Source organism: Bacteroides sp. MSK.20.82, assembly GCF_019052485.1.
Taxonomy (GTDB): domain Bacteria; phylum Bacteroidota; class Bacteroidia; order Bacteroidales; family Bacteroidaceae; genus Bacteroides; species Bacteroides thetaiotaomicron.
This window is the reverse complement of record NZ_JAHQUN010000015.1, coordinates 1-104,545: the sequence shown is the minus strand read 5'-3', so window position 1 is coordinate 104,545 and position 104,545 is coordinate 1. Positions and strand designations below refer to the sequence as shown.

The 104,545-nt window shown below is 43.0% G+C and carries 58 protein-coding genes and 3 pseudogenes; 20 read left to right on the top strand and 41 right to left on the bottom strand.

Annotated elements, in window-relative coordinates; genetic code table 11:
• The 7 genes from KTR07_RS14605 to KTR07_RS14575 all read right to left on the bottom strand — a co-directional run.
• Nucleotides 1-975: M56 family metallopeptidase (locus KTR07_RS14605; RefSeq protein WP_195364960.1), on the bottom strand; the 975-nt coding region annotated here is incomplete at its 3' end.
• 101 nt (nucleotides 976-1,076) lie between these two features.
• A complete protein-coding gene (locus KTR07_RS14600) occupies nucleotides 1,077-3,209 on the bottom strand; it encodes a M56 family metallopeptidase (protein WP_217315450.1) in 2,133 nt (710 codons plus the stop codon).
• A 17-nt stretch (nucleotides 3,210-3,226) separates the two neighbouring features.
• Nucleotides 3,227-4,843, bottom strand: a complete 1,617-nt coding sequence (locus tag KTR07_RS14595) for a M56 family metallopeptidase (RefSeq protein WP_061473390.1) — start codon at nucleotides 4,841-4,843, stop codon at nucleotides 3,227-3,229.
• 34 nt (nucleotides 4,844-4,877) lie between these two features.
• The gene (locus tag KTR07_RS14590; protein WP_008759873.1) at nucleotides 4,878-5,243 is read right to left on the bottom strand and encodes a BlaI/MecI/CopY family transcriptional regulator; all 366 of its coding nucleotides are present in this window, start codon (nucleotides 5,241-5,243) and stop codon (nucleotides 4,878-4,880) included.
• Between the two features lie 636 nt (nucleotides 5,244-5,879).
• On the bottom strand, nucleotides 5,880-6,182 hold the full coding sequence (locus KTR07_RS14585; RefSeq protein WP_008764409.1) for a hypothetical protein: 303 nt from the start codon (nucleotides 6,180-6,182) through the stop codon (nucleotides 5,880-5,882).
• 78 nt (nucleotides 6,183-6,260) lie between these two features.
• Nucleotides 6,261-6,473 (bottom strand): Arc family DNA-binding protein, encoded by a 213-nt coding sequence (locus KTR07_RS14580; protein ID WP_008764408.1) that lies wholly within the window; start codon nucleotides 6,471-6,473, stop codon nucleotides 6,261-6,263.
• Between the two features lie 27 nt (nucleotides 6,474-6,500).
• A complete protein-coding gene (locus KTR07_RS14575; RefSeq protein WP_008764407.1) occupies nucleotides 6,501-7,448 on the bottom strand; it encodes an SPFH domain-containing protein in 948 nt (315 codons plus the stop codon).
• A gap of 269 nt (nucleotides 7,449-7,717) precedes the next feature.
• Between KTR07_RS14575 and KTR07_RS14570 the strand changes: the two genes are divergently transcribed.
• The 3 genes from KTR07_RS14570 to KTR07_RS14560 are packed head-to-tail and all read left to right on the top strand — an operon-like array spanning nucleotide 7,718 to nucleotide 11,955.
• Nucleotides 7,718-9,928 carry a S9 family peptidase gene (locus tag KTR07_RS14570; RefSeq protein ID WP_011109162.1) on the top strand — a complete coding sequence of 737 codons (2,211 nt, stop codon included), beginning with the start codon at nucleotides 7,718-7,720 and terminating at the stop codon, nucleotides 9,926-9,928.
• On the top strand, nucleotides 9,928-10,776 hold the full coding sequence (gene lipA, locus KTR07_RS14565; RefSeq protein ID WP_008759868.1) for a lipoyl synthase: 849 nt from the start codon (nucleotides 9,928-9,930) through the stop codon (nucleotides 10,774-10,776). Before KTR07_RS14570 ends, lipA begins: the two co-directional genes overlap by 1 nt.
• Before the next feature lie 57 nt (nucleotides 10,777-10,833).
• The gene (locus tag KTR07_RS14560; protein WP_072066195.1) at nucleotides 10,834-11,955 is read left to right on the top strand and encodes a hypothetical protein; all 1,122 of its coding nucleotides are present in this window, start codon (nucleotides 10,834-10,836) and stop codon (nucleotides 11,953-11,955) included.
• On the opposite strand, the gene KTR07_RS14555 is transcribed toward KTR07_RS14560, so the two are convergent.
• The 3 genes from KTR07_RS14555 to KTR07_RS14545 are packed head-to-tail and all read right to left on the bottom strand — an operon-like array spanning nucleotide 11,921 to nucleotide 14,530.
• Nucleotides 11,921-12,625: an SAM-dependent methyltransferase gene (locus KTR07_RS14555; RefSeq protein WP_008764403.1), complete on the bottom strand. Its 705-nt coding sequence runs from the start codon at nucleotides 12,623-12,625 to the stop codon at nucleotides 11,921-11,923. The two genes, KTR07_RS14560 and KTR07_RS14555, sit on opposite strands and share 35 nt — an antisense overlap.
• Before the next feature lie 33 nt (nucleotides 12,626-12,658).
• On the bottom strand, nucleotides 12,659-13,666 hold the full coding sequence (locus KTR07_RS14550; protein WP_117981128.1) for a gliding motility lipoprotein GldB: 1,008 nt from the start codon (nucleotides 13,664-13,666) through the stop codon (nucleotides 12,659-12,661).
• A 6-nt stretch (nucleotides 13,667-13,672) separates the two neighbouring features.
• Nucleotides 13,673-14,530 (bottom strand): enoyl-ACP reductase, encoded by an 858-nt coding sequence (locus tag KTR07_RS14545; RefSeq protein ID WP_008759864.1) that lies wholly within the window; start codon nucleotides 14,528-14,530, stop codon nucleotides 13,673-13,675.
• Between the two features lie 349 nt (nucleotides 14,531-14,879).
• On the opposite strand from KTR07_RS14545, the gene KTR07_RS14540 reads away from it, so the two are divergent.
• The 4 genes from KTR07_RS14540 to KTR07_RS14525 all read left to right on the top strand — a co-directional run bounded on the left by KTR07_RS14540 (nucleotide 14,880) and on the right by KTR07_RS14525 (nucleotide 20,445).
• Nucleotides 14,880-16,496, top strand: coding sequence for a glycoside hydrolase family 28 protein (locus KTR07_RS14540; protein WP_011109161.1), 1,617 nt, complete (start codon nucleotides 14,880-14,882; stop codon nucleotides 16,494-16,496).
• Between the two features lie 151 nt (nucleotides 16,497-16,647).
• The gene (locus KTR07_RS14535) at nucleotides 16,648-17,880 is read left to right on the top strand and encodes a DUF4861 domain-containing protein (RefSeq protein WP_011109160.1); all 1,233 of its coding nucleotides are present in this window, start codon (nucleotides 16,648-16,650) and stop codon (nucleotides 17,878-17,880) included.
• Nucleotides 17,881-18,044: 164 nt separating this feature from the next.
• Nucleotides 18,045-19,721, top strand: a complete 1,677-nt coding sequence (locus KTR07_RS14530) for a glycoside hydrolase 43 family protein (RefSeq protein WP_117980079.1) — start codon at nucleotides 18,045-18,047, stop codon at nucleotides 19,719-19,721.
• Nucleotides 19,722-19,794: 73 nt separating this feature from the next.
• Entirely contained in the window at nucleotides 19,795-20,445 is a 651-nt protein-coding gene (locus KTR07_RS14525; RefSeq protein ID WP_008764399.1) for an HAD family hydrolase, read from the top strand.
• Between the two features lie 112 nt (nucleotides 20,446-20,557).
• Here the strand turns inward: KTR07_RS14525 and KTR07_RS14520 are convergent, their stop codons facing one another.
• Nucleotides 20,558-21,871: a right-handed parallel beta-helix repeat-containing protein gene (locus tag KTR07_RS14520; RefSeq protein ID WP_103877564.1), complete on the bottom strand. Its 1,314-nt coding sequence runs from the start codon at nucleotides 21,869-21,871 to the stop codon at nucleotides 20,558-20,560.
• 344 nt (nucleotides 21,872-22,215) lie between these two features.
• Between KTR07_RS14520 and KTR07_RS14515 the strand changes: the two genes are divergently transcribed.
• On the top strand, nucleotides 22,216-26,511 hold the full coding sequence (locus KTR07_RS14515) for a hybrid sensor histidine kinase/response regulator transcription factor (protein WP_055300472.1): 4,296 nt from the start codon (nucleotides 22,216-22,218) through the stop codon (nucleotides 26,509-26,511).
• An 87-nt stretch (nucleotides 26,512-26,598) separates the two neighbouring features.
• Nucleotides 26,599-29,568 carry a sugar-binding domain-containing protein gene (locus KTR07_RS14510; protein ID WP_011109155.1) on the top strand — a complete coding sequence of 990 codons (2,970 nt, stop codon included), beginning with the start codon at nucleotides 26,599-26,601 and terminating at the stop codon, nucleotides 29,566-29,568.
• 652 nt (nucleotides 29,569-30,220) lie between these two features.
• On the opposite strand, the gene KTR07_RS14505 is transcribed toward KTR07_RS14510, so the two are convergent.
• From KTR07_RS14505 to KTR07_RS14480, 6 genes are all read right to left on the bottom strand, one after another.
• Entirely contained in the window at nucleotides 30,221-31,027 is an 807-nt protein-coding gene (locus tag KTR07_RS14505) for a sialate O-acetylesterase (protein WP_370448178.1), read from the bottom strand.
• A 44-nt stretch (nucleotides 31,028-31,071) separates the two neighbouring features.
• Nucleotides 31,072-32,850, bottom strand: a complete 1,779-nt coding sequence (locus tag KTR07_RS14500; RefSeq protein WP_062695974.1) for a polysaccharide deacetylase family protein — start codon at nucleotides 32,848-32,850, stop codon at nucleotides 31,072-31,074.
• A gap of 156 nt (nucleotides 32,851-33,006) precedes the next feature.
• Nucleotides 33,007-37,308 carry a two-component regulator propeller domain-containing protein gene (locus KTR07_RS14495; protein WP_217315449.1) on the bottom strand — a complete coding sequence of 1,434 codons (4,302 nt, stop codon included), beginning with the start codon at nucleotides 37,306-37,308 and terminating at the stop codon, nucleotides 33,007-33,009.
• Nucleotides 37,309-37,450: 142 nt separating this feature from the next.
• On the bottom strand, nucleotides 37,451-37,765 hold the full coding sequence (rhaM, locus tag KTR07_RS14490; RefSeq protein ID WP_008759851.1) for an L-rhamnose mutarotase: 315 nt from the start codon (nucleotides 37,763-37,765) through the stop codon (nucleotides 37,451-37,453).
• A gap of 30 nt (nucleotides 37,766-37,795) precedes the next feature.
• Nucleotides 37,796-39,193 carry a glycoside hydrolase family 105 protein gene (locus KTR07_RS14485; protein ID WP_011109152.1) on the bottom strand — a complete coding sequence of 466 codons (1,398 nt, stop codon included), beginning with the start codon at nucleotides 39,191-39,193 and terminating at the stop codon, nucleotides 37,796-37,798.
• Between the two features lie 3 nt (nucleotides 39,194-39,196).
• A complete protein-coding gene (locus KTR07_RS14480) occupies nucleotides 39,197-41,038 on the bottom strand; it encodes a rhamnogalacturonan lyase (RefSeq protein WP_008764392.1) in 1,842 nt (613 codons plus the stop codon).
• A gap of 266 nt (nucleotides 41,039-41,304) precedes the next feature.
• On the opposite strand from KTR07_RS14480, the gene KTR07_RS14475 reads away from it, so the two are divergent.
• Together KTR07_RS14475 and KTR07_RS14470 are read left to right on the top strand one after the other, a co-directional pair.
• On the top strand, nucleotides 41,305-42,444 hold the full coding sequence (locus tag KTR07_RS14475; protein ID WP_008759848.1) for a glycoside hydrolase family 88 protein: 1,140 nt from the start codon (nucleotides 41,305-41,307) through the stop codon (nucleotides 42,442-42,444).
• 20 nt (nucleotides 42,445-42,464) lie between these two features.
• Complete coding sequence (locus KTR07_RS14470; protein ID WP_181981924.1) at nucleotides 42,465-44,099, top strand: rhamnogalacturonan acetylesterase; 1,635 nt, start codon at nucleotides 42,465-42,467, stop codon at nucleotides 44,097-44,099.
• A 78-nt stretch (nucleotides 44,100-44,177) separates the two neighbouring features.
• Here KTR07_RS14470 and KTR07_RS14465 read toward each other — a convergent pair whose 3' ends face one another.
• The 11 genes from KTR07_RS14465 to KTR07_RS14415 all read right to left on the bottom strand — a co-directional run bounded on the left by KTR07_RS14465 (nucleotide 44,178) and on the right by KTR07_RS14415 (nucleotide 68,335).
• The gene (locus KTR07_RS14465; protein ID WP_117981122.1) at nucleotides 44,178-47,474 is read right to left on the bottom strand and encodes a DUF6250 domain-containing protein; all 3,297 of its coding nucleotides are present in this window, start codon (nucleotides 47,472-47,474) and stop codon (nucleotides 44,178-44,180) included.
• Nucleotides 47,475-47,726: 252 nt separating this feature from the next.
• Entirely contained in the window at nucleotides 47,727-48,380 is a 654-nt protein-coding gene (locus KTR07_RS14460; protein WP_008764388.1) for a hypothetical protein, read from the bottom strand.
• Between the two features lie 21 nt (nucleotides 48,381-48,401).
• Nucleotides 48,402-50,009, bottom strand: a complete 1,608-nt coding sequence (locus KTR07_RS14455) for a rhamnogalacturonan lyase domain-containing protein (protein WP_008764387.1) — start codon at nucleotides 50,007-50,009, stop codon at nucleotides 48,402-48,404.
• A gap of 32 nt (nucleotides 50,010-50,041) precedes the next feature.
• On the bottom strand, nucleotides 50,042-51,793 hold the full coding sequence (locus tag KTR07_RS14450) for a hypothetical protein (protein ID WP_008764386.1): 1,752 nt from the start codon (nucleotides 51,791-51,793) through the stop codon (nucleotides 50,042-50,044).
• Between the two features lie 5 nt (nucleotides 51,794-51,798).
• Nucleotides 51,799-54,951, bottom strand: coding sequence for a TonB-dependent receptor (locus tag KTR07_RS14445; protein ID WP_008764385.1), 3,153 nt, complete (start codon nucleotides 54,949-54,951; stop codon nucleotides 51,799-51,801).
• A 16-nt stretch (nucleotides 54,952-54,967) separates the two neighbouring features.
• Nucleotides 54,968-56,710, bottom strand: a complete 1,743-nt coding sequence (locus tag KTR07_RS14440) for a hypothetical protein (protein WP_008764384.1) — start codon at nucleotides 56,708-56,710, stop codon at nucleotides 54,968-54,970.
• A 5-nt stretch (nucleotides 56,711-56,715) separates the two neighbouring features.
• Entirely contained in the window at nucleotides 56,716-58,461 is a 1,746-nt protein-coding gene (locus KTR07_RS14435) for a DUF5108 domain-containing protein (RefSeq protein WP_011109149.1), read from the bottom strand.
• A gap of 8 nt (nucleotides 58,462-58,469) precedes the next feature.
• On the bottom strand, nucleotides 58,470-60,056 hold the full coding sequence (locus KTR07_RS14430; RefSeq protein ID WP_032840505.1) for a RagB/SusD family nutrient uptake outer membrane protein: 1,587 nt from the start codon (nucleotides 60,054-60,056) through the stop codon (nucleotides 58,470-58,472).
• Nucleotides 60,057-60,068: 12 nt separating this feature from the next.
• A complete protein-coding gene (locus KTR07_RS14425; RefSeq protein WP_118214533.1) occupies nucleotides 60,069-63,335 on the bottom strand; it encodes a SusC/RagA family TonB-linked outer membrane protein in 3,267 nt (1,088 codons plus the stop codon).
• Between the two features lie 18 nt (nucleotides 63,336-63,353).
• Nucleotides 63,354-65,687: a fasciclin domain-containing protein gene (locus KTR07_RS14420; RefSeq protein WP_225679249.1), complete on the bottom strand. Its 2,334-nt coding sequence runs from the start codon at nucleotides 65,685-65,687 to the stop codon at nucleotides 63,354-63,356.
• Between the two features lie 569 nt (nucleotides 65,688-66,256).
• On the bottom strand, nucleotides 66,257-68,335 hold the full coding sequence (locus tag KTR07_RS14415; RefSeq protein ID WP_008764379.1) for a BT4734/BF3469 family protein: 2,079 nt from the start codon (nucleotides 68,333-68,335) through the stop codon (nucleotides 66,257-66,259).
• A gap of 412 nt (nucleotides 68,336-68,747) precedes the next feature.
• On the opposite strand from KTR07_RS14415, the gene KTR07_RS14410 reads away from it, so the two are divergent.
• A complete protein-coding gene (locus tag KTR07_RS14410; RefSeq protein ID WP_008764378.1) occupies nucleotides 68,748-69,350 on the top strand; it encodes an HU family DNA-binding protein in 603 nt (200 codons plus the stop codon).
• A 138-nt stretch (nucleotides 69,351-69,488) separates the two neighbouring features.
• On the opposite strand, the gene KTR07_RS14405 is transcribed toward KTR07_RS14410, so the two are convergent.
• The 3 genes from KTR07_RS14405 to KTR07_RS14395 all read right to left on the bottom strand — a co-directional run bounded on the left by KTR07_RS14405 (nucleotide 69,489) and on the right by KTR07_RS14395 (nucleotide 74,208).
• On the bottom strand, nucleotides 69,489-71,585 hold the full coding sequence (locus KTR07_RS14405; RefSeq protein WP_117981120.1) for a beta-galactosidase: 2,097 nt from the start codon (nucleotides 71,583-71,585) through the stop codon (nucleotides 69,489-69,491).
• A 28-nt stretch (nucleotides 71,586-71,613) separates the two neighbouring features.
• Nucleotides 71,614-73,275: a glycoside hydrolase family protein gene (locus KTR07_RS14400; RefSeq protein WP_181981923.1), complete on the bottom strand. Its 1,662-nt coding sequence runs from the start codon at nucleotides 73,273-73,275 to the stop codon at nucleotides 71,614-71,616.
• A 240-nt stretch (nucleotides 73,276-73,515) separates the two neighbouring features.
• Entirely contained in the window at nucleotides 73,516-74,208 is a 693-nt protein-coding gene (locus tag KTR07_RS14395; protein ID WP_008764375.1) for an SGNH/GDSL hydrolase family protein, read from the bottom strand.
• A 243-nt stretch (nucleotides 74,209-74,451) separates the two neighbouring features.
• Here KTR07_RS14395 and KTR07_RS14390 point away from each other — a divergent pair, with 243 nt between their 5' ends.
• Nucleotides 74,452-76,035: an alpha-galactosidase gene (locus tag KTR07_RS14390; RefSeq protein WP_055229316.1), complete on the top strand. Its 1,584-nt coding sequence runs from the start codon at nucleotides 74,452-74,454 to the stop codon at nucleotides 76,033-76,035.
• A 24-nt stretch (nucleotides 76,036-76,059) separates the two neighbouring features.
• A pseudogene (locus tag KTR07_RS14385) lies at nucleotides 76,060-78,945 on the top strand (glycoside hydrolase family 2 TIM barrel-domain containing protein).
• 143 nt (nucleotides 78,946-79,088) lie between these two features.
• Here KTR07_RS14385 and KTR07_RS14380 read toward each other — a convergent pair.
• The 7 genes and pseudogenes from KTR07_RS14380 to KTR07_RS28760 form a co-directional block, all read right to left on the bottom strand.
• Nucleotides 79,089-81,496: pseudogene (locus KTR07_RS14380) on the bottom strand (glycoside hydrolase family 2 TIM barrel-domain containing protein).
• 168 nt (nucleotides 81,497-81,664) lie between these two features.
• Nucleotides 81,665-83,590 carry a hypothetical protein gene (locus tag KTR07_RS14375; protein ID WP_008764372.1) on the bottom strand — a complete coding sequence of 642 codons (1,926 nt, stop codon included), beginning with the start codon at nucleotides 83,588-83,590 and terminating at the stop codon, nucleotides 81,665-81,667.
• A 257-nt stretch (nucleotides 83,591-83,847) separates the two neighbouring features.
• Nucleotides 83,848-85,236 (bottom strand): glycoside hydrolase family 28 protein, encoded by a 1,389-nt coding sequence (locus tag KTR07_RS14370; protein ID WP_016268554.1) that lies wholly within the window; start codon nucleotides 85,234-85,236, stop codon nucleotides 83,848-83,850.
• A gap of 33 nt (nucleotides 85,237-85,269) precedes the next feature.
• The gene (locus tag KTR07_RS14365; RefSeq protein WP_113748762.1) at nucleotides 85,270-86,238 is read right to left on the bottom strand and encodes a polysaccharide deacetylase family protein; all 969 of its coding nucleotides are present in this window, start codon (nucleotides 86,236-86,238) and stop codon (nucleotides 85,270-85,272) included.
• 12 nt (nucleotides 86,239-86,250) lie between these two features.
• A complete protein-coding gene (locus tag KTR07_RS14360) occupies nucleotides 86,251-87,549 on the bottom strand; it encodes a glycoside hydrolase family 28 protein (RefSeq protein WP_117981119.1) in 1,299 nt (432 codons plus the stop codon).
• Between the two features lie 43 nt (nucleotides 87,550-87,592).
• Nucleotides 87,593-89,959 carry a beta-galactosidase gene (locus tag KTR07_RS14355; protein WP_306668123.1) on the bottom strand — a complete coding sequence of 789 codons (2,367 nt, stop codon included), beginning with the start codon at nucleotides 89,957-89,959 and terminating at the stop codon, nucleotides 87,593-87,595.
• Nucleotides 89,960-90,301: 342 nt separating this feature from the next.
• Nucleotides 90,302-90,529 (bottom strand): annotated as a pseudogene (locus KTR07_RS28760) (glycosyl hydrolase); the annotation flags it as partial.
• Nucleotides 90,530-90,816: 287 nt separating this feature from the next.
• Between KTR07_RS28760 and KTR07_RS14350 the strand changes: the two are divergent.
• Genes KTR07_RS14350 through KTR07_RS14325 form a run of 6 tightly spaced genes read left to right on the top strand, consistent with a single transcriptional unit; the run spans nucleotide 90,817 to nucleotide 101,257 of the window.
• Complete coding sequence (locus KTR07_RS14350) at nucleotides 90,817-93,693, top strand: sugar-binding domain-containing protein (protein ID WP_117860448.1); 2,877 nt, start codon at nucleotides 90,817-90,819, stop codon at nucleotides 93,691-93,693.
• A 17-nt stretch (nucleotides 93,694-93,710) separates the two neighbouring features.
• Entirely contained in the window at nucleotides 93,711-94,949 is a 1,239-nt protein-coding gene (locus KTR07_RS14345) for a rhamnogalacturonan acetylesterase (protein WP_054959505.1), read from the top strand.
• Between the two features lie 24 nt (nucleotides 94,950-94,973).
• Nucleotides 94,974-96,494, top strand: coding sequence for a glycoside hydrolase family 28 protein (locus KTR07_RS14340; protein ID WP_016268561.1), 1,521 nt, complete (start codon nucleotides 94,974-94,976; stop codon nucleotides 96,492-96,494).
• On the top strand, nucleotides 96,445-97,035 hold the full coding sequence (locus tag KTR07_RS14335; RefSeq protein ID WP_048698226.1) for a DUF4450 domain-containing protein: 591 nt from the start codon (nucleotides 96,445-96,447) through the stop codon (nucleotides 97,033-97,035). Before KTR07_RS14340 ends, KTR07_RS14335 begins: the two co-directional genes overlap by 50 nt.
• Nucleotides 97,036-97,079: 44 nt before the next feature.
• Nucleotides 97,080-98,483, top strand: coding sequence for a glycoside hydrolase family 28 protein (locus tag KTR07_RS14330; RefSeq protein ID WP_048698228.1), 1,404 nt, complete (start codon nucleotides 97,080-97,082; stop codon nucleotides 98,481-98,483).
• On the top strand, nucleotides 98,483-101,257 hold the full coding sequence (locus tag KTR07_RS14325; protein WP_008764360.1) for a glycosyl hydrolase: 2,775 nt from the start codon (nucleotides 98,483-98,485) through the stop codon (nucleotides 101,255-101,257). The genes KTR07_RS14330 and KTR07_RS14325 overlap by 1 nt, the downstream gene beginning before the upstream one ends.
• Nucleotides 101,258-101,463: 206 nt before the next feature.
• Here the strand turns inward: KTR07_RS14325 and KTR07_RS14320 are convergent, their stop codons facing one another.
• The 3 genes from KTR07_RS14320 to KTR07_RS14310 all read right to left on the bottom strand — a co-directional run.
• Entirely contained in the window at nucleotides 101,464-102,144 is a 681-nt protein-coding gene (locus KTR07_RS14320) for an epoxyqueuosine reductase (RefSeq protein WP_008764359.1), read from the bottom strand.
• Complete coding sequence (locus tag KTR07_RS14315) at nucleotides 102,141-103,268, bottom strand: GyrI-like domain-containing protein (RefSeq protein WP_011109128.1); 1,128 nt, start codon at nucleotides 103,266-103,268, stop codon at nucleotides 102,141-102,143. The genes KTR07_RS14320 and KTR07_RS14315 overlap by 4 nt, the downstream gene beginning before the upstream one ends.
• A gap of 696 nt (nucleotides 103,269-103,964) precedes the next feature.
• The coding region (locus KTR07_RS14310) for an IS3 family transposase (protein ID WP_217315448.1) at nucleotides 103,965-104,545 on the bottom strand (581 nt) is incomplete at its 5' end.

Genomic DNA, 104,545 nt, shown 5'->3' with positions numbered 1-104,545 from the left:
CACATCTTTGGTGATTTCTTCCACTTTTGCTTCTACAATTGCAGCCAAATCATTAACTTTGACTGCAGAAATCTCCTCAACTCTTTCGGAGATTTCGGGACGGGCAAAAGCGGTTACTGCAATAGTTGCCAACGGAAGTACATACAAGTACTTCAAACGTGCCCAAGGATTCGATTTTTCTTTTAACATCATAGTGATACGTTTTTTAAGTTTACTGTGATTAAAGCTGTTGGCCATAGAGTAGAGCCTTGTGCCAACGGCTTTTTTTATTAATAATAACTGATAATCTTTCGCATCAATACCTTCATTAATAACTGTTTCATCGGCTTCATATTCATGAATATTCTGTAATTCCTGTTTCAGCAGCCATATACCGGGGTTGAACCATTGAAAAAAGATACAGATATCAGCTACCAACAAATCGATGGAATGACGATTCTGAATATGTGCCATTTCATGAATCAGAATCTCGCGTCCATCCTCTTCCAAATCTTTCCGGGAAATAACGATATATCTCATCCAACTGAAAGGAGCGACCTCCCGTTCCAGAACAATCAGTCTGACTCCTCCTTTAAGCCTTTCCCGTTTACCCGATTTAATCAGTAATAGTAAACGGGATAAAGAGTAAAGATTACGGCATGCAAAGAATATAATACCAACCAGATAAAACAGCAACAGAACTTGTACCCAGGAAATGGAAAGTTCCTCCGGCTGTGCAACCGACACCTCCGCGGGATCCATAGCTTCCGCCATCATCAATAGTTGCTCAACTGTCAGTACGGTCTGACTCAATTCGGTCTGATGAGCAGTAGTCACCTCTATAAAGGGAATCAGCAGGGATAAAAATAATATCCCTAATAAGGCTATCCTGTTGAACCGATGGAATGTTTCCTTACTTAACAACAATCTGTAAAACAGATAAAATAAAGACAGACAAACCGCCGATTTCAAAATATAGATAAGAAAGATTCCCATAGTCATTGATATTTAAAGGAGACAAATATAGTTTTAACCCGGATTAGTATAAATAATAAGGACGCTGAATGACCATTTTATTAAGTATATTGATTCCTAAGTTATTTATCCAATACGATTTTTATATCTTTTGCAGCTTTTGTCCTGAAAAGCACCTTCTCACCCCGAGAAATCTGGAGAGAGGCGTCTTTAGGAGTTTTCAGCTCAAAGTGTCCAGTTGCATCAGTCTTTGTAGACGATGAAGTTCCATACATAGTAATAGTGACTCCTTCCATAGGCTTTCCTTCCTTATCCATTACAATACCCGAAGCCAATACCCACTTATCCGAATTTCTTTCCGTTTCAACACGGATCGTAGTTTCACCCTCCCCGCTATTATCAATACGTGATACTCCACGCACTTCATTTGCCGGAATATTTTTCAATTCTTCTTCCGAGGCTTCCTTACCATCAATAAAGAATAATACCTTTCCTGTAGGAACAACTTTATTATCGTGGATATTCATTGCCATCTCCCAAGCATTGTTATAGGGACGTTGCGGATTCTTTTTAATGTCTTCATATTCCTCCTCAGAAAGCAAGTCTATCAAAATCACTCCATTCTTCGCCTTCTCACCATAAGCCTCCAAAGCAGCCTCTGATTTCAAGACAGAAAAGCTTTTTATACGATCCGGAGAAATCTTAGACAAAGCATTAGGTTCCAAAACTTCTTTACCGTCAATCACTACTAGTGGTTCCTCACCATCATATACACCACGACTGGGAAGTCCGCCAATGCCAGGGACAGAGTTCAGTTTAGGAAATGATCCGGTTTTAGTCTTAAATTTAGCCTGAGTTTTAGTAATTCGAAAGTGGTTATCCGCATTCGGCAGTAATTCAATATCATAAACACCATGTTTTCCTTTCTCGCCATAGATAGAAAGAGCCGCATCGCTACGTAATATAGACACAGTCTTTATTCGATTCGGGTTGGCTTCATCATTCATTATCGAATACAATGTATCTTTAGATACTTCCTTACCATCTACCAATATAAGAGGCTTATTTGATTCCGATATCCGTTCAAAACGGCCACCATATAAAACAACCGAACTTCGCTTGGAAGCAACGGAATCATTGAATATTACAACTGAATCTGCTGAATATACAGTCGATGAATCCTTAGAAACCCAACGTCCTCCATACATTTTTGATTTCTCAGGCACTACATAGGGCTTAGCTTTCAGGGAATCTTTCAGCACATCTTTGGTGATTTCTTCCACTTTTGCTTCTACAATTGCAGCCAAATCATTAACTTTGACGGCAGAAATCTCATCAGCCTTTTCAGAGATTTCGGGACGGGCAAAAGCGGTTACTGCAATAGCTGCCAACGGAAGTACATATAAGTACTTCAAACGTGCCCAAGGATTCGATTTTTCTTTTAACATCATAGTGATACGTTTTTTAAGTTTACTGTGATTAAAGCTGTTGGCCATAGAGTAGAGCCTTGTGCCAACGGCTTTTTTTATTAATAATAATTGATAATCTCTAGCGTTTATACCCTCATTAATGACCGCTTCGTCGGCTTCGTATTCATGGATATTCTGCAATTCCTGTTTCAATAACCACGCTCCAGGATTAAACCACTGAAAGAATATACAGATATCTGCTATGAGCAAGTCCCAAGAATGGTGCTTTCTGATATGCGCACATTCGTGAATCAGTATTTCACGTCCGTTCTCCTCCAAATCAGTTCGTGAAATCACAACAAACTTCATCCAACTGAAGGGTGCCACATTCCGGTCATGAACCAACAAAACAGTATGTTTATCTATCTGTCTCCGTTGCGCCGTATTCATTAACCGAACAAGACGGAATAAAGAATAGACATTCCGGCAAACAAGGAAAAATATGCCCGCTATATAAAATAGAAGAACTATTTCTATCCAATGCACTGGGCTTCTCCACGTATCTACCAAATCATCTCCTTCCACTACTGTTGTCACCTGGGTTTCCTGATGATTCTCTGCCATAACAAGTAGTTGTTCAATTGTCAGTACTGCCTGATTTATTTCATTCTGCGGCGCCTTGGTCACTTCAATCAGCGGAAGCAACAAAGAAAACACGAGAATGCCCAACAACGCAATCCGGTTAAAACGGTAGAACGTTTCTTTACTCAACAGCAGCCTGTAAAACAAATAAAACAATGACAGGCACACCCCCGATTTTAGTATATAGACGAAAAAGAATCCCATATATAGATTAATTCCAGTTAGTTCTCTGCCAATTTCTTCTCAAACTCCTCCAAATAGGAAGGATTCTTTTTAGATGCCAACACCCAAATGCCTTTCTTGGCTTTACTACCAAACTTAGATTCCAGATTCGTCGACTCCGGCAAAATTTCCCATACATCATGCAACAGATCATCCGGAGATAAGCTCTTCAACTGCTGGTAAGAAATTTCTTTTCCATCCAAAAGAATAAGCTGTCCATCATGCCCGGTTCCTCCATCCGTACAATAAATCTTAAAGAAATCCTTCACATAATAAATGCACTTCACAGTATGAGAGGTCTTCACTTCATGAGCAAGTGCAGGATGAGCGTTCTGCTGCTTTTTAACTCCATAGAGTTCATTCAACGATTTAAGCATTCCTTTTTTTACCCGATGAACAAAATCCGCCAAGTCACTTTCTGTCCACGGAGTAGTGGAAGACAAACGTAGTATTCCTTTCTCCTTTTGGTAAACACCTTTCCGATAACTGATGACATTATCATCAGAACTTGATTCCGAAATTGACCATCCTGCATATCCCACAGGGATATGCATTTTTAGAGTATCGATTTCTATAATTTGTACAGTGTCCGATTCTGCATAACTCTTAGAAACCAGAATCTCTTCGAAATGTCTCACATCCAATGTATCCTGTATGAATGCATTTCCCTCCTGATTATTCATATTCAGAAGATTCGGACGGGCAAAAAGAACAGCTGTAATAGCTGCCAACGGAAATACTATCAAGTATTTTGATAATTTCCAAGGATTTGATTTTTTCTTCAACATCATAGTAATACGTTTTTTAAGTGAACTGTGATCAAAACTATTCACCATAGAATACAGCCTTGTTCCAACAGTCTTTTGAATTAATAAAAGCTGATATTTCTTTGCATCAATCCCTGCTTTCAGAACTGATTCATCTGCTTCAAACTCATGTACAGTTTTCAATTCTTTTCTGAATAGCCACATTGCAGGATTAAACCACTGGAACAAAAGGCAAATCTCCGCCAATAATAGGTCCCGGAAATGTTTGTGCATGATATGCGCATACTCATGAGCTATAATTTCTTCGCCATACTCCTCCAAGTCCTGCCGGGATAGCACAATATAGTGTCTCCAACTAAACGGTGCCACATTTTGCTGATGGACCACCAATCTGATTTTTCCTTTCCAACACTTCTTCTCACTGTTACGAATCAAACGGTATATACATGCTATGGAAAATATGTAACGCAACAATAACAGCAATGCTCCACCCAGATACAGAAATCCCAAATTGCCAAGGGTCAAAATAGTGAAATCAGACCTTTCTTTCTCTAATTGTGTATGTAACGTAGTTGTTGTGACCTGCTCCATTTTCTGCAAATCATGTTCTTGCTCCGTTTCTTCTTCCGGAATATTCAGACGTTCAAACACTTGCTCAATCTGTGGTAAATGGAAGTTCTGTGAAACTTTGAGCGAAGGAATGACAAATGCAACCAATATAAGCCCGATCAACACCATCCGGTTGAATCGATGAAATGTCTCCTTGCCTAGCCACAAGCGGTAGAATAAATAAAAAACAGACAGACAAAGCGCTGTTTTCAACATATATATGAGGAAGAAAATGTGCATAGTATTGTTTTGTATTAGATTGTGTTATTCTTTATTATTTCTGATGAGCTTGTTCCACCTCGTTTATAAGCCTTTTCAAGTCATCCAAAGAAATATCCTCCTCTTTGACCAGAGATGAAACAGCGCTCAAATATGAATTATTGAAATACTTGCTGATTACATTCCGCAATGTCCCTTTACGAAAATCTTCTTCGCTGACAACGGGATAGTACTGATAAGTATTCCCAAAAGTATGATGAGCCAGGAATCCCTTATCTTCAAGCCCGCGAACAATTGTAGATAACGTATTGAAATGAGGCTTCGGTTCCTCATAGAAAGCCAACATTTCTTTCACAAACAAAGGGCCTTTCTCCCAGAAATACCCCATCAATTCCTCTTCTTTTACTGTTAATCCTTTCATATTTACAACATTGTTTACTGCAAATAACGAGAAGTTTTAGTTCATAAACTAATTTTCATAGTTAAAGTAAACTAAATGCTTTAGTTTATCTTCTTTTCTAACAATTGCGGCAAGGTATACCTATTTACATATTGGCATTAAACTCAGATTCTATCGGGATTTATCCATCCATTCCCCCAGCCTCTCAGAAAAGAATTATGTTTTTATCTCTCATACTCTCATTCTTTTCTTATAAATATCAGAGAACTAACAAGATACAAAATGAGAGATACTTTCATCATCGGTATCTCTCATTCTATTTCAACTTATCTCTCATGATTTTTCGGACAGTATACCGTTATCTTACCTTCATCCGGCTGTCCTTTACAGATGATACTACCTATCTTCTTAGCATCTCTTACCTACATCCTTATCTTATCTCCCTTACATACCTCTGTTTTCTTACCGACATCTTCATCGTTCCACTAGAGTGCACAGGCCTGTGCACTCTAGTGAACAGATCGTGCCACCCGGGTGAAACGATCTGTTCACCCGAGTGGCACGATAACAATTGAACTTATATCACACGACCTTATCCGATAGATAACACAAGAATATAGGGTTGTTTATCTGAAAAGTAAGGCTACATCTCCCTTATTATCCCAGTAATTTATCAATGATAAAATGGCCGATGAAGAATAAATCGCCCATGAAAACAATGCTGAATATCAGAAAAGCAAAGCAGGTACTCCAACGGGAACCTCCTGCTTCCTCGCCACGTTTAATACGGAGCAGGGAACTGTGCAGACAATCACCCGCAATGAACAGCACAAACAGACTCGGTATCAAGTCACCCCATGATATCAACCACAGGTTATCACCTTTTCCCATCAGGAATGTCAATGCTACGGCCAACAGGAAGACAGAAGCATACTGCAAATCTTTTCTCTTCGAATTCATAGCGGTAATATTTAAAGTACTTTTCACAAAGATATCGAATATCTTCCAATAATCCTTATCAATTCTATCTAAAAAAGGTTATGCCTGATCGGAAGATTCGGACGGAGCATTCCCTGCCTTAGCGGATTTCTTTTTCAGCCGACCGCTCTTTCTCAGCGCTTCGGCAATAATCCACTGAAGTTGTCCGTTGGTACTGCGAAACTCATCGGCTGCCCATTTTTCGATGGCATCCATTGTCTCGGCATCTACACGCAAAACAAAACTCTTTATTGAAGATTCTTTTTTAGCCACTACCTTCTTACCTTCTGTTTTTATTTATTAATGATTCAACGTACCTGTATTGACTACCGGCTGTGCAGCCTCATCCGCACAAAGAACTACAAGCAGATTGCTGACCATCGCCGCCTTCTTGTCCTCGTCCAATTCAACAATTTCTTCTTCAGAAAGTTTATGCAAAGCCATACGTACCATTGATACGGCACCCTCCACAATCTTTTCACGGGCACTGATAATGGCCGAAGCCTGCTGACGACGCAACATGACGGCTGCAATCTCCGGAGCATAAGCCAGATAGTTAATACGGGCTTCCACTATTTCCATTCCGGCCATCGCCAGACGTTCGTTAAGCTGGTGTTCCAACTGATCATTAATTTCATCGCCACCGCTCCGCAATGTCAATTCATCCGAATTCGCTTCGTTATCATCGTAAGCATACAATCCTGCCACCTGACGGAGAGCAGCGTCACTCTGCACACGCACAAAATCTTCAAAAGCATTCATTCGTCCGGCAACGGTTACGCTCATCTGTCCGGTTCCTTTATTATCCGCCATCGTCTGTGCATCGATTTCGAACATGGCCTTATACGTATCCTTCAGTTTCCAGACAAGCACCAGTCCTATCAGAATGGGGTTACCAATCTTATCATTCACCTTGATAGGTTCTATATCCAGATTACGGGCACGCAAAGAGAGCTTTTTCTTATTCATAAAAGGATTCACCCAAAAGAAACCGGTTTCGGTAAAGGTACCCTTGTACTTTCCGAAGAATACCATAGCCCGGGCTTCGTTCGGTTCCTGAGAAAAATATCCGGGAATCATCAGAATAGCTGCTGCAAGAAAGAGGATCAACAGCAGGAACAAAACAATACTTCCTTTAAAAAGGATAAAGCTCATCACAATCAGAAGAGGCAGTATCGCCAAATTAACAAACAAGGCTACAAACCCATTAATAACCACGTCATTGTACTGAAATTCTTTTGCATTCATAGGACTAAATTTTGATATTATTTTGATATCACAAATATATCACTTTTCATTCTGATAATGCAAGGGGAAAGACTCTTTTTTCTCCGCAATACATCATTTTTAACTAAACAGCAGTCATCCGATACTAAACAAATTTAAAAGGCGTAAGAAAATAAGGGTTTAATTCAAACAAAAACAGGATGTACTTTGAGGTATTTAAGTTTATTGTTATTTTTGCAGGGTATGAACTTAACCCCCTTAAACAAGTAAAATATAAAACGATTTATAAAATGAGAAAAGTAAGTTTAGCCCTGCTCCTCTGCCTTCTCTGCCTCGCCGGAATGGCACAAGGACAAAAGGCACTTGATTTAAAAGATATTACCTCCGGACGCTTCCGCCCGGAAAATATTCAGGGAGTCATCCCCACACCAGATGGAGAGCACTACACACAAATGAACGCCGATGGTACGCAAATCATCAAATACTCATTCCGCACAGGAGAAAAGGTAGAGGTGATCTTTGACGTGAACCAGGCACGCGAATGTGACTTCAAGAATTTCGACAGCTATCAGTTCTCACCCGATGGTGACAAATTACTGATCGCTACCAAAACGACCCCGATATACCGGCATTCATACACAGCTGTGCATTATATATACCCTTTGAAACGAAATGATAAGGGAGTTACGACAAACAACATTATTGAACGGCTGTCCGACGGCGGACCTCAACAGGTCCCCGTCTTTTCTCCAGACGGAACGATGATCGCTTTCGTGCGTGACAATAATATATTTCTCGTAAAGCTGCTCTACGGTAACAGCGAAAGCCAGGTGACCGAAGATGGCAAGCAAAATATGGTTCTCAACGGTATCCCCGACTGGGTATATGAGGAAGAGTTCGGTTTCAACCGCGCCCTGGAGTTCAGTGCCGATAATACCATGATTGCTTTCATCCGCTTCGACGAGTCGGAAGTTCCTTCCTATTCTTTTCCGATGTTCGCGGGAGAAGCACCGCAGATTACTCCTTTGAAAGATTATCCGGGAGAATACACCTACAAGTATCCGAAAGCCGGATACCCGAACTCGAAAGTAGAAGTACGTACGTACGACATCAAATCGCACGTGACCCGCACCATGAAGCTTCCGATAGATGCAGACGGATATATCCCCCGCATCCGCTTCACGAAAGATGCCAGCAAACTTGCCGTTATGACATTGAACCGCCATCAGGATCGTTTCGACCTTTATTTTGCCGATCCGCGCTCAACGCTCTGCAAGTTAGTGTTGCGTGATGAGTCACCTTATTATATTAAGGAGAACGTGTTCGATAATATCAAGTTCTATCCGGAAACTTTCAGTTTGCTTAGCGAACGTGACGGTTTCAGCCATCTTTACTGGTACAGCATGGGGGGAAACCTTATCAAGAAAGTAACCAATGGCAAATATGAAGTGAAGGATTTTCTGGGTTATGACGCAACAGACGGCTCTTTCTATTATACCAGCAATGAGGAAAGCCCCTTGCGTAAAGCAGTCTACAAGATTGATAAGAAAGGCAAAAAGACAAAGTTGTCTCAACGTGAAGGAACCAATACGCCGTTATTCAGCAAATCGATGAAGTATTATATGAACAAATTCTCGAATCTGGATACTCCTATGCTAGTTACGCTGAATGACAACACAGGCAAAACCTTAAAAACGCTTATCACCAACGACCAGTTGAAACAAACGTTAGCCGGCTATGCTATCCCGCAAAAAGAGTTCTTTACCTTCCAGACTACGGACGGGGTAACTTTGAATGGATGGATGATGAAGCCTGTCAACTTCTCCGCATCCAAGAAATATCCGGTGCTGATGTACCAGTATAGCGGTCCGGGGTCACAACAAGTTCTGGATACTTGGGGAATCAGCTGGGAGACTTACATGGCCAGCCTCGGCTATATCGTTGTATGTGTAGACGGTCGTGGTACAGGAGGCCGCGGAGAAGCGTTCGAGAAGTGCACTTATCTCAAAATCGGCGTGAAAGAAGCCAAAGACCAGGTCGAAACAGCTCTCTATTTAGGCAAACAGCCGTATGTGGATAAAGACCGTATCGGTATCTGGGGATGGAGCTATGGCGGATACATGACATTGATGAGTATGAGCGAAGGAACTCCGGTATTCAAAGCCGGTGTAGCTGTTGCCGCACCTACGGACTGGCGTTTCTACGACACTATATATACAGAACGTTTCATGCGCACCCCGAAAGAAAACGCAGAAGGATACAAAGAATCATCCGCTTTCACACGGGCTGACAAACTGCACGGCAATCTGTTGCTGGTACATGGTATGGCAGACGATAATGTTCACTTCCAGAACTGTGCAGAATATGCCGAGCATCTGGTGCAGTTGGGTAAACAATTTGATATGCAAGTATATACCAATCGTAATCATGGCATATACGGCGGCAACACCCGTCAGCATCTATATACACGATTGACCAACTTCTTCCTGAACAATTTGTAATGGCTGACAGAGTGCGCAAGCCTGAATGGCTGAAAATAAATATCGGTGCCAACGACCGTTACACCGAAACTAAAAGAATTGTCGACTCCCACTGCCTGCATACGATATGCAGCAGTGGGCGTTGTCCCAACATGGGAGAATGCTGGGGAAAAGGAACTGCCACATTTATGATCGGCGGTGACATCTGTACCCGCAGCTGCAAATTCTGCAACACACAAACCGGACGCCCGCATCCACTGGATGCCAACGAACCGACACACGTAGCGGAGTCTATCGCTCTTATGAAACTAGATCATGCGGTAGTTACCTCGGTAGACCGTGACGACCTTCCCGATCTGGGAGCCGGACATTGGGCACATACCATTCGTGAGATCAAACGACTGAATCCGCAGACCACAATCGAAGTACTGATACCCGATTTTCAGGGTAGAATGGAACTGGTAGACCTAGTGATAGAAGCCAATCCCGACATCATTTCCCATAATATGGAGACGGTAAGACGCATCAGTCCCCTGGTTCGCAGTGCGGCCAACTATGATACCAGCCTGCAAGTGATCGGCCACATCGCCCGAAGCGGAACAAAATCAAAAAGCGGTATTATGGTGGGGTTGGGAGAAACTCCACAGGAAGTGGAAACCATTATGGACGACCTGCTGGCAGTCGGCTGCCAGATTCTTACGATAGGACAATATTTGCAGCCTACACACCGGCATTATCCGGTTGCCGAGTATGTGACGCCACAACAATTCGCCACTTACAAAACCATCGGTTTAAAGAAAGGATTCAGCATTGTAGAGAGTGCTCCTCTCGTTCGTTCATCCTATCATGCAGAGAAACACATTCGATAGAAAACAAAACACATTCCCTATTTGTTTTATAGGTAAAACCGGCAAATAAACATAAAGATGGATCATAAAGGAACACTTTCTTCCGCGTTTAACATGTCATTGGGTTTTATCCCCGTTATTATTTCCATTTTATTGTGTGAATTTATAACGCAAGACACGGCTATTTACATCGGTACTGGTATAGGTATCGTAGGGATATACCTATTACTACACCGTAAAGGAGCGCTAATTCCTAATTTTATTCTTTATATTGCCACCGGAATGCTAGCACTGCTGTCACTTGCAGCCTTGATTCCCGGTGACTATGTTCCGCCAGGTGCTCTGCCTCTTACCCTGGAAGTCAGTATCCTCATTCCGATGCTGATACTCTATATGCATAAAAAGAGATTTATCAACCACTTTCTGAGACAGATAGGCTCCTGCAATAAGCGCTTGTATGCGCAAGGAGCAGAGGCGGCAGTTGTTTCGGCCCGTTTTGCATTGATCTTCGGTATCCTGCATTTTATTATTATCAGTATTGTCGTTGCCAGTCAGGACCCTTTAAGCCAGACAAGCATGGTGATACTTTATAAGGTATTTCCCCCTGTCGTATTTGTGATGAGTATCCTGTTCAATCAGATTGCTATCCGGTATTTCAACCATCTGATGTCGCACACGGAATACGTGCCCATAGTCAACACAAAAGGAGATGTCATCGGAAGAAGCCTTGCCATAGAAGCCCTCAACTATAAGAATGCCTATATCAATCCGGTCATAAGAATAGCCGTATCTACTCACGGGATGCTGTTTCTTTGCGATAGACCGATGAATGCCATCCTGGATAAAGGGAAAACAGACATACCAATGGAATGCTATCTCCGCTATGGTGAATCCCTCACGGAAGGAGTAAACCGCCTGGTGCACAATGCGCTTCCACACGCAACGGAAGACTTCAAGCCGGAGTTTAACATTGTCTATCACTTCGAGAATGAAACAACCAACCGGCTCATCTATCTTTTCATCGTCGATATCAAAGATGATTCTATCCTTTGCACTCCCCGTTTCAAGAACAGTAAGCTATGGAGTTTCAAACAGATAGAAGAAAATATGGGCAAAGGCTTTTTCAGCAGTTGCTTCGAAGATGAATACGAACACCTGAAAGATGTTATTTGTATAAGAGAAAAATACAGGGAATCTTAGACAATTCGGGAATATGCCCTTTCCAGTCTTTCACCGTGCGGGTTTGTATAAACTCGCCTTCGCAAGTTATATTGGCAGCAATACATAGTTTTGTCTGCGGACGGCAATTCTGCAAGATATCTTCTATCATCTTATGATTCCGGTAAGGAGTTTCGATGAATAGCTGTGTCTGACTTTCAGCATAGACACGCTGCTCCAGTGTTTTCAGTTTCTTAGCCCGTTCTCCCGGTTCTATCGGCAGATAGCCATGAAAGGCAAAACTCTGTCCATTGAATCCCGAAGCCATCACAGAAAGAATAATAGAGGAAGGTCCTACCAGAGGAATCACTTTCAGTTTCTGGCGCTGGGCAATGGCAACCACATCTGCTCCCGGATCGGCAACGGCAGGACAGCCCGCCTCCGAAATCACCCCCATTGAGGCTCCACCCGCCAAAGGTTTCAGATAACCGGATATATCTTCAGGAGAAGTATGCTTATTCAAAGGATAAAAAGTCAGTGAATCAATATCTATTTCCCGATCAACCTTCTTCAGAAAGCGACGGGCAGAACGAACATCTTCGACAATAAAATGCCGGATACCACGAATGATCTCCGTATTATAAGAAGGTAACACCTGTTCAAGAGGTGTATCGCCCAATGTAACGGGCAACAGGTAAAGAGCAGTTTCCACTTTAGGTAATAGGTGATAAGTAATAGGTATGGGCTAGAGTTTCAGGTAACCGGACTCTTCGAACATACTCTGATAATCGGTAAGTTCCAGCAGATCCTTTATTTTAAGATCTTTATGCTTTTTCATGTAGGATGCTATAATCCGTGCTCCCACCCACGAACCGATCAATGCAGGGGCTTGTCCTCCCAGCATATCAACAGTAGGCGCCGGTTTCATATAGTAGCGGATCACCATTGGGTCACGTGCGTGCAGATGATCGTTTGCACAGATATACTCCCAGATATCCTTTTCGTTTTTCCTGCACCATTCGTTCTCCTGATCGGAGTATCCCATTGCCTGACCAATATCGTCATAACCAAGCAAATGCTGCACCACATAATTGATTTTGCCGGAATGCATCATCAGATCGACCAGACAAGTACCTTCATGATAGTTCATTTCGTAACGGCTAAGGAGATAGAATGCGAAACAATCCGGCACAATCCGTTCCGGACGCATCGAGGTACATTGATAGTCATAGTAGAAACGTTTGTAGAGAGGATAGTCTTCTCCCATATACTTATCGAGGCTGATTCCCAGCAATGTATCTACCAGAATGATCGATTCATTGAATGCGGATATCTGCGAATAAATAAATGGTATTTTCGTATCGGGGACTTCCTTCTTCAGCTTCCGGAATCCTTTGGTGAGCCCTTTTTCTACTTCGTCAAGATTGGGATATTTAGCTTCGACATCGCTCAGCAAGCGAAGCAAGGTGCTATCCGAGTAGAATTTTTGCAAACGTTGAGAAATGGTATCGTCCTTTACCGTACCGATAGACAGTACATCTTCTATCAGAATCTTTGTCGGCTGGCGATAGTCCATTGTCAGTTTCTGCATAGCGGAAAAGCTGTTGGAGCGAACATATTCGCTCAACAGCTTATCGTATCTCAGAACAGAAATCCCTTCTTCCTTCTGCTCCGCAACTGTTCCTGTGCTTAAGCCGCAGGAGGCGAAAAGCATACCTATTAATATAGTAAGAAGAGAGATCCGTAGTTTCATAACCTTTTATCCGTAAATGATATTACCATTTTCGTCCATGTACTCATCCAGTCCTTTTTCGTAAGTAGCCATTGCACGAAGACTCATACCTACGCTGGAGAAACCACCGTCATGGAACAAGTTCTGCATGGTCACCTTACGGGTAAGGTCGGAGAACATCACGATACAATAATCCGCACATTCGTCAGCTGTTGCATTTCCAAGCGGAGACATACGGTTAGCGAAATCATACAGCTTATCCATACCTTTCACTCCCGAACCGGCAGTAGTAAAGGTAGGCGACTGTGAAATCGTATTCACACGTACGCTATGCTCACGACCGTAGATGTACCCGAAACTGCGTGCGATAGATTCCAGCAGGGCTTTAGCATCTGCCATGTCATTGTAGCCGTAAAAAGTACGCTGAGCAGCGACATAACTCAAAGCTACGATAGAACCATATTCCGCAATAGCGTTCAGTTTCTTGGCGGACTGAATCATTTTATGGAACGATACAGCCGAAATATCCAATGTCTTGTCCAACATTCCATAGTCAAGGTCATCATAAGTACGTTTCTTGCGCACGTTAGGAGACATACCGATAGAGTGCAATACAAAATCAATTTGTCCGCCCAATATATCCATAGATGTCTTGAATACATTCGTCAGATCTTCCACACTGGTGGCATCTGCCGGCACTACCTGACAGTTTAGTTTTTCAGCTAATGCATTGACTTCACCCATACGGATAGCCATCGGAGTATTTGATAATGTAATAGTTGCACCTTCTTCCACGGCGCGCTCTGCTACTTTCCAGGCGATAGACTGGTCGTTCAGTGCACCGAAGATAATTCCTCTTTTTCCTTTCAACAAGTTGTTACTCATATCTTCTAATAGTTAAATTTTGTGCAAAGATAGTATCTTTCTGCATAAAAACACGAGAAGTGTGCAAATATTAGACATAAATGACAAAAAATACACGTATTCTATCAATAACTCCACATCTGCCTGAAGTTTCCCCCTTATCTTTGCCAATGATAATTAAGAGGTTTTTTCATAATATTTATTTTAAGGTTAGAATTAGGTTAACATGAATTTGTCTTATTCCTTTCCGGCAGGCTGCCTGCGAGAGGTCGCCTGCGGAGGGAGATAAGAGTTATGAGAAGCCATCTTAGAAATCGAAAGAGAATACCAGAAAAACAATAAATGTATAACCCTATAGAAAAGTTACTAAATGAACACAATGACAAGAAGACTCCTCTGGATGGTCGTATGTTGTTTGCCGTTTGTCTCGGGATGCAAACAAAGTGAGTGCGCAATAAGCGAAAACGCAATAGATGACACCATTTACCAGAATTTACCTTTCGAAATGCCGAAAGTACAGCAGCCGGTTTTTCCTGCTTATGAGGTAAATATCTCTAAATTCGGAGCCAAGGGGGATGGGATGACCCTGAATACGAAAGCAATCAACGATGCTATAAAAGAAGTAAACCAACGTGGCGGAGGTAAAGTTATCATCCCAGAAGGCACTTGGCTGACCGGACCTATCGAACTGCTCAGCAACGTGAATCTTTATACAGAACGCAATGCCCTGATACTCTTCACCGGTGACTTTGAAGCATATCCTATCATCCCCACTTCTTTCGAAGGATTGGAAACACGCCGCTGTCAATCACCGATTTCTGCTCGTAATGCAGAGAATATCGCTATCACAGGATATGGAATATTTGACGGAAACGGAGACTGCTGGCGCCCGGTGAAGAAGGAAAAACTAACAGCTTCGCAATGGAATAAACTGGTAAAATCGGGTGGTGTACTCGATGAACAGGAAAGAATATGGTATCCTACCGCCGGTTCGCTGAAAGGTGCAATGGCCTGCAAAGACTTCAATGTGCCCGAAGGCATCAACACGGACGAAGAATGGAATGAAATCCGTGCATGGTTGCGCCCCGTATTACTGAATTTCGTGAAAAGCAAGAGGATTTTGCTGGAAGGAGTTACTTTCAAGAACTCACCGAGCTGGTGTCTGCATCCGTTGTCATGTGAAGACTTTACAGTGAATAATATTCAGGTAATCAATCCCTGGTATTCTCAGAACGGAGATGCACTCGATCTGGAATCTTGCAAGAATGCACTGATCCTGAATAGTGTATTCGATGCGGGTGACGATGCCATCTGTATCAAATCGGGCAAAGATGAGAACGGCCGCCGCCGCGGAGAACCTTGCCAGAATGTAATCGTAAAGAATAATACGGTATTACATGGGCATGGCGGATTTGTAGTAGGCAGTGAAATGTCCGGTGGTGTGAAGAATATCTATGTAGAAGATTGTACATTCCTGGGAACAGATGTAGGTCTGCGCTTCAAAAGTACCCGCGGACGTGGCGGTGTTGTAGAAAACATCTATATCAATAACATCAATATGATCAATATACCGAACGAACCGTTACTTTTCGACCTGTTCTATGGTGGCAAAGGAGCCGGAGAAGAATCGGAAGAAGATCTGCTGAGCCGTATGAAGACGGCGATTCCTCCTGTAACCGAAGAGACTCCTGCGTTCCGTGATATTCATATATCAAATGTCATTTGCAGAGGTTCGGGACGTGCGATGTTCTTCAACGGACTTCCGGAAATGCCTATCCGTAACGTAACTGTGAAGAATGTTGTGATGACGGAAGCTACTGACGGAGTCGTTATCAGTCAGGTAGACGGTGTCACACTCGAAAATATTTATGTAGAATCAACCAAAGGAAAGAATATACTGAATGTCAAAAGCGCCAAGAATCTGAAAGTCGATGGAGAGACTTATGAAGAGATTGACGCCAAAGGACAGATATTGAATTTCAAATAAGAGATTCCACCACAGAAAACCACAAAATCATTATATAGAGTAAAAAGCTCAAATAGCAGACTAATTTATCTTCCAAAGATAAGCCGGTCTGCTATTTTTTCAATTACTTTTGCAGAAAGAAATACGACGTATAATATCATGCCTTAAAATCATGAAGAAGAATATTTTTATCATCACACTCCTTGTCGGGTGCTGCTCTCTGTCCGCCTGGGCTCAAAAACAGGAGAAAACCATTACTGTAGAAGTAAACAATAACTGGAACCGTGCCAAGACGGATGAACCGGTAGTAATCAACTTGCGTGACTTGCATACCGGATTTAAAGTAAAGTCTGCCGTAGTAATGGAAGGAAGCACTGAAATTCCTTCTCAGCTGGACGACCTGAACAGAGACCGTAAGATGGATGAACTGGCATTCGTTACCAGCCTCCCTGCTCACGGAAGAAAAACATTTCAGGTAACCCTGTCTTCTGAAAAGAGTACGAAAACCTATCCGGCACGGGTTTATGCGGAAATGTTCATTGCTGACCCGAGAAAAGGAAAGCATCAGTCAGTACAGGCAATCACTGTCCCTGGTACAAGTAATATATATAGTATGGTCCGTCCTCATGGTCCTGTACTGGAATCGGAACTGGTAGGCTATCGTCTTTACTTTAACGAAAAACAGACACCGGATATCTACGGTAAGTTCAATAAAGGACTGGAAATCAAAGAATCTCAGTTCTACCCTACTGACGAACAGTTAGCAAGAGGATTCGGTGACGATGTCCTCCGGGTATTCGACAGTTGCGGTCCGGGTGCTTTCAAAGGATGGGACGGAAAGAAAGCAACTCATATCACTCCGGTGGCTACCCGTACGGAACGTATCATCTCTTACGGTCCGGTGCGTGTCATCGCAGAAATCGAAGTGACAGGCTGGAAATATCAAAATGCGGAATTGGACATGATGACCCGTTACACACTCTATGCCGGACACCGTGATCTTCGTATCGAGGCATTCTTCGACGAGCCGATTAAGAACGAAGTGTTCTGTACAGGCGTTCAGGATATTGTCGGTACCGCAGAATCTTACTCGGATCACAAAGGGCTTGTCGGCAGTTGGGGAACAGACTGGCCGGTAAACGATACCGTGAAATATGCCAAAGAAACAGTAGGTCTTGGGACCTGCATTCCCCAACGATATGTGAAATCGGAAGAGAAAGACAAAGACAACTACCTCTACACCATCACATCTCCGGGAAGCAAATACTTACAGTATCACACCACTTTCACTTCCATGAAAGAAACTTTCGGCTATAAGACACCGGAAGCATGGTTCGCTTATCTCCGCGAATGGAAAGAAGAATTGGTACATCCGGTAACGGTCAAAATAAAAGATATTCATTAAACAAAGCATACAAATACAGTTAAACAATCAAATACTGGAGTATTTACCAGTTTTTATACCGACTCTGCACAATTATTACTCCTTTGTGCGGAGTCTTTTTTTTACCTTTGCCCCATTGAGAGACTTCAACTGAATCTTTAATATCAAACTATTATACCTATATCATGAAACGATTGACACAGACTTTAGCTTTTTGCCTGCTAACTGTTTTCACTGCGGTAGCACAGAAAAACTATGTATCCGAAGTATGGGTTTCCGATCTCGGAAATGGTAAATACAAGAATCCGGTGCTCTATGCCGATTATTCCGATCCGGACGCTTGCCGCGTAGGAGATGATTTCTATATGACTTCTTCCAGCTTCAACTGTCTGCCGGGATTGCAGATTCTACATTCCAAGGATTTAGTGAACTGGACGATTATCGGAGCTGCTGTTCCCTATGCCCTCACCCCTATTGAAACACCGGAACGTCCGGAACACGGCAACCGTGTCTGGGCACCCAGTATCCGCCACCATAACGGAGAGTTTTATATCTTCTGGGGAGACCCGGACCAAGGCGCTTTCATGGTAAAAGCCAAAGACCCGCAAGGTCCGTGGACGGAACCTGTTCTGGTTAAACCGGGAAAAGGAATCATCGATACCTGCCCGCTTTGGGATGAAGACGGAAAAGTATATCTGGTACACGCCTATGCAGGAAGCCGCGCCGGACTGAAAAGTGTAATCACCATCTGTGAATTGAATAAGGAAGCGACCAAAGCCATCACCCCCTCACGCATTATCTTCGACGGTCACGAAGCACACCAGACGTGTGAAGGCCCGAAGTTTTATAAAAGGAACGGCTATTATTATATCTTCCATCCGGCAGGCGGTGTGCCAACCGGTTGGCAGGTAGTACTCCGTTCTAAAAATGTGTATGGTCCTTATGAATGGAGAACTGTACTGGCGCAGGGTGATTCTCCCGTCAATGGACCTCACCAGGGAGCTTGGGTAGACACTCCTTCCGGAGAAGACTGGTTCTTCCACTTTCAGGATGTAGGCGCTTATGGTCGCCTTGTTCACTTGCAACCGATGAAGTGGGTGAATGACTGGCCTGTAATCGGTATCGACAAAGATGGTGACGGTTGCGGCGAACCGGTAATGACCTACAAAAAGCCGAATGTAGGAAAGATATATCCCATCTGTACACCGCAAGAAAGCGACGAATTCGACGGATATATACTCTCTCCGCAATGGCAGTGGCACGCTAATATCAATGAGAAATGGGCATATTATGCCGGAGACAAAAGTTATGTCAGACTATACTCTTATCCGGTAGTAGCGGATTATAAGAATTTGTGGGATGTAGCTAATCTGTTGTTGCAAAAAACTCCTTCGGACAATTTCACCACCACAATGAAACTGACCTTCATGCCTAATCCCAAACTGAAAGGTGAACGTACAGGTTTGGTAGTAATGGGCAGGGATTATGCAGGATTGATTCTGGAAAATACGGACAAAGGTCTTGTGCTGTCTCAAATTGAATGTAAAAAAGCAGATAAAGGAGAAGCGGAACAGGTAAACTCTTCTGTCGGTCTTACCCAAAACACGGTATACCTAAAGGTACGTTTCAGTTGCGACGGCAAGAAAATTAAAGCCAGTGAAGGAGGTAACGACCTCATTGTGATGTGCAACTTCAGTTATAGCCTTGACGGAAAGAAGTTCTTGCCATTAGGCAACCCTTTTCAGGCAAGGGAGGGACAATGGATTGGCGCCAAAGTCGGCATGTTCTGTACCCGTCCGGCTATTGTTACCAATGATGGAGGATGGACAGATGTAGACTGGTTCCGAATTACAAGGAAATGATTCGTTTTTTATTCCTATCTTTGTAAGCAGAAAGAAAGGAAAACAGGATTAACATAAAAAAACAAGAAGTTCAATGAAGAAACTAGTCATTTTCGATTTGGATGGTACATTACTGAATACCATTGCCGACCTTGCACACAGTACAAATTATGCCTTGAATAAGTTAGGATATCCCACACATGAGATCGAGAAATATAACTTCATGGTAGGAAACGGCATCGACAAACTTTTTGAGCGTGCCTTGCCGGAAGGAGAAAAGTCCAAAGAGAATGTACTGCGCGTACGCAAGGAATTCGTCCCTTACTATGACATTCATAATGCCGATGACAGCCGCCCTTATCCCGGTATTCCGGAATTGCTCTCATACTTACAGGATGCAGGTATTCAAATTGCTGTGGCTTCCAACAAATATCAGGCAGCCACCCAAAAGTTGATTGACCATTATTTTCCGGAAATCCATTTTACCGCTGTGTTCGGGCAACGTGAAGGGATAAAGGTTAAACCCGATCCAACCGTTGTATTCGATATTCTGGAAGTTGCCAAAGTAACCAAAGAAGAAGTGCTGTACGTGGGTGATTCCGGCGTGGATATGCAAACGGCTGCCAATGCAAGAGTGACAGTTTGTGGAGTAACATGGGGATTCCGCCCACGTGCCGAACTGGAAGAATTCAGTCCTCAATATATTGTAGATACCGCTGAGGAGATCAAACGTCTTATTCTCTAATATCTGAATCTACAGAAAGATCTCATTCTTCAAGCTGTACGATAGATCTATGCGGATTATATCAACATAGATCTATCATGCAGCTATTTTTCTTCAATAACAGAACAATATTTTAAAGATTCTGCGCAGAGAATTGAAAACCGATTCCCGCATCATATAATTTACTATTTCTTTTTAACTTCAGAAAATCAATATCCGGCAGACTTCCATCCGCTTTGCGAGGCAATGTTAACTGAGCAGGATCCAAACTTACAAAATCATCCTCACCTACGGTCATATCTACAGGAAGAAAAGAATTATTGATAATCATACATTCCTCCCGATTCACATCGACAATATGTTTTCCTGCAGCCCTCGGCTTATATGACAAATTATTCCGAATAATATGATCATATCCGTCCACGTCCACTATTTCTCCGGCAGACTTACGATTCAGCATACAGAAATTAGACGGATTCTGATAACCGGTATTATTGAACCAGGAAATTCCTCCCAAATGGTGATTGGCATAAAATCCTTTGTTCTTGTTTTTATATGCCAGACAATTCTTCACTACATGGTGTGGAATCTCATTCGGCATCTTCACTTTTGAGCGCATACCATAGCCACCCGCTTTAAACCCTGTACCATCTCCCGCACCCACAAATCCTCCGGGCTTATATCCATTATAAAACGCCCAGCAATCTTCAATCGTATAAGCTGCTTGTGCCTTTATCAAATCAAAACCGTCATCACTGTTGTACCAGGCCCGACATCCTTTAAACACATTTCCCGTATAGGAGGCAGAAGCCGGATGCCCACCGAAGCCATCCACATTTCCACCGGTACCATTCTCAGATACAGGGTCATAATTATTATAAGCATCACAGTTCAGTACGAGATTATGACTTCCCCGCACCAAATAAAAACCAATAGCCATGCCATCGTGCATCGCCAGATTCTCGTAAATATTATGATTTCCACCTTGATTGTATATACACTCCGACTGAGTATGCTCCCGGATAGTAACCTGTGTTTTGATAATCTCAAAATTGCGGAAATGGAGGTAAGAGCCTGATACATAAAAGACAGATACCCGTTTACCCTCCGGCTTTACTTCAGTCAGATTGAATATCGGACGTTCATCCTGATAACCTGTATAGCAGATTCTCTTGGCCTGAGTGCCACTTTTATTCATTTCAAAAACATAAGCGCGCAAATGATCTCCTCCCATCATCTGCTCTTCCCGTATCCGATACTCGCCTCCGCGAATATATACCGTATCTCCGGGAACGACTTTTGACTGCGCTTTTTGTAAAGTAGCGAAAGGTTTGTCAAGCGTGCCCGCATTTGAATCATCACCATTGGTAGCTACAAAATAATTCGTAGCCGAAAGAGACAGGAAACACTCCATAAAAAAAAGACTAATACCTATATGCTTTTTCATTATGCTTATATTTTAAAACCTATTGAAAACTGATTTCCATTTTACTGTTGTTAATGTGCTTCTTTATTACCTGACTCTTATCTTCTACCTCTAAACAAATATTCTGTAACCGGAAGTTTTTTCCAGTTACCGTTTTCATGCCGCTAAATTACAGCTTTCTTTATAGTTTAGAATGTACATGCGTACACAAAGCCTAGAAAATCGTATTTCACCTGAGATTTACATCAAGAATGAACGATAATACATCGTTTCTTTATTTTTCCGTACGCTATTACATCCTCTATTCTAAAAAGAAAATTAACTTTGTAACCATTAATAATAATGTAGAATCGTAGAAATCAAATATGAAAAATGCACTGCTGATATTCGCATTCTTATCTTTCTATCTCAGTTCAGTACATGCATCTGTCGAGATACGTTCGAACAAACTGACCACCGGTGACGGACTGGCGAATAATTCCATCCGATATATGTTTCAGGACAGCAAGGGATTTATGTGGATGGGAACCGTCAACGGATTAAGCTATTATGACGGCAACTCTTTTGTCAGTATCTACCCGGACCCTAATCTGCCGATTTCATTGGCCGACCCACGCATCCGGAATATGGAAGAAGACTCTAACGGTTTTTTATGGATCGCCACCCTCTCTTCTTTATATAGCTGTTACGATTTAAAACATGGGCGCTTCGTCGATTTCACCGGTTGCGGAGAATACAAACAGAGCTATTCGAAAAAAATCATTGCATCCGACCAGTCTATCTGGTTGTGGGATAACAATAACGGATGCCGTCGTGTCGTCTATCAGGATGGCCAGTTCTCGTCGCAGGCATACAAAAAAGAATTAGGCAACCTATCTTCTGACGAGGTACTGTTTGTCTACGAAAGCAATGACAGCCCCGGACATGTATGGATAGGAACCAAGCAAGGATTATGGAAATACCATGACGGCAAACTGGAAGCAATGGATACACAGGGAGAAAGCTGGGAACATATCTTTTCTTATGACCAATATACCTGCATTATTACCGGAAAAAAAGAAATCTACCGCCACTCTCTTTCCAATAACCGACTGGAGAAAATCGCTTCATTAACCGAACTCGGAGATACAGGTGTAATCACCGGAAGCCTCCGCCTGCAACATCAATGGGTGATGTTTACCGCCACTGGCAGTTACATCCTAGATCCCGTAACGGGAAAGCTGCGCCGGTTCTCCCGCCTGAATATTAAAAACGGTAACGTCACCAGAGACAATAAAGGGAATGCATGGGTACACAACTATACCGGCAACGTATGGTATGTCAATACCAGCACTGGCGACATCAAACATTTTCAGTTTCTTTCATCCGAGCATTTGGGATATATCGATGTAGAACGTTACTCTATCATTCATGATTCACGGGATATCATCTGGATTACGACTTACGGAAACGGACTCTTTGCCTACGATCTGAATACCGGCGATCTGCAGCACTTCACTTTTGAAGTCAGTCACTCCAGCCATATCAATTCCAATTATCTGCAATATATCATTGAAGACCGTTCCGGGGGTATCTGGGTGAGTTCCGAATTCTCCGGATTATCTCATCTGGAGATTCTGAATAAAGGAACGTTACGTATCTATCCGAATGGCGAAGATGCTTCTGACCGCTCCAACACGATACGTATGCTTTTACGTGGCAAAAACGGTAATGTATATATGGCAAACCGCATGGGTACCCTATATGAATATGATGCCGACCTGAAAAATATACTTCGTAGAGAGAAGTTTACACATAACGTATACAGTATGTGCGAAGATAATGAAGGACAGTTATGGTTGGGTATGCGTGGTATAGGATTACGTATCGGGGCTGACCAATGGTACCGATATAACAGTAAGGATAATAACTCCTTATCAAACGACAATGTCTACTTAATCTACCGTGACCGCAAAGGGCGGATGTGGATAGGAACATTTGGCGGAGGATTGAATCTGGCTGTCAAAACAGGCAACGGTTATCAATTCAAGCATTTCTTTCAAGACAGTTATGGAGAAAAACGGGTACGCGTCATACAGGAAGACCGCAACGGTATGATGTGGGTGGGTACCAACAACGGTATTTATATCTTCCATCCGGACTCACTGATCAACTCCCCCAAGAATTACGTACTTTACAATCATGTCAATGAAACATTCCCCAGCAATGAAATCCGCTGTCTGGTGAATGATCATGAAGGAAATATGTGGATTGGAACAACGGGAGCAGGCTTTGCCATCTGCTATCCGGGAAATGACTACCAACATCTGACTTTCGATTGTTATAGTATTAAAGACGGATTGCCCAACGGAGTCATACAGTCGATTGTTGAAGATCAGGACAACAAAATGTGGATTGCGACCGAATATGGCATTTCCCGCTTCACCCTCGCCACCAAGCAAATAGAGAATTATTATTTTTCTTCACATACACTAGGGAATGTATACTCTGAAAATACGGCTTGCATAAATGCTGACGGAAGATTACTTTTCGGTACGAACTACGGCCTGGTAGTTCTCGATGCCAATAAAGTGGAAAACATGGAAAAACTTGCATCGACCGTATTCACAGGGCTTCACATCAATGGAGCGCATATGTTGCCCGGTATGGATGATTCCCCTCTCAACGAAACCATGTCCTATACAGGGCAGTTAAACTTGAAACATTATCAAAATTCATTTGTCATTGCCTTTTCAACATTCAACTTTTTAAGCGGAGCATCCAAATATTCTTATCGGATGCCTCCATATGATTCGGAATGGAGCATCCCTTCAGCACAAAATTTGGCAACGTACCGTAATCTTCCTCCCGGTAAATACCAGTTGCAAGTGAAAGCCTGCAATGTAGCCGGCGTATGGGGGGAAGAAAGTACTATGGAGATTGTCATAGCTCCTCCTTTCTGGCAGACGACCTGGGCCTATCTGATTTATCTGGTATTCATTGGAATCGTCTGTTATTTCAGTTTCCATATCATACGAAATTTCAACAGATTACGCAATCGCATCGCTGTTGAGAAGCAATTGACCGAATATAAGCTGGAATTCTTCACCAATATATCCCACGAATTCCGTACACCGCTTACTCTGATTCAAGGTGCTCTCAACAAGCTAATCAATATAGAGAATCCTCCCAAAGAGATGCAACGTCCTTTAAAAACCATGGATAAAAGCACTCAGAGAATGTTACGCCTCATCAATCAGCTACTTGAATTCAGAAAGATGCAGAAAAACAAACTGGCCTTATCTTTGGAAGAGACGGACGTCATTGCTTTCCTTTATGAAATCTTCCTGAGTTTCAAGGATACAAGCGAGTCCAAAAACATCGATTTCAGTTTTGAGCCGTCACAACCTGCTTATAAAATGTTTATTGATAAAGGCAATTTAGACAAGGTTACCTACAACCTCCTATCCAATGCTTTCAAGTATACTCCTTCTAACGGAAAGATTATATTCAAAATAGATATTCAGGAAGACAAGCAACAGCTTCGTATACAAGTCATAGATAACGGGATCGGCATACCCAAAGAAAAACGTTCTGAACTGTTCAAGCGTTTCATGCAAAGCAGCTTCTCTCATAGCAGTGTCGGAGTAGGTCTCCACTTGACACACGAACTGGTACAGGTACATAAAGGTAATATCAGTTATGATGAAAATGAGGGAGGCGGTTCTGTCTTTACCGTCCTATTGCCGACTAATTCTGATATCTATCAGGAGAAAGATTTCCTGATTCCCAATCAGTTATTAACCGAAGAAGAGGAACAGCACTCCAAAGATTTTCTCAGAAATGAAACGTCAGAGGATACTTTCCAGCCTCCTGTCGATCCTTTGAACAAACGCAAAGTTTTGATTATAGAAGATGATACTGATATCCGTGAATTCCTAAGAGAAGAAATAGGAGTTTACTTTGAAGTTGAAGTAGCTGCTGACGGAACATCCGGTTTTGAAAAAGCAAGTACGTATGATGCTGATTTAATTGTTTGTGACGTTCTGATGCCGGGAATGAATGGATTTGAAGTGACACGCAAACTTAAAAATGAATTTACCACCAGCCATATCCCCATCATATTACTGACTGCCCTCAATATAGAAGAGAAATATCAGGAAGGAATTGAATCCGGAGCTGATGCGTATATCACGAAGCCATTCAATGTCTCTTTACTACTGGCAAGAATCTTCAAGTTAATCGAGCTACGGGATAAACTGCGCCAAAAATATTCTAACGAACCGGGATTGGCTCATTCCATTATCTGTACCAATGACAAGGATCAGAAGTTCTCGGTAAAGCTGAATGAAGTATTGAATGAGCACATGACCGATACCGATTTTTCGGTCAATGACTTTGCCGGAATAATGGGACTAGGACGTACTGTATTCTATAAAAAAGTACGGGGAGTGACCGGTTATTCTCCTTACGAATATTTACGTGTCATGCGGATGAAAAAGGCTGCTGAAATGTTATTGACAGAAGATCTCACCATAGCCGAAGTCGCCTATAGCGTAGGTATCAACGATCCGTTCTACTTCAGTAAATGTTTCAAGAACCAATTCGGGGTATCTCCATCTGCCTATCGGAAAAAGCTGTCTGAAGATGAAAATGAACCCATAAATGATGCCGACGTATGATCTTACAGGTTTTCCGTACTAATTTAAGGGGTGTTTCTTTCATTGATGTACTTTCTTTGCCAATGAAAAATTAATCATTAAGAAATCATGAGAAACAAACTCTTTCTATTTGTATTTCTGTTTGCAGTGCTGGCTATTGTTGATAGTCACGCTTTCGAACGCAAAAAATACAATTTCAACAGTGAATGGCGTCTGCAAATCGGAGACTTTCCCGAAGCTAAACAATCTCAATTCGACGATAGCCGGTGGAAAGCGGTCACTTTACCGCATGCCTTTAATGAAGATGAAGCCTTCAAAGTGTCCATCGAACAGCTGACGGACACAGTGGTATGGTATCGGAAACACTTTCGGATTCCGGCTTCCGGTAAAAAACAAAAAGTATTCATCGAATTTGAAGGAGTGCGCCAAGCCGGTGACTTCTATTTGAACGGACAATATCTGGGAAAGCACGAAAACGGAGTAATGGCGGCAGGCTTCGACCTGACACCTTATATTAAAGAAGGTGACAATGTACTGGCAGTACGTACGGACAATGACTGGATGTATCGCGAAAAAAGTACTAACTCCAAGTTCCAGTGGAACGACCGTAACTTCAACGCAAACTACGGTGGTCTGCCCAAGAATGTATTCTTGTACGTTACAGATGAAGTGTATCAGACTCTTCCTTTATACAGTAATCTGAAAACTACCGGAGTTTATATTTATGCTAAAGACATCGACGTAAAAGGACGCACTGCCACCATCCATGCAGAATCGGAAGTAAAAAACGACAGTCGTGAACCACGCCAATTTAGCTACCAGGTGGTCTTGCTGGATGCTGACGGCAAACAGGTGAAAAGCTTCGAAGGTGAGAAAGTAACCTTACAAGGTGGCGAAACAAGGGTAGTGAAAGCTGCTTCCAAAGTAAATAATCTCCATTTCTGGAGTTGGGGATATGGGTATCTTTATACTGTCCAGACGATTCTAAAAGACAATAAGAATCAAGTCTTTGATGAAGTAAGTACTCGTACAGGTTTTCGCAAGACACGATTTGCAGAAGGCAAAATATGGTTGAATGATCGTGTGATCCAGATGAAAGGATATGCACAGCGCACCAGTAATGAATGGCCGGCGGTAGGCCTGTCCGTTCCGGCATGGCTTAGTGACTACTCCAATGGCCTGGTAGTAAAAGGCAATGGTAATCTGGTACGCTGGATGCATGTTACCCCATGGAAACAAGACGTAGAGTCCTGCGACCGTGTAGGCCTGATTCAAGCAATGCCGGCAGGAGATTCCGAGAAAGACCGTACAGGACGCCAATGGGATCAGCGTACAGAACTAATGCGCGATGCGATTATCTACAACCGTAATAATCCAAGTATCTTATTTTATGAATGTGGAAACAAAGGTATCAGCAGAGAGCACATGATAGAAATGAAAGCTATCCGTGATCAATACGATCCTTTTGGCGGACGTGCTATCGGCTCTCGTGAGATGCTGGACATCCGTGAAGCCGAATATGGCGGAGAAATGCTTTATATCAACAAGAGTGAACATCACCCGATGTGGGCTACAGAATATTGTCGTGATGAAGGTTTGAGAAAATATTGGGATGAATACAGCTATCCTTTCCACAAAGAAGGAGACGGACCGTTACATCGTAACCAACCTGCAACAGACTACAATCACAATCAGGACATGCTGGCGATAGCAATGATCCGCTGTTGGTATGATTATTGGCGTGAGCGTCCAGGGACAGGTCGCAGAGTCAGTTCCGGAGGGGCCAAAATCATTTTCTCGGATACCAACACACACCACCGTGGTGAAGAAAACTATCGCAGAAGTGGAGTAACGGACCCTATGCGCATCGAAAAAGATGCTTTCTTTGCACATCAGGTCATGTGGAACGGATGGGTAGATACAGAAGAAGACAATACCTATATCATCGGTCATTGGAACTATCCCGCAAATACAGTAAAACCGGTCTATGTCGTTTCTACAGGTGAAGAAGTGGAACTGTTCCTGAACAGTCAGTCACTAGGAAAAGGCAAACGCGAATACAATTTCCTGTTCACTTTTGACAATGTGGCTTTTAAAGCCGGTAAACTGGAAGCTGTCAGCTACAACAAGGCCGGTAAGGAAATAAGCCGCTACGCAGTAAGTACCGTTGGTGAACCTGCCGGACTGAAACTGACAACGATACAAAATCCGGAAGGATTCCATGCGGACGGAGCTGACCTGGCATTAATACAGGTAGAAGTGGTAGATAAAGATGGAAAACGCTGTCCGCTTGACAACCGTACCATTCAATTCGACCTGAAAGGGAATGCCGAATGGCGCGGAGGCATCGCACAAGGAAAAGACAATTATATTCTTAATACCAGTCTCCCTGTGGAATGTGGTATTAACCGTGCTCTTATCCGCAGCACTACCCAAGCCGGCAAGATCACTCTGACCGCTAAGGCAGAAGGGCTCCCCAGCGCTACAATTACATTAGAAACCCTTCCCGTCAAAGTTAGCAACGGATTGAGTACTTATTTGCCTCAGATGACTCTGAAAGGTAATCTGGATAAAGGAAAGACTCCCCTTACCCCATCTTACAAAGACACAAAACGTGATATACGTATTGTATCCGCCAAAGCCGGAGCCAACAATGAGACTGTAAACCAAAGCTTCGACGATAATGAAAGAAGCGAATGGATGAATGACGGCAAGCTCAGCACCGCATGGATTACATATACGCTCGAAAAAGAAGCTGCAATAGATGATATCTGTATCAAATTGAATGGATGGCGTTCACGCAGTTATCCTTTGGAAGTGTTTGCCGGCAATACTATGATCTGGAGTGGAGATACGAATAAAAGCCTGGGGTATGTTCATCTTAATGTGGAAAAGCCGGTACGTTCCAAACAAATTACCATCCGTCTGAAAGGTAATACCAGCGATCAGGATGCTTTCGGACAGATCACTGAAGTTGCGGCAAAAGCAGCAAATGATATGGAACTCGAAGCAAAAGCGAACAAGAATAATGCTAATCTGAGAATTATTGAAATAGAGTTTCTGGAAGCAATCAAATAGAATAAAACATTTTCTCCCACCATAAAGGAGATATGTAAAAGAAGGTGTCACAAAAACCATATTGCCCCATAGGAACAAAAGATTAGTACGGAGAAACAACCGTCAATGAACCGTTCAGTAAGCTATTATGCAGGCTAGATTAATGTATCCGGTCAGTAACAATAGATTGTTTCATGTACGTGGTCCCATCAGTCTACGTACATGAGCCATTGGGTTTACGTACGTGAGCCGAACGGTTCATGAACATGGAACGAAGACATAAAACCGACTTAACAGATTAATCAAACCTTGCTTGCATATTAAGGTTACCGGGCTTTGTTCTTAATGTAAGCAGCATACCTTGGAAACATTAAGGTGTAAACAGCGTACATTGACGCCCAAAATGATGTTTTTAACACATGCAGGCGAAATCCTCAAGCTGATTATCTATTAACTGATAATCAATACTTTAAATAAAAGATTCATCAAGGAGAGGTGACAATAAGAATGGAAGATACATTCTATTGTCACCTTATTATCACCCTCTATTGTCACCCCTATCTTCTTTATTATAAAACACTTAAATCAGAAAAGTGACAAGTGACAATAACAATGGATAAATATTTCCTATGTATATGTTTAAACAGAAATGAGTGTAGTCTGAAACTACCAGCTATTTCTTTATTAGTTTCTTAACTTCTTTAGCATAGCGTTTGCCTAAAGTAATCTGGCTTGCTGCATCAAAATGAGGATCCGTTTCATCCTTCAACGGAGTAAGTCCTTCGGAAGACACACAAGCACTATGGGGCAAAAAAGTGGAGATCTCTTTTATCATGTCATTAAAGGGTTTTGTACCTTCGGGAATATAAGGTTTCTTTGTCCAGTTCCATTGTGCTATTTGTCCTACGACAACTGGTAAATCAGGCATTCCCAGGTCATTACGTAAGTCTGTCATCAGCTGAATAATCTTCTCTTTATATGCTTCCGGATGATGACAATCGGCTTCTCCCTGATGCCAGATAATTGCTTTCAATGTACCATACTTCATTGCTTCTTTTGCACGTCGTATTGCTTCATCATAATATCCGCCGGACTGTTTGGCATTCTTAACCCATGAACGAATCGAAGATCCTCCCCGTGCATTGACGATTAAGCCTACCGGATGTTTTTTAGTAGCCATCGTCTTGGCAAATCCATATGCAGGTCCTACTTGTTGCCAGCTAAGTCCTTTTCCTATCGTAGAATAGCGGTTCAAGGGATTCACTGCGGGTTCGAACTGATCATCTGCATTCAGCAGGTATACATTTTGTAGAGTATCCATCACTTCCGGTGATAATTTCCCTCTCCCTGCCATATTCGACTGTCCAATGCAAAGATACAGATCCAGAGTCTTCAGCGGTTTCTCAGCGTGTGCTTCCGATCTTCCCCATACTAGCACACATAAAAGGAAGAGGCCACATAGATAATTTGTTTTCATTATTTTATTGATTTTATTATCAGGTTAAACTTTATTCGTACACACCCCTAATTAAAATGAATTTTAATAGTTCCTCCATAAGGATTAAAGTCAAACATAACTTTATTCCCATTTATATACACAGGTAATTCTTTCCTGCCTTGCTTCACCAGAATTCCATTCATAGTTTCCCCTTGAATCACCATCGTCAATGGCTCAGCAAACAGTTTTCTATCTAATTTCAACTTGGGAGTAATTGTCATACCATTCTTTTTATTAGAGACTTTCAATTGTATCTCCTCCCTTTCTTTGATATAAGATGCCACTTCACAGAAGGTACCTACCCAAATCTGATCTTCCATACTTTTCACTTTATCCAAATGTTCCCAAAATAAAGAAGGCGATTTGAAAGCATCATATCCATAATTAATGCCGTGCGTCATACCTACTCCCCAATCTTCCGCTTTCATCAAATCCTTCAACCATTTGTCAAACCGTTCGGGAGTTGACTTTCCTCCGATTGAAATTTGTTTAGTACGTGTAGCGACCCTGCCTTTAGAAGCCATACTGACTATTTCTTCTGTCTTATAATTATATGGGTAACAATAGGTACGAGGTACAATGCCAATATTAGCATAAATAGCACTATCATTCTTTTCTATCTCCGATTTAACTTGCTCTATAGTCAATCGTTTGGCATTCTTATGTGCCCAGCTATGGCTGGAAACCTCATGTCCTTTCTTTGACATTTCACGCAACTCATCCCAAGTCATTCGAGGTACCTTTGCAGATGCACCTTGTTCCGTATAATAGCCGCATACCCAGAAAGTACCTCTAAAACCACGTTTCTCCAACTCAGGGGCAGCTACAGTTGAATGTTCTGCCAACCCATCATCAAATGTATAACTGATAGCACAAGCTCTGTCTCCTTTATATTTGGCGACATATACATGAGGATCATCCGAAAGAGTCTTTTTAATTTGTTCATATACCTGTTTACCCATAGACTCGGCAGAAACCTGATTAAAATGAAGTTTATCTCCCAGTAGTTCCGCTTCCGACATATCAATCAGATAAGCGTTCTTATCTTCTTTTGCATAGCGACGCATTCCTTCCTCAACATCACTATTATACCTCTTGTTTTTCCTGGATACGGTACCAAATATAAATGGAAGTTCAGAGTAATCTTTTCCGGTTTTCTCTGTCAGGTGGTTACGCACATAGGAAACTACTCCTTTCAGATTCTGATAATATTCTTTTCCGTGCTCATAATCACTTTCTCCCTGATGCCAAACGAAAGCATCAATCTGATAACCTTGCTTTAGTTTGGAAAGTGTCTGATCAATACTCGCATCAATATTGGCAATCAAAGAAAGTAATAAAGATTTTCCTTTCTCACTGGTAGCTGTATTCTCTGCCAACCATTTCGGGTCGGCAGACCAGTAAGTTCCCCGAAAAGGAGTAGTAACAGGAGCAGCTATGGCAGTGCCACCGATAGCCCACTTGATAACATAAAAATCTTCCTGAAACAACTGTTCCAACCAATAATAAGCAATCGCATCATATCCCCAAGTATAAGGCTTACTTTTAGGATGACTCAATGGCCAAAATGGAACAAACATACCATCTGTACGATTATGGGCAATATGGCAATATTTGTAGGCTCCCGCAGTATACGTACTATCCACAGCCATTGCCTTTATATAATCCGGTAAACGATTGTTAGGTACTCGTCCATCCGTGTTTGACTGACCAGCTGTTATTATAACATGTGCAGGCTTCTGCCCTCTCGCCTGAATATAACAAAAGCCTAATACAAAAAACAAGATAAAAAAGAGTGTTCTCATGATCAATGATCCTTTAATTTTATAGTAATATTCTCCTGCAAAAATAAGGGTACTTTTACTATTCGACCATAGACTATTGTACACAAATACAAGGTCGATCATTCACATCGGGCACTACAGAGAAGATTTAAACTACCATTTAGAAAGCTTGGTTACTCAAGCTTCTGCCGTCTCATTTTCTCCCTGTTCTTTCATTTCACCGCGTTGATATACGGACGGTGCTACCCCAAACTGAGTCTTAAAGCACTTACTAAAATAGAACGGATCGCTGATGCCAACCTTGTAAGCAACTTCCGCAACAGTCAGATTCTCACCAGACAATAACAACTCAGCCGCTTTTTTCATTCGTACAACCCGCAAATATTCATTGGGAGAATACCCCGTCACTCCGCGCAGTTTTCTATAAAATACCGTTCGTCCTAATTTCATCAATTGAGCAAACTCATCAATAGAGAATTCCGGACGAGAAAGATTCTGTTCCAGTACAACAGCCAATCGGTCGGCAAATTCCTTATCACGGTCAGTAGAGCATACGGCAGCACGAACAATTCCCGGCTCACTGGAGAATTTCTCCCGCAACTTATCACGCTGTTCTATCAAGCGGAATACGCGTGCCAACAGAAGTTTTATACTGAACGGCTTCGCAATATAGGCATCAGCACCGGCTTCAATTCCTTCCAGATGTTTTTCCGGAGAATTCAATGCTGTCAGCAAGATAATCGGGATATGACTTGTCGCAAAATCAGATTTCAATTTCTTTGTCACTTCAAATCCGGTCATTCCGGGCATCAGTACGTCACAAATAATCAAATCAGCATCATAGGTACGAGCCTTCTCAAATCCGGAAGTTCCGTCAGCAGCTACTTCAACTTCAAAATAAACTCCTACTTCTTCTTTCAAAAATTCACGGATATCATTATCATCTTCTATAATCAATACTTTACGCTTATTCAAAGGCTCTGCTATTTTCTCCGGTTCCGGTAGTTCTTCCGAAAGTTCCAGTAAATGATGTGCCTGCCCGCCTGCCTCTTTCAACAAGACATTACCGGGAATAAGGAAATCTTTCTCCGAATAAACACTTTTGTCCGTCGGGATACAAACGGTAAAGACAGAACCTCCGCCGTCATTGTCTTTATATTCAATCGTACCTTTATGCACCTGTACCAATTCATAACTCAGATGCAAACCAACTCCGATACTATCACCGGAAAAACTACTCTGCATAAATCTCTTGAACAACTCATTTTGCTTCTCTTTTGGAATACCAACACCTGTATCTGCTACTTGAATCTGCAATGTCTTCTTCACTTCATCTACCGTAACAGAAAGTATAATCGTACCGTTCGAAGGGGTATATTTAAAAGCGTTAGACAACAGGTTATAAGTCACTTTATCCAGATTACCCTTATCAAGAAACATCTTGTAAGACGGTATAGACGGAATAAAACGGAAATTCATATTCTTTTGCTCCGCTACATCACCGAAACTCAGGAAGATTTCATAAAGGAAAGCAATCACATCCGTTTCTTCCAAAGAGAGCGCCAACTTATTATTCTGCATCTTGCGGAACTCCAATAACTGATTGATCAGCCTCAACATTCGCTGAGTACTTTTATCCATCGTTTTGAGCGGGTGTATCAGATCACGGGGAATATCAGCAACCCGTTGAATCTTTTCCAACGCTCCTTGAATCAAAGTTAACGGAGTACGAAATTCATGGGAAATATTAGTAAAGAAAACCAGCTTATATTCCGTCAACTGTTTTTCCACATTAATACGATTACGCAGACTGTTAAAGTTACGCACAATACGGAAAGTAAAATATAAAGTTACAATCAGCAGCAGCACATATCCCAACATAGCCCAGTTCGTCTTCCAGAAAGGAGGCACAATGACAATCTTCAAGGTTGTTTCACTTTCATTCCAAACACCTGCTCCATTACATGACTTCACATGAAGTACATAAGTACCTGGGTTCAAATATTTAAAAGAAGCAAAATTCAACGGAGAAGGTGTGCTCCATCCCTTATCATAGTTTTCCAGCCAGTACATATACTTTGTACGTCCGCTGTCCGAATAGTCAAAAGTAGAGAAATCTATCAAGAATGAATTCTGAAAATACTTCAAAGTAATTTCATCCGAATAAGCAAGCGATTGTTTCAATGGAGAATCCCCCATAGTAGGATTTATCTGGGTACCATTCACATGCAAATCTGTAAAGACCACCGGAGAAAAAGTTTCGCTATCCTGAATTTTATCAGGATCAATGACAAGCAGACCGTAATTTGTGCCGAAAAGCAATTTTCCATCTACTCCCACACAAGCACTATTCTCACTATAAACATTACCCAAAGTATAGGAAGAAAAGAAATAATTTTCAAAAGAATGATTAGTCGGGTTAAACTTAGAAATACCATATTCCGTAGCTACCCATAAGTTTCCGTTATTGTCCCCCAAAATTGATTGAATCACATCATTAACCAATCCTTCAGAGGTTCCGTAATGTTCATATTTCAATGAACGGTAATTATCTTCCGGCTCACAAAGATTCAAGCCGGAGCCAGATGTCCCCACCCACATACGTCCTTTCGTATCACGGTAGATACATCTGATTTCATTGCTGCAAAATGTACCGTTTGTATAATTGAACAGATGATAATCGTCACTGTCAGCTATCAATGAATCCGGATGAAAGATGCACACACCCTCACTGGTGCCCACCCAGATCATTCCATTATCGTCTTCTTCTATTACTCGCACCATACGCAGACCAAACTTCTGCTGTAAAAAATGACGGAATTTATACTTGCCATCAGTCGTCGGTTCTGCCAGTTCAAGCCCACCGCCAAAGGTACCTATCCACATACGGTCTTTCCGGTCACGAAAAAGAGAAAAGACATTATTTTCTGATAACGAAGCCGGATCCGAGACTTCATTGCGATACCATGAATCTCCGATCTTCAATCCATTTCCACGGGTTCCCACCCACATTTCGCCTTGATTATCTTCTGCTATCGCATAAATATTGGAATGGAAATACTGATTGGACATTTTGGAATGAAGATTCGAGTCAAACGTATATAATCCGCCTTTACGTGTTCCGACCCAAATATCCCCATCCGGCATTTTAGTCAACATACGAATCGTATTCGAGCGATCAAATAATTCACGGGATTCGGGATAAATACGCGAGGTTCCTTCATTCAGAACTGAAATACGGGATAAACCGGAATACTCTGAACTTACCCAAATACCTCCGGCACGATCCTCCATCACATATAACAGAAAATCCGAACTTATATGACTCTGATCATTTATATTAGCCAGAAAATGTTCTAACTTATCCTCTGTCGTGTCATAGGCAAGCAATCCGTTACCATAAGTAGAAATCCAAATGATTCCCCGGGAATCATGGACAATATGATAACGTTCATAATCAATGTATCCCAGTTTATCTTCAGGTATCAACTGAAATTCTTTTCTTGCTCCATTCTTGGCCAAAATATAAGTGACACATCCCGTATGATTATATATCCAGAAGTCACCATGATTATCACAAATCACTTCACCATTTCTGATGTTCAGACCGGAGTCCACACTGATCTTGCGTGTATTGAAATCATAGTTAAAAACCCCGGTATTGGTAAGGATGACCCATTTATCGTTCAACAGGAAGTTTCCCGTAGGTGACGTCTTACCCGCAACAGCAGAAAGCGAACCGACTTTTGTCAGTTTTTGCTTTGTAGTCTGATAGCAGTAGATGTCTCCGTCCGCTGTCAGAAAATACATATCATTCTTGAATGCCAGAGAAGAAGTAAAATGGAGTAATCTGTCTTCTACCTTATACTGTCCGTCGGATACGGAAACTAAGCCACGCTGTGTCCCGATCCAGATTCGTCCGCCGGCATCTTCATTTACAAACTGTACCCGGTTATCCGGAAGATTTCCACGCTCCGTCTTAAATTCCGTAGACACCATCTGTCTGTCTTTCTGATGGACCATTCTGAGACAACCATTGCCGGAATGTCTGAGCCATACATCCCCATTAGCAGCAACAAATATAGACGAATAATTCTTTTCCAGCGCACCAGTCCCCGTATAGTCTACAAAACAGGCACGTTGCAAGTCATAACAACTGAACAATTCCGGAGTTGTAGAGATCCATAAAAAACCATTTTTGTCTTCGGTAAGGTCATAAATCCGATTATCAGCCAAAGAGACTTTATCACCGATTTCCGGACGGAAAGTCAGAAAAGAGTTGCCATCATAGCGGCTTAACCCATTTAGGGTAGCCAACCACAAGAAGCCTTTGCTATCCTGATACAGGTACCGAACTGAGTTATTCGGAAGTCCGTCACTTGTTCTCATTTGTTTGGAACGGAGTTCAATGCCGCCGTAAGCCGCATTGAAAACAAGAGTCATGAACAATGTGAAAAGTAATATGCGCCTCTGTGTCATATAGATTCTAAGATTAATGATAAATGCCAGACAAAAATAGTCAAGATAGTTGAAATAATAAAGAAACAATCCATAAATAGTATCAGGAGGATGCTTGTTTTTTAATCAAACATCCCCCTGATATCAATTCTGTCTAAGGGTTCTAGTCCATATGAAAGACTTCCGGCAATGGTATTGAAACCGGTGAATTGTCCGGATTCACTTCCATGATATCTGCCATATAATCCCACCATTTCTGTACAATCTCTGTGTTGCCCAAGTCCTGCGAACCTCCTTCTCCTTCTGTTTTCTGGAAAGCAAATAGAATATTGGTTTCTTTATCCCAATATATAGAATAATCCGACACCCCATTTTTTGAAAGCAGTGCTTTTAATTCAGGCCAGATAGCGGCATGCCTTTTTTCGTATTCTGCTTCATAGCCCGGTTTCAGATACATTTTGAATGCTTCTCGTTTCATGGTTCCTATATTTTAAAGTTAATCTTTTATTTATTCACTATCTACCGCAAAGATAGGAGCTGTCGTCTTCTGCTTTTCCTGATAATATTGCACGGCACTGTCATTCATCTGAGGATGTTGGGTGTTGAGCAAACGAATCATTTCCGCACCTGCCCAAAGCACCGGTCCGTATCCATGCGCCGCATATACATTGACCGGACGATAATAATAGAAAGCCGGATCGAAAGCCATACCGGTGCCTACGCAAGTGCCTTCCACCTGTCCTTCTTCATTTATCTTTCCGGCGACGGCATGCCATCCCAACTGGGCAACAGGACCATACGCTATCGCATCAATCCAACCTTTATTAATGGCGTGTGCCAGACAATATACATAGATAGCAGTTGCAGAAGTTTCCAGATAAGAATCATTGCAGTCGAGCAACTGGTGCCAAAATCCTTCTCCACTTTGCAACGCCGTCACTCCGCGCACATGAGCACGGAAATAATCCATCACCTTCGGACGTTGGGGATAATCTTCCGGCAATACATCCAGCAGTTCACAAGCTGTCAGCAGCGCCCATCCATTGGCACGTGCCCAGCAAAAAGCCGGATGATCCGTACTGCTTTCCACCCATCCGTGTCTGTACAATCCCTTTTCGGGGATAAACATACGGTCTGCAAATTGCAGGAATTGCTTCACGGCTTCTGCCAGATATTTATTCTTCGCTTCCTTATCATAACGACTCATCTGCGCTACCGCCGGAATGCCCATAAACATATCATCCAGCCAAAGAGTATTCCGCTGAGGACGATTACGGGCAAACGTTCCGTCTGCCAGACGATATTCTTTGTTGATGATAAAATCAAAGTAATTCTGAATTAATCCGTCAACCGGAAGAGACTCGTCTTTCAACCGTAATTTAATCATGGCAGTACATACGGCTCCCGCATCATCCAACGCATGAGGAGTCAGGATTTGCAACAATTGCGAATCAGTCTTCCCTTTTTCTTCATAGACACGTTTGAAATGCGGAGCGACTTCCGCCAAAAAGCGGAAACGATTCTGAACATAGTCAGTATAACGCTTATCACCTGTTGTTTCGGCAGCCGCTATCAGAGCGGAATAAGTGACACCCCATTCATAACTTGCCAGACGAAAAGCCCCGCGTTCCAGCTGCGCCTCATCCCCCATTGCAGTATAATCCGTAATCACCTTACCGGTATTCTTATCCACTACACGAGCCGGTGTCTCCTTATCTATATACGCAAAAACACGATCGATGTCTTTTTTAACCTGTTCGGGGGTCAAATCACCATAAGTACCCTGATAAGCAGGTTGCAGTAAATGCAAGGGGGTATTTGAATCATTGATTACTGCTTTCTTTTTCTGCGCACAGGCAGGTAGTGCTACCAATAACGCAGCAACGGTCATCATACGATAATTCATAATTTACTTTTTAGGTATTTTACATCCTCTGAATATAGTGCCACGCAACTCCGGACCAAAATAGAATCCGGGCTGAGTAGGCTGATTATAAGCCACATTTTGAGTCGCAATACTGATACGGTAAACCGGATCTTCCAGGAAAGTATGGAAACGGTAGTCCGTAGGAATGGTAGAGACATAAAGCCTCAAAGCTGTATTATCGGCTGTACGTAACAATACTTCTTCTCGCCAGTCTCCTACAATATCTCCTTGCAGACAAGGAGTTGACTTTGTTCCGTTATTAGAAAGAGCACCTTCAAAAACAGCGATACGTTCACAAAGTCCTTTCTCCCAATTATATTTACTGACTACATTACGATCCAGCAACTCACGCAAGAGATCACCATCCCACCAGACAGCCATATTCGTAGACAATCCTCTGACTCTGGAAGCAATCACTTCCCCTTTCACATTTCTGACACCTTTAGAATCTAAAGACCACATTTCAACTCCGGGATGATTAGGATCAATATCAGCAGCCATACAACGACCTACATCAGTATTACTCTTTATCTGGAAAATAATTTCTCCCGTAGCTGCATCCCGGAAAGTTGAGCCATCTCTTCTATTCTCGTGGCAACTCCAAACCTGCAATCCCGGACGGGAAGGATCAAAGTGAGTCAGATGCATAGCATCACCATGCCCCATGCGGGTAGAATAAAGTCCGGTTCCATCGTTATTGATCGTACATTGTCCATATACAATCTCATCGCAGCCGTCACCATCTACATCACCTACACGAAGATTATGGTTTCCCTGTCCGGCATAAGCTCTGCAACCGGGATTATTACTGTCGAATACCCAGCGGTTCTTCAAATTCTTACCATCCCAGTCATAGGCAGCCAATACAGTACGTGTATAATATCCACGGCACATCACCACACTCGGATGTACTCCATCCAAATACGCAATACAAGCCAGATAACGGTCGCTACGATTGGCACGTCCGTCGCCCCAGTCCATCAGATTGCCACGTTCGGGCACATAATCAATCGTTTGCATTGCTTCTCCGGTCAGTCCGTTAAAGATGGTCAGATACTCCGGGCCTGTCAGAATACGTCCTCGCTCATTCCGATAATCCGCATTCGCATCACCGATCACCTTTCCCGTTCCGTCCACTGTTCCGTCTCCGGTCTTCATTACCACTTCCGCACGGCCGTCACCGTCCAGATCGAAGACCATAAACTGTGTATAATGTGCACCGGCGCGTACATTGCGTCCCATATTGATACGCCACAACTGCTGCCCGTTCAACTTATAACAGTCAAAAATCACCGGTCCCGTATAACCGTCATGAGCGTTATCATGTGCATTGGACGGATCCCATTTCAGAATAATCTCATATTCACCATCCCCGTCTACATCACCGATACTGGCATCATTCGGAGCATAAGTGTATGCTTGTCCGGACGGAGTAGTACCTCCCTCGGGGCGTACCAAAGGAATATTTAAATATCCTGTCGGAGCATCTGCCGGCAGTTGATAATTGCTTTCTGTTTTACCTTTTATAGCTTTTACCGTATAGAGTGCAGGTTCTGTTCCCTGATAAGAATCCTGGAAGAAAGTTGCATTTTTCAGCGGATGTTTATTCACCTTTTTACCATCCCGGTATATATCAAAGGATTCGTCCATCGGATCAGAAGAAAGATAGCGCCAAGAAACGACTACGGTTGACGGATTCTCACGAATGGCAATTACGCCACGTCCTAAATGTTCTCGTTTCAGTTTAGTAAAATCATAGTTTGGCTGGGCAACTACAAAAGTCGCTATTACCAACAAACTAAAAAAGATGCTTGTACATTTCATAGTTTTATCATTAATCAAAGTGTTCTTATCATATTTAGAATAACGTCGTGCAAAAGTAAGGGATATGGTCTACCCATAAAATAGAATATCGTACAAATCTATGTATAAATTGCCTTTTTAACCATCGCACTCCCTTTCCGAAGGCATTATGGACAAATTTAAATACTTGTGGACAATATTCCATTGAAGAGGAAAAAAGATTCCCCTATCTTTGCCCGTGAAATCAATTATAGTAGCTAATTTTATTTATAAACAGTTTTTATACCATGAAGAAATTACTCCTCTCATTTATTACAGCAACTCTCCTGAGTAGCATGTCTGCCGGTTCAGCCGGTGCGCAAGAGTTGCCCGAACAAAAGGAGACTTTGGCAACCATCGTAAAAGTAAACGACTACTTTATGAAAAAGTATGCCGATTATACCCTACCCTCGTTTTTTGGCAGAGTTCGCCCCAGCAATATCTGGACTCGCGGAGTATATTATGAAGGGCTGATAGCTTTATATAGCATTTACCCGCGCGAAGATTATTATAGCTATACATACGATTGGGCGAATTTCCACAAATGGGGAATGCGTAATGGAAACACGACCCGCAATGCGGATGACCAATGCTGCGGACAAGTTTACATTGACCTATATAATATGTGTCCCTCCGACCCTAACATGATCCGGAATATAAAAGCCAGCATCGATATGGTCGTAAATACTCCGCAAGTAAATGATTGGGACTGGATTGACGCTATACAAATGGCAATGCCGATTTATGCCAAGTTTGGCAAGATGACCGGCGAACAAAAGTACTATGACAAAATGTGGGATCTGTATTCCTATACCCGCAACACAGAAGGAGAAGCCGGTATGTACAATGCCAAAGAAGGATTATGGTGGCGCGATCAGGATTTTGATCCTCCTTACAAAGAGCCGAACGGCAAGAACTGCTACTGGTCCAGAGGAAACGGTTGGGTATATGCAGCCCTTGTGCGTGTATTGGATGAAATCCCCGCTGACGAAACACATCGTCAGGACTATATCAATGACTTCCTGACCATGAGCAAAGCCTTGAAGCAATGTCAGCGTACAGACGGCTTCTGGAACGTAAGCCTCCACGATGAAAGCAATTTCGGAGGTAAAGAAACTTCGGGCACAGCCTTGTTTGTATACGGAATGGCATGGGGAATCCGCAACGGATTACTCGACCGTAAAGAATATCTCCCTGTTGCACTGAAAGCATGGAATGCAATGGTAAAAGAGGCAGTTCATCCGAATGGTTTCTTGGGCTATGTACAAGGAACAGGCAAAGAACCGAAAGACGGGCAGCCGGTAACTTACAAAAGTGTTCCCGATTTTGAAGATTATGGTGTAGGATGTTTCCTATTAGCAGGTACAGAAGTTTACAAGTTAAAATAAGAGCATTATTTATCAGGTAAATGAAAAACAAGGTATTTCACTGCTTATGCTGGCTCACAGCCATCATATGCAGCTTGCAGATGCAGGCACAAAACAACATTGCTTCTCCAATGAAAGATGTGAATCAGGTGGTAGACAACACACTGGACAGTCTGAATAAAGCACGCACGGCACGCCCCGTTGCCGGAGCAAGCCGTAAAGGTAACAATCCGGTCTTATTCCTGGTCGGCAACTCTACCATGCGCACCGGTACTTTAGGAAACGGCAACAACGGCCAATGGGGCTGGGGATATTACGCAGGAGATTATTTCGACTCCAACCGAATCACCGTTGAGAATCATGCTTTGGGAGGAACTAGCAGCCGCACCTTCTACAACCGCCTCTGGCCGGATGTAATCAAAGGCGTGCAAGCCGGAGACTGGGTAATCATCGAACTGGGACACAATGATAACGGCCCCTATGACAGCGGACGTGCCCGCGCCTCCATTCCGGGAATCGGCAAGGACAGTCTGAATGTGACAATCAAGGAAACCGGAGCACAAGAGACCGTATACACATACGGCGAATATATGCGCCGTTTCATCAACGATGTAAAAGCCAAAGGAGCACACCCGATTTTATTCTCCCTGACTCCCCGCAATGCATGGGCAGACAAAGACAGCACCATCATTACCCGTGTCAACAAAACATTCGGTTTGTGGGCAAAGCAAGTAGCGGAAGAACAGAATGTTCCTTTCATTGATTTGAATGATATCAGCGCCCGCAAGTTTGAGAAATTCGGCAAGAATAAAGTGAAATATATGTTCTATATCGACCGCATTCATACCAGCGCTTTCGGTGCCAAAGTGAATGCCGAATCTGCCGCTGACGGAATACGCGCCTGCGAAGGGCTGGAATTGGCAAAGTATCTGAAACCTGTTGAAAAGGATGAGGCTACCGGTTCGAGCCGCAAAGAAGGACGCCCGGTATTGTTTACCATCGGCGACAGTACGGTTAAAAATAAAGATAACGATAAAAACGGTATGTGGGGATGGGGCAGCGTGATAGCAGATGAGTTTGATCTGAATAAGATATCTGTTGAGAATTGTGCTATGGCAGGACGCAGCGCCCGTACATTCCTTGACGAAGGTCGCTGGGATAAAGTATATCATGCACTCCAACCGGGAGACTTTGTTCTTATCCAGTTCGGACACAATGACGCTGGAGAGATAAATACCGGAAAAGCCCGTGCCGAATTGCCCGGCTCCGGAGAAGAAAGCAAAGTATTTTTAATGGAGAAAACAGGTAAATATCAAGTCATTTATACTTTCGGCTGGTATCTCAGGAAGTTTATCATGGACGTTCAGGAAAAGGGTGCGATACCTATCGTTTTAAGCCATACCCCACGCAATAAGTGGAAAGACGGAAAGATAGAACGCAACACTGCCTCCTTCGGCAAATGGACACGCGAAGCTGCCGAAGCTACCGGAGCCTATTTTATCGACCTGAATAAAATAAGTGCTGACAAGCTCGAAAAGAAAGGTATCAAGAAAGCGGCAGATTATTATAACAATGACCATACGCATACTTCTTTGAAAGGAGCGCACATGAATGCCAAAAGCATCGCAGATGGACTGAAAATGGCTGATTGCCCGTTGAAACAGAACTTGAAATAAGAGACAGACTCATCTGATATATTCATAAAGCGGTTAATGCATTTCACTGACAGTGCATTAACCGCTTTCTTCTAGCTATTATTCATCCATCGGAATGACCTCTTGCATATAGATAGCATCAAGGCTCCAAAGTGCCGCATCATTTGTACTGATGCTGACGCATTCATCCAAAGGGGCCGGAACTTCGGGTGGAAACAGTTTAGTGATCCGGAAAGGAGGCGCAGGTGTATGTTCCAGTCGGGTGAATAAATCCTCCCATGCTTCTTTTGCCATTAGTGCATCCCGCTTGTGGTAAGCAGCGTATGCCATCAGACGGGATATTCGGAAACGGCTATGATTCAATTCCCACGCCTTTTGCTTATAACGTGCCGCATGGTCCAGCCACGCGTCTTTCCATTCGGGAAGGTCAATCATACGTATCATTTCGTTCATTACCTCAAAACCACCCATAATAGTCATTAAATGATTCGAAGATTCCAGCTTGGGATCACATTCACTGGTGATGATTCCCGTTGCCGGATCGAAACCCAGCGCTTTGGGTCCCGTAAAGATACGGTTGGGCAGGGCTGCTATACTTTTCATTCCGGCTACGATCTTATCCCGGTAAACAGTGTTGCCTGTACGCTCCCACTCCGTCATCCAGTTTCCGGCATACGCCAGCCAGTCCGGACCGATACGCAGTCGGGCAGGCGCCGTACAGGGATATTCACTGCGAGGCTGTGCCAGCCGCATAGGGTCTAATTCATATAGTTTCTGATCGGCATCCTTTACTTCAGTCATCAAGTCACCGCAACGTTCATCGGTAGTGAGATAATAATAGAAACGGTTCCATGCAGCCTGACTGATCCGGGCTTCTTTGGCACCGCATCCCCAATGGCTGACATTATGTCGGCTGCCTAATCCCGCGTTCGGTCCGATATGGTAAACGTCCACTTCGGCTGTATGACGGGTCATAGCTTCTGCCATACGCCAGATATCTTCACGACCTGTACGCAGGAAGTTGTACCACAACCACATATTAGAAGCCAGTTCCGTATTGTCCCAGGCAAATCCACCTATATCATAACGCCAAATATGACGGACCGGGTCATAAGCATGCATCACATCTCCATAATTCCAAAAGCCATACCATTTATTCTGCTCTATGGCTTTACGATAAAAATCAATATATGCATCCAGGCGATCTTCTACCCGCGCACGAAAAGAAGTACTCCGGTCCGGAAGGCTCCATACGCCGAAAGCCTGCTGTGCATGAAGATAGTCCGGCGTGGGCAGCAATATTCCCGGTTCTGAGAGTGATTCAGCAACATCGGCAAAAGCTTCTTTTCCTGCATACCCTTTCTGTGGAATAAGTGTGAGTGTAGTGGTGCGGGCAATGCCATAAGGAGTACTCATTCCCTCCTGAACATCTTCGTAGCTGGCATTCAGATCATGAGCGACATTATCGTAGTGACGTAAGTCCATCGGTTCTCCTTCGGGGCTCCATAACCATGCCGTGATCGTTGCAGATGAAGTTTTGGCACCCGATATTTCGAGGGATGAAGGATATGACTGCCAAAAATCATGCAGGCAGAGTCCCAAACCTCCCGTAATATCACCGACAAAAGCATAGCCTCCGCTACGGGTGCCGGAGAAAGTTCCTATCCAAGGATTATTGTCATTGGCACGTTTGCGAATGGAGAAAGCATCAGCAGAGAGTTGAGACAAGCGATAATCGTTCCATGAAGCCCAGTTATCAAGAAGGTCACGATTCTTCCCGTCAAAAGCCTCGTAAGGCGGGATGCGTTTGCCATCCATTTGTTGCTGTTGCAGAGAAAGTGTATCCTCTTTGCCGAGTGTCAGTTTACGCCGTCCTGCCAGCGGTTGTACCGGTTCACTCCAAACGCCTCCATCGGCACAGGAGAAAGCGACATGACGGTTATAAAGGGCTTCACGCATAGGAGCATCCATACGAATGCCCAAGGAACGAATAAAATCCTTATTTTGATCTCCGTCGTACACAAAGCTATGTACGATCTTGATCTGCTCACTTCCGGCGTAGAAGTAGAGACGGACTACGAACGGAAGCCACTCCCGTCCGGTTTCACTTCTGTGGGTGCCTTCCAGTTTGACGAGTGTCCGCACCTTACCGGTACGTTCTACTGTGGCCGATGTCAATGTTCCGGTATAGTTGGTAAAAGCGATTTGAGAAGTATTTTCAAGTACCGGTTCGCTTTGAGTGTTACATACAAGGCGTGCTTTTTCACCGACCTTCACTCCTTCACGGAATAGACTGTCGATCAGAAAATCTCCCTGACGAGGGATGTAAGCGGAAATAATTCCTGTCTCTATGCGGATACTTTGAGGTGTTTCAACAACAGATAGGGATAATTTATTGCTACGATCATCGGCAGTCCTTGAAGATGCTTTTTCTTTTGACTTTTTTCCGGTCTTTTTGAGTAGCAGTTTCTCCGTATTTTTCGGAATAACTCCGGCTATCCCTTTCCATTTCACAGAACCATCGGGCCAGTAGGCCAATGCCCAAGTATCTGTCGGAAGCATTTCACCTTTATCGGTCATCAGCTGCAAAGTGTGCTCCGGGTATAATTCTCCTTCATTGAAGGGAACTCCCAGACTTACCGCTTTGTTTTGCTGCGGAGTATTACCGATCCAGTGTAATGGTATTTCAGAAGTTTCCTGCGACGAACATTCATAATGAAAATTGGCGATACGAGTTCGGGACAAGGTGGTACGAAAGCCGAACCAACCTTCCGTAAGGGGTTCGGCATCGCGGAAATCCACCAATCGCACTCCATTTATATAATAACTAACCCTATTATTTTCATTCGTTATCTTGATATGATACCACTTGTTTGCCTCCAACAAATGGTCGGCATCTGTATATTCTTTCAAGATTGCGGGACGGGCTTTTGCATTTGTAACAGCCGCTTCGTTGCCGTCATAACGGCGAAAACGTGTAGTAGAATTATGATTCCCACCGTATCCCATATAGTAAAGTTGCAGGGAATAACAGTTCAGAAAGATGCCATTACGCCATTTCTCACGTTTCCAGATATTATCGGGGTATTGAGGGTCCGAAGCCATCCAAAAACAATTCAAGTCACTCAAGCGATCGCCTTCTGCCTCAACAACGACACACGCATCGTACTCAATGGTTACCTTGCCACTCATCTTTTCTTTTCGCCAAAGAGTTAAGCCTTTGGGAGAAAGAATTTCAGCGGTATCACCACGAAAGGTTACTTTATAATCCGGAGATTCGGACTCTACTTTCCAGTATTTATGAAACTGGCGGGCGTTGAGTCCGGAGGTTTTATTATCTTGGGCGTTCGATGCCAAAGTAATAAGCAAGAACAAAAAAATAGATATGCTTTTCATATGCTAATTTAGGATAAGGAGTTCCATTATAAGGAACATTCTCAATGGTTTCACATCACAAAATTAGAAAATACCACCCGAATGATAAATAGAATATCATTCATTTAAATGGATATTTGTTCAACAAACGGTCTTCTTCCAGCAAACAGCAATATCATTGATTGTATTAAAAGTGACAAATACAAAAAAAACGATCTGATAACCAAGCCTAACTTGATATCAGATCGATTCATTTATCTTCAGCGTATATATCTATTTTTGAAACACAAGCTCACCCATACGGTCTGCCGTACTAAAGACTATGGAACAAAGGCCATCTTTTATTTGCAACACTTCCATTCCAGCCAGTTGAACGATCTCCGGTTCAGCTCCGGTTTTACTACTCAAGATCTCTAACGTGGCATTCGACTTCACACCAACCGACAAATCACCGTCGCAGGATAACACATATTGTCTTCCTTCCATTACGTTGGTAATAGCAACACTATTGACGTCGGTGAACAAACTCCAATTATTGGCTTTATTTAATTCAATCATGTTTCCCCATACAAAACGCTGATTATCGGTGCTCAATACACTTGATACAACCACTACATCAAGTGATACGCTGTGTCCTTCCAAATCTGTTACATTCAAGACGACTTTGCCGTATTTCACTCCCTGAATGTATATCAGATTTTCACGATACTTGGCGGTAGCATAACCTTCTTCAGAAAAAGAAAACTGGTATCCACCGCTTCCGCTTTCAATCTTTAGTATACCTTCACTTCCTTCTTTGATTTGAATAGCTGTACGATCAAGCTTCAGTTCAGCAACCGTATCTTCGTCTTTGCAAGACGAAAAGAGGCTGAGTTGAGATAATATCAAGACAAAAGATATTATATAAATATTAATAAACTGTTTCATATTATTCTAAGTTTATCCGTTTTATCTTTTAAATTTAAGCGCAATAGATTTTGTAATGTTTCCGTTTGCATCTTCAATGACTGCCTTCACTTCAAGCACGCCGCTAAAATCAGACAAGTCTATTGAGTTCTTATCAAACTCCGTCGTTTCTTCGCCATCTACAATCACATACATCTTCGTGAACGATGCAGCTTCGGGTCCCACTACACTGGCTTTACTTCCAACTACAACAATTGTCGGCTTCTTCAACCAACCAAAATCAAGATCAGTAGGTTCACCTGTAGCAAAACATCCCATTCCCCAAAAACGTAATTCCGCATCAGTAGTCAGCTTTCCGAAATTAACATCAGGCAAATCTCCGTTAGGCTTGCGGTCTCTCATCAATTCCGCTTCTTCCAAACTAATAAAATCGGTTTCTATCACTTCCTCGCTACCATCAAACGAATTGTTGGATACTTCGCTCTTCGCCCTGTTCACCATTACAATATGCTTACTACCCGATCTTGTAACCAATGATAAGTTGTTCTTAACCATATGATCATATCCGTTGACATCAGTCGGAGGAAGCGCCAGAGGTGACTCACGGTTTGTCATATTATAGTTTTCTCCGCTATTGACAGCCGTATTGCTCTCAAATATAATTCCACCTAAATGATGATTGGCATAAAATCCTCTCAATCTATTGTAATAAGCCAAACTATTCCGTACCTCATGTTGAGGGATCACACTGGGTATGGCAGGCAGTTTGTCGGCAGCCATTCCATAGCCTCCGGCTTTAAAACCGGTACCGTCACCAGCAACTTCTTTGGTTCCGGGTTTATACCCATTCAAGAAAGACCAACAATTAATTATCTTCACAGCCTCGAAGCAATTGATCAAATCGAAACCATCATCACTATTGTACCATGCGCGACATCCTTCGAACACATTTCCCGTGCCTTTGCCTTCGCCAACTGAAGATGAGTTAATGTGACCGCCAAAACCATCAACATTGCCCCCCTTACCACCTTCGGAAACCGAATCATAATTGTTGTAAGCATCACAGTTCAAGATGTGATTATTGCTTCCTCCAAGCAAATAGAAACCAATTGCCATACCATCATGCGTTCTCAAATCTTCAAATTTGTTATTATTGGCTCCTTTTACAATACGGAAACACTCTGATTGCGTATGACCGGTAATAGTCACTTGCGTACCGATGACATCAAATCCCTTTAGATAAAGATTGGAACCTGTAACATAAAACACCGTAATACGCTGATCTTTCGGTTTTACCTGCGAAAGATCAAAAATGGGCCTCCCCTGTTTATTCGGATTAGCCAAATAAGAAATAGGTTTACCTGCTTCACCACTTTTATTCATATGAAATACACAATGATAAAGTCCGCTATTGGTAGTTGTCATCGGCACTTGATTGGCGGGAACCACATATGTTCCCGGATTGATATAAACTACATCTCCCGCAACTACCACTTCCTGCACTTTTACTAAAGTGGCAAAAGGTTTATCTGAAGTTCCCGGATTAGAATCACTTCCCTCAGGATCCATATAATATGTCTTTTGTGCGGCTAGAGGGACTGATAACATCAGTCCCAAAAGTAAGTACGTTATTTTTGTTATATCTTTCATAATTATCTTTTTTTGATTGAAAAACATGCTATTTAATGAGAAGAAGACTTACCTTGCAAGTCCCAAGGTACGAAATAAGCACCATTCATAATCTTGGCTTTTACTTCTGCTTGTTTAGCCTGATCGGATTCATATTTCTGCCCGACAAAATCTGCTATGAATGAATAGTCATTCCAACGTTTTGCCACACGAATCATAAGCGGATAAGTTTTTCCTTCACAAGGGAATTCCAAGAAGGCTTCTTTCACCAATTCAATATCATTATGCTTTTTGATCTTGTCCTCGTCACTCAAACCGTCTAATTTTTGTTCTGCTACAATCTCCTCTTTGATGTCTTCCGGGGTCTGCCACATATCGCGCTTGCCAAGTCCTAAAATACCGCGAACACCGTTATCGGCATACGTGCGGCGGAATCCCGCATAAAGTGTTGTCCACAATCCCCAGTTGCAATTCAGTCCTTGCCATTGTTCGCCCAATACTACACCGGCTCCGTAGAAGGGATCCACACCAGTATTCATCAAGACGGATACCGGCTCAAAACGTCCCATATTATTCAGCGCTTCAATCGCCATGAAATAAAGATCAGAAGTGTGATAAATCATTATATATGTATCGTCATGAGCAACAGAATGTCCGCTCTTTCTAAATCCACGGTATTTGCGTATCGCATATTCCACATCTTTTTCGATTTCCTGAATGGCTCTGAAACGCGCATCAGATGTTTTAATAGCCGTTGCATCGGCAGACGGATTGAAAGTAATATCTTCAAAACGTTTTGATCCTGGCACAGAAGCACGCATCATATAGCTTCCGCTACGGTCGAAATGATTCAATAACGAATTCTGCTGATTGTATTTGTAATCATACATAATAACAGATTCAGCTGCTGTCAACACCGGCATCTCAGAATCATATTGCTGACCGTAATTGCTACCGTAACTTCCCGAACGCATATACTTGATATTAGCAACATTTCCTTGATACTCAGCCAACGCAAAAGTTCTGCTCATTTCTCCAAGAATCGTTGTAGCCGCTTTCTGATAATCCCCTTTCCAAAGTGCGATTTCTGCCTGTAATACGAAGTATCCGGGAACCATCATATTCCATCTTTTATATTCATCGTTTGTGGAAGTAGCTCCGTTAGCTGGATCAAGCCACTCATTCCATGACATATTGTATGTACCGTTTATTCCATCAAAGCCTGTATTCAACAGTTTGTCGCATTCATCGACAAGCTCACTCAGGTTCTTAGGAGTCTGGCTGACGATATCTTTCATGCTTTGCATCGGATCGTCGAACCATATAGCTTGTCCATATATCTTTGCCAACATGAGATAAGTCCATGTTTTCAATCTCACCGTACTACTAATCAGACCTCTATAATCATCGTCATCTACGGTAGTAACATGTGTATCCCTGTATTCTTTTGCTTTCTGCAAATAATCATTGCAAGCAATAATTACATCATAATACTTAGCAGGGTCGGCGTATGTGTTACCGCTCAAATCATCATCATAATTATAGATGCTGTAAAGGTCTGCCGGTGTATTTTCGGTAGGTTCCAACAGCTCTCCACGCATATCGGTCAGATAAATAGCTTTGTCTCCGATAGCTTGTATCTTTGTGATGATACCCAGAAAACCGGAATAAAGCTCGCTGCCTTCCTTGATATATCTGTCACCATTCAAGGTCGTATCATTGTTTGGCTCAAAGAAGTCACTACACGAAGCGAATATCATCGCCAACACCCCCATAAGTATTATTTCTATCTTAAACTTTTTCATTTTCATTAGAATTTTAAATTAACGCCCATTTTCACTGTTTTGGGTTGCATTAGCTTTGCATTATCAAAACCTTGCATATTCTCAGCATAAGAATAAGAGAATTCAGGGTCCATTCCCAAATAATCGGTGAAGGTCAACAGGTTCTCGCCTGTCACATATATTGTTCCCGAACGGAAGAAATTCCAAAGTGTTTTAGAGAAAGTATAGCTTAATGTCACATTCTTCATTCTCAGGTAAGATGCATCTTCCATCCAGCGAGAAGAGAAATAGCTGTTGCCCACAGGATCTTTCCATGTTGCCTTCGGCATATCGGTCTTCTGTCCTTCTACTGTCCAACGGTTTACGGCTGCAATACTTTGGTTGTTGGTAGTAGACACAGCCTCCAATTGTTGTCTGACAGCATTGTATGCGATGTTGTCTTTTGAATATGAGAACTCTGCAGAAAGAGCAAATCCTTTATATTTCAATTGTGTATAGAAACCTCCAAAGTACGAGGGAGCAGCACTGCCAAGAAGAATACGGTCTTTATCGTCAATACGGTTATCGCCATTCTGATCTACAAAACGTACATCTCCGGCATTATAACGACGTCCGGTACGGTTACTGAGATTTGCAGCGTCAGCTTCAGCTTGTGTGGAATATACTCCGTCAGCCTGATAACCGTAGAATTGGTAAGGAGATTCTCCCACACGGTTGACCATCTGCACACCATTATCGTAACTCAACACAATTTGTTCTTCACCACCCAATGACTTGATCTTATCTCTGGAGCGAGTGATGTTTCCACCTACGATCCACTCGAAATTACGAGTGCGCACCAATGAAGCCTGCACTGACAACTCTATACCTGTATTCTCCAACTTACCTACATTCGCATAATAAGGAACCGATCCATAAACGGATGAAAGAGGCATGGCTGAGATCATATCGCTGATTTGATTGTTGTAATAATCAAAAGATACGTTCAGGCGATTGTTTAATACAGACAAATCCAATCCGAGATTCAAAGAAGCATTCTTCTCCGGTTTCAATGATACGTTCGGAATATTAGAACGAACGATGGTTGACAACTGCATGTAAGGCACTGTAGAATAATAGTATCCACCCATCTGTGAAGAGAAGCGTGAGTTACCTGTCAGTCCGTATTCGGCACGTACATTCAACTTATTGAGCCATGTAGCATCAAGAAGCGGTTTCCATCCTTTTCCCAGCAAGGTTACTCCTACTGACGGATATGTATAGAAACGAGCTACATCCGTACCGGTAGAAGAAGCTGCATCAACAGCTATATTCACAGATGCCTGTACCATATTATTGTAAGTATAGTCGGCGTGTCCGTAAAAGTTTGTCCAGTTCCAGCTATTGATATAACCCAAGAAGCGTCTTCCGTCAATCGTGCTGCCTAATGTCTGGTAAAAGTCATTGCCAGTGTTGCGCCCTTCTCCTGCATCATATTCGTTTTTAGTAGTCATCAACTGCCATCCGGCTATTGCATTCAACTGATGAACATAATTGAATGTTTTCTTATAACTTGCATTCAAGTTGGCGAAAAAGTTTGTTGTTACAGCTACTCCGTCGCTTACCGCATTATTTCGCAAACCATATTTATCGCTTAGCGGCACTATAGTGGCTTCGCTTGCTCCGGGGATAAAGAGATGTTCGTTATCGTAATTATAATACAGACCTACTGTTCCGGTCAGTGTCAGTTCACGGAAAGGGTTGTATGCGATACCGGCTTTCATATTCAGATCATATTGGCGATTGCGAGAATCCAACGTGTTAACGATAGCTAAAGGATTGCTGACACTGTAATCTCGGCTCTTGCTCCGTCCATAGAAATGCGATGCGTAAGTCTTTAACGTATTTCCCTCGCGGTCTTTTTCATATGGACTCAGGAAAGGAGATCTTGCGTAAGCTGCCAATATAGGATTCGTCGTAATATCCATGCCCTGCATCTGATAATGTCCGTTCATATAAGCCAAACCTACCGTTGCAAAAATATTCAGTTGTTTATTGACCAATACATTAGCATTCAATAATGTATGAAAACGTTCCATACTTGTGTTATCCATCAGGCCATTCTCGCGGTAATACCCTAATGATAGGTCGTACTTAGCAATATTATCACCACCTTCTACTCTGAAAAGATGATCGGTGGAAGCGGTGTTCTTGTAAATCAAATCCTGCCAATCTGTATTATTGTTATACAGATAGTTGTAACGTGGATCGTTCGGATTCTGCATGAAAGGAAAATTGTTATAGAAGTTCTGCGGGTCCTTAGAAATAGTCATTCCCATATCTGCCAGATACTGTTTGTAGTCATCCAGTCCCATCACCGGCATCCGCTTATCATTCCAGTTGATTCCGTATGATCCATAATAGCTTACTCGCGTCTCCAAGTCATTGGATGCCGTACCGTCTGTTTCGATCAAGATTACACCATTGGAGCCCATTGAACCATACATGGCCGCCTCAGCACCTTTCAATATAGTGATATTCTGTATATCCTGCAAATGATAAAACTGGAAGATATCGCGTGTAAAGCCATCAATCAGTGCCGAAGGTGTTTTATCGGGCATGTGGGGCACACCGTTTATCACAATCAAAGGAGCGTTATCACCAGTCAATGTGCGGATCCCTCGCAAGTTATAATAACTGCCTTCTCCCGGCATACCACTACTGCGTTTCACTTGTAAACCGGCAACTTGTCCTGTCAATGCGCGATCAATCTTCGTAGTTCCCGGCATAAAATCTTTCTTAGCGATATTAGTAGCAGCCGTATAGTCTTCCAACTGCATTTCCCCTTCCCGACGGAAGGGGAGAATCATAGTCTCATTATATTTATATTGATTTTCCGGAATCAAAGTAATCACAATATTCGAACGTTCTCTGATTAGCTGTTTCACGGAGAAATACCCCGGAGCCCATACAGAAATCTCGCCAGCTTTAGAAAGATCCTTCACTTCAAACTGGAATGCACCTTCTTTGTTTGTAGTTACATTCATCGTATCCAGTACTGTGACAATGGCGCCTTCAACCGGCTGATTTGTCGCTGACAAAATCTTACCTGTTAGTTTCTGGCCTCCTTGTCCCCATGTATTTGCCACCCCACATACGAGTAGCGCAGAAATACTAAGTATTCTTTTTATCTTTTTCATATCCTGTTTATCAAGGTTAATACAAATCTACTGTTGGACGGAAACACCAAGTGGTGGGTTCCATGTCACTTTTTGCACCTTTCGTAAATTCAATCGTTACTTCAAGTTCTTCCGTTTTGTCAAATATGACAACCCCAAGATCCGTAGATCCGTCACGGTCGTACCTGCTATCTTTGTAAAGTTCGCTATATCCACCGCCACTACGGTCATGATTGGAACCTTTCATGGTAGAGGATGGAATAGGGCCGCTTTCACATTTAGGAATCTTCTTGCCATTCAAATAAAAGGTTGCATTTACTTGCGAACGAGAGCCGTTGAATCCCATATAGAAATTGTATGGTCCGGCAGGTATTTTATAAGGCACAGCCGTAAAGCCTGTAGTAGAAGCCTTGTCTTCAACCAGTCGATAGCATTTGAACTTAAAAATACCTGGTCTGTCGGTATCCACAACCCACAACATCATAGATTTACAATAAACAGCCGGTAGCCACGGTTTGGGCTGATTGGCACCTACATATTGTTTTACACGATTCATTTGCACATTCTCGCCGATATCTTTCAGATAAGTACTGATGTAATTATATCCGGGATAATAGTACTTTTTATCTTCATCCGTCAATTGGTCAAACGTCTCAAAACGTTCCTTGATTCTCCAAATCAATATCTTGTTGGTCGGTATTTTCAATGAAGTTATCTTGTAAGCAACGCCGTTACTCAACTCTACCGGATTATCAAGATCTACTTTATTAACTGTTGTACGCCATTGTTGATCAAAAACAGAATAGAAGTCCTGCGTTGAAGCCGGATCACTCTCATTATAAATAAAGTCTTGTTTTACATACTTTTTACTAAAGAAAGCTGTCTGGAATATCCAGTTGTTCAAAATAGAGTCTTCACGTTCCATATTCCACGATTTCAACTTCTCTTTTGCTTCTTTCAACGCATTTTCTATCAAGTCATTAGATGGTACCAGCAATGTAGCGGTAATGTTCTCTGAATAAAGATCTAACTTCTTATCTGCAAAATACTGACTCTTTTCTGTGAATACAGAGTCATATACCGTATTTCCTGTTTTATCAATTCCTATAGGTGTACTTGCAGCTTTATCAAATACTCTTTGTGTACGGCTCAATACCATTTCCTTAAAAATAGAGTATTCTTCATCCGGCAAATCTTTCAGATATTCCATTAATGCCTTAGGAGTATTGATATAATCTTCCAAATCATAAATGTAGGCATTGTTAGTTTTAATCACCTTTTTCACCTTCGAACCATTGAAATAAATTCCCGGTTCCATGCCATCCACAGGCTCATCGTAGATTCTTACAGTCACATACTTACCGTTCCACATCAACAGACGCTGTCCATCTTCCAGATTACTGGGTGAAAGAAGAGCATCAGTAATGTGTGCTTCCGCCTTAAATATCTCTTCAGCGGTTGCTTGTCCTTCGCTACCTTCTGCTTTTGTAACAGGTTGGTTGGCATTAGCGGTAGATTCATTACCCACCACCATAATAGTATACATCAGGTTTTTCTCCTGCCAAGTTTTAATCACGCCTGTTTTATCAAACAGTTCATACATTTTACTATAATCCTGAGCAGTCTTTAAAAAGTCGGCTGCCGGCTCATCCACCGCTTGAATCTCCGTGTTGTCAATCACCGTTTCCCACTTGGAATAATGCGAATCCCAAGTATCCGTACAGGCGCAGAGTCCAATCGAAACCAAAGCTGATGCTATGATATATCTAATTTTCTTCATGGTTGTTATTCTATTACAGGTTCAAACAATATATAATCAAAATACATACGGAATTTATTATGCGAGCTGGCTGCAGGATCTACCACAACTACATTCAATGTGTGAGAAGCAGTCGTTGTAAATTCAAACGCAGTTTCCTCTCCGCTCAAATTGGATGTTAACGGTGTATTGAAACAATCTTGTACATCTCCCGTCTTTCCATCGTAAATACGTTTGTTATCACCACCTGCCAGTCGTTTAGAATCTAATCTAAAATTGGTCAAACCAGCTTGACTCCCTTCTCCTCTTTCACCGATAAACTTCATAGACGGATCGTATGCGTAATACAAAGTAATTCTATACTTTCCGGCTAAAATGGGAGGAATAGTCAAATCTAATGTACCGTTGTATCCTATATTGACCACCAAGGCATCATTGTTCATCAACTTAGTCCAGTTGCCCGAAGTGTTAGCACCTTTGGTGCAATATGACAAATAACTCCAGTCGCTTGCCAACGTACCGCTAGGTCCCATTTCTATTTTGTAGGATGAAACTTGTGGAACGATCTCTTGTCTGCCGATGAATTTCGTTAATGCAGTGTACGTATCATCATCGTCACGTGAAACCTGCTGATAAAGTTGTCCTTTTCCTTTAGCAGCAATGTATGAAGATACTTCGGGATAATCACAGAAATCAAAAATAACAGGTATTGGTTCAAAATCGGTTTTCACTGGCAGATATCCGTCAATTGGTTGGATATATCCGTTTTTCACAATCTCGTCAGCTTGTTCCTCTATGAATTTAACTCCATTATTTAATCCGTTTTCAGAAATCAAGATCAAGTCGTTTGTAGCTCTGGTATTCAACATCTTTCTATATTCCCATGTTTCTCTGTCAAAAGGTTTGGAGAATGTGCGAAGAGATTCAAGAGTATGTTCTCCATCCATTATATGGTAAGCTATAAACCTGTTCAACTCATTATTGGGAAGTTCATAATCGTCGGTCAATGCTCCAACCTTGGCAGCCAAAGCACTAAAGCTGGTGATACCTTCCTGTGCAAATACAGCATCGGATACGGCAAATACTGTGAAATATTTACGCAATTCTACTCTCATGCCTAACGGACCTTCGAGTACGGAATTCACAACACTCAGCGAATCGCTCCATGCTGTTTTCTCCAACGCTTCACAGAATATCTTATAATTACCCTTGTCTGAAAGACGTGCGTAGATAGTCTCTACTGCCGGACTCAACACATCATCAAGCACATATATACGCCCATTGGCTGTGCGTATAGCTAATTCGCTAACATGAGCTTCTTTGTTAATGTAAACAGATTTATCGCCACCTTCGTTACCGAAAGATACTTTCAATGCATCTCCCGAAAGTGTTCTGCCAGGCAGTTCACCGCTTTTCACAAAATCCTCCCGATCAATGGAGTCATTGATGACATGATATGTAACAAGAGTGCGGGCATATTCATATCCCAAATCTTCGATAGAAGTGACTCCCTTCTTTTCATAAAAGCGGAGAACTGCATCGTTAGTAGGTGCCAACACAGTGAAAGCATCCTCTGCACGATTTACAGCGTTGAACAAATCTCCATATTTCAACACTTTCACCCATTCGGAGAAATCGTCAGGACGGTTCTGGAGATAGGTTGCCGCAGGTTGTACATCATATACTTTAAATACCGTATCCTTGTACGGATCATCACAGGAATAACAAGTGATGCACAAAATCATTAAGCAAAATCTTACAATATTCTTCATAGTATATATTAATTTGCAGTTACATCATAATAAGGATTCTGTATTAAATTCGGGTTACTGTCGATCTCACCCTGACTAATAGGCAAATACCAAGCATCGGTATTCTTCAGTACCGAACGTATCCAACTGGCGCTAACCGTAGAATTGTTCTCAATGATCATATTGATAAACTGATCTTTATATTTAAAGTTCTGTGACCTGCCGAAGCGTAAAAGATCATACCAGCGTTTTCCTTCCGCAGCAAATTCAAGATCACGTTCCTGCAACAAGTATCCGAGCATATTTTCTTGTGATACAGCATTCGTCTGAACACTTAATGTAGTGACGTTGGCACGGGTACGTATTTTATTGATAAGTTCCAAAGCTTGTGCGAAATTTGCTTCGCCGCCTTTCCAGATCAATGCCTCAGCTTTCATCAGCAATACATCTGCCATGCGATAGAGAATCCAGTTGGCATCTTTATAAGAACGAGTCGTAGACAATCCATCCTTTCCGCCGATTCTGAACTTAAAGGGAAGATAGCCTTCTGTATTGGAGTTACCAATAACGGTTCCCGAAGAAAGAACAAACGTATTGCCATAGCCACGAACAGTGTTGGAAGTCACCCATTGATCAGTTTGTTCGTCAAACAAACGCTTACACATTGCGTTCGAGAATTGAAGACTGGCAACTGTCGATTGTGTCCAAGGATAAACGTTAGATGGCGAAGGATATGTACTCGCTGTAGCATCATCGTCAGGAGATTGATTGCGTGACTGATCAAAGTTTAGTTCAAATATAGAACCGTTGCTGTTGCCCGGGAAGAAGATATTGTACCATTGTTCGGGGTCTTCCACAAATGCCGGACGGAAAGCGGAAGTTGAATTAATCAGCATATCTGCATATCTTACACAACCATCGTAATCTTCGCTCCACAAACACACGTCTGCCATCAATGCATACAGTGCCCATACAGTGACGCGTCCTTTACTCATGCCGGTCCAGTCTTCATCATCATACATTTCTTTAGCTGCTCCTGTGGAAAGTGCATTCTCGATATCCAGCTTGATTTGTGCGATAATCGTCTCTTCCGAAGATTTGGGTATATCGACAGCATACTCGTCTGTCATATAGGGTTCCAGAATCAACGGCACTTCTTTAAAGTTACGTACCAGCGTAAAGTATGTCCAAGCGCGCATAAAATATGCTTCCGCCATATTTGAATTCATTACTGCCTCATGATATGTTTCATCCTGCCTCTTTACTTCCGGTGCATATTTAATTATGGAGTTCGCCACATTCAATATAGAATAGAAACCTCCCCATTTGCATTCGCCGGATGAAGAATTCAACTGAAAATTCTGTAATTCCTGTTTCGATTTACCTGAATAAGCATAAATGGATGCCCCGCGAAGTTCGCCCCAATAAATTAATGTAGGAACCGTCAGACGCATGTTTTGATATCCTTGTGCTAGTACCTCTTCCACCTGCTCTTTTGTTTTCCAGTATTCCGGAGATACCTGTTCGTTCTTAGGCAGTACGTCTAGCCAATCATTACAACTGGAAGTCAGCAAAGTTGCTCCGGCCATTGCTATGTATATTAATAATTTCTTCATTTTGTTATCGTATTAGAAACTTAAGTTAAAACCAAAAGTATATCGTCTGGACACAGGTGTCGTTGCACCGTCCGTAGCCAGGTCTGTCGGTCTCGACGGTAGGTTTACTTCCGGATCCTGACCGGTGTAAGAAGACCAAGTAAACAGGTTGTATCCTGTAACGAAACATGTCAGTGAAGTGATACCCAATTTATTGCAAATGCTTTTCGGAAATGCATAATTCAGTGTCAACTGTTTCAAACGAAGGAAGGAAGTATCTTCCACAAAACGATCAGAACCTAAATAGTTGAATCCTTCGCCATACAATGCACGCGGTATATCTGTAATATCACCTTCGTTCTTCCATCTTCTCAACACAGCCGTACTCTGATTGGCGTTACCGTGCATGGACTCATTATTCATACGAGCCGTATTCACGACTGACTGTCCGAAACGTCCGTGGAAGAAAGTATTGATAGAAAATTGTTTATACTTGACAGTCAATCCCGCACCACCAGTCAATGTCGGATTGGCATTACCCAAATAGACAATATCATATTGATTGATAACACCGTCATGATTGATATCTTCGTACATCGCATCTCCCGGCTGACAGGTAGCTGTCAGATTTTTCATTACGATTGGTCTACCTTTTGCATCATTCATTACATTTCCTTCAGCATCACGTGCATATGTTGCATCGGTGTTTTGATATACTCCCTTGTAACGGTATCCATAGAACGAACCGATAGGGCGTCCAACTTCCGCACGGGCAGCATATGCCCCATTCTTTGGTGAATAATTCTCCTGTACCATATTGGCAGGTAGCTCAGTAATCTTATTTTCGTTGCGGCTAAAGTTCACATAACCGTTGATACGCCAGTCTTTATTCTCAAAGATTACGACATCTGTACGGAACTCCCAACCTTTGTTCTCCATTTTACCTGAATTAAAATAACTAATCGATCCGAAACTAGTGGTTGAAGGTAGTTTGTAGTTCTTTTGCAGCAAATCTTTCACCGTCTTATAATAATAATCGAATGTAAATCTTAAACGACCTTTTAATACGGAAGCATCCAGACCATAATTATATTCGGTAGAGGTTTCCCATTTCAAATTATCCAACTGCATACGAGCCTGCTTTGTAGCCGACATGTTCATATAGTCTGTTCCTTTCACGTAGGCGCCCAGATAAACAGAAGCACCGCTGGGAGCACGTCCACTCTGCCCGATACTGAAACGGAATTTCGCTTCGTCCAGCCATTTATCTCTTGCTTTTTCCATAAAAGGCTCGTTCTGGAAGTTCCATGCAAGACCTACAGCAGGGAAATAACCCATTCTTTCATTACGTCCCATAGCAGAGTTACCTTCAGCATTAAGAGATCCGTGTACCACATAACGATTCAGCAATGTATAGTTCAATACCCCTACAAAAGATACATTACGTGTTTCCGATTCGCTTGAATTCATGTCACTAATAGTAGTTCCGACTACCGGATCGGAGAGATCGGAAGAAGCATTACCGTATACTTCGCTATTATAGCCTGAATTGATATACTGACCGGTACGAACCAATACATTCGCAATAATATTATGTTTGTCATTCCAGTTCTTGATATACATCAACTTATTCTCTGTCTGCAAAGCCAATTGATCGGAATAAGCGTCCGCACTCTGATTGGCATATTTGTTGACTTGTTCCACTCCTGTTACAACTTGTGGCAGAAAGCGACGTGTTTTAATTGCACGCATATTGATAGAAGCCCAACCTTTATAATAAAATCCCGGTAAAATCTCATAATCGGCACGGAATGTTATCTTACCTTCACGCTGCACAGTTCTGTTGATAGCTTCATGTGCCATAGCAACAGGATTATAATTACTTTTTCCATTAAACGAACCTTCAAAATTAGGATCGTGGTAAGTAAAGTATTCATCAGTCAATGCACCTGTCAAGTCATTTACAGTAAATGGCGATTTGTTCGGCATTTTACTCAATGCTTCCGAGCGAATAGTGTTTGTCCAGTTCGCATCCGTATTGGTCTGCGAATAAGAAAAGTCTGCGCCGAATTTCAACTTATTAGAGAACTGATAGTTAATGACCATAGAAGTATTTAAACGGTTCATAGACGTACCGATAGTAGTACCGATATCACTCATATATCCTAACGAGAAACGATAAGTTGCTTTTTCACCACCACCATTCATTGAAAAACTGTTATCTGAAACCAACGCCTTTTGGCGCACATAATCCAACCAATTGGTATTTTGGTTATACTCATCATAGTATCTCCAGTCCGGATTGTCACCGATTGCAGGAGCATCAGACAACATATTGAGGTATTTATTTCCCGGATTATTCAGACCGATGTATTTGGCAGAATTCCAGATAGATTCCTGCATAAGAGAAGTATATTCCTTACCATTCAACATCGGGATAGTACTCGGATCTTCCTTCATTGTCCATTTGGAGGAGAATGAGAAACGAGTTTTACCAACCGTACCTTGTTTTGTCTTAATAACCAATACGCCATTGGCACCCTGAGTACCCCAAATAGCAGTAGCTGATGCATCTTTTAATACTTCAACTGAAGCAATATCATTAGGTGAGATATTTAAAAGAGCACCCAAATCTTCTTCCGTAGCTGTGCTGAAATTGAAATCATCACTGATTTCAGTCGGATAAGGCACACCATCAATAACAATCAACGGATCGGAAGATGCATTTAACGTACTTGTACCACGGATTCTGATAGCACTACGGCTACCGGGGTCTCCACCCAATACAATATCCACACCACCCAATTGTCCTTGCAGCGCTTCCTCTATAGATACAACAGGTGCAGCGGCAATCAACTTTTCCATATCAACTTTCTGAGTAGCCGAAACCATTTCTTTATCCGAAATACCCAAATCATTTCTATTTAACCGACGGGCCGAAACTACTACTTCATCCACCGCCATTGATTCTGACTCCAGAGTCACATTGAGCAGAGTTTGCCCTGTATACTTTATACGCTTTGTTTTCATTCCGATATAGGAATAAACAATTGTCAGATCTTTCTCTCCCTCTGGGATTTTCACATTATATTGCCCGTTCAGGTTTGTGATACCACCACCCAACGAACGGTTCTGGTTGTTTACTAGATTGACATTTACACCAACCAATGGTTCAGCAGTTTTTCCAAACAATTCGGTAACCGTACCGGATATAACCTTCTGTACCTGCCCTGCCATTTCTATAGAACAGGACAGAAAAATGGCTACCAATGTATAAAAGACTTTATTTGTCTGATTCATGATTAATTAGATATTCAGTTAATTAAAAACAGCGTCTATCAGGTGGAAAGCACCGTCCATAAAAGCAAATGGGAAATTCTCGTATGATACTATCTTACATGCATTTCCGTACTGACCGGTGGTCTGGTTCTGCAACTGCAAGGTGATGAAAGCGCCGTTATCAGTATACTTCACAGGAATATTATTGCTGTTACGATATTCTCCCGATAGCCAATCAGGTGATCCGAGATACGGACAGCCTGATGCAACCGGAGCATTGGTAGGCGTAAAGAAATAATTGAGCAGATATTCTCGTAATAAGTATTGATTTGTAATCTCTCCTTGAAGAGTTGGTGATGGCAGACTTAAATCTATCGTACCTTTCACTCCCGGAATACGATCATTATCCAAAGCCTCTTTTAATGCTTCATTTGTCGGAATGAACCCGATAAGACGTCCTGCCAATCTGTAATCCCAAGCAAGTACACCGTCTATAGTAGCAAACAGTTCGGCTTGTCTCATTAAATAGGCGAATACAAAATTCGGATATTTCGTTTCTCCAATAGAGGTCAACATTGTCCTCAGGCTTGTATATTCCAATCCATCCAATTTTCCGAATACACCGAAGTCACTTTCATATTCATATACTTTACCGTTTGTCCAAGATCCTCCGGCATCATTGGTCACCTCTTTTACTTCGGTGAAAAGTGTAGGAATAACAGTTTGCGGATCTTGACCTAATACACTGTTAAACACATAGTTCGTTGTCATTTTCCCATCTTTCACAAACCAATATGTTCCACCATCCTGAGTAGCATAAACAGCCCAAGGCGTATTAAAGTTAACATCTCCTACTACAGTTCCACCACTGACGATTCTTTTCAGGTCCGAAGTTGAAACAGCCACATCACCATCTTCTCCGGATGTTGCCAGTGTATTACCGACTCCATCAGACATCAGACGCATGTCGCTGATTTCATATCCGCTATTTTTAGTGATCAACATCGTATAGTTTGTAGCAGTGGTAGTGTACGCAGCCATCTGATTACTCTGAAAGATAGCATACAACGAAAGCAGGTAATCTCTTTTAAGGAAAGACGGTCCCATCACGGTACTGAATATTTCAGGCATCGGGAAATTGCTTAATCCATAAAAACTACCGTTCACACAGATACTCTTATCTTTCACATCGCTCAACTGGAAATCATAATGCGAACCCAAAGAGTTGGTAATTCCGCTAATTTCGTCAGGGAAAACGATAGAACCTCCATATACTGATTGATAAAGCAATATCTTAGTAATCAACGGGTCCAAATCAGTTAAAGAAGAATATCCTCCAGCTTTCCAATATCTATTGAAGAAAGTGTTGAGTGCCTGGTTGGACGGTGCAAAGATACTATAGGAGATAGAAGCTAATTCCGGATAAAGACGGAAGTTAGGTGTCGGCCATTCCAACGCGATATTCGGAAGCCCGTTTGGTGAATGTGCATGCAGAAAAAGACTATCTACTCCTACTGCTTTTCCATAATCGGCAGACAAGTCCTTATCATAGGCATAAGTACTGTACTGGCTATAAAAGTCGAGGAAATCGGAATAATCTGATTTTTTCTTTAAAACATCATAAATAGTTTCCAATGGTTCCAACACCCTGTCTACATTATATATATAGCCGTTATTGGTTATGATTTGGTATTCTTTAACACTTGCATTCGACACATTGAACCCGTTATCTCCCGTCCACGTAGAGTTAGGATAGAAAAATTCATAATTCTTCTTGGCATCTATACCTTTAGAGGCAAAGATGTGGTGAGAGAATACAGGCAAGAACCGCTCTAAATGATAGACGGTTACAGTATTGTTTGTTGATGGATCCACTTCCTTTGTAATAGGACTGGTGCTGTGTGTACGAAACTTGTAATACATTCCCGGTTGTAAAACTCCCAATTCATCATCGTCATCATCGTCTTTGCTTGTTGCACTGTCTTCCGGGCGGAAGTTTTCAAGATCACTCTTGCTATAAGAGTAGTAGATTAAATGATAACCAATCAGTTTCTTCAAATCATCTGTCGGTATATCCTTCACTGAAACATAACCGTGTTCTTCCAGATAAGCAGCAAACGCATCATTGTCCGGAGCCATGACAGTTGCGACACTCTTACCATCAAGAATAGGCTTAAAGCCTGATAACTCTGCCGCTTCTAGAAACATGGAGAACTTACCTCCATATTCATTAGAAAGAACTTCCCAAGCTGTACCTTTCAGCCATTCGGGTTTTTCATAATGCTCATCCATCTTGTCCTCACAAGAGAGAAAAAAAGGTGAGAGGAGCAATAATAGCAGCCAATGCCGCTTACGATTCATCACATTTCTCATAATATTAAAATCTGTTAAGTAACAATATAAATCTATTTTATCTATTTTTTAATTAAACAAAAGTTAGATTCTGTTTTTCTTCGGGCACTTTATCATAATACCTGTGAAAAACTGTTGCAAACTTAACGACTTATATAAGAAATAGCAATGAAGAATCGTACATAAACATGGAAAATACCGCCTTTTGAACGAAAATACATGCTCTGAACGCGTTTTTTAAATAAGAAAGAGTGTAGATAATACAATTTATTCCGGTTTTTCTTGAAACAAGAATAACCATATATAAAAGCAATATGGCAAACTTTTCAAATATAATTGTGTCGACAAAGAAGTTGACAAATTAAAAATATATGCGATAAACACAAATTCATGTTTGCGAAGTACAATCAAGAACTATAAAGATTATTTTGCCATTCTTATTGTCACTTGTCACTTTTACAACTTAAACAATTGATTATCAAAGTAATAAGAGTGACAATAGACAGTGACAATAGAGTGACAATAGAGTGACAATAGAGTGACAATAGAAATAATAAAGCTTTCTATTGTCACTTTTACTTTTTCCTCTTTTATATCTTAACCACCAGATACACAGTCCCTTTATTCGTATGTTTGCAAGGAATCCCCTCTTTCTGAAGCAGCCGTCCAAAGTGATGCGCCTTGCCGGAAGACAGCGTAATGGTCGTTCTTTTTTGCAGATAATCCAATATTTCTACCGGAGATAAGTATTCTCCTTCCTTATCATCCCCTGCAACCTTGAAATAACGATAGAATAACTGAATAGCCGGCGGAGTCTGTTCAAACTCCCGATTCCCCTGTGCCAGGATAGCCTCATCCTTATCGTCAAACCAATACCGCTCGCCATGACAAATCTCGTACATAGCCTGTGCATACAACTGCTCATAGTCAATCGGGCGTGCCGTATCAATCGTACCCGTCACCTCAACGCACATAAAACGACGGCTACCGGACGGATCAGTCAGCAAATCCTTCTGATTGCTGGTCGCGATAAACGAAGCATAACGCCGCAACTCCTGCACCGAATTACTGTACGATTTACGAAGATTGACTACCGGCTTTTGCAGAATATGCTTCAAAAAGCCCTGCTGCGTCAAAGTAATCTGATCGAACTCGTCAATATTGATCAGCGCAAAGCGATTCAGATACATTTCCGCATCCCGCTTCCGGCTGAAATCAATACTATCCGTATAATATCCGCGAAGTCCCGGCGGTATCAGATCCCGGCAAAAGGTAGACTTGCGTGTCCCCTGCGCACCTACCAGCAAAGGGGAAGTACTGTTCGCATGCTGCCGGTCATACCCACGCCAATGAGCTACCATGTTGAGGAACCAGCGATGGAAAAGCATCGTCCAATGCGGATTAGCACATGGCACACGGTCTGCCAGTTCCGTAATGCGGTCTTTTTTATCCCAATTAGGAAGATGAAAAATAAATTCTTCCAATGGATTATAAACAGATACTCGGTTTGAATGCAGATAACGGTCCACATCCCGGTCCCACACCGCAATACCCTCACTTTGCGCATCCAGCAGAATACTATTCTGCGCCCGTTTATCCAACGGACGGAAACGAAAATAAAACGAGCATCGTTCCCGGTATTCCACTTCACCTATCTGTGTATTGTAGCGGAATTCATAACGACGGTTCATAAACTCCTCTGTCTGCATATTGAGATATTGCTCTTTTGTCAGCCCGTTTTTCTTGCCGAAGCCTTTGCATTCCTGATACACATTGCCTATCATCTCGCGAACCAGCACAGCCTGCTTCGAATGATAATACCGATGAATGGTCCTCCTCACCACTTCCTCTTCCGGAATACCGGAAAGGAAACAATTTTCCGCCAACCGGACTACCAGGGGCTGCAAATCATCATTCCGCCTCCACCCCTCTTCCATCGACTGAAAAGTCTTTCGCAAGGCAGCCTCATACATCAATGCCAGCGCATCTTCCGTATCATATCCCGGAACGGCACGATTCAACGGAGACTTTTCCGGGGTCAGCTTCTCCTGATAATTCATTTCTTTCGGCATCCCGAAAGGCTGAGAAAGATAAAACGGCACGGAATTTTCCCGATAGAAAGGTTCGGGATCGTGACTCAGCCGTGAATATTGCTCCAAAACCGGCTCTTTCAACTGAATATCAAAGGGGATTTGCGGCTGATAGCATTTCACCGCCAAACGATACGCATGTGCCTGAAAAATTTCAGCTTCTTCCTGCGTCTGCGGCAACGTACCGTCCGGACGGGTAAAAAGAGTCCATATCTTCACGGAATTTCCACTCGCCCCCATGTATGCAAACATGGTCTGCGGCAATTCAGCCGCTTTTTTCTTGACCAGATCCACTTCTACTTTTCCCGCCAACGGACCTACGGTCAGTTCCACGATGCCATTATATACTTTCATCCGCTTCACGCCATTTACACGTCCGAAAACGGCAGCGGGTATTACTTTGGGAAGTTTTCCGGCAAAACTGCAAGATTCTCCGGGTAAAACAAAATGCAGGGCTTGGCGCAATCCGGTCACCGGACGGGTCTTAATCTCTGTTTTTATCTTCTCTATCAACAAGTTAAAATCTAATACACTTAATGCTTCGACTCCATCTTTCTCCCTGATCTGTGTTATCTTCATTACTTTTCTTTAATATTTATGTATATCCCTCAAAGGTAGGCATAAAACAGACAGCAAACAACCTTTCTATTCATTATTATTACAGAATATTTATCCGCCTTTCCATTCTTCCGGAAGCTCCTTGAATTAATAGTAAATAAAACGTTCATTAAGTTGTTTAGAAGCTTAGATTAATGTATCTTTGTAGTGATAAGAAATCGTTTTACGTACATGGTCCCATCGGTCCACGTATGTGAACTATTGGGTTCACGTACATAGTCCGAACGGTTCACGTACGTGGAACGAAAACGTGAAACAGACAAAATATATTAGTCGAGCCTTGTCTACATGTTAAGGTTACTAGTGTTTGTACTAACACACGCGGTATCAATTGAGTAACAATCCTATTAACCAACAAAAAACAAGTGACGCTATGGCAGCAGATTATGACTTTCGGCGAAAACCGAATGAAAAGGGAGACGGAGAAGTACAGCCTCTGTATCCCCGAATTGTATCCAAAGGAACCATTGACAGCAAACGGTTATTTCGTGAAATAGCCGAAGCCTCTTCTTTCACCGAGGGAGATTTGGCAGGTATCATGGTAGCTTTTCAAGAGAAGGTATCCTATTATTTAAGTGAGGGGTATCATGTGAAACTGGGAGAAATCGGATATTTCTCCTCTAGTTTGAGGGCACGTCCGGTGATGGACAAGAAAGAGATCCGTTCGGTCTCCATCTCTTTCGACAACGTAAATTTCAGAGCCACTCCCTGGTTTCGCCGACGCAGTTCGGGGACGGTGACCCGTGCCAAATTCGGATTTCAAGAATCATCGAACTTGCCGGAAGAGACACGCCGTTCCCGACTGGAAGCCTTTTTAGCAAAGAATCACTTCATCACTCGAAGAGAATACTCTCAGATTACGGGTTTATTGAAGGGAAAAGCACTACGGGAATTGAATCTTCTGGTAGAAAACGGAGTTCTTAACACTCGCGGATATGGGAACCGGGTGGTGTATTTAAAGCCTAATAATCAGTAGATTAAATCAGTAAAAGATACAATAAGGGTGATAACAGAAAAGAGGTTACTATTCTATTATCACCCTATTATCACCATCTATTGTCACCCGTTTTTCATTGATAATGAACCGGTTAGTTCTACAAAGTGACAAGTGACATTAAAAAGCATCATTAAACTCCAGTGTATGACGCTCAATAACTTCTACCGAATCGAGCCCAAGCATATAGTCACCTTTGGCCGCCTCAATCATAGCTTTTTGTTCTTTCTGAAAGTAGACAGGGGCATCTTTACGTAAAGGTAAAATCTTTAGTTCCACCTTTTTGCCGACGAGATCTGCCATACGGACCCACATCTCCTTTTCATTCCAGAAGTTATCTGCTACAAGCCTGCCGTCAGCATACACACGGGCCACATCACCCCGATAATTTATACGGAGAAAAAGATTATCATAATTATTTATTCCAGATGTATCATAGTTAATAGTGTATACCGCAGCTTTTGCAAAGTCCTCTTCTACAGGTTGCGCAGCCACTGCCTGACGCCCCATGGGGACAACACGGGGAGCATCCGCTTTTTTCACTTCCGTGACTGTGGCGGCAATAACAGGAGACTTTGTCCATACCTCCTCCACGATGCATGAATCACTCTTATACAGAATACCGCCATTCTTGGCATAAAGCAGTTTACCGTCAATTTTATAGGCAGTCTTTGCCTTTTCGTATGAGAGCACACAGACATTGAGCTTGCCCGCCTTCTGCTGCTTGTTAAGTTTACAAGTATAGACCTTGCCGTCAACGGAAATTTGAGGCTTTTTACCCCTGATTTCGATGAAATAGATAAGGTCATCCACTTTGCAGAACGGTTCTACAGTAGTCCAGTCAATGGTTGCACCCTCAGTCCGATAGTCTTTAAAAGTGACATGGGACGTCCCGCTCTCATTCTTGATACGCACATAGTCATTATAGAATTCGAAAGCCCCCCGGCGGGCATAATGCCTGCTTAATGAGTCAACATTCATCTGCAAGAGTTCACTGCCCCAGTCTGTCAACATTTGATGGATAAAACGTCCTTCATGAAAGGGAGTCTCGAATACTTGTCCCACTTCACCAAGAGGAGCCTGAAAATCATAGGTCATATGAGGCAGGTCATTATGATTAGTACCCGGAGAGGCTTGCGTTTCTCCCATAGTATGAAGAGGATTGTATGGATTGGTGCCACCGTGATACATATAGTATCCCGGAAGATTGGAGCCACTACCCAGCTTGCATATAACCAGCGGTTTAAGCTCCCTTCCATTGATATTTATCCGACGATGATACGCCGGCATCATACCACCGCCCAACTCACAAGTAAAATAGGGGTATGACAATTTTGAACTGAGAGAGGGGGAATTTTCCGACAATTCCTCTTTAGAGAATGTCTCTGTGGCAATAGCACTACTCATACGTTTGTCTCTCATAATGAAAGCATCGGCATAACTGCCCGGCATATCCTCCAGTTTCCGGTCCCAGAATCCGTCGGCATAGTCACCATAAAGCGGCAACAGCTGTCCGAAAACCTCTTTTCCCCGAAGTGCAGGCCAACCGGTACGTGTATAGAACGGGACATCAAATCCCGCCTTCACAGCAATATTTTTCAATGCCTCCAGATAATCCCAAGGCCCGCGACTTTCGTTCTCGATCTGCACGCCGACCACAGGACCGCCATCTTTCCACAAAAGTCCGTTAACCTGAGCAAAAATAGTATTATAAAGCTCCGTACAATCTTCAAGGAATCCGGGAGTACGGGCACGTATCTTATACTTAGGATTCTGCCCGGCTTTCTCATGTACCCATGAAGGAATTCCGCCTTGATACACTTCCCCATGACAGAAAGGACCAAGACGCAACACCAGCATCACATTTTCTTCTGCACAGATCCGGACGAAGCGGCGCAGATTATGATTGCCGCTCCAGTTCCATTTTCCCTCTTCCGGTTCATGGTGAATCCAGAAGATATATGTAGAAATGATATTGATGCCACCGGCCTTCATTTTGCGGATTTCCCGGCGCCATTCCGACTCCGGCACGCGGGAATAGTGAATTTCGCCCATGACGGGAATGATATGCTTGCCGTCAAGGATAAGCCCCTTGCTATCCACCAGAAGAGTTTTGCCTTCGGGTGTTGCAGATGTCCCAAACCGGAAAGTACCTTGTGCTGAAACCATTGACAACGACAGTACAAACATCAATAAAAATGTGATCTTCTTTTTCATGGTAATCTTTCAATTGTTAGTCTTTCAATTATTCAACAACCTTCCGATTCAAACGGAAAGTAGAGAGAACTTTCTTGCCGGAATAAACAGTCACAAGGAAGTTATAGTCCTCACCTTTTTCAAAATCAGCCTTTGTCGCAAAGCGGATGTCAGCTTTTTCATAGGGTTTCAAGGCAGGTACGGCAGCAGAAGCCACTTTGACCATTTTGCCTTCTTTCTTATACTCTATCTTGACCGAAGCCTTTTGTGAGCTAACTTGTCCGAAGTTCTGTACTTCAATATTCCCGTTCCAGCCTTTTTGCGATTCAGAGAATACAGGGGCACGCGCAGAAAGAATCGGTTCCATATAATCAACATACGGCAAACGCGCATATCCGTAAAGCATCTTTCCGTTTTTATATCTGCCTATCAATTTAGGAGCAAATTCTTTCTCTGTAATCCCATTTCCTTTTCCGTCGAAAGTAATGATCAGGTCATCTCCGTCATTCTCTGTTTTCAATACTTTACTTCCTCTGCCATAGTTCACCTCTTCGGAAGCGCCAAAACGCAAAGAGCTGATATCCATATCGGTTTGTGGATGAAAACCTTCTTCTGCCTGTACTTTCAGCCGGATAGTCTTCGTTCCGGCGGTAATGGGCTTATCATTCAACACTGTCAGCAATAGTCCCGGATTCAATGGAATACTGATATTCTTTGAACTGTGATTATCAAATGGCTTATCTTCATGTTTCAAAGTATCAATGACCGCAAAATTAGCCTGTATAGCACGGCCATACTTATCTTGATACATTTTCAGACGTTCATACTTGAACCAGCCTTCAGAATGTCCGTCCTCGTGTACGGCAACTCCCGGCATGTAGGCCTCTCCCGGATCAGTTACCCAATTGACTCCGTCCTTTGAACGAAGATAAAAGGCAATACGGCCCAACCAGTCATTGACAATCAGATGATACTGGATATGATCGCGCCAAATGACAGGGTCTTCAAACCGTCCTTTCACATCCGGATAAACACGACGGTCTGTCAACTGGTTATATTCCGACAAACCATCCCGGCTGATCCAGATTCCACCGCCACGACAAACCATTACATATGAACTGTCTTCCCGTTGGGCAAACGAAAGATTGGACAATCCTTCTATGATTCTACGATCGCGCGCATTGAAGTCGAATTTTCCATATTCCCATTTTCCGTTGATATCATCCGCAACATAACGTCCGTCTATGACATACAAAACATATCGGCCGTCTTTTGCCTGAAACATCTCCGGATTATGCCCTTTTCCGATGATATTGACTGGTTTGAACGGACCGGTCAGATTATCACTCACGGTATTGAACACCCATGAATTTCTCCACTCCATATGTCCTTTAGGAGAAGCTTCCAGCCATCCGCAAACCATTAGATGATATTTACCGTCTTCTCCTTTCCGGATATTTCCACCCCAATAGGACCAGACACGGTCTTCAATACCATTATCAACATAACGCGGTCGCACATCGGAGGTTCCCCATGTGTCGGATGACAGTTGATTGCCTTTCATCGGCAGAAAACGATCCATAAACCGGGCACCTTTCACCAGTTGACTCCACTCTTTGGGACGTTCGCGTTCTGTTACTTGAGAGAAAGTGGATTTACTCACAAGTAGCAACATTACCATTAATACTAATTTAAGATTTTTTCCGTACATGTTTTTCTTCTGTTAGTTAGTTTGATAGTTCGTTTGATTAATACTATTAGTATTACGACAAAAGTAAATCAATCCCTCATTAGTGAATGATAACAAACAGGGAAAAAGGCACGTAATGCTTTACGTAAATAATACGAACATTCCCAGAGTCCTAATAGCCCAACCAAACGGTTGATACCAACAACTGAATGCAAAATACTCTTTTATTCATCATAGTAAATAACACTATTTTCTTCCAAACTAATATTGCAGCAGAAAACTCTCGGCAACTTTTAGAAAACGGTCATGTCCTTTACTGTTCAGATGCGCTGTATCAGTATTATTCTTGCTTTTCTGGAAATAGATTCTTCTGAAAGTATCATTATCGGCATAGATGCTTCCTTTTCTTGCGCAATCAAAAATAGGAATACTATAATTGCCGCAGACTTCAATCATTGCATCCACTACTTTTTCCGAGTCACTTCCTTTAAAGTTCTTGCAGTTCCAGCGGGTAAAGAAAAAGATTTTCGCTGTCGGATATTTCTCGACTAAGCCTTTGCACAGAATTTCCATTTTATCCTTGAAGTTATCAATACCTCCGATAGAATCCAGTTTAAATGCATCATTATGTCCGCCAATGACAATGACATAATCGAGGCTATCCGCCATCTCCGCATATCGCAGATACATCGCTTTTCCCCATCGCGGGCTGGAATAAGCTATGCTATTCCCATTCTTTCCATAATTAAAATACTCCATACCGTGCTTCTTTGCAAACTTATAATGCCATGTGTTCTCAAACGGCTCTTTATGATTTCTCACATAGCTGTCACCTATTACTCCGATCCGCTTGCCGTTAAGTTCGTCAGTAAGCGCTATACCAGTCTGTGCTTTCCCATCCAAAACGGACAACGCACAAACGATTAACAATAAAAAGATTTTTAAATGTGTCATCACTTTATGTATTTTTCATTTGCTAGCAAAGATAAGGGCAGTTGTAATGTCAGTACATGTAAATTCATACGTTTTCCTTTAAATTCATACACTTTTCATGCTTTAATCCGGTTTTTTACGCCCCAATTCTCCAAGAAACGGACGATTTTCCATCTTTCTATACTTATTTGCCATTGGAGCAAGTTACGACTTTGCATATCTTTGCCAAGAAAGTTATCCATTTCTACAAAAGACTACAAACGTATGAAAAAACATCTGATTGCCTGGGGCATTTTATCTACCATGTTTATGGCAAATACTTTTGCCCAGAAAGACATCGACCGTCCTATTATGGGATGGAGTTCATGGAACACCTATCATGTAAATATCAGTGAAGAGTTGATAAAACAGCAAGCTGACGCATTAATCAAACACGGACTGAAAGAGGCAGGCTACAACTATATCAATATAGATGACGGCTTCTTCGGGCATCGGGACGAAACGGGGAAAATGCATCCGCATCCCGACCGTTTTCCCAACGGAATGAAAGTGGTTTCAGACTATATCCATTCGCTGGGATTAAAAGCCGGAATTTACTCGGATGCAGGAGACAACACCTGCGGCTCTATCTACGACAACGACGCAAACGGAGTGGGCTCCGGACTATACGGCCATGAACAGCAGGATATGGATTTATATCTTAAAGAATGGAACTATGATTTTATCAAGATCGATTATTGTGGCGGACGCGAACTGGGGCTGGATGAAGAAAAGCGCTACAGCACGATTTGCCAGGCTATTGCCAATACAGGAAGAACGGATGTATCTATCAATATCTGCCGATGGGCTTTTCCCGGCACCTGGGCAAAACGACTGGCACGTTCCTGGCGTATCAGTCCTGATATCCGTCCCAGATGGAATTCAGTAAAAGGTATTATAGAAAAGAACTTATATCTTTCCGCCTATGCTACCGACGGACATTACAACGATATGGATATGCTAGAAATCGGGCGTGGACTGAAACCCAACGAAGAAGAAGTCCATTTTGGAATGTGGTGCATCATGAGTTCTCCCCTGCTGATCGGATGTGACATGAATACGATTCCCGACTTCTCATTGAAGCTACTGAAAAACAAAGAACTGATCGCACTGAATCAGGATGTATTAGGACTTCAGGCACACGTCGTTCAACATGAAAATGAAAGCTATGTACTGGTAAAGGACATCGAACGGAAACGCGGACTGACAAGAGCGGTAGCATTGTATAACCCTTCCGACCAGCCATGTGACTTTATCGTTCCTTTTGAAACCCTTGAACTGGGTGGTAACGTAAAAGTACGAGACTTAATCAAACAGAAGGATCTTGGAAAAATGAAAGAAGAAATACGGCAGACTGTTCAGCCACACAGCGTAATGATATGCAAAATGGAAGCTGAAAAACGACTGGAACCCGTATCTTATGAGGCTGAATGGGCATATCTTCCCTGCTACGACGATCTGGGAAAGAAATCCAAACCAATTGTTTATGTACCTGCCTCCGATTGTTCCGGCAGAATGAAAATATCCCGACTCGGTGGTCGGGAAGAGAACTTTGCCGAATGGAGCGAAGTATACAGCGAAAAGGGAGGTAACTATGAAATGACTATTTTCTACTCTTGCGACAAAAACCGCAAACTGGAAGTTTCTGTCAATGGGACGAAAACGGTCCTTAAAGATTTGAACAGCAACAATGAAGTGAAATCTGTGACGATCCCTGTCAGCTTAAAACAAGGTTACAATACGGTGCGAATGGGAAATAACTTCGGATGGGCACCGGACATCGACCGTTTTACAGTATCCAGACAATAAATTCCTCATAATATCAATTATAGAATGAACAAGAAATTTAGATGCTTACTGGTATCTCTGATTTTCACAGCAATGTGGAATGGGACTACCATACAAGCACAAGCTCCCCATCCCGAACGCATTTATCTTTCGGGAACAGGCATTGACAACACCAAGACCTGGGATTTTTTCTGTTCTGCGGGACAGAATAGTGGCAAATGGAAAAAGATCGAGGTTCCCTGTAACTGGGAACTACAGGGATTCGGAGAATATACATACGGTAGATGGTATACCATAAAAGGACAACGCCCCAGTGATGAAACCGGAACTTACCGCTATAAATTCGACGCCCCCAAATCATGGGCAGGGCAACGGGTAAAGATATTCTTTGACGGAGTGATGACTGATGCAGAAATCATGATAAACGGCAAGCCGGCAGGTGAGATGCATCAAGGAGGCTTCTATCGCTTCAATTATGATATTACCGAATTACTCAATCTTGGTAAAAAGAATCAGCTTGAAGTGAAAGTTGCCAAAGAATCAGCCAACAGATCGATCAATGCCGCCGAACGGAAAGCTGACTGGTGGTTGTTTGGCGGTATATACCGTCCTGTATGGTTGGAAGTTCTGCCACAGGTACACATGGAACATTTCGTACTAAATGCTGATCACCATGGGAAATTACAGACCGCCGTAGATATGGCAGGAGATGCCAAAGGACATGAAATCATCGTATCTGTCCGTTCATTAAAAGACGGGAAAACCGTATATACCTCCAACGGACAAACAACAATCACTCATCCAATCAATAACTCCGATAAGGAGCAGATGATTAGCGGTGAATGGGCAAGCATCATTCCCTGGTCTACAGAGAATCCCAATCTGTATGTAGCCAAATTGGAATTAAAGAATCCCGAAGGTAAAATCGTACAAACCAGAGAAACACGCATCGGTTTTCGTACTGTAGAGTTCTTCCCGCAAGACGGTGTATATTTGAACGGTACCAAACTAGTGGTCAAAGGAATCAACCGCCACTCATTTTCTGTAGACGGAGGGCGTACCACCAGTGCTGCATTAAGCCGAATGGATGCCCTGCTCATCAAAGAAATGAATATGAATGCTGTACGTTCGCACTACCCGCCCGATGAACATTTTCTTGATATGTGCGACTCACTGGGTCTTGTCTACATGGATGAACTGGCAGGCTGGCAAAACGGTTACGACTCTAAAGTCGGAGCAAAACTCGTAAAGGAGATGATTGAACGGGACGTTAACCACCCCTGCATCATTCTTTGGAGTAACGGAAACGAAGGCGGCTGGAATACACAAACCGATCCTTTGTTTGCCCAATATGACAGACTACAAAAACGACATATGGTACATCCCTGGGCCGACTTTAATGACTTGGATACGCATCACTATCCTACTTATCTGACAGGGGTAGCACGTTTCACCAATGGTTATAAAGTGTTCATGCCGACCGAATTTATGCACGCCATGTACGATCAGGGAGGAGGAGCCGGCCTGCGCGACTTTTGGGATCGCTGGTGTACCAATCCCTTGTTTGCAGGAGGGTTCATCTGGGTATATTGCGATGAGGCTCCCAAACGCAGTGATAAAGGAGGAATACTCGACTCTGACAAGTCCAATGCACCCGACGGAGTAGTAGGACCACGTCGAGAGAAAGAAGGAAGCTATTATGCCATCCGTGCACAATAGTCGCCTATCCAGTTGAAACCTCTTCTCATTACTAACCACTTCGACGGCCGTTTCCTCCTGACCAATGAATATACTTTTACCAATCTGAAAGATTGTCGTATGACTTATAAGGTTTTATCATGTGGCACTCCTCTCCAGGGAAACGCAGAAGCAGGAAAGGTGATTGTCGAAGGAAAAGTCCAACTTCCATCCATCAATCCGGGAGAAACAGGTACTGCCCGTTTTGAACTGCCCGATTCATTCCGGAAAGGTGATGTGCTCGAACTGGAGGCCTTTGATAGAGAAGGAAAAAGTATCTGTAACTGGACTTATCCGATTCATCTGGCAAAACAATATTTTGAACGTAACCTGGCGCAAACGACACTCACTCCTGCTCCTCAAAAAGCAGAAGCCCGACAAACGTCTGACGCCATCGAACTAAAGAGCAGCAAAGTCAGCATAACCTTCGATGCGGCAACCGGTATGATCCGTCACATTAAATCCGGTGAGACTGAGGTTCCATTCAAGGATGGTCCGGTAGCAGTAGGTATGAAGATGCGATATGAACCTTCGCTCAGCTATACTCGCCATTCCTCTGACGGCGCCATTTATTGTGCCAAATATAAAGGTGCGGCAGATTCCATTGTCTGGCGTCTGACAAACGAAGGTTTGCTCTATATGGATGCAATCTTATTAAATCGCGGTTCCGGTGGCGGTGGCTTCGACGATGCTTTCATGGATGCACAGGTTTTCAATCTCGGTCTTAGCTTCTCTTATCCGGAACAAAACTGTTCGGGTATGAAATGGATGGGACGCGGGCCATACAGGGTATGGAAAAACCGAATTCCAGGAACGAACTACAGTATCTGGCACAAAGATTATAACAACACCATTACCGGAGAAAGTTTTGAGAATCTGATATATCCTGAGTTCAAGGGTTACCATGCCAACCTCTATTGGGCTACACTGGAGGGCGAGAAGACTTCATTTACCGTTTATTCGCGTAATGACGGTACTTTCTTCCGGGTATTCACTCCCGAAGAACCGGCAGGACGGATAAAAGATACCATGCCTGCATTCCCAGAAGGTGATCTTTCATTCTTGCTCGATATTCCGGCTATCTGCTCGTTCAAGCCGATCGAGCAACAAGGTCCTAACAGTCAACCGGGAAATATCCGAATCAAATCGGGAGATGAAGGACTACATCTGAATCTGATGTTTGACTTCCGGTAATCCTGAGTAAAAACACTTAAAAATAAAGATAAAACGATGAACTGAAAATTGTTCTTGGAACTTAAGTTTGTTTGCGTCGTATCTATAGCATATAAATAAGGGGCTATTTGATTAAAACAGCCCCTTATTTATTATTTCATTTATTACTTAGTCGTCATCTTCTTTTCCGCGCTTTTCAGCCCTTTCAGAGAAGCCTTGATCTTCACATTTCCACTAGTCTGACTGGAACGTAATATAGCCATTACAAATCCTTGATGTAACTTCTTGTGGTTTCCTGAGAAAAGCTCATCTGTCATATGATCACCATTATCTACGGCAATCAGTCTGGCTTCACCTGAGACTTCAAACGTAACTTCACCTTCAGTAGCAGGTACCACCCGTCCTTTACTGTCAACAGCATATACCTTTACATACTGCAAATCCATTCCATCTGCTTTCCAGTCTGCATTCTCCAACTCTATTTTCAAAGCTTTCCCTTACCTGTCGTTTCCAACATATGACGAGCAACTTCTTTTCCATTGTTACATGCAATCGCTATGATGTTTCCTCCTTTGCCATAAGGTATATTTTGCCAGTAAATCATATTGCGGCTTTGTATATCATCACGTTTATTCTTCTGAATACCTAAAGATTTCCCATTAACCAATAACTCCACTTCATCAGCATTTGTATAAGTGAACAGATTCTGCTTACTTCCTTCAGCTCTGTTCCAATGAGATGAAAGAGGCATACGACCTACTATGACATCATTCCATTCAATACTTTCTTTCTCACTATCGACTACTCCGATATGAACTAAAGGCTCATCACTGAAAGCACTCTTTATCAAATACGCTTGAGGATAGGGTTCCAAAGCATGATTAAAGAATGAATAATTCCACCCTTTTTTAGGCCAGCCGTTCGATTCTCCCCAGTATTCGATAGCTCCCCAATAGGCAAGTCCTACCATCTTATCCCGGTCCATACCGAAAAAAGGAGCAGTAAGTTCACTACTTGTTGCTTCACTCTGATAAACGATTAAATCGGGACAAGCTTCGAGATACTTCGCATAATCGGTATATTGATAATTGAAGCTGGCAACTTCAGTCACCGTAGACAATTCGGGAGGAAGAATTTTCTTATTGAAATCCGCATCTTTTCTGCTGATGGCACCAGCCCTCGATGGATACATAGCCACCGTTGTCTTTCGGGTAGAATCGTATCGCTTTACAAGCACATCGAAAATTCGATAAGTCGTAACACCCCAATCGCCGGTAGGAAATCCAGCCAGATCTTCCCGCATCTGCAATTCGTTGCCGATACTCCACATAATAACCGAAGGATGGTTTCTGTCGCGCTTAATCCATTCGGGAATCATCTTATACCACAATTGAGTAAAAGGAACCCGGCCACCCCAATATGATTTGTCGCTCCACTTATCAATCAATTCATCTACAATCAGAATACCATGTTTATCAGCCAACTCCATAAAGGATTTCGAATATGGATTATGTGATGTACGCACATGATTATAACCGAACTTCTTGAGCAATTCGAACTGCCGTTCAATAGCACGGTCGAATGCCGCTGCTCCTACAGCACCTAAGTCATGATGATTGGCAATACCCTTCAAGAATAGTTTCTTACCATTCAGTTTAAAGCCAAACTCCGGAGAGTATTCAAGTGTGCGAATACCAAATTTCTCAGTCACGTTGTCGATCACTTTTCCATCACGGACCAATGTTATTTCTGCTCTATAGAGATTCGGTGTTTCACAAGACCATAGCTGGGGATTGGAAACTGCAACTACCGGAAGCGGAACTTCAACAGTAGCCAGTTTATTTTTTTTAGGAGCCATTCCCTTTGTTTCCGTCACCAATTCACCTTTCGGAGAAAAGATTCTGGCATTGATTTCCACATCCAGCTGTTTCCCGGAAATACCTTCCACCTCAACCTGTACATTGATATCTGCACTTTGTTCCGTTATTTTAGGAGTAGAAATAAACACGCCATGACGGGCTATGGAAACATAGTCTTTAACCAGCAAATGGACATCCCGAAACAAACCTCCTCCCGTATACCAGCGTGATCCTCCTTTTTTGCCGGTAGAAGCACTGACAGCTACCACATTATCTGCATCATATCTTAGTAATTTAGTAATATCCGTTTCAAAGCCAATATACCCATAGTCTGTACCTCCTACTTTCTGACCGTTTACCCAGACATCACCTATTAACATAATTCCTTCAAAATCGAGTAATACCCGTTTTCCTTTCCATTCAGGATCGGCTTTAAATGTTTTACGATACCAACCGGTTCCCATCGCTTTAAAACCACGAGCTCCCCCTGCATCCTTATCCCACGGCTGTTCTATTTGAAAGTCATGAGGCAGATCCAGTACACGCCAGCTACTATCATCATAGTTTACAGAATAGGCATCTTTCAAGTCACCCGCATGAAATTTCCATCCGAAATTAAACAAGTGAGACAAACGCCCCTGCCCATCAGCATTTTGTGCAGCGAGCAAACCAAATTGAAGAGTCAATAAAGATAATAAAATCAGTTTTTTCATTTTGTGTATATTAATAGTTTCATGGTAGCACAAAGATAAGCCCAGTTTCAATATCAGTACATAGAAGTTTGTACATTTACATAGATTATTTATCGTTTATCACCCGTAAAACAAAAAAAGTCTCAAGTAGCGACAAACTACCTGAGACTTTTGTTTGAATATGATCAGTTACTTTTTATACAAGTCAGACCCTAAATAATAACCCAACTGCGTAGGTTGATTATATCCTATGTTTTGATTGAGGGCACTCATTTCATAGACATGATCACTCATCAGATAAGGAAATTTATAATCCGTCGGATACCAAGTCGTAAACAGGCGCAGTTCAGTCTGATCACTTGTTACCTGAATAATTTCCTCACGCCAGTCTCCCCAGATGTCCGCATAGAAACAGGGATTACTTTTACTACTATTGATAGTAGTCACTTCATATCTATAAATAGTAAATACACGTTTTTCTTTGGGCGCATCAATCTTACTCCTGTCTAATAATTGACGATTCAATGAATTGGAGAACCATACTGCCATATTGTAAGACATACTGCTGGAACCGGCTCCATATCCGAGATCAGCTCCCGTACAGGAATGTGCATTGCCTTTATACCACCACATCTCGCAGCCCGGACTATCTGGATCAATATCGGCTACCAGGCAACGTCCCATATCTCCACTATACGGAAAATCCCAGATTGTCTCTCCCGTTCTCGCATCTCTCAAAGCAGCACCTACTTTAAAAGGACAAGCCTCAAAGCAAGACCAGATTTGCAGTCCTTTTCTTGACGGGTCAAACTTCCCCAAATGCAAGGCATCTCCATGTCCATGCCTGGAGTTCCACAAGCCTTTACCATTATGGTCTATACAACAACCTCCATATACAACTTCGTCACATCCGTCATCGTCTACATCTCCCACACTTAAACTATGATTTCCTTGTCCGGCATAATCACCGTGCACACCGTCCGAAGTATCGAATCGCCATCTCTTCTTTAACTCTTGGCCCTGAAAATCCCAGGCTTCCAATACCATCTTTCCATATACTCCACGACAAATCAGAATAGAGGGGGTAGTACCCGAAAAACATCCTACTCCTACACGATAACTGGCAGAACGTTTGTAATAGTTATCTCCCCAGTCTTCGCTTTTACCTAACGCGATATAATCAGTACGAGCCAACTCTCTTCCTGTCATACCATCCAATACCGACAGAAATTCCGGTCCGCCATGAATATGAGCCGAGCCTTCGACACGATAATCGACTTTACCATCCCCATCCGTATCTTTTATTTCTGTTCCATCTCCAAAGACAGTACCTTCTGCGGTACGAACCGCAATTTCACATTTTCCGTCACCATCAAAATCATAGACAGCAAAAGAGGTCAGATTACCCACCGGGACATTCGGCCCCAAAGCTACACGCCATAAGAACGAACCATCTAATTTATATGCTTCCAGCAGGGTAGTATGCCAAGGTCCCATCTGTACGGCTCCTGACTCATCCTCTTCGTCCTCTGTCGAGGAACTGCTTCTCAAAAGCCTTTTCAGTACAATCTCATAAACCCCATCTCCGTCCAGGTCACCGACACTGGCATCATTGGCATCATAATAATACTCTGAACTGATGCCTGTGGTACCGGCCAGCGGTATGGAAATATAGGGCAGTCCGGCCGATGCCTGTGCTGCCGTTATGGTATAAGTATCCAACGTTTCATCAGAACCGGCAAAACATAACCGATACGTATTATCCTTATTACGGTCGGCAGTTATATCCTGGAAGTTTGTCGACAAAGTAATCGGTTCTTCATTAAGTTTCACCTCTTCTTCATTACCGCTCTTCCGATAAAGGTCAAAGCCTGTAGAAGAATCATCGGTGGGAAACATACGCCAGCTCACTAATATCTTATTATTGTATTCGGGATAGTAAGAAGCATCTTTTCTTCCGTTAATCGAAGCCCACAATGCACGTTTCAAAGGAGGCTCGACCCGCTCTGCCGGAGGAGTCGGTTCAGGTTCATCACCATTCAACTGGATTTGATTGTCAGTACAAGAAACTGTAAGCAACAAAATTGCTGCCAGAAAAAACAAGGCATTTTTCATTTTAAAAGAATTTAGTTAAACATATAATGATCTGTAAGTTCACAAAAAACACATCGCTGATCTTTCACCAAGCTTCCATAAAAAGTGCACAATGCCGACACTTCGAAAAGTATCCTTTTTATTTCAGATTAGTAGTTCAGCGATGGTCAAAAGTACAGAATCATCCACATTTTCAACTGGAATTATGTACAGTTTACATGTAAAAAAACAGGGATGAACTCAAAAACAAATTAAAGTTCATATATGAACTTTTTTGCTTAGTCTTTATTATCCTCCATTTGATAAGTTACATTCTTTTCTACCACATTTTCAACATTACTTACTTTCTTCACAAACTTCTTAACCGAACCGACCTTTACATCCTTTATCCGCACATTCTTCACAGGAAGTTCAGCATTTCCCTTCAGTTCATATACAGCGTCTGCCGATTCGCAAGTTACTTTATCCATATAGATGCCATCGATACGAGTGATTCGCTTTTCATAAGTCGGGACTAAGTCCTTCCACTGATAAAGCACCTCCGTATCTATTTCAAGTACCCGCTGGGCTGTTCCGGATGCTACATTTTTCATATAGATATTCTCAATAAATCCTCCCCTGCGATGATTTGTCTTCACAAAGAAAAGACGCATCACAGAATTGGGTGCTGTACAGTCATGCATATAGATATTCCGTATACCACCGGAGATCTCACTGCCGATGCCCAGTAAGGTATGTCCTTTCAATATCCGGCAGTTACGGATAACTATATTCTCGCAAGGTGTATTCAACCGCCATGCGTCCTGATTACGACCGGCTTTGATTACAACAGCATCATCTCCCTGGTCAAAAGAACAGTCTTCGACCAGAAAGTTACGACTCATTTCAAAGTCAATACCATCATTATTGTGTCCATGTGCCCGCACATCCAAATTACGGACGATACCTCCGTCACACATATAGAGGTGAATGGTCCAAAACGGACTCTCACGTATTTTAAATCCATCCAGCATCACATTCTTACAGCGATTGAAATGTATCAGATGCGGACGCAAATGATTTTCACCGGTAGCCATCTGGCGTTCTATAACAGGTACATTGGTCGAAGCTTTGGTATACAATTCCTTCAAAGCTTGCAGATGGGGTGCAGGACGTTTAAACCATACTTTCCATGTTCCCATCTTCGGCTGTAATGTACCTTTACCGCTGATTGCCACATTTTCACATTCAAATGCATACAGTAGCGGTGAGTAATTATAGCACTCCAATCCCTCCCATGAGGTCATTACCGCCGGTAGATAGTCTTCCGGATTATCTGTAAAACTCAATACGGCATCTTCTTCTAAACAGAGGTTTACATTACTTTTAAAGTGTACGGGTCCCGTCAGCCAAATGCCTGCCGGAACAACCACACGTCCACCGCCCGCTTTATTACATGCGTCAATAGCAGCAGCGATCGCTTTGGTATTATCAACTTCTCCACCCGGCACAGCACCAAAATCCGTAATCTTAAAATCCCGGTCCGGATAAATAAAGACTTTAATCGGTTGCATCGGAAAAGGAGCTTTTACTTTGACAGTTTTATAATTACCGCCCGCCATTACCGTAGCAACAGACAATAGCCCGAAACACATACATACCATCCATTTTAAAAAGTTCTGTTTCATTATCATCTCATATTAAAATTTGTCCAATCAATTTTATTTTTGAATTTTCAGTGTCACCTTAATCATACCGCCATACGGGTCGAAATCGAAAAGAACTTTATCGTCAGTGATCTGTACCGGCAATTTTCTTTTTCCTTGTTTCACAGTCACTTTCTTTATTTCCTTACCGGTAATCACCATTGTCAACGGTTCAACGAACAGTTCCTGATCCAATTTAAGTTCCGGAGTAATCAACAAGGTATTCTTTTTATTCACAACTTCCAGTCTAGTTTCCTCCCTTTCCTTGATATAAGAAGCCACTTCACGAAAGGTTCCTACCCATATTTCATTCTCTCTCGCTTTTACTTGATCCAGATGATCCCACAAACGTTGAGGATTGCGGAAAGCATCATAGCCATAGGTTAAACCGTGTGTCATTCCTACTCCCCAGTCATTGGTTTCAATCAAGGTATTCACCCATTTCTCCAAATCCTGCAGAGTCGATTTACTCCCAATCGAACGCTGGTGAGTTCTTGTCCCTACACGATTCTGTACGGCAATTCTCCGTCCTTCCGCTTTTTTATTATTATTGGGATAGCAGAAAGTACGGGGCATTACACCTGTATTGGCAAATATAGCACTATCATTCTTAAAAATATCCTCTTTTATCTCTTCGATAGGAAAACGTGCAAAGTTTTTATGCGCCCAACCGTGATTGGAAATCTCATGACCATTATCAGACATTTCCCTAAGTTGAGGCCAGGTCATTCGTGTAGTGTCGGTAATGTTCTCGTTATCCTTATTTATATTGGAACCACATATCCAGAATGTTCCCCGGAAACCTCTCTTTTCCAGTTGGGGAACAAGAAGTGTATAATGTTCTGCCAGGCCATCATCAAAAGTATAACTGATAGCACAAGCCTTATCCTGTTTATATCTGGCAATTTGCACATTCCAGTCTGCTCCCGACAAATAGCCAATACTGATTAATAAACTAAAGATAAAGAGTGAAAATGTCTTCATCGTTCTGTCGTTTTATTGGTTTATCTTTACATTATGCATCGTAAATGAATCGATTATACTCTGATCCACTTTTCCTTTCTTAGCCCGCACTGTGAGATTCTCAAAACAGAAATCTGACAATTTATATTGATCAGACTTCTTAACATTAAAGAATACATTACAATCAATGTCTATATTGCGCATCGTAATGTTATTAGAATAAGAAAGGGGAGTATCTTTACGATCTTTCAAATCGTAAAACTGCGTCCAAGGAGCTATATTCAGACAATTCTGTACATTCCCTGTTATATCCTCTACCAGAATATACTCATATTTTTGCGGTGTATCCGGGCGCATCTTTAGAGTTAGAAGAGCACGTGCTCTATCTACCTTACAACGGCGGACAATCACATTCCGACTAAGGATAGATTCACTACCACAAGTAAAGGCGCTATGACAGAATCCGTAGGTACAGTCTTCAATAATAATATCATAGTTTTCTCCATTATTGGCATCTTTATCTGCCCAAGGTCCTTTTCCACCTTTCAGCGCCACCGCATCATCATTGACAGACATATAACAATTCTTTATCAGCACATTATTACAAACATCAAGGTCCACAGCATCCGTACTGGGAGCTTTTACGGGACTGGCAGGCGAAGTAATACGAAGATTCAACAACTTCAAAAAACTGCATTTATAGAAATGAGTGCTCCAGAAAGGAGAATTCATAATTCTGATTCCCTCAATCTGAGCATTCTTACAGTTGGACAAATAAATAATGCGAGGACGCATTTCTTCCATATTGGTGCAATCCGGATTTATAGAACGCCGTAACCAAAATGACTTCCAGTACCGAAGCCCGTTTCCATTCAATGTTCCCTTTCCGGAAATTGTAAATCCATCCAGTCCGTCTGCATTTACCAAAGCCATGAAGTACTTTAAAGTCTGTCCCTCCATACGGGTCATTTTCACCGGAAAATGACTAATATCATCGCTTCCCTTTAATACTGCATCTTCTTCCAGATGTAAATGAGTATTGTTTTTAAAGAAAAGTGATCCGCTTAAGAAAGTACCTTTGGGAATAACTATAACTCCACCCCCATTCCGGGCAGCCAGATCAATTACTCCCTGTATCTTCTTTGTCTGCACCACCGTACTGTCGTTCGCTACTCCATAATCGGTTATGCTATATTTCTTTCCTAAAGCATTCACATTCACTTCCTTGTTTTCCCTGAACCATTCAGGGATTGCCTTGCCATCAGGAAAAACCTCCTGAGCCACTATTTGTGTACAACACAAAATCAATACTAATCCTACAATTTGTTTCATCACCTATTTATCTTTTTACACTTATCTATTATTAATCAATACCTTACATTGAAAACACCAGTACTCCTGCGGTTGGGATCTCTTCAGTTCCTACCAGCACCTTACTTCCCTCCGGTATGTCGAATGTATAAGAACGATCTGAATAATTCAGCACAATCCCCAGCCCGTTCCGGTATTCCACCGTTATTCCATAAGGCAAATCCATCACAGGAATCTGTAGCTGTGCATATAATTTCTTCAAGATATCCTTTTCCAACGCACCATTGTGGCTGTCAACTCCGACATATGTAACAGTGCCTTTACCCAGTTTTCGGAACGTGACAGCAGGACCACCTTCATAGAATTCATTGGCATACGTCGCCCAAACCTGCGAATCAGATGCGGGAATCAGTATTTCTCCCCATGTATTCCACTCATATTGCTTTCCATTCATGACAACAGTACCCGGATCTTCCGGTAACAGCAGATCATAAAAGTTCATTTCATTTCCCGTCAGAGGTGTGATCATAGAACCGAAAGGAGCTTCCGGCAAACGGCCATAACGGTCTTTCTGTGCTGTACGGCAGGTCAACACAAGATTACCACCATTTTTCACATAGGCAATCCATTTATTTACTAATTCCTTATCAGCCAGTTGGTAAGCAGGAGCTATCACCACAGGATACTCCGTCAACTCCTTCTGTTCGGAGACAAAATCAACGGGAGCACCAAATGACTTCAAAGTCCGGTAATACTTCTCTATATGTGCAAAAGTATCCCATGTACGGTTCTGTTTCTGCCGCTCGATGCTCCAGGAATTCTCGTGGTTGAAAAGGATAGCGGTACGACGTGCCAGATAGTCGGCAGGCTTCGTTTCGCGCGGAGCATAATGTTTCCGGAGTTCTCTTATCTCTTTTATAAAGGTTTCATATTCCCTTCCGCCGGGAGTGACGGTTACGCCGTCCGTTCCTACTATCCCATAATGATACTGCTCTGTGCCGTACAGCGGCTGGCGATAGCGATACGTACAGATAAAATCGCTTCCACCGGCAAATACACTCCACATCCACAGACGGACAGCTCCCGGAAGCGGTTGCGGATTAATGCTCCCCCAATTCACTTGTCCCGGTTGCAACTCCATCACGCCATACGTACCCTGTATAGGACGGAAGAAGTCATTCGCCCATGCAATACGCAACGGATTTCCTACCCGATATCCACGGCGTCCGATACCTTCGTTATCGCCATACACCATATAGCGTGTATAACTCTGGAAATCGAGTGCAGGACTACCGCCGATATGTCCTTCATCATAGTTGGGGATATAGTTGGTAGTAATCCACTGGTTCTTTGCATATTTTCTGATCAGCAGACATTGTTCATTCAGAAAATCATTGGTCTGCGCAGCGGCAAAACGACGATAATCCAGAATCTGATGATGATTCATAAACATCTGGACACGCTTAGGAAGAGTGATTTCATCAAAAGACGAATAAGCCTCACTCCAGAAAGCGGTTCCCCACGCGTCGTTCAGCAACTGAATGTTGTGATTGTATTTTGCACGGAGATAATCACGGAAAGCCTGTTCCGCTTTCGGATTATAGTCGAACTGTACGGCAGGTTCATTGTCGAGTTGCCATCCGACAATACGGGAATCATTGCCATAATGCTGTGCCAGTTTCTCGATCATCTTATACGATAATTCCCGATAGAGCGGCGAAGCAAATGAGGCATGCTGGCGGGCACCGTGATCGAGAACCGTACCATCTTCATTCTTCAACAGGATTTCGGGATACTTCCGGCTCATCCACACCGGGGGCGTGGCAGTCGAAGTACACATAATGACTTTCAGATCATATTTGGCAGCAAGAGCTACTGCTTTATCCAGCCAGGCAAAATCGTATCGTCCTTCTTCCGGCTCCAGCTGCGCCCATGCAAACTCCGCAAAGTGAGTAAACTCAAATCCCAGTTCATGCATCTTCTTGAAATCACGTTCCCACTGACTTTCATCCCAGTGTTCGGGATAATAATAAACTCCTGTCAATGTCAAGTCCTTATCGTTGAACCAGGAAGAAGTTTGTGCTTTTACAGATTGATGCTTCCGGTCATCTATCAGAGACTCTACGACGGAAGCATCTACCGCAAAGGCAGTCCCGTGGCGGATTCCCTTCGGAAACGAAACCTGATCGGATACATCTTCCCACGTTTCACCATGATCCAGCGAACGGACAGCTCCGTAACGATGATCACGATACTTATCAAAATACACATAAAGCGCATCACCCACAAAAAGAGGTGCCGGTCCTTCCGCCCAATATTTTCCGGTAATCGGGGCGGATACCTTTGTCGGAAAACCTTTGGCAATATTCTTCGTGCGTGTCACACGCAGGTTTTTCTCCGGAGGATTGGAGTTCTCGTTCTTGACGACCATGATCAGATCTCCCTGTGTCGGATCTTTCACGATAGCCGCGTCGATCACACTGAAATCGGGATTGAAAAACATCTTCGTCTTTGAGAAAGTACGAAAATCCTTCGTTGTAACATAGTACATACGATGGTTCAGCCCTTTTTCGCTTTCGCTGGTAGGCACTTCCTTGTGGCGTCCGGGGATGGTGGTCGCCCAAAAAATGTAATATGTTTCCGAAGGTTCGTCATAAAAGAGTTCCGGCGCCCAACAATTATGAGCTTCCGGCTCGTGCATCATCACGGGAATAGCCTGTTGCTCACTCCAATGAATCAAATCACGGGAAGAAGCATATCCGATGATCCGGTCCGTCCAACTGGAAGTCCAGACCATGTGAAATGTTCCGTCGGGAGCTTGGCATATACTGGGATCACGCATCAATTTATCTTTACCGACAGACGGAGTCAAAAAAGAGCGTCCGCCGTTCAAAGGAGTCCAGTTCAGCCCATCATAACTGTAGGCAAGATGCAGACCGTCCTTGCTGTCATTGATAAAATAAGAAAAGAGATAAGCAGTCTCACCTGCAAAGATTGTCATTACCGACCAAAGAGTTAAAGCCATCCAGGCAAATACTTTTTTCATGGTTCACTTTAAGATTAAAAAGTTTACTTCGCAAAGATATGGTATCCCCCAGAATTTCAGAAATGAATGATGATGGAGATATTATCATATTCATGTAGTTTCGTACACCAACCGCCATAAAAGCCGTTTTTGATACAATATTCTATGTATCTGTACATCTTTCTATTTTATAGATTACTCAAAAGCTCTACTTTAGCAGCAGATTTTTAAACGTAGTGGAAAACATATCAATTCTACATATCATGAAACAACTTTTAGTAAGTATTGCCATTGTATTCGCCTCTGTACTGACTGTAACAGGGCAAAACCACTCTTTCAGCCTATCCGGAAAATGGAATTTCCAGATAGATCGGGAAGATGCGGGGATGAAAGAACAATGGTTCAATAAATCGCTCGACGAATCCATCAATTTACCCGGTTCCATGCCCGAAAAGCTAAAAGGGGACAATGTTACCGCACGTACCCAATGGACAGGAAGTTTATATGACAGTTCTTACTATTTCAATCCTTACATGGAGAAATACCGGATAGAAGGGCAAGTCAAATTACCTTTCTTCCTGACTCCCGACAAGCACTATGTAGGTGTCGCCTGGTATCAAAAGAAAGTGACAATTCCATCCGCCTGGAAAGGGGAAAGAATTCTCCTCTTTCTGGAACGCCCACATATTGAAACAACCGTATGGGTAAACACGAAAGAAATCGGTATGCAAAACAGCCTTTGCGTTCCTCATGTATACGACCTGACCTCGGCCGTCACTCCCGGCAAGCCGTGCCGGCTCACTATCCGGGTTGACAACCGGATTAAAGAGATCAATGTCGGTCCGGATTCACATAGCATCACCGACCAGACACAGGGCAACTGGAACGGAATCGTAGGTAAAATCGAACTGCAGACGACTCCCAAAGTCTATTTCGACGATATACAGGTATATCCTGATCTGAGTCACGGGAAAGCGCTGGTACGCATGAATGTAAAATCCTCTTCTTCTGCCAAAGGAGAAATAACACTTTCTGCCGAAAGCTTTAATACGGATACCCGCCAAAACGTCCTCCCTGTTCAACAGACCTTCCGTATTCAGGCAGGAGATAACCGGGTAGAAATGGAACTACCGATGGGAAAAGACTTCCTGACATGGGATGAGTTCAATCCGGCACTCTACAAACTGACAGCCACGCTGAACAGCGGCAAGCAGTCCGAAAAGAAACAGGTACAGTTCGGTATGCGTGATTTCAAGATAGAAGGCAAATGGTTCTACGTCAACGGACGCAAGACAATGCTCCGCGGTACAGTGGAAAACTGCGATTTCCCGCTTACAGGTTATGCGCCGATGGACGTAGCTTCCTGGGAACGGGTATTCCGCATCTGCCGCAACTACGGATTAAACCATATGCGTTTCCACTCTTTCTGTCCACCGGAAGCAGCCTTCATCGCTGCCGATCTCGTTGGTTTTTATCTGCAACCCGAAGGTCCCAGCTGGCCTAATCACGGTCCGAGACTGGGCAACGGGCAGCCGATTGACAAATATCTGATGGACGAAACCATCGCTCTGACCAAAGAATACGGCAATTACGCCTCTTACTGCATGCTGGCCTGCGGCAATGAACCTTCGGGCCGTTGGGTACCTTGGGTAAGCAAATTCGTTGATTACTGGAAAGCGACCGACCCCCGCCATGTATATACAGGAGCTTCCGTAGGAGGCAGCTGGCAATGGCAGCCCCACAATCAATATCATGTGAAAGCCGGTGCACGGGGTCTTAGCTGGGCAGGCTCGCAACCGGAAAGTATGTCCGACTACCGCGCCAAGATCGATTCCGTGAAGCAACCGTACGTTTCTCATGAGACAGGACAATGGTGTGCATTCCCGAATTTCAGCGAGATACGTAAATACACCGGAGTGAACAAGGCCAAGAACTTTGAAATCTTCCGTGATATCCTGAATGATAATCACATGGGCAGTATGGGGCACGACTTTATGATGGCTTCGGGCAAACTTCAGGCAATCTGCTACAAACACGAAATCGAGAAAACATTGCGTACACCCGACTATGCAGGATTCCAATTGCTGGCACTGAACGACTATTCCGGTCAGGGAACTGCATTAGTAGGTCTTCTGGATGTCTTCTTTGAAGAAAAAGGCTATATCAACGCAGATGAGTTCAGACGTTTCTGCAGCCCGACCGTTCCGCTGGCACGTATTCCTAAATTCGTATATACCAACGACGAGGCTTTCCATGCCGACATCGAAGTTTCCCATTTCGGAGCAGCCCCTCTGCAGGAAGCCAAAACGGTATACAGCATCAAGGATGAATATGGCAAAGTATACGCTCACGGCACTGTAGGCACTCAGAATATACCAGTCGGAAATCTTTGTACGCTGGGAAGTGTAGACATGAAGCTAAGCGGAATCACTAAACCGCAGAAACTGAATATGGAAATTCGTATCGAAGGCAGCGATGCCGTCAATGACTGGGACTTCTGGGTATATCCCGCACAGGTAGAACTGACTCAGGGCGACGTATATACCACCGATACACTAGACGCAAAAGCAATCTCCATCCTGCAAGAAGGAGGAAACGTATTGATCACGGCAGCCGGAAAAATCCAGTATGGCAAGGAAGTGAAACAATACTTCACTCCTGTCTTCTGGAATACTTCCTGGTTCAAGATGCGTCCGCCTCATACCACAGGTATCTTCCTCAACGAATATCATCCGCTTTTCCGTGAATTCCCGACCGAATATCACAGCAACCTGCAATGGTGGGAACTGCTGAACAAAGCACAGGTCATGCAGTTTACCGGATTCCCGACCGAATTCCAACCGACCATCCAGAGCATAGACACCTGGTTTATCAACCGGAAAATCGGAATGTTGTTCGAAGCCAACGTACTGAACGGCAAATTGATAATGACCAGCATGGACATCACTTCGAAACCGGAAAAACGGGTAGTTGCCCGGCAGATGCATAAAGCCATCCTTGACTATATGAACTCCGATGCTTTCCGCCCGACAGCGAATATCGCTCCGGAACTGATTCAGGAACTATTCACCAAAGTGGCGGGAGACGTGAAATCCTATACCAAAGATTCACCCGACGAACTAAAACCGAAAATAAATTAAACTAATTGATGACTGATATGAAAACAACATTTCTCGGACTTCTGCTGCTGACAGCAACAGCTATCAGCGCTCAGGAACAAGCCCGCACATTCCAACTGGCAGACGCCCCCCGCTACAGCGAGGAAACAGGTTACGGATATGACCTTGCACCCACTCCCGAAAAAGGGAGCAAAGCACCTTTCTTCTTTTCTGTCCGTGTGCCGGACGGTAACTACAAAGTAACCGTACGCCTCGGAAGCAAGAAGCAGGCAGGTGTAACTACCGTACGAGGCGAATCACGCCGTCTCTTTATCGATAATCTGCCCACCAGAAAAGGGCAGTTCACAGAGGAGACATTTATCATCAACAAACGGAATCCACGCATATCCGACAAAGAATCGGTACGCATCAAACCCCGTGAAAAGACGAAACTGAACTGGGACGACAAACTGACACTGGAATTCAACGGTGACGCTCCCGTATGTCAGAGCATCAGTATCGAGCCTGCCGACCCGTCTGTAATTACCGTATTCCTGTGCGGCAACAGTACGGTAGTCGATCAGGACAACGAGCCTTGGGCCAGCTGGGGACAAATGATTCCTCACTTCTTCGGCACCGATGTCTGTATCGCCAATTATGCCGAATCCGGCGAATCGGCAAATACCTTTATCGGAGCCAAACGCCTGGCGAAGGCTTTAAGCCAGATCAAAAAAGGAGATTACCTCTTTATGGAGTTCGGTCACAACGACCAAAAGCAGAAAGGGCCGGGCAAAGGAGCTTACTACTCCTTCATGACCAGTCTGAAAACATTCATTGACGAAGCGCGTGCACGCGGAGCGCATCCGGTGCTTGTCACTCCTACCCAACGTCGTAGTTTCGACGCCAACGGACATATCCGCGACACACACGAAGACTATCCGGAAGCGATGCGCTGGCTGGCAGCCAAAGAGAATGTTCCCCTGATCGATCTCAATGAAATGACACGTACCCTGTACGAGGCGCTGGGACCGGACACTTCCAAACGTGCTTTCGTCCACTATCCGGCAGGAACGTATCCGGGACAGACCAGGAATTTTGCAGACAATACGCACTTTAATCCTTACGGTGCCTATCAGATCGCCCAATGCGTCATCGAAGGGATGAAGAAAGCCGTTCCCGAACTGGCGAAGCATCTGAAAATAGACCCGGCATACAATCCCGCACATCCGGACGATGTGAATACTTTCCACTGGAACGATTCACCGTTCACGGAAATAGAGAAACCGGATGGAAATTAAAAGAATCCTATACTAAAAGACTATATGAGAATTAAAAACCTCCTTCCCCTACTTCTGGCAGGCTCGTTGATGATAGCGTGCACTCCTGCCAAACAAGCCGGCAACAGCTTCGAATGGGGGCAGGTACCTCAGCAACCGGATTTATCGTGGGCAGACAGCGTAGGCAGCCGCCAACTTCCCGGAGACAAGATGATTATATCCGCCAATTCCTTTGGCGCAGTAGCAGACAGTACCGTACTCAGCACAGAGGCTATTCAGAAAGCAATCGACAGTTGCGCTGTCTCCGGCGGAGGAACGGTTGTCCTGCAACCGGGGTATTACCAGACAGGAGCCTTGTTTGTCAAAAGCGGCGTAAACCTGCAGATTGGCAAAGGGGTGACTCTGCTTGCCAGCCCCGACATCCACCATTATCCCGAATTCCGTTCGCGCATAGCAGGGATAGAGATGACATGGCCGGCAGCAGTGATCAACATTGTCGACGAGAAGAACGCTGCCATCAGCGGAGAAGGTACACTGGACTGCCGTGGAAAAGTCTTCTGGGATAAATACTGGGAAATGAGGAAAGAATACGAAGCCAGAGGGTTACGCTGGATAGTGGATTATGACTGCAAACGTGTACGGGGAATCCTCGTCGAACGCAGTTCGGACATCACACTGAGCGGTTTCACCCTGATGCGCACAGGATTCTGGGGATGTCAGATTCTCTATTCCGACTATTGTACCATAGACGGACTGACTATCAACAATAACATCGGCGGCCACGGCCCAAGCACGGACGGCATTGACATCGACTCCTCCTGCAACATACTGATCGAGAACTGTGACGTAGACTGCAACGACGACAATATTTGTATCAAATCGGGACGGGACGCGGACGGACTGCGTGTGAACCGTCCGACAGAGAATGTGGTAGTGCGCAACTGCACAGCCCGCAAAGGAGCGGGACTGATCACCTGCGGCAGCGAAACTTCCGGCAGCATCCGCAATGTATTAGGCTATGACCTTAAAGCTGTCGGCACATATACCGTGCTGCGACTGAAAAGTGCCATGAACCGTGGGGGAACTATTGAGAATATCTACATGACCCGTGTCAGCGCAGAAAATGTCCGTCAGGTATTGGCGGCGGATTTAAACTGGAATCCGAGCTACAGCTACAGCACTTTGCCCAAAGAATATGAGGGCAAGGAGATTCCGGAGCACTGGAAAGTGATGCTGACTCCGGTAGAACCACCCGAAAAAGGGTATCCGCGATTCCGTGACATATACCTCTCACAGGTAAAAGCGGAAAATGTAGATGAATTTATTTCCGCTTCGGGTTGGAATGATACATTGCGTCTGGAAAACTTCTATCTTTACGGCATCGAAGCGCAGACCAATAAACCGGGGAAAATCTGCTATACGAGAAACTTTAATCTATCGGAAATAACATTGGACGTCAAAGACAAAGATGCTATTGTACTAAAGGAAAATGAACAAAGTAATATCCACTTCGACTATGTTAAAACAACTACTGACCGTCGTACTGCTGGCAATCTGCCTCATTAACGTACAGGCGCAGCAACTGACTCCTCCCGCCGGAACTTTCCGTCTGGGTATATCGAAAGGAACCGACAGTCACTGGCTGGCTCCTCAGGAAAAAGTGAAAGGAATCGCTTTCCGGTGGAAAGCCCTGCCGGATACCCGCGGCTTTATTCTCGAAGTAGCGGTCACCTCCTTGCAGCAGGCCGACAACTTATTCTGGAGCTTCGGAGACTGTCAGCCGGACATGGATATAAACGTGTTCAGTGTAGAAGGACAAGCTTTCACCTGTTATTATGGTGAAAGTATGAAACTCCGCACCTTGCAGGCAGTCACTCCCACCGACGATATCCGTTTGAGTAACGGCCGTCAGGACAAGACTCCCCTCTTGCTTTATGAATCGGGGAAACGAACAGACCGTCCCGTCCTCGCAGGGCGCTGCCCGCTCGCAGCAAACAGTAAACTTTATTTCTGTTTCTACGAGCAAAATGCACGAGCAGATTATAATTATTTTATGTTGCCGGATCTTTTTGCAAAGATTGATGAACTTAAACATAATAAAAAATGAATGGAGATACTATTGATTATCATTTAGCTTAAATCCATACAAAGATGAAAAGAATATATCTACTACTCAGCCTACTGACCGGTTGCTTGTATATGCAGGCGGCAATCTATAACGTCAGGGATTTCGGAGCAAAAGCAGACGGAAAGACGATTGATTCTCCCGCCATCAACCGTGCCATCGAAGCTGCCGCACAAGAAGGCGGAGGTACCGTATATCTGCCTGCCGGAGAATATGCCTGTTATTCCATCCGGCTGAAAAGCAACATCCATCTCTATCTGGAACAAGGCGCACGCATCATCGCCGCCTTTCCGGGAAAGGACGAAGGATACGACTCGGCGGAACCTAATGAGCATAATAAATACCAGGACTTCGGTCACAGTCACTGGGAGAACTCCCTGATCTGGGGAATCGGTCTGGAAAACATCACCATCAGCGGTCCGGGACTGATCTACGGCAAAGGACTGACCCGCGAAGAAAGCCGCCTGCCGGGAGTAGGCAACAAAGCGATCAGCCTCAAGGATTGCCGGAACGTCACGTTGAAAGACTTCTCCATGCTCCATTGCGGACACTTCGCCCTGCTAGCCACCGGTGTGGAACACCTCACCCTGCTCAATCTGAAAGTAGATACCAACCGTGACGGATTCGACATTGACTGCTGCCGCAACGTACGCATCAGCCAATGTACAGTTAACTCCCCATGGGACGATGCCATTGTTCTGAAAGCCTCTTATGCGCTGGGACGTTTCAAAGATACGGAGAACGTTACTATCAGCGACTGCTACGTCAGCGGCTTCGACAAGGGAAGCGTACTGGACGGCAGCTGGCAACTCGACGAACCACAGGCACCCGATCATGGATACCGCACCGGACGTATCAAGCTCGGCACGGAAAGCAGCGGAGGTTTCCGCAACATCGTCCTCACCAACTGTATCTTCGAACATTGTCGGGGACTGGCGCTCGAAACCGTAGACGGCGGTCATCTGGAAGACATCGTTATCAGCAATATCACCATGAGGGATATTGTCAACGCTCCTATCTTCCTTCGCCTGGGTGCGCGCATGCGCAGTCCGGAAGGGACACCCATAGGCACCATGAAGCGTATTCTGATCAGCGACATCAATGTATGGAACGCTGACAGCCGGTATTCTTCCATTATCAGCGGTGTCCCCGGTGCATCTATCGAAGATGTTACTTTCCGCAATATTCACCTATATTATAAAGGTGGATACAGCGAAGAAGATGGCAAGCGCACTCCACCCGAACAGGAGAAAGTATATCCCGAACCCTGGATGTTCGGTACGATTCCCGCCAAAGGATTTTATATCCGTCACGCAAAGAACATAACTTTCGACGGTGTCCGCTTCCACTTTGCACAGCCGGACGGACGTCCGCTCTTTGTGACCGACGACGCAGAAAACATTGAATACTATCATACACCCCAAGAATAATGAACAAGAAACAACTGATACTCCTCTGTATGCTCGCAGCAGGCGGAAGCATACAAGCGCAACAGTGGCCGGATGCTCCGGCAGAAGCCCGTCCCGGCACCAGATGGTGGTGGCTGGGAAGCGCTGTCGATGAAAAGAACCTGACTTACAATCTGGAAGAATACGCGCGTGCCGGCATGGGCGCCGTAGAAATCACTCCCATCTATGGTGTACAGGGCAATGACGCCAACGATATTCAGTTCCTTTCTCCCCGCTGGATGGAAGTCCTCAAACACACACAGGCGGAAGGAAAACGCACCGGCATCGAGATCGATATGAACACCGGAACGGGATGGCCCTTCGGAGGACCGGAAGTCAGCATCGAAGACGCGGCAAGCAAAGCCATCTTCCAGACTTATGATATAGAAGGAGGCCAGGAAATCGTGCAAGATATCAATGTGACAGACAAGAAGCAACAACCTTATTCTGTCTTAAGCCGTGTAATGGCATACGACGAAAACGGACGCTGTATCAACCTTACATCCCACGTCAGGAAAGACAAACTGGAATGGAAAGCCCCTGCCGGAAAATGGAAAGTGATAGCGCTGTATAACAGCAAGACACGTCAGAAAGTGAAACGCGCCGCCCCCGGAGGAGAAGGCTACGTAATGAACCATCTTTCCAAGACTGCCGTCAAGAACTATCTCTCCCGATTTGACCGTGCTTTCAAAAGCAGCAAGACGAGTTATCCGCATACATTCTTCAACGACTCTTACGAAGTCTATCAGGCAGACTGGACAGAAGACTTTCTGGATCAGTTCGCCCGCAGACGGGGATATAAGTTGGAAGAACATTTTCCGGAGTTTCTGGACGAAAGCCGTCCGGAAGTCAGCCGCCGCATCGTATCCGACTATCGGGAGACGATCTCCGACTTATTGCTGGAGAACTTCACCCGCCAATGGACGGACTGGGCACACAAGAATGGCAGCATCACCCGTAATCAGGCACACGGGTCGCCTGCCAACCTGATCGATGTCTACGCAGCCGTAGACATCCCTGAATGTGAAGGATTCGGTTTGTCCCAATTTCATATCAAAGGATTACGTCAGGATTCATTAACCAAAAAGAATGATTCGGACTTGTCGATGCTGAAATATGCCTCTTCTGCCGCACATATCGCCGGGAAGCCTTATACTTCTACCGAAACATTTACCTGGCTGACGGAGCATTTCCGCACTTCTTTGTCGCAATGCAAACCGGATATGGATCTAATGTTCGTCTCCGGCATTAATCATATGTTCTTTCACGGCACTCCTTATTCGCCGAAAGAAGCCGAATGGCCGGGATGGTTGTTTTACGCCTCTATCAATATGAACCCGACGAACAGCATCTGGCACGATGCCCCTTCGTTCTTCGATTATATCACCCGTTGCCAGAGTTTCCTGCAAATGGGTAAACCGGATAATGATTTCCTTATTTATCTGCCTGTCTATGATATGTGGGATGAGCAACCGGGACGTTTGCTGCTATTCAGCATTCATCACATGGCCAAGCTCGCCCCGAAATTTATAGATGCCATCCACCGTATCAATAACAGCGGATATGACGGAGACTATATCTCGGACAACTTTATCCGCAGCACCCGTTTCAAAGACGGACAGATCATCACTTCCGGCGGAACCGGTTACAAAGCGCTGGTCGTACCCGCCGCCCATTTGATGCCGAATGACGTTCTGGTTCATCTGCTGAAACTGGCACAACAGGGAGCCACTATCGTATTCCTCGAAAACTATCCGACGGACGTACCGGGATACGGTCAACTGGAACAGAAGCGCAAGACTTATCAGCAGACGCTGCAAAAGTTACCTTCCGTTTCATTCTCCGAAACAACGGTTACTCCGGTAGGCAAAGGCAAGATTATTACAGGTACGGATTATGCGCGTACTTTAGCAAGTTGTAATATTCCTCAGGAAGAAATGAAAACCAAGTTCGGACTGCAAGCCATCCGCAGGGTGAACGATAGCGGACACCATTACTTTATCTCTTCTCTCCAAGATAAAGGAGTGAATGATTGGGTGACACTGGGAACCAAAGCCGAAGCTGCTGCCCTCTTCAATCCCATGACCGGAGAATGCGGAGAAGCAAAGGTACGTCAAACCGGAGAACAGACACAAGTCTACCTCCAACTGAAATCCGGTGAATCGGTGATTTTGCAGACTTATCAACAGCCGCTGCAAGCTGCCCGGCCCTGGAACTATATTCAGGAACAACCGTTCAGCCTCAGCCTGGATCATGGCTGGAAACTACACTTCGCCGAAAGCGAACCGGAGATAAAGGGTACGTTCAATATCGACCGCCCTTGCTCATGGACAGGCATCGACCATCCGGCAGCCAAGATTAACATGGGCAGCGGTGTTTATTCATTGGATATCGAATTGCCCGCTCTGCAAGCCGATGACTGGGTACTCGACTTGGGAGACGTACGCGAAAGTGCCCGTGTCCGGATCAACGGTCAGGAAGCGGGCTGCGCATGGGCAGTACCTTATCAGCTACGAGTAGGTCATCTGCTGAAATCAGGAAAAAACCACATCGAGATAGAAGTCACTAACCTCCCTGCCAACCGGATAGCCGAACTGGACAGGCAGGGAGTGCAGTGGCGCAAATTTAAAGAAATCAATATTGTCGATCTGAATTATCGTCCGGCCAACTATGGTCACTGGGCTCCCATGCCTTCGGGATTAAATAGCGAGGTCCGGCTGATTCCGGTAGATTATTTATCTTTCAAGACACACTAAAGTTATTATTTAAATCTACTTTCAGTTCAAGATAAGGCAATATAGTTCGGGCCTGACTAAAAAGTCAGTAGTATCTCCAATTCCCCTCCTTCCCGAAGGAGGAGAATAGAGATAGAACCGACTTTTTAGTCAGCCTCTTTTCAGCCTGTTATTTTAATCTATACCTGTTATTTTAATCTATAAATGAAATAGTCAGGCTAGTTCTTCTATGGCTGTAAAAACCTGCTTTTAAAGTTTACGTATTTCTGCGTCCAAGGACAATGCACAAGACATTTCAAACAGGTACTGCATCCATATACATCAATTATATCATCTCTTGAGATTGCTGTATTCCAGGTGGTCCCTTTCAATACTTTTCTTTCGCATATATCCCTACAAATGTTACAATTACCACACTTCGGGGAAATAGGGGCATACGGTACAGTTTCTAACGGTGCATCAGTTAAAACAGTACCAAGACATTGCGCTGCACCATATTCAGGAGTAATAAACAGATTGTTTTTCCCAATCCATCCTAATCCACTAAGTTGCGCTACTGTTTTGTGAGGTAAAACCGACTCCTTCGTTTCAAAATTAAACACACCTTCTGCCAAAAGTCCCGCATCAGATTGTGAAAGAGCTTTATACCCTTTGCTGACAAGAAATTCAGCTAACTCGTCTGTTACTTCTCCCACTCTATTTTCAGTTTTTACATACTCATCTTCAAGAACAGGTTTATAATCAGGATTATTAAATACATCTTTTACAAACTTCGGATTTATTGCGATTCCTATTAATATAGCACATGGCAAACCTCTATTCTGCTTATTGGTCAACTTGGATATATCTACGAAATGAACAAAACCTACCCTTGACTTTTTCAATTCATTCTCTACTTCTTTATTCATATTTCTTTCTTTTTGACAGGGATATAAATATCTGTGATTAGTTCCGAAACCGGAGTTTTTTCGGGTGTATTGATATAAGTCTCAAAAGTAAATGGTTCTCGCAAGCTATAATCATTTGCAGGTAGCCAATCAAGATAAATATAACGATATACCCTATTCAGTTCATGATATAATCCTTTAAAACGAAATATAGCATATTCACCCGCAGGAACTTCATAAACACCGAACCCCTTCGGAATTTTAAATGATTGTGGTAATGTTACTCCAACCATAAAACGACTTTGTTCTTCAAGCGTGATAAAAGGATAATCAAGAGTCAGGCTTACATATTTACATCCTTTTGATAATAATCCATAGCTTTCAGAAAATTGTAGCACCTGTTTCCATAAAACAGAAAAACTATGGCTGACATGATGTGTTCTCTCTAATTTTAAATATGCAATCCGTGTATGAGGCACTCTTTCAATACTTGGTTCAATCTGTATTGGATTCTTGCCTTCAGAACAGGCATTTGAATGTCTTTTACGAAATTCAGGTATAGAGCAATTAAAATAGTTTTTGAATGCCCTTGAAAGAGTATGTTTATTCTGATAATTGATTTGACTAAGAATTTCGGAGACACTTACATTGGTGGATATTAACTTAAAAGCAATGTACTCCAATCTTAATCGTTGGATGTAATTCCCAAGGCTATCACCGCAAACTGCTTTAAAAAGTCGGCGGAAATGATACTTGGAAATGCATACAATTTGGGATAACTTTTCAGAATCAAGGTCATCAAATAAATGACAATTGATATATTCTTGAACTCTGATCACCAATTCATATTGTATGTGAGCGGTATTAATTTTTTGCTTCCATCTTTTAATTTCAGGTAACCGTCTGGACATAATTTCTCTCAACTCCGACGAAGTATGGCGTATGCCGACTTCTTTATAGTATTCTTCGGGAAAAAGTCCCCAAAGGTAGATAAGATAATCCATTGAGAAGTCATACAGTTTAACTCCATTTTTCAGACAGTAATCACAATATTCCTCATTTTGGTCTGCCTTCAGATTGGTATAATCAATATCCAAAGGTATTCCGCAAGTCTGGCAATATTTTGTTTCAGAATTGATGTTCATAAGTTTTTTATTATTGAGTGCAAAGTTAACCAATATGTTATGCAAAAAGTTACCATAAATAGCCTTCTTTCGTTTTAATTTGCTTTTTATTGGTTCTGCATATCTCCCCACGTAATTTGAATGCGTTTTTGCTCTCATGCTCTAACAATTTGCCTGTATCCCTTTATTCATCGTTGTTTCAGGTATGGTAGCAAGTGTGGTAGCAGGTATGAGAGCAAACGTTTGCTCTCATACCTGTCTTGTGTCTATGTTGTCAATTCCATCCTGATTCTTCTCGTACAAACTGCAATTTCCAATTCAAAATCACGGTTGTTTCAGATAGTTTCAAGCGCTTGGAACTCTAGTTTCAAGCATTGAAACCATTAGTTCCAAGCCTTGAAACAGTAGTTTCAGACGCTTGAAACTATCTGAAACTACTGTCGATTGGGATTACTTGTGTACTTCCCTAATAATGGTTGACTTGTTTATCTCTAATAGCTGCTATGTGTTGACTAGAAATATTACTAACCCTGGCAGCTGTTTACTTTATTATTTATTATTCCTGCCTCCGGTTTACTTATTTTTTTCTTATTCCTTTAACCGGTTGACTCTTCTCTTTGAAAGAAGAAAAAAGAAAGGAACTCACCCTTTTTCCTCTTTCTATCCCGCTAGCAGGGCATTCTTGGTCTTTTCATAAGCAAATGTACATATTTATTTTTAAGCAAGTGCTACATTCAGATACTTTTCTCTGTAGCTTATCCATCTTTTCCTGATAGGTCCTTGCATTTCTCCTGCCTGTACCGGGGTAAGCATATCCAAGCTCATATGAGGCCTTTCGTTGTTATAGAAGTGAACGGCTGTTGCTACAGCTTTTCTGACTTCCTGTATTGAACTAAAGCGCATTCCTTGCAGCAATTCATTCTTTATAATGCCATTCACACGCTCAGCTATGGCATTGTCCTTGGGATTGCCATCCTCTGTCATGCTGGGAAGAATCCCGTTATGTCGTAATATGGCAATATAATCCGCACTGGCATATTGTACGCCTCGGTCGGAGTGATGGATCAAACCCTTAATCTCCTTTGCAGCTATGCGTCTGACTGCCATTTCCAGAGCTTCCACTGTGTAACAGCTTCCCAGAGTATCACCTACGCAATACCCAATGATCTCCTTCGTATAGGCGTCTGTCACCAGAGACAGGTAGCAGAACACATAACTGCCGTCAGGCAACCATATGGTAATGTAAGTGATATCACTAACCCACAGCTGATCAGGATGTTCTAATAGCAATGTCCTGG

Bases quoted from the DNA above. Each gene is read 5' to 3' on its own strand.
- KTR07_RS14410 (WP_008764378.1), top strand. From the start codon at position 68,748: ATGGCAGCAGATTATGACTTTCGGCGAAAACCGAATGAAAAGGGAGAC.
- KTR07_RS14415 (WP_008764379.1), bottom strand. From the start codon at position 68,335: ATGAAGATAACACAGATCAGGGAGAAAGATGGAGTCGAAGCATTAAGT.
- KTR07_RS14335 (WP_048698226.1), top strand. From the start codon at position 96,445: ATGTTAAAACAACTACTGACCGTCGTACTGCTGGCAATCTGCCTCATT.
- KTR07_RS14520 (WP_103877564.1), bottom strand. From the start codon at position 21,871: ATGAAAAAGCATATAGGTATTAGTCTTTTTTTTATGGAGTGTTTCCTG.
- KTR07_RS14330 (WP_048698228.1), top strand. From the start codon at position 97,080: ATGAAAAGAATATATCTACTACTCAGCCTACTGACCGGTTGCTTGTAT.
- KTR07_RS14460 (WP_008764388.1), bottom strand. From the start codon at position 48,380: ATGAAACAGTTTATTAATATTTATATAATATCTTTTGTCTTGATATTA.
- KTR07_RS14315 (WP_011109128.1), bottom strand. From the start codon at position 103,268: ATGAACATCAATTCTGAAACAAAATATTGCCAGACTTGCGGAATACCT.
- KTR07_RS14475 (WP_008759848.1), top strand. From the start codon at position 41,305: ATGAAGAAATTACTCCTCTCATTTATTACAGCAACTCTCCTGAGTAGC.
- KTR07_RS14365 (WP_113748762.1), bottom strand. From the start codon at position 86,238: ATGAAGACATTTTCACTCTTTATCTTTAGTTTATTAATCAGTATTGGC.
- KTR07_RS14320 (WP_008764359.1), bottom strand. From the start codon at position 102,144: ATGAATAAAGAAGTAGAGAATGAATTGAAAAAGTCAAGGGTAGGTTTT.
- KTR07_RS14600 (WP_217315450.1), bottom strand. From the start codon at position 3,209: ATGGGATTCTTTTTCGTCTATATACTAAAATCGGGGGTGTGCCTGTCA.
- KTR07_RS14510 (WP_011109155.1), top strand. From the start codon at position 26,599: ATGAGAAACAAACTCTTTCTATTTGTATTTCTGTTTGCAGTGCTGGCT.
- KTR07_RS14390 (WP_055229316.1), top strand. From the start codon at position 74,452: ATGAAAAAACATCTGATTGCCTGGGGCATTTTATCTACCATGTTTATG.
- KTR07_RS14480 (WP_008764392.1), bottom strand. From the start codon at position 41,038: ATGAAATGTACAAGCATCTTTTTTAGTTTGTTGGTAATAGCGACTTTT.
- KTR07_RS14420 (WP_225679249.1), bottom strand. From the start codon at position 65,687: ATGAGAAATGTGATGAATCGTAAGCGGCATTGGCTGCTATTATTGCTC.
- KTR07_RS14515 (WP_055300472.1), top strand. From the start codon at position 22,216: ATGAAAAATGCACTGCTGATATTCGCATTCTTATCTTTCTATCTCAGT.
- KTR07_RS14450 (WP_008764386.1), bottom strand. From the start codon at position 51,793: ATGAAAAAGTTTAAGATAGAAATAATACTTATGGGGGTGTTGGCGATG.
- KTR07_RS14355 (WP_306668123.1), bottom strand. From the start codon at position 89,959: ATGGTCGTCAAGAACGAGAACTCCAATCCTCCGGAGAAAAACCTGCGT.
- KTR07_RS14545 (WP_008759864.1), bottom strand. From the start codon at position 14,530: ATGAGTAACAACTTGTTGAAAGGAAAAAGAGGAATTATCTTCGGTGCA.
- KTR07_RS14345 (WP_054959505.1), top strand. From the start codon at position 93,711: ATGAAAACAACATTTCTCGGACTTCTGCTGCTGACAGCAACAGCTATC.
- KTR07_RS14550 (WP_117981128.1), bottom strand. From the start codon at position 13,666: ATGAAACTACGGATCTCTCTTCTTACTATATTAATAGGTATGCTTTTC.
- KTR07_RS14360 (WP_117981119.1), bottom strand. From the start codon at position 87,549: ATGAAACAAATTGTAGGATTAGTATTGATTTTGTGTTGTACACAAATA.
- KTR07_RS14495 (WP_217315449.1), bottom strand. From the start codon at position 37,308: ATGACACAGAGGCGCATATTACTTTTCACATTGTTCATGACTCTTGTT.
- KTR07_RS14535 (WP_011109160.1), top strand. From the start codon at position 16,648: ATGAAGAAGAATATTTTTATCATCACACTCCTTGTCGGGTGCTGCTCT.
- KTR07_RS14445 (WP_008764385.1), bottom strand. From the start codon at position 54,951: ATGAAAAAGATAAAAAGAATACTTAGTATTTCTGCGCTACTCGTATGT.
- KTR07_RS14570 (WP_011109162.1), top strand. From the start codon at position 7,718: ATGAGAAAAGTAAGTTTAGCCCTGCTCCTCTGCCTTCTCTGCCTCGCC.
- KTR07_RS14585 (WP_008764409.1), bottom strand. From the start codon at position 6,182: ATGAATTCGAAGAGAAAAGATTTGCAGTATGCTTCTGTCTTCCTGTTG.
- KTR07_RS14350 (WP_117860448.1), top strand. From the start codon at position 90,817: ATGAAACAACTTTTAGTAAGTATTGCCATTGTATTCGCCTCTGTACTG.
- KTR07_RS14485 (WP_011109152.1), bottom strand. From the start codon at position 39,193: ATGAATTATCGTATGATGACCGTTGCTGCGTTATTGGTAGCACTACCT.
- KTR07_RS14340 (WP_016268561.1), top strand. From the start codon at position 94,974: ATGAGAATTAAAAACCTCCTTCCCCTACTTCTGGCAGGCTCGTTGATG.
- KTR07_RS14325 (WP_008764360.1), top strand. From the start codon at position 98,483: ATGAACAAGAAACAACTGATACTCCTCTGTATGCTCGCAGCAGGCGGA.
- KTR07_RS14465 (WP_117981122.1), bottom strand. From the start codon at position 47,474: ATGAAAAGCATATCTATTTTTTTGTTCTTGCTTATTACTTTGGCATCG.
- KTR07_RS14525 (WP_008764399.1), top strand. From the start codon at position 19,795: ATGAAGAAACTAGTCATTTTCGATTTGGATGGTACATTACTGAATACC.
- KTR07_RS14435 (WP_011109149.1), bottom strand. From the start codon at position 58,461: ATGAAGAATATTGTAAGATTTTGCTTAATGATTTTGTGCATCACTTGT.
- KTR07_RS14455 (WP_008764387.1), bottom strand. From the start codon at position 50,009: ATGAAAGATATAACAAAAATAACGTACTTACTTTTGGGACTGATGTTA.
- KTR07_RS14375 (WP_008764372.1), bottom strand. From the start codon at position 83,590: ATGAAAAATGCCTTGTTTTTTCTGGCAGCAATTTTGTTGCTTACAGTT.
- KTR07_RS14530 (WP_117980079.1), top strand. From the start codon at position 18,045: ATGAAACGATTGACACAGACTTTAGCTTTTTGCCTGCTAACTGTTTTC.
- KTR07_RS14590 (WP_008759873.1), bottom strand. From the start codon at position 5,243: ATGAAAGGATTAACAGTAAAAGAAGAGGAATTGATGGGGTATTTCTGG.
- KTR07_RS14470 (WP_181981924.1), top strand. From the start codon at position 42,465: ATGAAAAACAAGGTATTTCACTGCTTATGCTGGCTCACAGCCATCATA.
- KTR07_RS14440 (WP_008764384.1), bottom strand. From the start codon at position 56,710: ATGAAGAAAATTAGATATATCATAGCATCAGCTTTGGTTTCGATTGGA.
- KTR07_RS14430 (WP_032840505.1), bottom strand. From the start codon at position 60,056: ATGAAGAAATTATTAATATACATAGCAATGGCCGGAGCAACTTTGCTG.
- KTR07_RS14500 (WP_062695974.1), bottom strand. From the start codon at position 32,850: ATGAGAACACTCTTTTTTATCTTGTTTTTTGTATTAGGCTTTTGTTAT.
- KTR07_RS14370 (WP_016268554.1), bottom strand. From the start codon at position 85,236: ATGAAACAGAACTTTTTAAAATGGATGGTATGTATGTGTTTCGGGCTA.
- KTR07_RS14405 (WP_117981120.1), bottom strand. From the start codon at position 71,585: ATGAAAAAGAAGATCACATTTTTATTGATGTTTGTACTGTCGTTGTCA.
- KTR07_RS14425 (WP_118214533.1), bottom strand. From the start codon at position 63,335: ATGAATCAGACAAATAAAGTCTTTTATACATTGGTAGCCATTTTTCTG.
- KTR07_RS14540 (WP_011109161.1), top strand. From the start codon at position 14,880: ATGAACACAATGACAAGAAGACTCCTCTGGATGGTCGTATGTTGTTTG.
- KTR07_RS14400 (WP_181981923.1), bottom strand. From the start codon at position 73,275: ATGTACGGAAAAAATCTTAAATTAGTATTAATGGTAATGTTGCTACTT.
- KTR07_RS14575 (WP_008764407.1), bottom strand. From the start codon at position 7,448: ATGAATGCAAAAGAATTTCAGTACAATGACGTGGTTATTAATGGGTTT.
- KTR07_RS14560 (WP_072066195.1), top strand. From the start codon at position 10,834: ATGGATCATAAAGGAACACTTTCTTCCGCGTTTAACATGTCATTGGGT.
- KTR07_RS14595 (WP_061473390.1), bottom strand. From the start codon at position 4,843: ATGCACATTTTCTTCCTCATATATATGTTGAAAACAGCGCTTTGTCTG.
- KTR07_RS14395 (WP_008764375.1), bottom strand. From the start codon at position 74,208: ATGACACATTTAAAAATCTTTTTATTGTTAATCGTTTGTGCGTTGTCC.
- rhaM (WP_008759851.1), bottom strand. From the start codon at position 37,765: ATGAAACGAGAAGCATTCAAAATGTATCTGAAACCGGGCTATGAAGCA.
- lipA (WP_008759868.1), top strand. From the start codon at position 9,928: ATGGCTGACAGAGTGCGCAAGCCTGAATGGCTGAAAATAAATATCGGT.